The 115,343-nt window shown below is 37.5% G+C and carries 101 protein-coding genes, 1 tRNA gene and 1 other RNA gene (1 of these 103 running past the window's edge); 99 read left to right on the top strand and 4 right to left on the bottom strand.

The features are described 5' to 3' along the window. From recN to B5D25_RS05870, 48 genes are all read left to right on the top strand, one after another. On the top strand, positions 1 to 48 hold the final stretch of the coding sequence (gene recN / locus B5D25_RS06105) for a DNA repair protein RecN (RefSeq protein ID WP_078787077.1). 1,608 nt of this gene lie to the left of the window's left edge; only the last 48 of its 1,656 coding nucleotides appear in the window; its start codon lies beyond the left edge, outside the window; it ends in the stop codon at positions 46 to 48. A 146-nt stretch (positions 49 to 194) separates the two neighbouring features. Continuing rightward, positions 195 to 1,127, top strand: coding sequence for a M14 family metallopeptidase (locus B5D25_RS06100; protein WP_078787076.1), 933 nt, complete (start codon positions 195 to 197; stop codon positions 1,125 to 1,127). Continuing rightward, positions 1,124 to 2,059, top strand: a complete 936-nt coding sequence (locus B5D25_RS06095) for a M14 family metallopeptidase (RefSeq protein WP_078787075.1) — start codon at positions 1,124 to 1,126, stop codon at positions 2,057 to 2,059. The genes B5D25_RS06100 and B5D25_RS06095 overlap by 4 nt, the downstream gene beginning before the upstream one ends. A 55-nt stretch (positions 2,060 to 2,114) precedes the next feature. Next, the gene (locus tag B5D25_RS06090) at positions 2,115 to 5,894 is read left to right on the top strand and encodes a phosphoribosylformylglycinamidine synthase (RefSeq protein ID WP_078787074.1); all 3,780 of its coding nucleotides are present in this window, start codon (positions 2,115 to 2,117) and stop codon (positions 5,892 to 5,894) included. A 101-nt stretch (positions 5,895 to 5,995) separates the two neighbouring features. Beyond that, positions 5,996 to 6,940, top strand: coding sequence for an AAA family ATPase (locus B5D25_RS06085; protein ID WP_078787073.1), 945 nt, complete (start codon positions 5,996 to 5,998; stop codon positions 6,938 to 6,940). Then, positions 6,937 to 8,118 carry a DUF58 domain-containing protein gene (locus tag B5D25_RS06080; RefSeq protein WP_078787072.1) on the top strand — a complete coding sequence of 394 codons (1,182 nt, stop codon included), beginning with the start codon at positions 6,937 to 6,939 and terminating at the stop codon, positions 8,116 to 8,118. The genes B5D25_RS06085 and B5D25_RS06080 overlap by 4 nt, the downstream gene beginning before the upstream one ends. A gap of 223 nt (positions 8,119 to 8,341) precedes the next feature. Next, positions 8,342 to 9,343: a hypothetical protein gene (locus tag B5D25_RS06075; RefSeq protein WP_143000650.1), complete on the top strand. Its 1,002-nt coding sequence runs from the start codon at positions 8,342 to 8,344 to the stop codon at positions 9,341 to 9,343. A 72-nt stretch (positions 9,344 to 9,415) separates the two neighbouring features. Then, positions 9,416 to 10,780, top strand: a complete 1,365-nt coding sequence (locus B5D25_RS06070; protein WP_078787070.1) for a hypothetical protein — start codon at positions 9,416 to 9,418, stop codon at positions 10,778 to 10,780. A gap of 160 nt (positions 10,781 to 10,940) precedes the next feature. Continuing rightward, complete coding sequence (gene leuC, locus B5D25_RS06065; RefSeq protein WP_078787069.1) at positions 10,941 to 12,200, top strand: 3-isopropylmalate dehydratase large subunit; 1,260 nt, start codon at positions 10,941 to 10,943, stop codon at positions 12,198 to 12,200. A 15-nt stretch (positions 12,201 to 12,215) separates the two neighbouring features. Next, positions 12,216 to 12,548, top strand: a complete 333-nt coding sequence (locus tag B5D25_RS06060) for a DUF3784 domain-containing protein (protein ID WP_078787068.1) — start codon at positions 12,216 to 12,218, stop codon at positions 12,546 to 12,548. A gap of 80 nt (positions 12,549 to 12,628) precedes the next feature. Next, positions 12,629 to 13,117 (top strand): 3-isopropylmalate dehydratase small subunit, encoded by a 489-nt coding sequence (gene leuD, locus B5D25_RS06055; protein WP_078787067.1) that lies wholly within the window; start codon positions 12,629 to 12,631, stop codon positions 13,115 to 13,117. A gap of 34 nt (positions 13,118 to 13,151) precedes the next feature. Then, entirely contained in the window at positions 13,152 to 14,234 is a 1,083-nt protein-coding gene (gene leuB, locus B5D25_RS06050; RefSeq protein WP_078787066.1) for a 3-isopropylmalate dehydrogenase, read from the top strand. Positions 14,235 to 14,383: 149 nt separating this feature from the next. Next, entirely contained in the window at positions 14,384 to 14,803 is a 420-nt protein-coding gene (locus tag B5D25_RS06045; protein WP_078787065.1) for a DUF3592 domain-containing protein, read from the top strand. Positions 14,804 to 14,808: 5 nt separating this feature from the next. Continuing rightward, positions 14,809 to 16,479 (top strand): dihydroxy-acid dehydratase, encoded by a 1,671-nt coding sequence (ilvD, locus tag B5D25_RS06040; protein ID WP_078787064.1) that lies wholly within the window; start codon positions 14,809 to 14,811, stop codon positions 16,477 to 16,479. 123 nt (positions 16,480 to 16,602) lie between these two features. Then, positions 16,603 to 18,285 (top strand): biosynthetic-type acetolactate synthase large subunit, encoded by a 1,683-nt coding sequence (gene ilvB / locus B5D25_RS06035; protein ID WP_078787063.1) that lies wholly within the window; start codon positions 16,603 to 16,605, stop codon positions 18,283 to 18,285. 48 nt (positions 18,286 to 18,333) lie between these two features. After that, positions 18,334 to 19,416: a 3-phosphoserine/phosphohydroxythreonine transaminase gene (gene serC, locus B5D25_RS06030; RefSeq protein WP_078787062.1), complete on the top strand. Its 1,083-nt coding sequence runs from the start codon at positions 18,334 to 18,336 to the stop codon at positions 19,414 to 19,416. Between the two features lie 127 nt (positions 19,417 to 19,543). Further along, complete coding sequence (locus tag B5D25_RS06025; protein ID WP_078787061.1) at positions 19,544 to 20,704, top strand: phosphoglycerate dehydrogenase; 1,161 nt, start codon at positions 19,544 to 19,546, stop codon at positions 20,702 to 20,704. A gap of 33 nt (positions 20,705 to 20,737) precedes the next feature. Next, positions 20,738 to 21,826 carry an aspartate-semialdehyde dehydrogenase gene (asd, locus tag B5D25_RS06020; protein ID WP_078787060.1) on the top strand — a complete coding sequence of 363 codons (1,089 nt, stop codon included), beginning with the start codon at positions 20,738 to 20,740 and terminating at the stop codon, positions 21,824 to 21,826. Between the two features lie 92 nt (positions 21,827 to 21,918). Further along, a complete protein-coding gene (locus B5D25_RS06015) occupies positions 21,919 to 22,485 on the top strand; it encodes a P-loop nucleotide/nucleoside kinase family protein (protein WP_078787059.1) in 567 nt (188 codons plus the stop codon). A gap of 83 nt (positions 22,486 to 22,568) precedes the next feature. After that, positions 22,569 to 23,804 (top strand): DUF1015 domain-containing protein, encoded by a 1,236-nt coding sequence (locus B5D25_RS06010; protein ID WP_078787058.1) that lies wholly within the window; start codon positions 22,569 to 22,571, stop codon positions 23,802 to 23,804. Positions 23,805 to 23,815: 11 nt separating this feature from the next. Then, positions 23,816 to 26,077 (top strand): 1,4-alpha-glucan branching protein GlgB, encoded by a 2,262-nt coding sequence (gene glgB, locus B5D25_RS06005; RefSeq protein ID WP_078787057.1) that lies wholly within the window; start codon positions 23,816 to 23,818, stop codon positions 26,075 to 26,077. A gap of 36 nt (positions 26,078 to 26,113) precedes the next feature. Then, entirely contained in the window at positions 26,114 to 26,989 is an 876-nt protein-coding gene (locus B5D25_RS06000) for a mechanosensitive ion channel family protein (protein ID WP_159444093.1), read from the top strand. Between the two features lie 153 nt (positions 26,990 to 27,142). Further along, positions 27,143 to 27,877, top strand: a complete 735-nt coding sequence (locus B5D25_RS05995) for a YlmH/Sll1252 family protein (protein WP_078787055.1) — start codon at positions 27,143 to 27,145, stop codon at positions 27,875 to 27,877. A 156-nt stretch (positions 27,878 to 28,033) separates the two neighbouring features. After that, positions 28,034 to 29,236 carry a CobW family GTP-binding protein gene (locus tag B5D25_RS05990; protein ID WP_078787054.1) on the top strand — a complete coding sequence of 401 codons (1,203 nt, stop codon included), beginning with the start codon at positions 28,034 to 28,036 and terminating at the stop codon, positions 29,234 to 29,236. A gap of 199 nt (positions 29,237 to 29,435) precedes the next feature. After that, positions 29,436 to 30,389 carry a TIGR03943 family putative permease subunit gene (locus B5D25_RS05985; protein ID WP_078787053.1) on the top strand — a complete coding sequence of 318 codons (954 nt, stop codon included), beginning with the start codon at positions 29,436 to 29,438 and terminating at the stop codon, positions 30,387 to 30,389. A 135-nt stretch (positions 30,390 to 30,524) separates the two neighbouring features. Further along, positions 30,525 to 31,316: a flavin reductase family protein gene (locus tag B5D25_RS05980; RefSeq protein ID WP_078787052.1), complete on the top strand. Its 792-nt coding sequence runs from the start codon at positions 30,525 to 30,527 to the stop codon at positions 31,314 to 31,316. A 166-nt stretch (positions 31,317 to 31,482) separates the two neighbouring features. Then, positions 31,483 to 33,042: a YifB family Mg chelatase-like AAA ATPase gene (locus B5D25_RS05975; RefSeq protein ID WP_078787051.1), complete on the top strand. Its 1,560-nt coding sequence runs from the start codon at positions 31,483 to 31,485 to the stop codon at positions 33,040 to 33,042. Positions 33,043 to 33,051: 9 nt separating this feature from the next. Next, a complete protein-coding gene (dprA, locus tag B5D25_RS05970; protein WP_078787050.1) occupies positions 33,052 to 34,221 on the top strand; it encodes a DNA-processing protein DprA in 1,170 nt (389 codons plus the stop codon). Positions 34,222 to 34,297: 76 nt separating this feature from the next. Then, positions 34,298 to 36,358: a type I DNA topoisomerase gene (gene topA, locus B5D25_RS05965; protein ID WP_078787049.1), complete on the top strand. Its 2,061-nt coding sequence runs from the start codon at positions 34,298 to 34,300 to the stop codon at positions 36,356 to 36,358. An 18-nt stretch (positions 36,359 to 36,376) separates the two neighbouring features. Beyond that, positions 36,377 to 37,138: a GTP-sensing pleiotropic transcriptional regulator CodY gene (gene codY / locus B5D25_RS05960; RefSeq protein WP_078787048.1), complete on the top strand. Its 762-nt coding sequence runs from the start codon at positions 36,377 to 36,379 to the stop codon at positions 37,136 to 37,138. Positions 37,139 to 37,286: 148 nt separating this feature from the next. Continuing rightward, positions 37,287 to 38,408 (top strand): DUF6115 domain-containing protein, encoded by a 1,122-nt coding sequence (locus B5D25_RS05955; RefSeq protein ID WP_078787047.1) that lies wholly within the window; start codon positions 37,287 to 37,289, stop codon positions 38,406 to 38,408. A gap of 3 nt (positions 38,409 to 38,411) precedes the next feature. Beyond that, complete coding sequence (locus tag B5D25_RS05950; protein WP_078787046.1) at positions 38,412 to 39,002, top strand: endolytic transglycosylase MltG; 591 nt, start codon at positions 38,412 to 38,414, stop codon at positions 39,000 to 39,002. A gap of 202 nt (positions 39,003 to 39,204) precedes the next feature. Then, positions 39,205 to 39,942 (top strand): 30S ribosomal protein S2, encoded by a 738-nt coding sequence (gene rpsB / locus B5D25_RS05945; protein WP_078787045.1) that lies wholly within the window; start codon positions 39,205 to 39,207, stop codon positions 39,940 to 39,942. An 80-nt stretch (positions 39,943 to 40,022) separates the two neighbouring features. Then, positions 40,023 to 41,126, top strand: a complete 1,104-nt coding sequence (tsf, locus tag B5D25_RS05940; RefSeq protein WP_078787044.1) for a translation elongation factor Ts — start codon at positions 40,023 to 40,025, stop codon at positions 41,124 to 41,126. Positions 41,127 to 42,205: 1,079 nt separating this feature from the next. Next, on the top strand, positions 42,206 to 43,384 hold the full coding sequence (locus B5D25_RS13290) for a glycoside hydrolase family 11 protein (RefSeq protein WP_078787043.1): 1,179 nt from the start codon (positions 42,206 to 42,208) through the stop codon (positions 43,382 to 43,384). 268 nt (positions 43,385 to 43,652) lie between these two features. Continuing rightward, positions 43,653 to 45,464, top strand: a complete 1,812-nt coding sequence (locus B5D25_RS05930; RefSeq protein WP_078787042.1) for a DUF7601 domain-containing protein — start codon at positions 43,653 to 43,655, stop codon at positions 45,462 to 45,464. A 366-nt stretch (positions 45,465 to 45,830) separates the two neighbouring features. Next, positions 45,831 to 47,081, top strand: coding sequence for an aminopeptidase P family protein (locus tag B5D25_RS05925; RefSeq protein WP_078787041.1), 1,251 nt, complete (start codon positions 45,831 to 45,833; stop codon positions 47,079 to 47,081). Positions 47,082 to 47,228: 147 nt separating this feature from the next. Then, positions 47,229 to 47,690, top strand: coding sequence for a ribosome maturation factor RimP (locus tag B5D25_RS05920; protein ID WP_078787040.1), 462 nt, complete (start codon positions 47,229 to 47,231; stop codon positions 47,688 to 47,690). 32 nt (positions 47,691 to 47,722) lie between these two features. After that, positions 47,723 to 48,967 carry a transcription termination factor NusA gene (gene nusA, locus B5D25_RS05915; RefSeq protein ID WP_078787039.1) on the top strand — a complete coding sequence of 415 codons (1,245 nt, stop codon included), beginning with the start codon at positions 47,723 to 47,725 and terminating at the stop codon, positions 48,965 to 48,967. Positions 48,968 to 49,001: 34 nt separating this feature from the next. Continuing rightward, positions 49,002 to 49,268: an RNase P modulator RnpM gene (gene rnpM / locus B5D25_RS05910; RefSeq protein ID WP_078787038.1), complete on the top strand. Its 267-nt coding sequence runs from the start codon at positions 49,002 to 49,004 to the stop codon at positions 49,266 to 49,268. Further along, positions 49,261 to 49,563, top strand: a complete 303-nt coding sequence (locus B5D25_RS05905) for a L7Ae/L30e/S12e/Gadd45 family ribosomal protein (protein WP_078787037.1) — start codon at positions 49,261 to 49,263, stop codon at positions 49,561 to 49,563. Before rnpM ends, B5D25_RS05905 begins: the two co-directional genes overlap by 8 nt. A 16-nt stretch (positions 49,564 to 49,579) precedes the next feature. Further along, positions 49,580 to 52,360 (top strand): translation initiation factor IF-2, encoded by a 2,781-nt coding sequence (infB, locus tag B5D25_RS05900; protein ID WP_078787036.1) that lies wholly within the window; start codon positions 49,580 to 49,582, stop codon positions 52,358 to 52,360. A gap of 20 nt (positions 52,361 to 52,380) precedes the next feature. Beyond that, entirely contained in the window at positions 52,381 to 52,785 is a 405-nt protein-coding gene (rbfA, locus tag B5D25_RS05895; protein ID WP_078787035.1) for a 30S ribosome-binding factor RbfA, read from the top strand. A gap of 48 nt (positions 52,786 to 52,833) precedes the next feature. Next, a complete protein-coding gene (locus B5D25_RS05890; protein ID WP_078787034.1) occupies positions 52,834 to 53,805 on the top strand; it encodes a DHH family phosphoesterase in 972 nt (323 codons plus the stop codon). Beyond that, positions 53,802 to 54,713, top strand: coding sequence for a tRNA pseudouridine(55) synthase TruB (truB, locus tag B5D25_RS05885; RefSeq protein ID WP_078787033.1), 912 nt, complete (start codon positions 53,802 to 53,804; stop codon positions 54,711 to 54,713). The genes B5D25_RS05890 and truB overlap by 4 nt, the downstream gene beginning before the upstream one ends. 43 nt (positions 54,714 to 54,756) lie before the next feature. Further along, the gene (locus tag B5D25_RS05880; RefSeq protein WP_078787032.1) at positions 54,757 to 55,659 is read left to right on the top strand and encodes a bifunctional riboflavin kinase/FAD synthetase; all 903 of its coding nucleotides are present in this window, start codon (positions 54,757 to 54,759) and stop codon (positions 55,657 to 55,659) included. A 35-nt stretch (positions 55,660 to 55,694) separates the two neighbouring features. Beyond that, positions 55,695 to 55,766: transfer RNA gene (locus B5D25_RS05875), tRNA-Arg, on the top strand. 111 nt (positions 55,767 to 55,877) lie between these two features. Beyond that, on the top strand, positions 55,878 to 56,597 hold the full coding sequence (locus B5D25_RS05870; RefSeq protein WP_078787031.1) for a hypothetical protein: 720 nt from the start codon (positions 55,878 to 55,880) through the stop codon (positions 56,595 to 56,597). A 127-nt stretch (positions 56,598 to 56,724) separates the two neighbouring features. On the opposite strand, the gene B5D25_RS05865 is transcribed toward B5D25_RS05870, so the two are convergent. Then, positions 56,725 to 57,213: an Lrp/AsnC family transcriptional regulator gene (locus B5D25_RS05865; protein WP_078787030.1), complete on the bottom strand. Its 489-nt coding sequence runs from the start codon at positions 57,211 to 57,213 to the stop codon at positions 56,725 to 56,727. Between the two features lie 125 nt (positions 57,214 to 57,338). On the opposite strand from B5D25_RS05865, the gene B5D25_RS05860 reads away from it, so the two are divergent. From B5D25_RS05860 to ssrA, 29 genes are all read left to right on the top strand, one after another. Next, positions 57,339 to 58,058 (top strand): pseudouridine synthase, encoded by a 720-nt coding sequence (locus tag B5D25_RS05860; RefSeq protein ID WP_078787029.1) that lies wholly within the window; start codon positions 57,339 to 57,341, stop codon positions 58,056 to 58,058. 55 nt (positions 58,059 to 58,113) lie between these two features. After that, a complete protein-coding gene (locus tag B5D25_RS05855) occupies positions 58,114 to 59,682 on the top strand; it encodes a helicase HerA-like domain-containing protein (RefSeq protein WP_078787028.1) in 1,569 nt (522 codons plus the stop codon). Between the two features lie 8 nt (positions 59,683 to 59,690). Further along, the gene (gene ligA, locus B5D25_RS05850) at positions 59,691 to 61,646 is read left to right on the top strand and encodes an NAD-dependent DNA ligase LigA (RefSeq protein ID WP_078787027.1); all 1,956 of its coding nucleotides are present in this window, start codon (positions 59,691 to 59,693) and stop codon (positions 61,644 to 61,646) included. Between the two features lie 38 nt (positions 61,647 to 61,684). After that, entirely contained in the window at positions 61,685 to 61,891 is a 207-nt protein-coding gene (locus B5D25_RS05845) for a DUF896 domain-containing protein (protein ID WP_078787026.1), read from the top strand. Positions 61,892 to 62,192: 301 nt separating this feature from the next. Further along, positions 62,193 to 63,038, top strand: coding sequence for a histidinol-phosphatase HisJ family protein (locus B5D25_RS05840; protein ID WP_078787025.1), 846 nt, complete (start codon positions 62,193 to 62,195; stop codon positions 63,036 to 63,038). A 12-nt stretch (positions 63,039 to 63,050) separates the two neighbouring features. After that, a complete protein-coding gene (metA, locus tag B5D25_RS05835) occupies positions 63,051 to 63,980 on the top strand; it encodes a homoserine O-acetyltransferase MetA (RefSeq protein ID WP_078787024.1) in 930 nt (309 codons plus the stop codon). Between the two features lie 37 nt (positions 63,981 to 64,017). Further along, on the top strand, positions 64,018 to 64,527 hold the full coding sequence (locus B5D25_RS05830; protein ID WP_078787023.1) for a hypothetical protein: 510 nt from the start codon (positions 64,018 to 64,020) through the stop codon (positions 64,525 to 64,527). A gap of 391 nt (positions 64,528 to 64,918) precedes the next feature. Continuing rightward, positions 64,919 to 66,712: a transglutaminase domain-containing protein gene (locus B5D25_RS05825; protein ID WP_078787022.1), complete on the top strand. Its 1,794-nt coding sequence runs from the start codon at positions 64,919 to 64,921 to the stop codon at positions 66,710 to 66,712. A 262-nt stretch (positions 66,713 to 66,974) separates the two neighbouring features. Further along, positions 66,975 to 67,925 (top strand): ABC transporter ATP-binding protein, encoded by a 951-nt coding sequence (locus B5D25_RS05820; protein ID WP_078787021.1) that lies wholly within the window; start codon positions 66,975 to 66,977, stop codon positions 67,923 to 67,925. A 3-nt stretch (positions 67,926 to 67,928) separates the two neighbouring features. Next, the gene (locus B5D25_RS05815) at positions 67,929 to 69,077 is read left to right on the top strand and encodes an ABC transporter permease (RefSeq protein ID WP_078787020.1); all 1,149 of its coding nucleotides are present in this window, start codon (positions 67,929 to 67,931) and stop codon (positions 69,075 to 69,077) included. Beyond that, positions 69,064 to 70,197 carry an ABC transporter permease gene (locus B5D25_RS05810; protein ID WP_078787019.1) on the top strand — a complete coding sequence of 378 codons (1,134 nt, stop codon included), beginning with the start codon at positions 69,064 to 69,066 and terminating at the stop codon, positions 70,195 to 70,197. The genes B5D25_RS05815 and B5D25_RS05810 overlap by 14 nt, the downstream gene beginning before the upstream one ends. A gap of 12 nt (positions 70,198 to 70,209) precedes the next feature. Next, positions 70,210 to 71,322, top strand: coding sequence for a histidine kinase (locus B5D25_RS05805; RefSeq protein WP_078787018.1), 1,113 nt, complete (start codon positions 70,210 to 70,212; stop codon positions 71,320 to 71,322). An 18-nt stretch (positions 71,323 to 71,340) separates the two neighbouring features. Beyond that, positions 71,341 to 71,964: a response regulator gene (locus B5D25_RS05800; protein WP_078787017.1), complete on the top strand. Its 624-nt coding sequence runs from the start codon at positions 71,341 to 71,343 to the stop codon at positions 71,962 to 71,964. Positions 71,965 to 72,116: 152 nt separating this feature from the next. Next, positions 72,117 to 72,833 (top strand): ribonuclease domain-containing protein, encoded by a 717-nt coding sequence (locus B5D25_RS05795; RefSeq protein WP_242870198.1) that lies wholly within the window; start codon positions 72,117 to 72,119, stop codon positions 72,831 to 72,833. Positions 72,834 to 72,941: 108 nt separating this feature from the next. Next, positions 72,942 to 73,238: a barstar family protein gene (locus B5D25_RS05790; protein ID WP_078787016.1), complete on the top strand. Its 297-nt coding sequence runs from the start codon at positions 72,942 to 72,944 to the stop codon at positions 73,236 to 73,238. A gap of 86 nt (positions 73,239 to 73,324) precedes the next feature. Beyond that, positions 73,325 to 73,654 carry a hypothetical protein gene (locus tag B5D25_RS05785; RefSeq protein WP_078787015.1) on the top strand — a complete coding sequence of 110 codons (330 nt, stop codon included), beginning with the start codon at positions 73,325 to 73,327 and terminating at the stop codon, positions 73,652 to 73,654. A 17-nt stretch (positions 73,655 to 73,671) separates the two neighbouring features. Next, a complete protein-coding gene (locus B5D25_RS05780) occupies positions 73,672 to 74,964 on the top strand; it encodes a TIGR02452 family protein (protein ID WP_078787014.1) in 1,293 nt (430 codons plus the stop codon). A 113-nt stretch (positions 74,965 to 75,077) separates the two neighbouring features. After that, entirely contained in the window at positions 75,078 to 76,115 is a 1,038-nt protein-coding gene (gap, locus tag B5D25_RS05775) for a type I glyceraldehyde-3-phosphate dehydrogenase (RefSeq protein ID WP_078787013.1), read from the top strand. Positions 76,116 to 76,376: 261 nt separating this feature from the next. After that, the gene (locus B5D25_RS05770; RefSeq protein ID WP_078787012.1) at positions 76,377 to 77,588 is read left to right on the top strand and encodes a phosphoglycerate kinase; all 1,212 of its coding nucleotides are present in this window, start codon (positions 76,377 to 76,379) and stop codon (positions 77,586 to 77,588) included. A 128-nt stretch (positions 77,589 to 77,716) separates the two neighbouring features. Then, a complete protein-coding gene (tpiA, locus tag B5D25_RS05765) occupies positions 77,717 to 78,463 on the top strand; it encodes a triose-phosphate isomerase (RefSeq protein WP_078787011.1) in 747 nt (248 codons plus the stop codon). A gap of 69 nt (positions 78,464 to 78,532) precedes the next feature. Continuing rightward, entirely contained in the window at positions 78,533 to 80,167 is a 1,635-nt protein-coding gene (locus tag B5D25_RS05760) for an AAA family ATPase (RefSeq protein WP_159444092.1), read from the top strand. Between the two features lie 57 nt (positions 80,168 to 80,224). Next, positions 80,225 to 80,614: a large conductance mechanosensitive channel protein MscL gene (gene mscL / locus B5D25_RS05755; protein WP_078787010.1), complete on the top strand. Its 390-nt coding sequence runs from the start codon at positions 80,225 to 80,227 to the stop codon at positions 80,612 to 80,614. Between the two features lie 636 nt (positions 80,615 to 81,250). Beyond that, complete coding sequence (locus tag B5D25_RS05750; RefSeq protein WP_078787009.1) at positions 81,251 to 83,914, top strand: translation factor GTPase family protein; 2,664 nt, start codon at positions 81,251 to 81,253, stop codon at positions 83,912 to 83,914. Between the two features lie 214 nt (positions 83,915 to 84,128). Next, positions 84,129 to 84,557, top strand: a complete 429-nt coding sequence (locus B5D25_RS05745; RefSeq protein WP_078787008.1) for a CBS domain-containing protein — start codon at positions 84,129 to 84,131, stop codon at positions 84,555 to 84,557. 110 nt (positions 84,558 to 84,667) lie between these two features. Further along, positions 84,668 to 84,913, top strand: a complete 246-nt coding sequence (secG, locus tag B5D25_RS05740; protein ID WP_078787007.1) for a preprotein translocase subunit SecG — start codon at positions 84,668 to 84,670, stop codon at positions 84,911 to 84,913. Between the two features lie 116 nt (positions 84,914 to 85,029). Beyond that, on the top strand, positions 85,030 to 87,306 hold the full coding sequence (gene rnr, locus B5D25_RS05735) for a ribonuclease R (RefSeq protein ID WP_078787006.1): 2,277 nt from the start codon (positions 85,030 to 85,032) through the stop codon (positions 87,304 to 87,306). A gap of 28 nt (positions 87,307 to 87,334) precedes the next feature. After that, complete coding sequence (gene smpB / locus B5D25_RS05730; RefSeq protein ID WP_078787005.1) at positions 87,335 to 87,805, top strand: SsrA-binding protein SmpB; 471 nt, start codon at positions 87,335 to 87,337, stop codon at positions 87,803 to 87,805. A gap of 150 nt (positions 87,806 to 87,955) precedes the next feature. Continuing rightward, positions 87,956 to 88,282 carry a hypothetical protein gene (locus B5D25_RS05725; RefSeq protein WP_078787004.1) on the top strand — a complete coding sequence of 109 codons (327 nt, stop codon included), beginning with the start codon at positions 87,956 to 87,958 and terminating at the stop codon, positions 88,280 to 88,282. 63 nt (positions 88,283 to 88,345) lie between these two features. Further along, positions 88,346 to 88,690, top strand: a transfer-messenger RNA (tmRNA) gene (ssrA, locus tag B5D25_RS05720). A gap of 26 nt (positions 88,691 to 88,716) precedes the next feature. Here the strand turns inward: ssrA and B5D25_RS05715 are convergent. Both B5D25_RS05715 and B5D25_RS05710 read right to left on the bottom strand, forming a co-directional pair. After that, the gene (locus tag B5D25_RS05715; RefSeq protein WP_078787003.1) at positions 88,717 to 89,889 is read right to left on the bottom strand and encodes a ribonuclease H-like domain-containing protein; all 1,173 of its coding nucleotides are present in this window, start codon (positions 89,887 to 89,889) and stop codon (positions 88,717 to 88,719) included. A 14-nt stretch (positions 89,890 to 89,903) separates the two neighbouring features. Next, on the bottom strand, positions 89,904 to 90,266 hold the full coding sequence (locus tag B5D25_RS05710) for a metal-dependent transcriptional regulator (RefSeq protein ID WP_078787002.1): 363 nt from the start codon (positions 90,264 to 90,266) through the stop codon (positions 89,904 to 89,906). Between the two features lie 262 nt (positions 90,267 to 90,528). On the opposite strand from B5D25_RS05710, the gene B5D25_RS05705 reads away from it, so the two are divergent. The 18 genes from B5D25_RS05705 to B5D25_RS05620 all read left to right on the top strand — a co-directional run bounded on the left by B5D25_RS05705 (position 90,529) and on the right by B5D25_RS05620 (position 112,632). Further along, positions 90,529 to 92,310, top strand: coding sequence for an ABC transporter ATP-binding protein (locus tag B5D25_RS05705; RefSeq protein WP_078787001.1), 1,782 nt, complete (start codon positions 90,529 to 90,531; stop codon positions 92,308 to 92,310). Next, positions 92,310 to 94,043, top strand: a complete 1,734-nt coding sequence (locus B5D25_RS05700; protein ID WP_143000649.1) for an ABC transporter ATP-binding protein — start codon at positions 92,310 to 92,312, stop codon at positions 94,041 to 94,043. The genes B5D25_RS05705 and B5D25_RS05700 overlap by 1 nt, the downstream gene beginning before the upstream one ends. 23 nt (positions 94,044 to 94,066) lie before the next feature. Then, a complete protein-coding gene (locus tag B5D25_RS05695; RefSeq protein WP_078787000.1) occupies positions 94,067 to 96,208 on the top strand; it encodes a Tex family protein in 2,142 nt (713 codons plus the stop codon). 108 nt (positions 96,209 to 96,316) lie between these two features. Further along, complete coding sequence (locus B5D25_RS05690; RefSeq protein WP_078786999.1) at positions 96,317 to 97,540, top strand: aspartate aminotransferase family protein; 1,224 nt, start codon at positions 96,317 to 96,319, stop codon at positions 97,538 to 97,540. Positions 97,541 to 97,547: 7 nt separating this feature from the next. After that, the gene (locus tag B5D25_RS05685) at positions 97,548 to 101,939 is read left to right on the top strand and encodes an ATP-binding protein (RefSeq protein ID WP_078786998.1); all 4,392 of its coding nucleotides are present in this window, start codon (positions 97,548 to 97,550) and stop codon (positions 101,937 to 101,939) included. A gap of 185 nt (positions 101,940 to 102,124) precedes the next feature. Further along, entirely contained in the window at positions 102,125 to 102,550 is a 426-nt protein-coding gene (locus tag B5D25_RS05680; protein ID WP_078786997.1) for a pyridoxamine 5'-phosphate oxidase family protein, read from the top strand. A 39-nt stretch (positions 102,551 to 102,589) separates the two neighbouring features. Continuing rightward, on the top strand, positions 102,590 to 103,105 hold the full coding sequence (locus B5D25_RS05675; RefSeq protein WP_078786996.1) for a 2'-5' RNA ligase family protein: 516 nt from the start codon (positions 102,590 to 102,592) through the stop codon (positions 103,103 to 103,105). Positions 103,106 to 103,423: 318 nt separating this feature from the next. Beyond that, positions 103,424 to 103,813 carry a DUF4417 domain-containing protein gene (locus B5D25_RS05670; RefSeq protein ID WP_078786995.1) on the top strand — a complete coding sequence of 130 codons (390 nt, stop codon included), beginning with the start codon at positions 103,424 to 103,426 and terminating at the stop codon, positions 103,811 to 103,813. Next, positions 103,813 to 104,271, top strand: coding sequence for a hypothetical protein (locus B5D25_RS05665; RefSeq protein WP_078786994.1), 459 nt, complete (start codon positions 103,813 to 103,815; stop codon positions 104,269 to 104,271). The genes B5D25_RS05670 and B5D25_RS05665 overlap by 1 nt, the downstream gene beginning before the upstream one ends. Further along, positions 104,272 to 104,784 carry a hypothetical protein gene (locus B5D25_RS05660; protein WP_078786993.1) on the top strand — a complete coding sequence of 171 codons (513 nt, stop codon included), beginning with the start codon at positions 104,272 to 104,274 and terminating at the stop codon, positions 104,782 to 104,784. A 27-nt stretch (positions 104,785 to 104,811) separates the two neighbouring features. Beyond that, positions 104,812 to 105,666 carry a phospholipase D-like domain-containing protein gene (locus B5D25_RS05655; RefSeq protein ID WP_159444091.1) on the top strand — a complete coding sequence of 285 codons (855 nt, stop codon included), beginning with the start codon at positions 104,812 to 104,814 and terminating at the stop codon, positions 105,664 to 105,666. 299 nt (positions 105,667 to 105,965) lie between these two features. Further along, a complete protein-coding gene (locus tag B5D25_RS05650; protein WP_078786991.1) occupies positions 105,966 to 107,048 on the top strand; it encodes a HigA family addiction module antitoxin in 1,083 nt (360 codons plus the stop codon). A gap of 226 nt (positions 107,049 to 107,274) precedes the next feature. Then, entirely contained in the window at positions 107,275 to 108,045 is a 771-nt protein-coding gene (locus tag B5D25_RS05645) for a DUF4417 domain-containing protein (protein ID WP_078786990.1), read from the top strand. Further along, positions 108,045 to 108,560, top strand: coding sequence for a hypothetical protein (locus tag B5D25_RS05640; RefSeq protein ID WP_200803235.1), 516 nt, complete (start codon positions 108,045 to 108,047; stop codon positions 108,558 to 108,560). Before B5D25_RS05645 ends, B5D25_RS05640 begins: the two co-directional genes overlap by 1 nt. Further along, a complete protein-coding gene (locus B5D25_RS05635; protein WP_078786989.1) occupies positions 108,535 to 108,906 on the top strand; it encodes a hypothetical protein in 372 nt (123 codons plus the stop codon). The genes B5D25_RS05640 and B5D25_RS05635 overlap by 26 nt, the downstream gene beginning before the upstream one ends. 13 nt (positions 108,907 to 108,919) lie before the next feature. Next, positions 108,920 to 111,976 carry a DEAD/DEAH box helicase gene (locus tag B5D25_RS05630; protein ID WP_078786988.1) on the top strand — a complete coding sequence of 1,019 codons (3,057 nt, stop codon included), beginning with the start codon at positions 108,920 to 108,922 and terminating at the stop codon, positions 111,974 to 111,976. A gap of 221 nt (positions 111,977 to 112,197) precedes the next feature. Further along, positions 112,198 to 112,398, top strand: a complete 201-nt coding sequence (locus tag B5D25_RS05625) for a hypothetical protein (RefSeq protein WP_078786987.1) — start codon at positions 112,198 to 112,200, stop codon at positions 112,396 to 112,398. A gap of 3 nt (positions 112,399 to 112,401) precedes the next feature. After that, positions 112,402 to 112,632 (top strand): hypothetical protein, encoded by a 231-nt coding sequence (locus B5D25_RS05620; RefSeq protein ID WP_143000648.1) that lies wholly within the window; start codon positions 112,402 to 112,404, stop codon positions 112,630 to 112,632. A gap of 44 nt (positions 112,633 to 112,676) precedes the next feature. Here B5D25_RS05620 and B5D25_RS05615 read toward each other — a convergent pair whose 3' ends face one another. Then, the gene (locus tag B5D25_RS05615; RefSeq protein ID WP_078786985.1) at positions 112,677 to 112,940 is read right to left on the bottom strand and encodes a hypothetical protein; all 264 of its coding nucleotides are present in this window, start codon (positions 112,938 to 112,940) and stop codon (positions 112,677 to 112,679) included. A 222-nt stretch (positions 112,941 to 113,162) separates the two neighbouring features. Between B5D25_RS05615 and B5D25_RS05610 the strand changes: the two genes are divergently transcribed. The 4 genes from B5D25_RS05610 to B5D25_RS13055 form a co-directional block, all read left to right on the top strand. After that, a complete protein-coding gene (locus tag B5D25_RS05610; RefSeq protein WP_078786984.1) occupies positions 113,163 to 113,552 on the top strand; it encodes a hypothetical protein in 390 nt (129 codons plus the stop codon). A 16-nt stretch (positions 113,553 to 113,568) separates the two neighbouring features. Continuing rightward, a complete protein-coding gene (locus B5D25_RS05605) occupies positions 113,569 to 114,570 on the top strand; it encodes a type II toxin-antitoxin system antitoxin SocA domain-containing protein (protein WP_078786983.1) in 1,002 nt (333 codons plus the stop codon). A 185-nt stretch (positions 114,571 to 114,755) separates the two neighbouring features. Then, on the top strand, positions 114,756 to 115,043 hold the full coding sequence (locus B5D25_RS05600) for a hypothetical protein (RefSeq protein WP_078786982.1): 288 nt from the start codon (positions 114,756 to 114,758) through the stop codon (positions 115,041 to 115,043). 90 nt (positions 115,044 to 115,133) lie between these two features. After that, a partial coding sequence (locus tag B5D25_RS13055) for an integrase (RefSeq protein ID WP_341465073.1) occupies positions 115,134 to 115,343 on the top strand: 210 nt, incomplete at its 3' end.

Below are 115,343 nucleotides of genomic sequence, written 5' to 3'. Positions count from 1 at the left end.
TCGGACAATGTTATCAGTGCCGCGAAAGAGATGCTTCAAAATGAATAAGAAGCAACTTTGGTGTAAAAAAATGCAGTTTAATGAAAATATATTTTAAATATTTTTGGCTTTATAATCGCACTTGATACAATAACTCTTATTATTGTATAATAAAGTTTGACGTTGTAATAATTACATAAATTTAGGGGTGTTACATGATAGATACAGTAGTTTCAGTGAACCTTATGGTTGGGGAAACACTGAAGATAAAGAAGAACCGTCTCGAGCCTGATTATACAAGAGGGTGCAAGAGGCTTTGTATCGTTTCGGGGATTTACGGAGATGAGCTACAGGGGCAGTATATTTGTTATGAAACGATCAGAAGAATAAAAAACAGTTACGAGGATCTTACCGGAATAGTTGATATATATCCATCGCTTAATCCTATGGGACTTGAAGCGGGAGTAAGGGAGATTCCCGGACCTGAACTTAATATGAATGAACTCTTCCCGGGTTCTGAACAGGGAGCTATGGGTGAATATGCGGCAAATGCAGTGCTTCGTGATATCGAAGGCGCTGATTTCTGTCTCGATGTTCACGGAAGTGATATGTACCTTTGCGAGATTCCGCAGATCAGAATGAATGATGATGTTGAGAAAGAGATAATGCCTTACGTTGAACATCTTAATACAGATATGATCTGGGTACATCCATCGACACAGGTTAACAAAGGAAGCCTTGCATATGAACTCAATAAGATCGGTGTTAAATGCTGCGTTACTGAGTCAAGTTATGCATATAAGATCGATCAGGATTACTGTAATCAGATAGTTGACGGTATATTTTCGCTTATGAAATATATGGGAATCTGGAAGGGTGAGACCGTTAAGCCAAAGGATCCGTTTTTGGTCCATGACGACGATATGATCTATATCAATTCTGAGAGCAGCGGAATATTTATTCCTAAGTCATCTGTTCATGATATGGTAAATGAAAATGATGAAATCGGAAAAGTCGTTGATGTTATTACAGGATCTGTTGAAGAAGTGATCAGGGCACCTATAACGGGAATGATAACAGGAATGAGAGAATATCCTGCTATCGAGGAAGGCTCTTTACTTGCAAGAATAGTAGGAGTGAGAAAATGACCAAAGAAACGCTTTATACCATGAATACTGCTTTTAGAGGCGAGTATTCTGTTTATGGATATACTTACGGAAGAGGAGAGAAATCGGCTTGTATAGTCGGAGCTCTGAGAGGACATGAATTTCAGCAGCTTTATATTTGCTCCATTCTTTCCAAAAAACTGGCAAGACTTGAAGAAGAGGGTGCGATAGTATCGGGCAAACAGATACTTGTTATCCCTTCGCTTAATTACAGCGCAATGAATGCAAGTCACAAATACTGGCTTTCGGATGATTCGGATATCAACAGACAGTTTCCGGGAAATCCAAGCGGACCTGCAACAAGCAGAATAGCATATGCTACACTTGAAACAGCGAAAGAATATCTTTATGGTATTCAGTTCAGAAGTTTCTATCTTCAGGGACAGTTCATTCCTCATATAAGGATGCTGGCATCTGAAAAAGAAGGAACAAATCTTGCAAATCTCTTTGGAATGCCTTATGTTCTTATGAGTGAAGGCAGACCATATGAGGCTGTAACTCTTGCTTATAACTGGCAGATGGCAGGAACAGAAGTTTTCTCTATCTATTCCGGAGGGACAGAAAGAATCCACGAAGGATATGCTGAGACAGCTGTTTCCGCAGTTTTAAGATTCCTTTCAAGAATGGGAATCATCAAATATAATTGCCAGGGTGGATATATTTCCACTGTAATGAATGAAGAAAAGATGCTTTCAATCAAGTCAGATGAAGCAGGTTTCTTTAGAAAATACGTAGGTACAAATGAAGAAGTTACAAGAGGTCAGAAGCTGGCTGATATAATCGACCCTATGACCGGAAATGTCATTTCAACAGTACTTGCGCCTACCAGCGGTATCATTTTCTTTGTACATGACAATCCTATGGTATTCCAGAATGTTGTCATATACAGGATGATAAGGAAAATGCATAAATAATGTATGATAAAGGCAGCAAATGCCTATACATGCATCATAATATATGGAGGATAAAATGAGTAACGTAAGAAGAATCTATGTGGAGAAAAAACAGGATTATGCTGTAAGAGCAAAAGATCTTCAGCAGCAGTTCAGAGAGTATCTCGGTATCAAGAATATCACAGTTCGCGAACTTGTAAGATATGATATTGAGAATATTACAGAGGATACATATAAGAAGGCTATCCCTACTGTATTTTCAGAACCACCTGTTGATACTGTATTTGAGGAGTCTTTTCCAAAGAATGAAGGCGATTTTGTATTTGCTACCGAATTCCTTCCGGGTCAGTTTGATCAGAGGGCAGATTCTGCAGAACAGTGTGTTAAGCTTCTCAATGAAAATGAAGAGCCAATCATAAGATCTGCTGTAACTTATGTTATAAGCGGTGAGATTTCAGAAGATGATAAGAAGGCAATCGAGGAGTATGTTGTTAACCCTGTAGATTCAAGGATTACTGATGAAGTTAAGCCTGAAACTCTTGTTATGCAGCATCCTGAACCTGAAGATGTTAAGATCTTTGACGGATTTAAGGATATGCCTGAAGCAGAATTAAAGGCACTTTATGACAGTCTTGGACTTGCTATGACATTTAAGGATTTCCTTCATATTCAGAATTATTTCAAGAATGAAGAATCACGTGATCCTTCAATGACTGAAATCAGAGTACTTGATACATATTGGTCAGATCACTGCCGTCATACAACATTTGCGACAGAGCTTACTGATGTATCATTTACAGACGGTTTCTATAAGAAGGCTATCACAGATACATTTGATAAATATAAGAGCGACAGAGAAGTTATTTACAAGGGACGTGATGATAAGTTCATCTGCCTTATGGATATAGCTCTTATGGGAATGAAGAAGCTTCGTGCAGACGGAAAGCTTGCTGACCTTGATGAGTCGGATGAGATCAACGCTTGTACAATAGTTGTTCCTGTTGAGATAGATGGCGTGAAAGAGGACTGGCTTGTAAGTTTCAAGAATGAAACACATAACCATCCTACAGAAATCGAGCCATTCGGTGGTGCTGCTACATGTCTTGGTGGAGCTATCCGTGATCCGCTTTCAGGACGTACATATGTATATCAGGCTATGCGTGTTACAGGTGCGGCTGATCCTACAAAGTCACTTAAGGAGACTATGCCTGGTAAGCTTCCTCAGAGAAAGATCGTAAGAACAGCAGCAGAAGGATATTCTTCATATGGTAACCAGATCGGTCTTGCTACAGGTCTTGTAAACGAAGTATATCATCCAAATTATGTTGCTAAGCGTATGGAGATCGGTGCCGTTATCGGTGCAGCTCCTAAGAAGAATGTTAAGAGACTTACATCTGATCCGGGAGATATCATTATCCTCCTTGGTGGACGTACAGGTCGTGACGGTTGCGGTGGTGCAACAGGATCTTCAAAGGCACACACATCTGAATCACTTACAACTTGCGGTGCTGAGGTTCAGAAGGGTAATGCTCCTACAGAAAGAAAACTTCAGAGACTTTTCAGAAGAGAAGAAGTTGCCTCTCTCATTAAGAAATGTAATGACTTCGGTGCAGGTGGTGTATCCGTAGCTATCGGTGAACTTGCAGCCGGACTTGATATTAATCTTGATCTCGTTCCTAAGAAATATGCAGGTCTTGACGGAACAGAACTTGCAATCTCAGAGTCACAGGAAAGAATGGCACTTGTTGTTGATCCTGCAGATGCTGATAAGATCCTTGACTATGCGAGAGAAGAAAACCTTGAAGCAGTTAAGGTTGCAACAGTTACAGAAAGCCCAAGACTTGTTATGAAATGGAGAGGTAAGACTATCGTTGACCTCAGCCGTGCATTCCTTGATACAAACGGTGCTCATCAGGAAACAACAGCAGTTGTTGAGACACCTTCTAAGGATGACAACTATTTCGAAGAAGCAAAGAAAGCATCAGTTTACGGACTTGATGATAAAGCAGATGTTACTGATATTTGGAAGGCAGTTCTCGCAGATCTTAATGTATGTTCACAGAAGGGCCTTGTTGAGATGTTCGACAGTACTATTGGTGCAGGTACAGTAACAATGCCTTACGGTGGTAAATATCAGCTTTCACCTATACAGACAATGACAGCTAAACTCCCTGTTCTTAAGGGTAAGACAGATACAGTAACTATGATGAGCTATGGTCTTGATCCATATCTTTCAAGCTGGAGCCCATATCATGGTGCAGTATATGCTGTTATTCATTCAGTAGCTAAGATAGCTGCTGCAGGTGGTGATGTAAGTAAGATTAGACTTACATTCCAGGAATATTTTGAAAGAATGACAGAAGATCCTACAAGATGGGGTAAGCCTCTTGCAGCTCTTCTTGGTTCATATGCTGCTCAAATCGGACTCGGACTTCCATCAATCGGTGGTAAGGACAGTATGTCGGGAACATTTAATGATATAGATGTTCCACCAACACTCTGTTCATTCGCAGTTGATGTAAACAGCTACATGAATATAATCACAACAGAGTTTAAGAAGGCAGGAAATCTTATATTAAAACTTGATATCAAGAAAGATGAATTCAGCCTTCCTGATTATGCTGATGTACTTGATAAGTATGCAAGTTACAGATCAGATGTTGAAAATGATCTAATCGAATCTGCATTTGCAGTTGGTTTCGGTGGTGTCATCGAAGCAGTCAGCAAAATGGCATTCGGTAATAAGCTTGGCGTTAAGTTAGATAATAAGATCATTTCTAAGGAAGAACTTATCAGTAGAGATTACGGTTCAATAATCGTTGAGATCTGTCCTGAAAATCTTGAGAAGCTTAAGGCACCATTTACTGTAATCGGTGAAGTTACAGATGATGGAACATTCAGCTACGGAAGCAGTAAGGTTTCAGTTGATGAAGCAGTTAATATCTGGACAGGAAAACTTGAAAAGGTATTCCCAACAGCTTCAAATGTTGAAGATAAGAAGATCTCTACAGGACTTTATACAGCAAAGACAATACAGGTTGCTAAGAATAAGATTGCTAAGCCACGTGTATTTATACCTGTATTCCCTGGTACTAACTGCGAATATGATTCAGCTCATGCGTTCGAAAGAGCAGGAGCTGAAGTTACAACTATAGTTCTTAACAATATGGATGCTGAAGGAATAAGAGAATCTGTTGATGCATTTACAAAGGCCATCAGCAATGCTCAGATCGTTATGTTCCCTGGTGGATTCTCAGCAGGTGATGAACCTGACGGATCAGGTAAATTTATCGCTACAGCATTCAGAAATCAGAAGATTGCTGATGAACTTATGAAGCTTATCCATGAGAGAGACGGTCTTGTTCTTGGTATCTGTAACGGTTTCCAGGCTCTTATGAAACTTGGTCTCGTACCATATGGTGAAATCAGAGCTCAGGGAGAGGACAGCCCAACACTTGCTCGTAACTCTATCGGACGTCATCAGTCCAAGATGGCATATACAAAGGTTGTTTCCAATAAGTCACCATGGCTCAGACGTGCTGAACTCGGTGGAGTTTACTCTATACCTATGTCACATGGTGAAGGAAGATTTGTTGCGAATGATGAGTGGCTTAAGAAGCTCTTCGAGAATGGTCAGGTAGCTACACAGTATGTTGATCTTGAAGGTAATCCAACTATGGATGAGGATTACAACATCAACGCATCTTACATGGCTATTGAAGGTATCACAGATGCAACAGGACGTATCCTCGGAAAGATGGGTCATTCTGAGAGACGTGCTACAGCTGATTATATAAATATTTACGGAGAAAAGGATCAGCAGATCTTTGAATCAGGTGTAGAATATTACAACTAAATTTAATAATTCACGGTCGCATTTTCAAGAAATTGAAGATGCGGCCGATATCTTAAGATGGAACAAAATGTATTGGTTATAATTTGATAAAGGGGAATTATATGATTACTAGAGATTTATACTTAAAAGTTCTTGGAAATGTGAGAAGGTGCATCATCGGAAGAGATGAGACATTTTCACTTATTTTTTCTGCTATTCTTGCAGGCGGACACGTTCTTTTAGAGGATAATCCCGGAACTGGTAAGACAACTCTTGCGAAATGTATTGCAAAGAGTATAAACGGAGATATGGGACGTATCCAGTTTACGCCGGACCTTATGCCTCAGGATATTACAGGTATTAATGTTTACAGCAGAAAAGATGAAGAGTTCCATCTGCTGAAAGGTCCTATTTTTACAAATATTCTACTTGCGGACGAAATCAACCGTGCAACTCCTAGAACTCAGTCGAGTCTTCTTGAATCTATGGAGGAAAGAACATGCACAATCGATAGAGAGACTTTATCTCTCCCTAGTCCGTTTCTTGTTATTGCAACAGAAAACCCACTTGAAACCACAGGTACATATCCGATTCCGGAAGCGCAGTTAGATAGATTCCTTATTAAAATGTCTATGGATAATCTTAATAAGGAGGATGAGATTACCATCCTTGAAACCTATAAATCAGCAAATCCGATGGAAGAGATTCAGCCGGTTTGCAGTTGTGAGGATATCCTTAATGCTATAAATGAAGTGAAAAATATCTATGTTCATAAGTGCATAGAAGAATATATTGTTGATATAGCTATAGCTACAAGAAATTCCAATAAGCTTCTTGTAGGTATCAGTCCGAGAGCAAGTATTGCTCTTATGAGAGTGAGTCAGGCATTTGCAGCTATTTCCGGAAGAAATTATGTTATTCCGGATGATGTAAGATTCCTTGCACCTTATGTACTCGGACACAGGATAATCACTGCATCCGGAATACAGACTATGCTTGAATGTAATACTGTAATTAATGATATTGTTAAAGGGATAATTGTACCTACGGAGAATTGGGCTGAATGAAACTTATCATAGCATTTATTGCGCTTTATATTATTTTTGCTTTTCAAAAAGAATTATACCGACGCAATTGGAATAAGGGACTTTCTGCCAAAATATCTTTTGACAGAAATTACATTGAGTACGGCGAAGAGAATGAGATGAAGATCGAGATAAGCAATAAAAAGCTTCTCCCTTTGCCTGTATTTCAGCTGAAATATTCCATTGATAAATCCTTGGTATTTAATGATGAAAAGAACTCTACTATAACAGATCTATGTTATAGAAATGAAGCGTTTTCTGTTCTCGCAAATCAGAAGATAACCAGAAAGTATATCATCAGAGGTACCAGAAGAGGCTTTTTTCTTGTGTCTAACGGAACCATACAGGTAAGGGACTTTTTTCTTATCTCTACTTTTGCGCGTCAGGTTGATAATGATGCGATTATTTATGTATTTCCGCGTAAGATAAGAACGGATAGTTTCGATAATATGATGCGTGGAATCATGGGTGAAGTATCTGCAAAGAGAAGTCTTATTTATGATAATCTTTCATTTAGAGGCATCAGGGAATATACCCGAACTGACAGTCAGAAGAGTATCAATTGGAGACAGACAGCCAAGAGAAATGATCTTATGGTAAATCTTTATGATTATACTATGGACAGGGAAGTCAAGATATTCCTTAATCTTGAGGCGGACAATATGATCGCTACAGGATATCTCCTTGAAGAAACAATCTGTCTTGCAAGTTCTATTGCAAGGAGACTTCTTGAAAGAAAAATTGCAGTTTCATTCTTTTCGAATGGTTATATGAGGGATATAAGATCCGGCGAAGCATTAAGTCTTTCCGGGGATGTGTCAGAACTTCATACAAATAGAGATATTCCATGTCCTTACGTAGGTAAGGGGGCCGATCTTAGCCATTCAATAACTATAGACAAATCACTTTCTTCCATAACATCTACAGGTGCTACGGAAGAGTTCATGAAGATATTAAAGAAAGAAACAAAATACGGTGCTCAAAATATTCAATATATAATTATTTCTCCATATCACAGAGAGGATCTTCTTACAGAAGTTGACAAGATGAACAGGAATAATCTGGCGGTTACAATGGTTGTTCCTCATTATGATACTATTCCTCTCAGAGAGAAGAGAAGTTATATGTACGGCTGGGAGGTGAAGAAAAATGACTCCTAGGTTGAAATTGATCAGAACGTTTTTTGTATATATATACAATACTATATTTATATATTTTATATTGGATTTCCTTTTGTTTTTCTTTAAACAAAAGCCATTTGATGTGACATCAATACTTGTGCTTTGTACGATCAGTTTGATTTCATATCTTTTGAGATATAAAGCCAATAATAATATATTAATACTATTCTTACATATTTTGATGTTTATAGCTGTGATCATTATGCCGGATCTCATTCCGCACAAAGTTATGCTTTGTTTTGGGGTTGTATATTATGGTGTAACAGCTATGCTTTTCCTTGAAAAAGGTAAGACCATTAAATCTTTTGAAGATCTTCCGTTGGCGCCTTTTGCCTTTGGTATTTTTGTATATATTTACGGTTTTGCAACTCATAATAATCTTGTTCTTGCAAGGGCTTATACAATCCCGCTTATGCTATTTTTACTGCATTTCATAATCCTTTATATGGACGGCGTAAGAGAGTTCTTTGATACGAGTAAGGATATATCTAAAAAGACCGCAAATAAAATGCTTAATTCCAATACAATTATAGTTGCGGGAGTTATATTCGGAATTGTTCTAATGATATTCCTTGCAAATGTTTTCGGGCTTGATGAATATCTTGAAAGATTCCTAAAAAGCATGAAATGGATACTGTTTATATTTGTATTCTTTTTCAGGGGAATCGGATTTTTATTCGGTCTCATTTTCTCCGAAGAACCTCCGTCAAGGAGAAAAGTTGTTGAGGAAGAAGAGATGGAGGAACTTATAGAGGGCTCCGGCAATTCATTTTATTTCCTCGTTCAGATACTTGTTTTTACAGTAATTGCCATAATGGTATTCATAATTCTCAGAAGGATAATCAAACTTATCCTTGCGAGAAAGAAAGAAGACGGAGATATAGTTGAGAAGCTTGAGGATGTAAGAGGTAAAGAGGCTGCTAAAAATGGTGGTGTTTTCGGGAAGTTCAGAGAAAGATTTTCCAATGAAGAAAAATTCAGAAGATTATACAGAAAAAATGTCATAAAGCTTAATAAGAAAAATACTCCGAGTGATACAGATACAACATTTGATATCCGTGATAAGATTAGAGAAGATGTGAAGAAGGATATCACAAAATCTACGGATATTTATAATGAAGTAAGATATGGCGAAAAAGAAGTAGATAATGATACTTTGAAGAGGTTAAAGAAAAGTTTTGGTGATGGAACTGAAGTGGAATAGATTGGTCATTTAAATGACGGATCAAGCATGATGATTTTACATTTTGAGTTATTCCCTACAGGAGGTAAAGATATGAAGAAGAAGGGGCTGGCAGCAGGAGTCGTGATGGGACTTGCGATGCTTACCGGATGTTCGAATACAAATCAGCATAAAAAGCATAACAATAATCATGGACAGCCTTCTAGCAGTATTGTAACAACAGAAGATATAAACGGTACTTCGCTCAGTACAAATGAACCGGGTTCGGATGTGACTGAGATAACTACGGAAGTTGTTCTGCCTGCCGGACTGAAAGATGGTCCGGATGTAAAGGATATCTATGTCGATACAGTGGACGATATAATGAGCTTTCTTGATGGAGAGTGGGTTATGGTTAATAGCGGTAATCCTATCAGTGAAACTCCGGCACTTAAGATCGAATTTTATGAAGATAAAAAGAAATGCACGATAACAGGTGAAGATGGTCAGGCATTTGTTAAGGCAGATATATCTTTCCAAAATGCATTTGAAGATGATAATAATGCGAATCTCATCGGTTTAAAACCTGAGAGCACTTCTGACGGATATGTTACGGATCAGGAGAAGTTTTTGAATGAGACTTCATTTTATCAGATTCTGGCGGCTACTGTGGACGGCCAGTATATCATTTCTCTTAGAGAAATAGGTAATGAAGATACAATGATGTCGGGAGAGATATTTAAATTCAAAAATGTTTCCGGCGACAAAGCATGGATATTTAAAAAGGATATTCCGGAAGAGGAGACAGTCCTTTTGGAAGAAGGAAATGAAGCACTTAAGGTGAAAGGCACAGGATTCTATGCCAACAGATGGCTGGACCTCGGTGACTCGGTTTTCCTTCAGAGGATAGATATAAATCTGTTTATGGATAACTGGTACGGCGAAGATATGGAAATGCTTTATCCTATTTATACAGACGATCCTTACAACAATTATGCCATCAAATATAAGATAAAAGATAATGAAAAATCAGCACATTCGCCTGTATTTGAAACAGATATCGTATATGTTGAGACCGATGAAAACGGAGACATAACCAAGATATCAAAACCTGAATATCTGGGATTCGGATATTATAATAATATTCTGGCTGTTGAAGACCATAAGCCGGCTGTTAATGATGAATTTCTTGGGGAATGGGTTTTCGATGAAGACGGTGAGAGCCTCCTCAAGATCTCCGAAGACAGTACGGAAAATGGTGAATATAAGATTGAATTTACCTTTAAGGATCTATATACGGTTACAGGTAATGCCAATATCACCGATGATAATCTTGTAATGAATCAGGGATATATAAATGAAGATTACTGGTTCGTCGGTATTTTTTCAAAAGTAGACGATAAGCTCATTTTTAAGGTGGTTGAATCCGAATATGAGGGGCTTAATCAAGGTAAAGAAATGAATTTCAAGAAAAAATGATTGTAATTATGGTATATAAAGATATATAATCATATCTAATTCATGTTTAACCGAAAAAGTTTAGGTTGAATATACTGACAGATGAGTCGGGAATCATTCTTGTGAGTTTGAGAAGATTACCGTCTCTTTTGTCTTGAGTAAATTTTAGGAGGAAATAAATATGGGAATGACTATGACCCAAAAGATTCTTGCTGCTCATGCAGGTCTTCCAAGTGTTGCAGCAGGTGATCTTATCGAAGCGAAACTTGATCTTGTGTTAGGAAATGATGTAACTACTCCGGTGGCCATCAATGAACTAAGTAAATTTAAGAAGAAGGACGTATTTGATAAAGACAAGATCGCTCTTGTAATGGATCATTTTACTCCTAATAAAGATATTAAGAGTGCTGAACATGTTAAACAGGTTAGAGATTTCTCAAACGAAAATCAGATCACAAATTATTTCGATGTAGGAGCAATGGGTATTGAACATTCACTCCTTCCTGAAAAAGGTCTTGTAGTTGCAGGTGATGCAGTTATAGGAGCTGATTCACATACATGTACATACGGTGCGCTCGGTGCATTCTCAACAGGTGTGGGAAGTACAGATATGGCATGCGGTATGGTTACAGGACAGACATGGTTCAGAGTACCTTCAGCTATTAAGTTTGTTATAACAGGAAAGAAGCCGGCATGGGTAAGTGGTAAAGATGTTATCCTTCACATCATCGGCAAGATCGGTGTTGACGGTGCAAGATACAGATCAATGGAATTCGTTGGTGACGGTATCAAAGAGCTTACAATGGACGACAGATTCACAATCGCGAATATGGCTATCGAAGCCGGTGCCAAGAATGGTATCTTCCCTGTAGATGAATTAACTGTTGAATATTTAAAAGAGCATGCAACAAGAGAATATAAAGCATATGAAGCAGATGAAGATGCAGAATATGACGAGACATATACTATTGATCTTTCAACACTTCGTCCAACAGTTGCATTCCCTCATCTTCCTGAGAACACAAAGACTATAGATGAGGTTGGCGATATCACTATCGATCAGGTTGTTATCGGTTCATGTACAAATGGTCGTATCTCTGATATGCGTATCGCTGCAGATGTATTAAACGGACGTACATGTGCTAAGAATGTAAGAGTTATAATTATTCCTGCAACTCAGGCGGTTTACCTTCAGATGATTAAGGAAGGACTTGCTGAGATATTTATAAATGCAGGCGCAATCATTTCAACTCCTACTTGTGGTCCTTGCCTTGGAGGACATATGGGTATCCTTGCTCACGGAGAGAGATCGGTTTCAACAACCAATCGTAACTTCGTAGGACGTATGGGTGCTATTGATTCTGAAATATACCTTGCAAGTCCTGCAGTAGCAGCGGCTTCAGCAGTTCTCGGAAAGATCGCTTCACCTGAAGAACTGTAATTAGGAGGTAAGCTTATGATAGCTGTAGAAATAATCATGTATGTGGCTGCGGCGTTATGCATTACTTTAGGGATCCTTCAGGTTAAGGAAAAAGGGCCGCTTATAAATAATGCGTGGATTTATGCAAATAAAGAAGAACGACGCACCATGGACAAGAAACCATATTACCGCCAATCGGGAATAGTATTTCTGCTGATTGGAATTCAGTTGATCATGGATGGATTATTCTGCGGCACAAAGAATTATATTTTTCTTATAGTTGAGTATGTTTTACTGGTGCTGGTTGTGGTTTATGCAGTGGTTTCAGCAATCAGGATAGATAAAAAAAAGAAAAATAATATTAAATGAAATATACAGAATTAAATGAAATAAATAGAATAGAGCGAACGATAAAGATCTATCGTTTATCTAAAGAACAGGAGGCTTACATGAAAGCACATGGAACAGTACATAAATATGGTGACAATGTAGATACAGATGTTATCATCCCGGCAAGATATCTTAATACTGCCGATCCTGCAGAACTTGCAAAGAAGTGTATGGAAGATATCGATGCTGATTTTGTAAATAGAGTCAAAGACGGAGATATAATGGTAGCCGGCAAGAATTTTGGCTGCGGTTCTTCAAGAGAGCATGCACCTATCGCAATCAAGGCTTCAGGAATCAGCTGTGTTATCGCTGATACATTTGCAAGAATTTTCTACAGAAATTCAATCAACATAGGACTTCCTATTATTGAATGTGCAGAAGCAGCAAATGAGATCAAAGCAGGAGACATTGTTGATATAGATTTCGACAGTGGTGTAATAACAGATGAGACAACAGGTAAGACATATCAGGGACAGGCATTCCCTCCATTCATGCAGAACCTTATCGCTAAGGGTGGTCTTATCAATTACGTAAATTCAAAAGAATAATAGTTTATAATCTATATAAACAGGAGATGATAAAATGATTTGTAATCTAGCAGTTATTAAAGGTGACGGAATCGGACCTGAAGTTGTTACTGAAGCAATGAAGGTTCTTGATAAAGTCGGTGAAAAGTTCGGACACACATTTAATTATGAGCAGATCCTTATGGGTGGATGCTCTATAGATGCTACAGGCGAACCTCTTACAGATGAGGCTGTAGCAATCGCAAAGTCTAAGGATGCGGTTCTTCTCGGGTCTATCGGTGGTAATACACAGACAAGTCCATGGTATAAACTTCCACCTGAGAAGAGGCCTGAAGCAGGACTTCTGAAAATTCGTAAGGAGCTTGAACTTTTTGCTAACCTTCGTCCTGCTTATCTTTATCCGGAACTTAAGGAAGCTTGTCCTCTTAAAGAGTCGGTAGCAGCACAGGGCTTCGATATGATGATAATGAGAGAGCTTACCGGTGGACTTTATTTCGGAGACAGATATACTAAAGAGATAGATGGTGTAGTGACAGCAGTTGATACACTTACATATACAGAGAAAGAAATCAGACGTATTGCGATCAAAGGTTTTGATATAGCAATGAAGCGTCGTAAGAAGGTTACACTTGTAGATAAAGCAAATGTTCTTGATTCATCAAGACTCTGGAGAAAGATAGTTGCTGAAGTTGCAGCTGATTATCCTGAAGTTGAATTTGAGACAATGCTTGTAGATAATGCCGCAATGCAGCTTGTAAAGAATCCTTCACAGTTCGATGTAATGCTTACAGAGAATATGTTCGGAGATATTCTTTCTGATGAAGCTTCGATGATCACAGGATCTATCGGAATGCTTCCTTCTGCATCTCTTAATGAGACAAAGTTCGGTATGTATGAGCCATCAGGTGGTTCAGCTCCTGATATCGCAGGAAAGAATATAGCAAATCCAATAGCTACTATTCTTAGTGCAGCAATGATGTTACGTTATACATTTGACCTTGATAAAGAAGCAGATGCTATTGAAACAGCAGTTAAGAAGGTACTTGAAGAAGGCTATCGTACAATCGATATCGCTAAGCCGGGCGAAGCTCAGGTTAAATGCGATGAGATGGGAAGCCTTATAGCTGACAGAATTTAGTTCGCATTATATTTTTTTATTTCATTTTGGTCGGTTTATGTTCAGGATCTAAATCCATACAGGGGGATTTGAGAATTTGATGTTATAAGCAGTATTTATCTGAACAGTTTGAATTTGGCGATGGGCTGTTCACATTAGGGAGGATTAAAATGAATAAAAATATGATCATGGGTTTGGCTGGCGTGATACTGATTGGTATCGGATTATTTTTAGCTTTTTTGAAACCGGACGAACTTAAAAAGGAAATCGATTCATACACAGGAGAAACGGTTGCAACAGCTACTAGCGTAATACGTGTAAGAAGAGGCAGAAACGGACATGCATACAAAACGACTGTAAAGTTTGAGGTTGATGGTACAACGTATCAAAAAAAAGGATACATACATAGTTATGTAAGAAGAGGCGAACAATTTACAGTCAGATATAATCCTGATAATCCGAAAAAGAATTATATAGAAGGATTCGATAATAGTCCGACATTCTTTAAGATTATGGGATTTATCTTGGCAGGTCTCGGAGCAGTAGTATTGTTGGTTACTGTGTTTGACATTATCAAACAAAAGGAGTAAAGATTATGCAGAGTGATAATATGAAATGTGGTATGCAGCAGGCACCTGCACGTTCACTTTTGAATGCGCTGGGCTATACTGCAGAAGAGATAAAGAAACCAATGGTAGGTATTGTTTGTTCATATAATGAGATAGTACCCGGTCATATGAATCTTGATAAGATTGCTGAAGCTGTTAAGCTTGGTGTTGCAGAAGCAGGTGGTACGCCTGTTATGTTCCCGGCTATAGCAGTATGTGACGGTATCGCAATGGGTCATATCGGAATGAAGTATTCTCTTGTTACAAGAGATCTTATAGCTGATTCAACAGAAGCAATGGCAATTGCTCATCAGTTTGATGCACTTGTTATGATCCCTAACTGTGATAAGAACGTTCCGGGACTTCTTATGGCAGCTGCAAGAGTTAATGTTCCAACTGTATTTGTTTCAGGTGGTCCTATGCTTGCAGGTCATGTAAAGGGACGTAAGAGAAGCCTTTCATCTATGTTTGAAGCTGTCGGCGAATTTGCTGCAGGTAAGATAGATGAAGATGATGTAAGAGAATATGAAGAGAATGTTTGCCCAACATGTGGTTCATGCTCAGGTATGTATACTGCAAACTCAATGAACTGCCTTACAGAAGTTCTTGGTATGGGTCTTCCTGGAAACGGAACAATTCCTGCAGTTTATTCAGAGCGTCTCAGACTTGCTAAGAAAGCAGGTTATGCAGTTATGGATATGTTAAAGAAGAATATCCGTCCTAGAGATATCATCACAAAGGATGCAATCCTTAATGCGCTTACAGTTGATATGGCACTTGGATGTTCAACAAACTCTATGCTTCATCTTCCTGCTATCGCACATGAGATCGGATTCGATTTTGATATATCATTTGCAAATCCTATTAGCGAGAAGACACCTAACCTTTGTCACCTTGCTCCTGCAGGTCCTACTTATATGGAAGATCTTAATGAAGCAGGTGGTGTATATGCAGTTATCAAAGAGCTTTATGATATCGGCCTTATAAATGGAGACTGCATGACAGTAACAGGTAAGACTCTCGCTGAAGCAGTTAAGTATTCTGTAAATAAGGATCCTGAAGTTATAAGACCTGTTGATAATCCATATACAAAGACAGGTGGACTTGCAGTTCTTAAAGGAAATCTTGCTCCTGACGGTTCGGTTGTTAAGCGTTCAGCAGTTGTTCCTGAAATGCTTTGCCATGAAGGACCTGCAAGAGTATTTGAATGTGAAGAAGATGCAATAGCAGCAATCAAGGGCGGAAAGATCGTAGCCGGAGATGTTGTTGTTATCAGATATGAAGGCCCTAAGGGCGGACCTGGAATGAGAGAAATGCTCAATCCTACATCAGCTATCGCAGGTATGGGACTTGGCTCTACAGTAGCTCTTATTACAGACGGACGTTTCTCAGGAGCAAGCCGTGGTGCTTCAATCGGACATGTTTCTCCTGAAGCAGCAGTTGGCGGACCTATCGCTCTTGTAGAAGAGGGAGATATCATTTCAATCGATATCAATAATTACTCTATCAACCTTAAAGTTTCTGATGAAGAGCTCGCAAAGAGACGTGAATCTTGGACACCAAGAGAGCCTAAGGTTAAGACAGGATATCTTGCAAGATATGCTTCAATGGTAACATCAGGAAACAGAGGAGCTATCTTAGAGATTCCAAAGAATTAATCGGTTTATTTTGGACTATTTCAAACATTAGACTAGACATTAAGCGTCTGTTGTGGTAGAAATAGTAATTATTAGATTTTTTACGAATTATACATAAATAAGACTATATAAAGGAGAGGAAGAATGAAACAGTTAAGTGGATCTGAGATTGTTATTGAATGCCTTAAGGAACAGGGCGTTGATACCGTCTTTGGTTATCCGGGTGGTACAATACTTAATGTTTATGATGAATTATATAAGCATTCAGGAGAAATCACACACATTCTTACATCACATGAGCAGGGAGCTGCACATGCTGCAGATGGTTATGCGAGAGCTACAGGTAAGGTGGGTGTATGTATGGCAACCTCAGGACCGGGAGCAACCAATCTTGTAACAGGTATAGCAACAGCATATATGGATTCCATTCCGCTTGTTGCCATTACTGCAAATGTTGGTGTTGCGCTTCTCGGTAAGGATAGCTTCCAGGAGATAGATATAGCAGGTGTTGTTATGCCTATTACAAAGCATAGCTTCATCGTAAAGAATGTACATGAACTTGCAGATACAATAAGACGTGCGTTTAAGATTGCAAAATCCGGAAGACCGGGTCCTGTTCTTGTAGATATTACAAAGGATGTAACGGCAAGTTATGCGGATTATGAATATCATAAGCCTGAACCTATCGCAAAGGTTACATCTACTATTAAGAGTGATGATATAGAGAAGGCTGTTAATATAATTAATGCTTCCAAGAGACCTTATGTACTTGTTGGTGGCGGTGCAACACTTTCCGGTGCATCAAAAGCACTCGCTGATTTTGTTGAGAAGATTGATGCTCCTGTATGTGATACTCTTATGGGTAAGGGTGCATTTGACGGAACAAGTAAGAGATATACCGGAATGATCGGAATGCATGGTACAAAGGCTTCCAATTTTGGTGTAAATAAGGCAGATCTTCTTATCGTTATCGGAGCAAGATTCTCTGACAGAGTTATCGGTAAGGCTTCAAAGTTTGCTGCAGATGCAAAGATTCTTCATATAGATATCGATGCTGCTGAGATCAATAAGAATATTGAAGTTGATGCAAGCATAGTAGGTGATGCAGAAGAGATCCTTAAGACTCTCAACACAAAGATTACTGCTAAGAAGAAAGCTGACTGGATGGCTGAGATAAAAGCTATCAAGGAAGAGTATCCGCTTCATTATGATATGGAAAATCTCACAGGTCCTGCAGTAATCAATAAGATTTATGAAAAGACAAATGGCGAGGCTATAATCTGTACTGATGTAGGTCAGCATCAGATGTGGGCAGCTCAGTACTATAGTTATAAGAAACCTAGACAGCTTCTTACTTCAGGCGGACTCGGAACAATGGGTTACGGACTTGGAGCAGCTATCGGAGCTAAGGTTGGATGTCCTGACAAAACTGTAATCAACATTGCAGGTGACGGATGTTTTAGAATGAATATGAATGAACTTGCTACTGCATCAAGAAGCAATGTTCATATGATAGAAATTGTTATCAATAATCATGTTCTCGGTATGGTTAGACAGTGGCAGACACTTTTCTATGATAAGAGATATTCCAATACTGTTCTTAATGACGGAGTTGACTTCGTTAAAGTATCTGAAGGACTTGGTTGTACAGCATTCAGAGTTACAACAGTTAAAGAATTTGAGGATGCACTCACTAAAGCTATTGCAGGAGAGGGTCCTTATGTTATAGAATGTGTAATTGGTCAGGACGATAAGGTTTGGCCAATGGTTGCCCCTGGTGCAGCTATCGAGACATGTTTCGACAGTGAAGAGGAGCTTAATAAGTAATTAATTAAGATAATAATTTATATGTTTTCAAATATGGAGGAATAAAAAATGGCAAGAGTTTATAACTTTTCAGCTGGACCATCAATTTTACCGGAAGTAGTTTTAAAGCAGGCAGCAGATGAAATGCTTGATTATCAGGGATCCGGACAGAGCGTAATGGAGATGAGTCATAGATCCAAGACTTATGATGCTATCATTAAAGAAGCAGAGAAAGACTTAAGAGATCTTATGAACATTCCTGATAATTATAAGGTGCTTTTCCTTCAGGGTGGTGCATCACAGCAGTTCGCAGCTGTACCAATGAACCTTATGAAGAATGGTGTTGCTGATTATATCATCACAGGACAGTGGGCTAAGAAGGCTTATCAGGAAGCTAAGAAGTATGGTAAGGCAAATGCAGTTGCTTCATCAGAAGACAAGACATTCTCGTACATTCCTGATTGTTCTGATCTTCCGATCGATGATGATGCTGATTATGTTTATATCTGCCATAACAATACAATCTACGGAACAGCTTACAAGACTCTTCCAAATACAAAGGGCAAGATCCTTGTAGCAGATATGTCATCTGATATCCTTTCACAGCCTGTAAATGTATCAGATTACGGACTTATCTACTTTGGTGTTCAGAAGAACGTAGGACCTGCAGGGGTTGTAGTTGTTATCATCAGAGAAGACCTTATCAGAGATGATCTTCCTGAATTCGTACCAACAATGCTTAAGTATAAGACACAGGCAGATGCTGATTCACTTTACAATACACCTCCATGTTATGGTATTTATATCTGCGGACTTGTATTCAAGTGGGTTAAGTCAATGGGCGGACTTGAAGCTATGAAGGCTCATAATGAGAAGAAAGCTGCAATCCTTTATGATTTCCTTGATCAGTCAAAGATGTTCAGAGGAACAGTAGAGAAGAAGGATCGTTCACTTATGAACGTACCATTCGTAACAGGAAATGATGAACTTGATGCTAAGTTCGTTAAGGAAGCTACAGCAGCAGGATTTGTTAACCTTAAGGGTCACAGATCAGTAGGTGGTATGCGTGCATCTATCTACAACGCTATGCCAATCGAAGGTGTAGAGAAGCTTGTTGAGTTCATGAAGGCATTTGAAGAAGCTAATTCATAATCAACTGCTTAAGTTAATATTTGAATTAAAATAAGTTAGGAATGGGTATATATAAATAGGCACATCTTTGCCTATATATATACTCATTCCAAACAGCTATATATATAGATTAAGGAGTGGATATAACATGAAGATTAATTGTCTTAATCCTATCGCTAAGTGCGGAACAGATTTATTTACAAATGATTATCAGATTACAGAAGAATTCAATGAGGCTGATGTTGTACTCGTAAGAAGTGCAGCTATGCATGACCTCACTGTTTCAGATAAACTTCTTGCAGTTGCCCGTGCAGGTGCCGGAGTTAACAATATTCCTATCGATGCATATGCAGAGAAAGGTATCGTAGTTTTCAATACACCAGGTGCTAACGCAAACGGTGTTAAGGAGCTTGTTCTTGCAGGTCTTCTTCTTGGTTCAAGAGATATCATCGGTGGTGCTAACTGGGTAACAGAGTCAAAGGATGACGCTGATATCGCAAAGACAGCTGAAAAGAAGAAGAAAGCATTCGCAGGAAATGAAATCCAGGGTAAGAAACTTGGTGTAATCGGACTTGGTGCTATCGGTGCACTTGTTGCTAACGCTGCAGTTTCACTTGGTATGGAAGTTTACGGATATGATCCATATGTTTCAGTTGATGCAGCTTGGAAGCTTTCAAGAAGCGTTAAGCACATCACAAACGTAAATGATATTTATACAAATTGTGATTTCATCACAGTTCATGTACCACTTCTTGATTCTACAAAGGGTATGATCAATGCAGACGCTATCAGCCGTATGAAGGATGGAGTTGTAGTACTTAACTTCGCTAGAGATATTCTCATTGATGAGAAGGCTCTTCTTGATGCTATTGATGAAGGACATGTTAAGAGATATGTTACAGACTTCGCTAATCCTACAGTTGCAGGACATAAGGGAGTTATCTGTACACCTCACCTTGGAGCTTCAACTGAGGAATCAGAAGATAACTGTGCTATCATGGCTGTTAAAGAGATTCGTGACTTTATCGAGAATGGTAATGTTGTAAACTCAGTTAACTATCCACGTTGTGAAGCAGGTGTATGTGAATCTGCATCAAGAGTAACAGTTTGTCATAAGAATATTCCTAATATGCTCACACAGTTCACAGGCGTTTTCGCTAATAAGGGAATCAACGTTACTGAGATGGTAAGCAAGTCAAAGGGCGATTATGCATATACTATCCTTGATATCAGCGAGAAGGCAACAGAAGATATGGCTGCTGCACTTTCAGCTATCGATGGAGTAGTAAGAGTTAGAATAGTAAAATAATATATTCGTGCAAATAGAGAGAGGAAGTTTTTTATGAGCGAGAAATTTAAAGTAGGTATACTTGGAGCAACAGGTATGGTAGGACAGAGATTTATCTCTATCCTTGAGAATCATCCATGGTTTGAAGTTGTAACTGTAGCTGCCAGCCCAAGAAGCGAAGGTAAAACATATGAGGAAGCAGTAGAAGGAAGATGGAAGATGGATACACCAATTCCTGAAGCTGTAAAGGGGCTTAAATTATATAATGTAAATGAAGTTGAGAAAGTTGCTTCAACAGTAGATTTTGTTTTTAGTGCAGTAGATATGACTAAGGATGAGATCAAGGCAATCGAGGAAGCTTATGCTAAGACTGAGACTCCGGTTGTTTCAAACAACAGCGCCCACAGATGGACACCTGACGTACCTATGGTTGTTCCTGAACTTAATCCTGAGCATTATGAAGTAATCAAATATCAGAAGGAAAGACTCGGAACAAAGAGAGGATTTATCGCTGTTAAGCCTAACTGCTCAATCCAGAGTTATGCACCTGCACTCTTCGCACTTAAAGAGTTTGAGCCAAAGGAAGTAGTTGTTTCTACATATCAGGCTATTTCAGGTGCAGGTAAGACTTTCAAGGATTGGCCGGAAATGGTTGGAAATATCATTCCATATATCGGTGGTGAAGAAGAGAAGAGTGAGCAGGAGCCACTTAGAATCTGGGGTAAGGTTGAAGACGGAGTTATCAAGAAGTGTGAGAACGGACCAAAGATCACAAGTCAGTGTATAAGAGTTCCTGTTCTTAACGGACATACAGCTACTGTATTTGTTAACTTTGGAAAGAAGCCTACAAAGGAAGAAATCATCGACAGATGGGTTAACTTCAGCGGAGAACCACAGAAGCTTAATCTTCCTTCAGCTCCAAAGCAGTTCATCCAGTATCTTGAGGAAGATAACAGACCTCAGGTTTCACTTGATGTTGACTATGAGAATGGAATGGGTGTTTCTATGGGACGTCTCAGAGAAGATACACTTTTTGATTATAAGTTTGTTGGACTTTCACACAATACTCTTAGGGGTGCTGCAGGTGGTGCGGTATTATCAGCAGAATTACTTTGTGCAAAAGACTATATCCAAAAGAAATAGTTTATGCTATAATATCTTTCGGCTGTGCCATCAAAGAATATTATTTGATGTATTTAATATATAAGAGCATTCTATAGAGGGAGGTAAAGTCGATGAAGAAACTAGTTTTAGTTACTTCTCCGCCGGCTTGTGGAAAAACATTTATTTCAAAAAAACTTGCTAAGGCTTTAACTAACTGTGTCTATCTTGACAAAGACACATTGATCGTACTTTCTAAGCAGATTTTTAAGGTTGCAGGACAGGAATATAACAGATCTTCTGAGTTCTTCCAGAGAGAGATCAGAGATTATGAGTATTATGCTGTTCTTGACCTTGCATTTGATGCTTTGGAATATAATGATACAGTATTGATCAACGCTCCATTCACAGATGAGATCAGAGATGACGACTATCTTCAGTCTCTTCGTGAAAAACTTTCTGAAAAAGGTGCAGAACTTGCGGTTATCTGGATTCATACAGACATAGAAGTTGCACATCAGAGAATGATCAGCAGAAATTCAGACAGAGATGTTTGGAAACTTGAACATTGGGATGAATATGTTGCTACTCAGAATTTTGAGAAACCGGGAAATATTCCTGAACTTTATGTTTTCAACAACAATTCTGATGAAGATTTCAAGGCTTCTATAGCCGGAGCGGTTAAATTTATTAGAGGTTAATTTGTAAAGGCTGTGTTGGTGCAATGACACGAATACAGCCTTTTCTTGCATTAAAGAGATTTTATGATAAGTGAGGTATGATCATGGCAGAAGTAAGACCATTTGCCGCATATAGACCTAAAAAAGGTTTGGAAGACAGTATTGCGGCTCTCCCGTATGATGTTTATAACAGACAGGAAGCTGCTGAAGCGGTTCAGGGCAAGCCTTATACATTTTTAAGGATCGACAGACCTGAGACACAGTTTCCACCTGAACAGGACATGTATGCTCCTGAAGTATATCAGAAAGCTAAGGACATGCTTTATGATATGATCAAAGAAGGAAGCTACGTTCATGAAGATAAAAATGTTTATTATATTTATGAACTGATCATGGACGGAAGACACCAGACAGGTATTGTTGCTGCGGCATCGATTGATGATTATCAGAATGGTGTTATCATGAAGCATGAAAATACCAGAGCTGATAAAGAAGCAGACAGAATAAATCATGTTTATACATGTAATGCTCAGACAGGACCTATTTTCCTTGCATATAGGAATAGAACTGCTGTTACTCAGATAGTAAATAAAGTTAAGCAGGGCGAGGCTTTATATAGCTTTACTTCTGAAGATGATATTACTCATAATGTTTGGGTTATTGATGATGAAAATGATATTGCGGCTATAAGAAGTGAATTTGCTGCAACCGATAAGATTTATATAGCTGATGGTCATCATAGAGCAGCTTCTGCTGTTAAGGTTGGCCTTAAGAAAAGAGAAGAAAATCCGGGATATACAGGAGAAGAGGAATTCAACTATTTCCTTTCTGTTCTTTTCCCTGATAATGAACTTAAGATTCTTGATTACAACAGAGTTGTTAAAGATCTTAACGGATTAACGGAAGAAGAATTCATGGATAAGATTAAGAATATCTGTGATGTTGAAGAAGTTTTAACAATGTATAAGCCTGAAAATAAGGGGATTTTCGGTATGTACATTTCCGGAAAATGGTATAAGCTTTCAGTAAAAGAAGAGTATAAATCCGACGATGCCGTTGATGGATTAGACGTATCTATACTTCAGAATCAGATACTTGGACCAATCCTTGGAATAGGAGATCCACGTGTTGATAAGCGTATAGATTTCGTAGGAGGTATTAGGGGACTTAAGGAACTTGAGAGACGAGTTGAAAATGATATGCAGATAGCATTTTCTATGTATCCTACATCAATAGATGAACTCTTTAAAGTGGCAGACGATCATAGACTTATGCCACCAAAATCAACATGGTTTGAGCCAAAGCTGAGAAGCGGTATTTTTATTCATACACTTGATTAGGGAGGTTTAGCATGGCGTCAAAGAGAAGAGCTGTTTTTGCTATAAATTGGATGGAAGTAGAAGCTCTGGTAAATGCAAGACATGATAATCCGCATCATATACTTGGAATACATGAATGCTTAGATGATGTATATGTAAATGCATTTATTCCCGGGGCTAAGGTGGTTACGGTAATTGATAAAAAAGACAAAAAACGCTATTCACTTATTTCTGAGAGATATGAGGGATTTTTCTCAATCTGCATCAAAGATAAGAAATCATTTGATTATGAGCTTGATATAAAATATGAGGATGGAACAGAGCAGAAGACAGTAGACCCATACGTTTTCGAGCCTGTTATTGATCCTATAGATATCAGCAGATTCAATGAGGGCATTCATTATGAAATATATGAAAAATTAGGCTCTCATCCAATGGTTGTTGATGGCGTAAAAGGTACGCTTTTTGCAGTATGGGCGCCAAATGCAGAGCGTGTATCAGTTGTCGGTAATTTCAATAATTGGGATGGAAGACGTCATCAGATGAGAAAGCTTGATTATTCGGGCATTTTTGAACTGTTTATTCCGGGCAATCTTACTGATGAGATTTATAAATATGAAATAAGATCCAAAAAGGGCGATGTTTTCATGAAGAGTGACCCTTATGCATTTACATCTGAGATCAGACCTGCAAATGCTTCAAAGGTAACGACTCTTGATTATATTTGGCATGATAAGAAATGGATAGATGCAAGAAGTTCGTCAAATGAAGGTGCTAAAGATGACAAGGTACCATTAGAAAAACCTCTTAATATCTATGAAGTTCATTTGGGATCGTGGAAACGTCCTGATGATGGAAGAGAATTTTACAGTTACAGAGAGATAGCTATAAGGCTTGCGGATTATATGAAGGAAATGGGTTACAACTATGTTGAACTTATGCCTATTATGGAACATCCGTATGATCCTTCATGGGGCTATCAGATAACAGGATATTATGCTCCGACATCAAGATACGGATCGCCGGAAGAGTTCATGGGATTCGTGGATTATATGCATACAAAGGGTATCGGTGTCATCATTGACTGGGTACCTGCACATTTCCCTCGTGACGAACATGGGCTTGGAAGATTTGACGGAACTCCTTTATATGAGAATCAGGATCCTTTACGTGGAGAGCATCCTCACTGGGGAACTTATATATTTGATTACGGAAGAAATGAAGTAAAGAATTTCCTTGTTGCAAATGCACTTTACTGGGCTGACAAGTATCATATAGACGGAATCAGAGTTGATGCGGTTGCATCAATGCTTTACCTTGATTATGGAAGAAATGGCGGCGAGTGGAGACCGAACATTTATGGCGGTAATGAAAATCTCGAGGCGATAGCTTTCATTAAAGAGGTAAATCAGAAAATGAAAGAAAACTATCCCGGCGTCATTATGATAGCAGAAGAGTCAACGGCATGGCCTATGATGACTCATAATGTAGAAGATGGCGGCATGGGATTTGATTATAAGTGGAATATGGGATGGATGAATGATTTCCTGTCTTATATGAAACTTGATCCTTTATACAGAAAATATCATCATAATGAGCTTACATTCAGTATGATGTATGCATTTAGTGAGAAATTCATTCTTGTACTTTCGCATGATGAAGTTGTTCATGAAAAAGGCTCTATGATACAGAAGATGCCGGGAGGATATGAAGATAAATTTTCTAACCTTAGAACGGCATACGGATTTATGATGACTCATCCGGGAAAGAAACTCATTTTCATGGGACAGGAATTCGCTCAGTTTGCTGAATTCAATGAGTCCTCTGAACTTGACTGGTCTCTTTTTGAGTTTGATGCCCATAGATGTATTCAGGATTACGTGAAAGAACTTAATAAATTATATAATTCTGAGCCTGCGCTTTATGAATATGATTCATCACCTGAAGGATTTAACTGGATCAGTGTAAATGATGCCAACAGAAGCATCGTATCATATGAGAGAAATGCTAAGAATGAGAAAGATACTCTTGTGGTTGTCTGCAACTTCACTCCGGTTGAACAGAAGAATTATAAGCTTGGTGTTCCTTCAGAAGGAAAATGGCAGGAAATTTTCTCAAGCGATAATGCTAAATTCGGTGGAGAAGGAAAGAATAATAAAACTGTGAGACAGACAAAAGTCGGTTCGGTTGATGAAAGAAATCAGTATATCCAGATAACCGTGCCTGCTTTATCGGTTTCTGTATTTAAGAAGAAAAGCGGCAGTAAATCGCCTGCTAAGAAGACAGCAAAGTAGTAAGTGATCATTTATGGTAAATAACAGGTAATGTCTATGATAAATATTTACAAAGATGTAGCCGAAGAGTTCATAAAAGGTGCAGAAAAAAATAAAAGTAAAATATCGGTATGGCTGGATAAGGCGCTGGATTGGATAGTCGAAAAAGGTGTATATGTCTTACTGACTTTATTATTCATTTATATTGGAAGTAAGGTAATAAAAGTTGTACTGAAGATTATCCATAAGTCATTTGACAGGCATAAATTATCGGCGAGTGTTTCAGGATTCCTGATTTCATTTATAAGGATAATTCTTTATATATTATTATTTATATCGGCGGCTTCGTTGCTTGGATTCCAGGTTACTTCATTTGTAACGATACTTGGAGCTTCGGGTATTGCTATAGGACTTGCACTTCAGGGAAGTCTTTCAAATCTTGCCGGTGGTGTGCTGATACTTATACTTAAGCCTTTCGATGTCGGTGATTATATCATTGAAAATCATACTAAATGCGAAGGTACGGTAATAGGCATTGATGTATTCTATACAAAGCTTAGAACCGTTGATAACAGAGTTGTGGTTATCCCGAACGGCAACCTTTCCAATACTTCAATCATTAATGTCACAAAGCTTGGCGAAAGAATGGTTGAGATTAAGATTGGTGTATCCTATAAAAGTGATATGAAGACTGTGAAGGATATTCTTATTAAAACGGCTTTGGATAATGAGCTTACTTTGAAAGATAAAGGTGCTGTAAGTTTTGTGGATGAATTCATGGATAGTGCTGTGAAGTTCGGAGTCAGATTCTGGGTTAAGAGTCCTGATTTTCATACTGCAAGATGGGCAGTAACAGAAGAAATAAAGAAACAGTTCGACGAGAATGGTGTAGTAATACCATTTAATCAACTGGAAGTTACTATCAATAATTAATAAGAAGTTATGATCAATAATTGATAGGAATTTGTGCTCGAGAATTAACAGGAAGTTATGAACAATAATTGATAGGAATTTATGATCGAGAATTAACAGGAAGTTATGAACAATAATTGATAAGAAGTTTCGATTGAGAATTGATAGGAAGTTATGGACAGAAAAAGGATAGAGGAGCTCGCAAAAAGAGCAGAGAGAACCGGAACATATACTTACACGGATTTTATGGGGCAAGGTGATCTTGCCTCATTTCTTGATTATGCACAATCCATCAATGTGCCATATAGGATATATGGCGGATATGATGAAGCGGAACGCGGCATGATCATATTTGGGAATGAAGAAATGTGTTCTTATACGGAAGAGCCACCGATTAAGCTCATAAAGATTATGCCGCGGGGGGCCAAGTATGCCGAAAAGCTTACACACAGAGATTACCTTGGAGCATTGATAAATCTTGGGATTACAAGAGAAATGCTGGGGGATATCCTTATAAAGGAAAATGCGTATGTTTTCGTTCTTGAACATATGGCGGAATTTATTTGCGATAATCTTTTTAAGGTAAAGCATACGGCTGTGGATGTACAAGAGATTTCAGAGATTGAAGATAATTTAGTGATAGAAAAAGAAGAAAGACAGGTTGTTATAAGTTCCAACAGACTTGATGCTGTTATTGCAAGGATTTTCAATATGTCCAGAGAAAGCGCGGCGGAGATAATAAATGAAGGACGCATTTTTATAAATGGAAGAACAGCTACGAAGAAAGAAAAGAGCCTTACTGAAGGAGACAGGGTTTCTGTCAGGGGGCATGGTAAATTCATTTTTGTAAGAGAAAATGGAAAGACGAAGAAAGATAGATTAGCTATTACAGTGGAAATTTATATATGATGTTCATGTGGTTAGCATAAGGTAATTTAGCCTAAATACGGTTATTTTATTTGGTAAATACGATACTTGCAAATGGGTTGCAAATATCTGTTTCATTTGCTATAACATAACGTGAAAACTGTTTATTGTTTGTATTGTAAAAAACGGAGGAAAAAAATGGCAAAGATAGATATTATTTCCGGATTTTTAGGCGCCGGAAAAACAACACTCATCAAGAAGCTTATTGCAGATGCATTCAAGAATGAAAAGGTTGTTCTTATTGAAAATGAGTTTGGTGAGATTGGTATAGATGGTGGATTCCTTAAGGAAGCAGGAATCGAGATTACAGAAATGAATTCCGGATGTATCTGTTGTTCACTTGTTGGTGACTTCGGAGAAGCTCTTAAGAAGGTTGTTGATGAATATAAACCTGACAGAGTTATCATCGAGCCATCAGGAGTAGGTAAGCTTTCAGATGTTATTAAGGCAGTTGAGAAAGCTTCTCAGGACGTGGATATTAAGCTTAACAGTGCTACAACTGTTGTTGATGTAACAAAGGCAAAGATGTACATAAAGAACTTTGGTGAGTTCTTCCTTAACCAGATTGAGGCCTGCGGAACTGTAGTTCTCAGTAGAAGCCAGAATGCTACAGAGGAAAAGCTTGTTGAAGTTGTAAATATGATTAAAGAGCATAATGCTGATGCAAGAATGATCACAACTCCATGGGATCAGATCGATGGAACAATCATTCTTGATGCTATCGAGCATTCTTCATCAATAGAAGATATAATGAAGAACTTTAGATATAATCCTGAAGAGGATGATCATCATCACCATCATCATTATGATGAAAATGGAGTATGCAGCTGCGGACATCATCATGATGACGACGATGACGAGGATGAACATGAACATCACCATCATCACCATGATGATGAAGAGGAACATGAGCATCACCATCATCACCATGATGACGAAGATGAACATGAGCATCACCATCATCACCATGATGACGAAGATGAGCATGAACACCACCATCATTATGATGAAAATGGAGTATGCAGCTGTGGACATCATCACCATCACGGACATGATGCAGATGAAGTATTTACAAGCTGGGGAAGAGAAACAGCTCTTAAATATGATGAAACAGAACTTAGAGCTATTCTTGATAAGCTTGCAGTTGAAGAAGATAATGAATTCGGAATCATTCTTCGTGCAAAGGGAATAATTCCTGATAAGTCCGGAAAATGGCTTGAGTTCGATCTTGTTCCGGGTGAATATGAAGTAAGAGAAGGTGTAGCAGATTACACAGGTAAGCTTTGTGTTATCGGTAGTAACCTTGCAGAAGATAAGATTGCAGAATTATTCGGAATGTAATCTAATTACAGATTATTTTTGGATGATATTGCGGGATATACGTATAAATCATTGCGGAATGTATATGTATAAATTGGTATGGGATATATATGTGTAAATTATTGCGAAATGTATTTGTATAAATATTTCCCGCGATATTTCCTGAGAAAAATATAATATAGCAGTATATAAATGATCAAAGAAACAAAAGAGGTTTGATATGAATAAAGAAATTCCTGTTTATGTCTTCATGGGTTTTCTCGGAAGTGGTAAAACAAAATTTGCCAGAGAGACTTTGGTAGATCGCTCATTTACAGAAGGACAGAAAACACTTCTCCTTGTATGTGAAGATGGAGAGGAAGAATATGATATAGATCTTTTGGCAGAAAAGAATATATTCGTTGAGTTTATAACAGAGGAAACTCTTACGGCAGAGCATTTACTTGATATAAGCTCAAAGGTTAAGCCTGAGCTCGTGCTTATTGAGTACAATGGAATGTGGGAGCTTGATAAGATTTTCAGCATAAGAGTTCCTAAGGGATGGACTGTTGTTCAGGTTCTTTCATTTGTTGATTCATCAACATTTGATGTTTATCTCAGCAACATGAAGAAGATCATCATGGATCAGTTAAAGAATGCCGACATGATCATTTTCAATCGTTGCGATGAGAATACTAAGAAGGCTGAATATAGAAGAAGTATAAGAGCTGTCAACAGACGTGCACAGGTTATATTTGAAAATAAAGACGGTATTCCTGATGCGGATGATGAGGAAGAAGCACAGCTTCCATTTGATACAGACGGACCGCTTATCACTTTTGATGAAGCTGATTTTGGTCTTTTCTATATCGATGCAGCTGATAATCCGGACAAATATCTTGGCAAGAAGGTTAAATTCAAAGCCATGGTTCATAAGCCAAGTACATATGGCAAAAATGAATTCGTTCCAGGGCGTTTTGCCATGACATGTTGCGCAGCAGACGTTGCTTTCGTTGGATTTAAATGCTATTATGGTGGCACAAGTACATTAAAAGATCGTGACTGGGTAATCGTAGAAGGAAAGATCGAGAAGGAATATTATCCTGAATTTGAGGGCGATGGACCGGTTATTTATGCTGATACTGTATCAATGACTTCACCGGCTGAAGAGGAACTTGTTTATTTCAATTACTAAATATATATGAAGCAGTTAGTGCCCTAAAATATGGGATGTACTGTTGATATATATGAAGCAGTTAGTGCCCTGAAATATGGGATGTACTGTTGATATATATGATGCATTCAGTACCCAGAAATATAAGGAGAAAGTATGGCTAGAGAAGACTTCAAGCCCGGAAATATGCTTTATCCCCTTCCGGCGGTCCTTGTAAGCTGCCAGAGACCGGGAGAAAAGCCGAATGCATTAACCATAGCATGGGCAGGAACTATTTGCTCGGATCCTGCGATGGTTAGCATTTCCATAAGACCTTCAAGATATTCATATGATATTATTAATGAAACAAAAGAGTTCGTTATTAATCTTGTGAATGATGATCTTGTATTTGCGGCTGACTATTGCGGTGTTAAATCCGGTAAGGACGTGGATAAATTCAAAGAAATGAAACTCACACCTGTAGAAATTAATGGTGTTTCATGCCCGGGAATCGATGAAAGCCCTGTTTGTATAGGCTGCAAGGTCGTTGAGGTGAAGAAACTCGGTACCCATGATATGTTTATAGCTAACGTGGTTTCTGTTTCTGCAAATAAGAAATATATGGATGAAAAGGGCAAGTTTGAGCTTAATTCATCCGGCCTTATGGTTTATTCTCACGGTGATTATTTCACTTTAGGTGAAAGCCTTGGAAGTTTTGGATATTCTGTCAGAAAAAATAGTGGGAAGAAGTCTGGGGAGAGTACAAACAAGAGTGCAAACAATAATGCAAGTGATAAGGCGAGCAGAAATGCTAATAAAAATACAAGTAAGAGCGCAAGCATTAGCGTTAGTAAAAGTACAAGCATTAATGTAAGAAAAAACACAAGCAAGAATGTGAGCGACAAGTCAGGTAAAAATTTCGGAAAGAATTTCGGAAAGAGTATCAGAAAGAATAAATACAATAAATAAACATAATAAACAAATACAGAAAATAAAAATTTATGATTATCGAAAAAGAGCGGCATACAATGCTACAAATTGTAGCATTATATAAGTTGCTCTTTTTTGTTTAGTTATAATATAATGATTTTAATGAGACTCACTTTTATGCTTGGAGAGGCAAAAAGGAGTACAAATGTATAGTAATATTATAAGCGGTACGGCCATGGGGATTGATGGGATGCTGGTAAATGTTGAAGCTGATATCAGTCCGGGGCTTCCGACCTTATCTATGGTTGGTTATCTTGCTTCGTCTGTAAAGGAAGCGGGTGAGAGGGTTCGTACAGCTATCAAAAATTCAGGATTTATCATTCCTGCCAGCAGGATAACGGTAAATCTTTCACCTGCAGATGTCAGAAAAGACGGAGCTATGTATGATCTTTCTATTGCCATGGCTATCCTGACGTCTATGCAGATCATTCCGGCGGGTAAATTAGAGAATACGATAATATTGGGAGAACTTGGCCTTTCAGGCGAGATAAAGGCTGTTGAAGGGGTTCTTCCTATAGTTCATTATGCTTCAAAGCAGGGGATAAAGAAGGCTATAATTCCTGAGGAAAATGTTAATGAGGCTTTATTTGTCGATGATATTGAGATATATGGTGTCAGAGAATTAAAAGCACTTGTGGATCATCTTCTGGGAGAGGCATCAGACGATATTTCATATCATAAAACAAGTAAAGATATGATAAGAAAGGGTTTTGAAAACGGGGATATAAATAGGCATATCGATGTAAATATGGAAAATGTTCGCGGCCAGGATACTATGAAGCGAGGGGTTATGGTAGCTGTTGCGGGATTTCATAATATTCTTATGAGTGGTGCTGCAGGTGCGGGCAAATCCTTGATTGCAAGATGTATTCCGGGTATTATGCCGCCGCTTTCGTATGAAGAAAGTTTGGAGCTTACGAAAATCTATAGTATTTCAGGCCTTATGAAGGGGCAAAAAGGACTTATCATAGAAAGACCGTTTCGAAGTCCGCATCATACGGTTACAGAAACTGCACTGGTTGGCGGAGGGGCTGTTCCTCGCCCCGGAGAAGTGAGTCTGGCGGACCGAGGAGTTCTTTTTCTTGACGAGCTGCCGGAATATAAGAAAAAGGTCATAGAATGCCTTAGACAGCCAATGGAGGATAAAACCATAACTATTTCCAGGCATCATTCGACATTTAAATTTCCGTCGGATTTTATGCTTGTTGCTGCGATGAATCCATGCCCCTGCGGTCATTATCCTGACAGAAAGTTTTGCCGATGTACCGAAAATGAGATAAAGGCCTACAGGAATAAGATAAGTTATCCGATTCTGGATAGGATTGATATAAGGCTTGAAGTAAAGTCTGTGGATTATAAAGAATTATCCTCCGGTAAAAAGACCATGTCATCCGAAGAAATGAGAGAACAGATTGAAATAGCCAGAGAAAGACAGATATATAGATTTAAGGATGAGGATATATGTTTTAATTCGGATATTCCCCAGGATAAGATTGAAAGATTTATCAAGATAAATCCGGCGGGTGAAGAACTCCTGAAGAAGGAATTTGATACATCGAATCTATCTGCAAGAGGATATTTCAGGATAAAGAGATTGGCAAGAACCGTTGCTGATCTGAATGACAGAGACGAGATACAGGAAGATGATGTATATGAAGCTATGTTTTACAGAAATATCAGTGACAGATCGGAAGCCATCGGATGAGGGGGAGGCATGAGAGAAAAAGATTTATTGATATGGTTATCAAATCATAAGGAAATAGGTGCTTTATCCATCTGTAGACTGTTTGAAAGATATAAAACGGCAGAAGCTATTCTTGAAGCTCCCTTTGATGAATTAAAAACTGTGATTCCCGAGAAAGCTGCAGGGCTTATAAAAGAGACAGAGAGAAAGGTTGTTACCGAGGAAACTGAAAGGTTTAAAGACAGGCTTTTGAAGGAAGGATTCGGAATTATAACTATAAATGATGATTTATATCCCGATAATCTAAAGAATATATTTGAACCGCCGCGGATACTATATTTTAAAGGTAATATTCAGCTGCTTAAAGAAGATATAAAGATAGCTATAGTCGGGTCGAGACAGGCAACACCATATGGACGTGAGGCTGCTTCTTATTTTGCGGCATCATTTGGAAAGGCGGGATTTACAGTGGTGAGTGGATTGGCCTTTGGTATAGATGCGGCTGCTCATAAAGAGGTTCTTAAAGATAGCGGGAAGACCATAGGTGTTATGGGAAGCGGTATTAATGTTATCTATCCTAAAGGGAATACATCAATCTATATGGAAATGTATGAGAAAGGTCTTGTGATATCAGAAAATGGTCTTGATATCGGCCCCTTCAGCTTTAATTTCCCCATTAGGAACAGAATCATCAGCGGATTGTCCGATGGGGTTCTGGTTGTCGAGGCGCGCAAAAAAAGCGGTTCTCTTATTACTGCAGATCAGGCATTGGAACAGGGGAGAAATGTATATGCGGTTCCCGGAAGGATAAATGATCCTCTTAGCGAAGGAACAAACCTTCTTATAAAAAATGGAGCATTGATTTCAAATAATGCGGAAACAGTCATTGAAGACATGATAGGAATAAGTGAATTTTATGACGGCCGGAATAAGGAGAGGGATTCGGAGGAAAAGGAGAAAGAAAAGAATCATTCTAAAAGGAAGAATGATAAAAAAGATGATATTTTAGTGCAGCCTTTGGATGAAAATGAAAAGAAAATATACAAAATAATAGGAAGTTCCGATGTTTTTATCGACGATATCATAAGCATAACAGGGCTTAGCCCGGGAGTGTGTATAAGGGGAGTTATCGAACTTATGAGAGGCGGATTTATCAAGGAAACTGAAAGGGGATATTACATTCGCCGGATCAATCTTTAAAAATATGACTCTTGCATTTAATTTTTTTTTGTTGTATATTTACCCGCATAAAGAGTCATGATAGGGGAATTTACAAATGGCAAAAAATCTTGTGATAGTTGAGTCGCCTGCAAAGGCGAAAACAATTAAAAAGTTTTTAGGGAAGGATTATGAGGTTATCGCATCATACGGACATGTGAGGGATCTCCCTAAGAGTACTATGGGAGTTGATCCGGAGGATGATTTTGAACCTCATTACATAACTATTAGGGGTAAAGGAGAAGTCCTTGCATTACTTCGAAAAGAAGTAAAAAAAGCAAGTAAGATATATCTCGCAACTGACCCGGACCGTGAGGGAGAGGCTATATCATATCATTTGGCTATAGCGCTTAAACTTGAGGAGGGTAGTTTTCAGAGAATTACATTCAATGAGATTACAAAGAATGCGGTTAAAGATTCAATCAAAAACGCACGTAAGATAGATATGAGCCTGGTTGATGCTCAGCAGGCAAGACGAGTTCTTGATAGATTGGTAGGTTATGAAATCAGCCCACTTCTTTGGCAGAAGATTAAAAGAGGTCTTTCAGCTGGACGAGTTCAGTCGGTTGCTCTTAAGATGATCTGTGACAGAGAGAAAGAGATAGATGCATTTATTCCGGAAGAGTACTGGAGTCTTGACAGTAAACTTATCTGTCCGGGCAACAGATCAAGCATCGCCTTCCATTATAGTGGCGATATTGCAAACTCTGATGAAGCAGAAAAGATCATTAAAGAAGCTAAAGCTGATAAGTTTGTAGTAAAAGAAGTTAAAGAGGGAACCAGAACAAGAAAGGCACCTCTTCCTTTTACAACAAGTACACTTCAGCAGGATGCGGCTTCAAGACTTAATTTTTCAACATCAAAGACAATGAGACTTGCTCAGGAATTATACGAAGGAATTGATATTAAAGGCCGTGGAACCATAGGTCTTATCACTTACCTTCGTACTGACTCTGTGCGTATTTCCGAGGAAGCCGATGCAGCAGCAAGAAGTTTTATCGTTGATAAATACGGAAATGATTATGTTGCTGAAGTTATTGCAGACGGAAATAAAGGTAAGAAGATACAGGATGCTCACGAAGCTATCAGACCGACTTATGTAGATGTTACACCTGAAAGTATAAAAGAAAGCGTTTCAAGAGATCTGTTCAGATTATATCAGCTTATTTATAACAGATTCCTTGCCAGCAGAATGAAACCTGCTGTATATAAGACAGGTGCAATTAAAGTAAATGCAGGCGGTCATACATTCAAGGCGTCAACAAGCAGCCTTGATTTCGCCGGATTTATGGAGGTTTATTCTCAGAATTCGGAAGAAAAAGAAGAAAATATCAAGAAGCTTGAGGAGATTCAGGTTGGTACTGAATTAAAGCTTGATGATTTTGAAAGTAAGCAGCATTTCACAAATCCTCCTGTTCATTTCACAGAAGCACTTCTGGTTCGAACAATGGAAGAGAACGGAATAGGAAGACCATCAACTTATGCGCCTACAATTGCGACTATCCTCAACAGAAGATATGTAATTAAAGAAGAAAAGAATCTGTATGTAACAGAACTTGGTGAAGCTGTTAACGGAATCATGGAGACAGCATTCCCGGTAATCATAGATACTGAATTTACTGCAAATATGGAGAGTTTGCTGGACAAGATCGGCGAAGGAGTGATAGACTGGAAAGTCGTTGTAAGGAATTTCTATCCGGATCTTGATATAGCAGTAAAGAATGCTGAGAAAGCTCTTGAGAATATCCATATAGCAGATGAAGTGTCAGATACCGTTTGTGAAGAGTGCGGTAAGATGATGGTTATTAAGTATGGCCCGCATGGTAAGTTCCTTGCATGTCCGGGATTCCCTGATTGCAGGAATACAAAGCCGTACTTCGAAAAGATTGGCGTACAGTGTCCAAAATGTGGTAAAGACATCGTTATCAAGAAAACCAAAAAGGGAAGAAGGTATTTCGGATGTATTGATTATCCGGAATGTGATTTCATGTCTTGGAACAAGCCGTCATCACAAAAATGTCCTGAATGTGGCAGCTTAATGGTTGAAAAAGGCAATAAATTATGCTGCTCAAATGAGGAGTGCGGATACGTGATGTCCAAAAAGAAAGAAAATGAATAAAGATGTGAGGGATCAGGTGTGAGTGTTAAGCTACTTGATAAAACAAGGAAATTAAACAAATTATTACATTACAATTCATCATACAAGGTTATATTTGATGATATTTGTAAATGTGCAGGAGAAATCCTTTCAGCAAATGTGCTGGTTATAAGTATGAAGGGAAAAGTACTTGGTTTATATGATAATTCAAAGGTGGAAGTAATAAATGAACTTTTACCGGAGGAGCTGGGGAAAGTTATAGATGATGGACTTAATGAAAGGTTTTTATCAGTTCTTTCAACAAAAGAAAATGTTAATCTTATGACACTCGGCTTTGATGAAGAAGTAAGTAGGAAGCATTCAGCAATAGTAATGCCTGTTGACTTCGCGGGAGAAAGACTCGGAACAACATTCATTTATAGAAATAATGATATATTTGATGTTGATGACATTATCTTTAGCGAATATATGAATACAGTTATAGAGCTTGAGATGATGAGGTCTATATATGAAGAAGACGAAGATGAGAGAAGAAAGCGCATCATGGTTAAGTCTGCAGCGGAATCACTCTCTATCTCAGAAAAAGAAGCTGTGATCAGCGTATTTAAAGAACTTAACAAGAAAGAAGGCGTCCTTGTAGCAAGCAGGGTTGCTGTTAAATACCAGATCACAAGATCGATAATCGTAAATGCTTTAAGAAAACTTGAGGGTGCGGGAATAATTGAATCCAAGTCTCAGGGAATGAAAGGTACATACATAAAGATTGTAAATGAAGCAATCTTTACCGAACTGGGCATTTAATGAGCATAAAAATTAACAATAATTTTGTAAAAAAATAAAAATATTGTGGCATTATACTCAATAAAGTGTTTTAATAGAGAAGGAGATTAATCGGACGGTACGATTCGATTATGTATTAAAACAATATGATGAATAGGAGAGAGTACATATGACACCAACAATAATAGTTCTTATTGCGCTTGCCGTTATTTTTATTGTTGTAAGTTGCTTTATCGGAATGGATGACAAACAAGGTGACAATTTTGATATAAGCGACATTCCGGAGGATAAGAAACAGAAGATTGATTCGATGGTAAATGATTATTTTGCTAAATCAGTCGGAAATAAAGGTGGAAATCTTAAACCTCTTATCGAGAAGGAAATTGTTAATAAGATTAAGAACAACAATGATAAGCTTGATAAAGAGAATAAAAAGAGTATTGATAAGCTCAATAACAAGCTTAAGGAAATTGAAAAGAAGATCGATGACAGTATAAAGAAACTTGATTCGACAGGCGATAAAAAAGCAAAAGAACTTGATCAGAGAACTGAAAGTAAGATTGCTGAAATTGATGAACATACAGCTGAAGTTATCGATAGTGTTGCTAAGAGTCGTGAAGAAATCGATTCTACTTATGCACTGATCCTTGAAAAAGAAAAAGAGATAAGAGTTTCATTAAATCTTATGGATGAATATAAGAAGGGACTTGAAGCTCTTAAAAATGAACTTGATAAAAGAGATGCTTTAGCAGTCAGCCAGGCATCAAAAAGTGCTGAAGTTGTAGAAGAGACAGAGGAAGCTGAAGTAGTTTCTGAAGTTGAGGAAGTAGTTCCTGATACAACTGAAGAAGAAATTGAAGAAGCTGAAGAGATCGTTGAAGAAGAAATCGTTGAGGAAGAATCTGATGAAGTAGAAGTTCCTGAAGAGGATATCGAAGATTCTGAGGACGAAATCGAAGATTCTGAGGAGAAAATCGAAGAAGCTGAAGACGGTGAAGATGATGGTCAGAACAGAGTTATCTCAATCAGCGACAGAATCTCTAGGGCGGCAGCGGATGATTCCGATGAGGATGAAGACGAAGAAGAAAAAGAAGATGTAAGTGATGTCGAGCAGACAGAAAGTCTTGATGAGATACTTGCAGTTGAAGGAATAAGCCTTGAGGGCGGCAATACTGAAGAGAATGTTATGGGTATGTACCATGCCGGATTCAGTATATTAGAGATATCAAAACTTCTTGATATCGGAGTAGGCGAAGTAAAATATGTAATTGATAAGCATCAGGGGGAATAAGCATTGAAGGTAAAATATTACTTAAGAGGAATTGGCATAGGTGTTCTTCTTGGAGTGTTGATTATGTTCGCTGCGATGAAAACTCTTGGTTATGAAAAGAGTGATGGAAGTGTTAGAACAGCTGTAGCAGATGAAAACGCTAAGAAAGAAAAACCTACTCCACCAAAAGATAAGAAAACAGAAGCTTCAACTAATATAAAAACAGAAGTAACTACAGAAGTTCTTACTACTGAAAAAGTAACTACAGAGAAGCAGACTACTGAAGCTACAACAAAGGCAACAACAGAGATTACAACTGAGGCAACAACAGAAGCTACTACTGAAAAGAAGACAGAAGAAGTAACTACTGAGAAAGCTACAGAAGAGCCGGCTAAGACATCTGATGAAACAGTAACAATCGTTGTTGAAAGTGGAATGTACTCAGAAGAAGTTGCAGAACGTCTTATGGAAGCCGGAATTATTGATGATGCATATGACTTCAATATTTGGCTTGAAAGCACAGGATATGCAACGGCTCTTGAAGTTGGTGAGTTCCAGGTTAAGAAGGGTATGAGCTACGAAGAGATAGCTAAGGTTCTTACAAGAGTATATTAAAAAAACTTACAATTTGTACTTGCTTATTGGACAAATTCGTGATATTATGCACTTTGTGACTGTCTATGGTCACAAAGTGCTTTTTTTAAAGTAATAATATATTAAACATGCAAGCTTATATGCAGGCGGTGCCGCCTTCGACGCTGGCGGTTCCTGTAAAAAATAAGAGTTTGCAGACGGTTAAAACCAAGGAGGTAAAAAAATGAGCGTTATTTCAATGAAGCAGTTACTCGAAGCAGGTGTTCATTTCGGACATCAGACAAGAAGATGGAATCCTAAGATGGCTGAGTATATCTATACTGAGCGTAACGGAATCTACATCATCGACCTTCAGAAGTCAGTAAACAAGGTTGACGAAGCATACAAGGCAGTATTTGACTGTGTAGCTAATGGTGGTAAGGTTCTTTTCGTAGGAACAAAGAAGCAGGCTCAGGACTCAATCATGTCAGAGGCAGAGCGTTGCGGTATGTATTATGTTAACCAGAGATGGTTAGGTGGTATGCTTACAAACTTCAAGACAATCCAGTCTCGTATCGAAACACTTAAGAAGTATGAGAAGATGGAAGCAGACGGAACATTCGATGTTCTTCCTAAGAAAGAAGTTGTAAATATTAAGAAGGAAATGGATAAACTTCAGAAGAACCTTGGCGGTATCAAGGATATGAAGAAGATTCCTGATATGATTTTCGTTGTAGATCCTCGCAAGGAAAGCATTTGTATAGATGAAGCTCACAAGCTTGGTATTACACTTGTTGGTATCGCTGATACAAACTGCGATCCTGAAGAGCTTGATTATGTAATCCCTGGTAACGATGATGCTATCCGTGCAGTTAAGCTTATCGTTTCTAAGATGGCTGACGCTGTTATCGAAGCAAATCAGGGTGTTGATGCTGATTCAGCAGCTGAAGATGCTGAAGAAGTTGCAGCAGATGCTGAGTAATTATTTGTTACATTAGAAGTAAAAAGACTATTAGTTTGAGTGATGGTTGTAGATCATCACGAATTTAGGAGGATATATTAATGGCTATTTCAGCAAGTGACGTTAAGAAGTTAAGAGAGATGACAGGTGCCGGAATGATGGATTGTAAGAAAGCTCTTACAGAAACAGACGGCGACTTTGATGCAGCTATCGACTTCCTCAGAAAGAAGGGTCTTGCTTCTGCTGAGAAGAAGGCTGGTAGAATTGCAGCAGAAGGTGTTGTTGCTACATTTATCTCAGATGATGCTAAGACAGCAACAATTCTTGAAGTAAATTCAGAAACAGACTTCGTTGCTAAGAACGAAGTATTCACAACATACGTTGAAGGTCTTGCTAAGCAGATCAATGATAACGATTATGCAGATGTAGCTGCTCTTAATGCTGCTCAGTCAGCTATCGAGCCATCTGAGACAGTAGAAGCTCATCACAAGGCTATGATCGCTAAGATTGGTGAGAACCTTACAATTCGTCGTTTTGCTAAGCTTACAGGTGATGTTGTAGTTTCTTACATCCACATGGGTGGTAAGATCGGTGTTCTTGTAAATGCAACATGTGATCAGCCAAATGACAATGTTAAAGAAGCAATGAAGAATATTGCAATGCAGATCGCTGCTATGAATCCTCAGTATGTTCAGAGAACTGAGATTTCTGCTGAAAAGCTTGCTAAGGAAAAAGAAATTATCGTTGACAGCTCTCTTGCTGATCCAGCATCTCTGCCAAAGCCACTTCTTAATGCTGTAATAGCAGAAGCTATCGAGAAGAAGGCATGGAATGATGAAGATGTTGCAATCTATGAAGAGAAGAAGAGCAACATGAACTTCCTTTTCAACTTCCTTTCAGACGAAGCTATCCAGGCTCTTAGAGATATCGCTGCTACACATAAGGCTGAATATCTTGAGAACAAGATCTTCGCTGGTCTTGTAGAAGGACGTTTCGCTAAGCACCTTAAGGAAATCTGCCTTGTTGATCAGGTTTATGTTAAGGCTGAAGATAAGGAAACAGTTGCTAAGTATGTAGAGAAGGTAGCAAAAGACAATGGTGTTACTTTCGAACTTAAGAGCTTCATCAGATTCGAAACAGGTGAAGGACTTGAGAAGAAGAACGAAGACTTCGCAGCAGAAGTTGCTAAGCAGATGGGTGAATAATTATAACTGTTTTATAACAATTTTATAATTGATCATTAGATTATTAAAGAGTTCATTACTTTAAGTGATGAACTCTTTTTTTGCATTTTGATATATATTTTTGAGAAATACAACGAGAAATACAATGGTGAATACAATGGTGAATACAATGATGAATACATTGAGTAATGTAATGGAGATTACATAAAGTAATAAATTGAATATTATGAATTCTAAACGATAAAGGGCTATGAAGATTAAAACTATCAGACCCGGAATATCACAATATTACACTGAGTGGCGATGTTGGTATAGATGAATATGGGTTAGTTAAGGACAAATGTGGATTTGGCATAGATGAACTTGGAGGTTATTGAGATAAAATGTAAAAATCATTACCTGATAGGGGGGTGAGAGTGACATCGGAAAAATAGTGTCATATATCATCTGTAGAGAGATGTTACAAAAATATTACGAATCCATATACCCGATAAATTACATTTTAACACCCGATAAATTATGCGTATTATTGTTCGAGAAGTGACGTAAAAACGTCGGTTAACATTAGTAAAATTTACTGAGCTGTGAAAAGAATCAGTAAAATTGTTATAAAATATATAAATAAAATTAAGTTAACGCACGTTATATTTATTGCCGAAATACATCGAAAATGTTACAGAAAAATGAACGAGGTGTAAATCTTTATCGTGGATAAGTTGCACAAAAATGGTCAAAAAAGTTGTTCAAAGCTAGTAAAATAGCGGTTTCATGACCTTGCAAAGGAGAAAAGACTTGTATAAAAGTGCTAAAAATTTCCTTTGACAAGTAATTTGATTGTGTTATATTAACAATTGTTCAGAGCTAATGGGCCAAGGGGGACGGCACATTTAGAGATTTATATCACTATGGCAGTACTAATTGATTATTTCGAGTTTTGCTTTATCCATATCATTTTTAAAACTTCATATATTTTTGGTGAATGAATATGTGATGTTTATTTGATATTTCGGATCCGGCATACTCTGAAATATATAGTCTAAGGATTAAGAACCATAGAATATTATCTTTAGACCAAATAATTGTGAAGGGAGGTTGCTAGAATGCAACTAAGGAAGCTCAAAGGCCTAGTAGCAGGTGTCGTAGCCGCATTCATGTTGTTTACACCTAATACAGTAAGTAAAGCAGCAAACGCGGGATACAAGTGCTACAACAATGAGTCTGGACAGATCGACGGTGTTGACTATACTCTTTGGAAAGACTATGGTAATACCAGCATGACACTGAATGGCGGTGGTGCATTTAGTTGTTCATGGGACAACATAGGAAACGTTCTGTTTAGAACAGGTAAGACACTCGATTGCACTAAGAAATACGGTGAGTATGGCCCGATTACAATTGATTATAGTGCCGACTATAATCCAAACGGTAACTCATACTTATGCGTATACGGATGGTCAAGAAACCCTCTTGTTGAGTATTATATCGTAGACAGTTGGGGAACATGGAGACCACCAGGAGGACAGTCCAGAGGACAGGTTTACATCGATGGAGGTACATATGATCTTTACGAGACAACACGTGTAAATCAGCCTTCTATTGATGGTAATACAACATTCAAGCAGTATTGGAGTGTTAGAACAAGTAAGAGAACAAGCGGTAGAATTTCTGTTAGTGAACATTTTGATGCATGGGCAAGAGCAGGTATGAATCTTGGCAATCTGTTCGAAGTAACTCTTAATGTTGAGGGATACCAGAGCAGTGGATATGCAAATGTTAAGTACAATGTTGTTACATTTGGTGGTTATGAGATTGGTGGCAATGGAAATAATAACAATGCTAACAATAACAACAATAATAATAACTACAACAATAATAACAACAATAACAATAGCAGCAATTCAGGTTCTTGGAACGGAACAACAGTTCAGTGTGAGGATATGAAGATTGGCGGCCAGTATGCTGGTAAGATTAATTCACCATTTTCAGGAGTTGCATTATATGAAAATAATGACTCTGTTTCTTACAACCAGTATTTTGGATATGACAGACATAACTTCTCATTAAGAGCATGTTCAAATAACAATAACCTCGCAAAAATCGATCTTTATATTGGCGGTGAATATAAGGGAACTTTCTACTATGGAGATGGTTATCCTGCAACATACACAATAAAGAACGTACAGCATGGATTAGGTGATCAGGAAGTAAAACTTATCGTTACTACTGATGATGGTACATGGGATGGATATATCGATTTCCTTGAAATAACCAATCCTTAGTCTTATAGATTTTCACGGAAATGTGTCAATTGGCCTTAGTGCCGATTGGCACATTTTTCTTTGTGTTTTGAGTATTAACAATTTCTTATATATGAAGATATTCATACACTTATTTCTTGTTTTTTTATGAATTGTTTTGTGCATTTATCCAGCATTTATCCCTTGTTTCTCGGGGCTTTTTATTCTTGCAACACATCGGATATTATCATATACTAAGAGTAGTTTAGTGAAGATTCCTGTGGGTTAGATTTTTACAGGGAGGATGAAAATGATATTTGATAAATCTTTAAAAGCCGGTCGAAAAAGCGGCTTTTATCTGTTAGTTATTTTTATGGTTGCTTTATCAGTATTTCTTACTGACAAAGGGGTTCTGGCAAAGGAAAATGAATGTTATGAAACAAGTACTCCTCAAGATGCGACCAAGAAATCCGATGATGAAATGAAAAATATTAATAATGAGCCGGGTGCAAATAATGGATTTGTAACTATAAAAGTAAGCCCGAAGAATTTTATGGATTCATGGACGGATGATACAAAATATCATTTTAATATTGAATTTATAAATGAAGGAAATAATTATGATTTCTCCGGTACTACATACAGTATCGACAATAATGTTTATGATCTTGTAAGAACCGAAGCAGCGAGCGATATCTATAAGATAGATGTTGATATACCGATTGATAGTGTTCTTACTATAAATAATATACCGGTTGGAGTGCATTTTTCTTCAGCTGACGATTCCACAGCTAGATATAATCAGATCATTCATAATGGAAAGAAGGGCTCTGATTACGGTAATTCAGTGGATTGGATCGGAACTGCCGATATTGAAAATACATTATCAAGCGGAACTATAACAGAAGACTTTGCGGGTGAATGGTATTTTTATCTTGCAAGACAGTCATCATATTTCAGAATATATAAAAATATAGAAGGTGAAGCGAATAGCGAAGACAAGCTGAACCATTTTAAATTCAAGTTGTATGATACTATAAAAGAAGAATTCTATACTGAACCTGTTGAAGTTGATATTGTTTCCGAAGAGCAGGCGACTTCCGTATATCCGGGACGCAATAGCGTTAACTCAGAGAGAGTTGTTCCGGATGAAAATGATGAATATGAAATTTATCTGAGAGCCGGACAGGTTGCGGTAGTAGGAAATATGGTTCATCAAGATGATATTAAATTCTATTTAGATGAGGAAGAGCAGGACGATATATTTGCAGGCGGCAATTTTTCGGCTGAATCCATCTTTGTAGGAGGAGAAGGTATGATTCCTGCAGAAACTCGTCTTATAATAGAAGAAGATGAAAATGGATTTTATGCAGTAGATTATAACGGAAAAGCTGCTGACAAGCAGGAAATCCTACTTGGCGGGGATAAGAAAGGTTATAATCTTCTCTTTATTAATAGAAGAAAACTCGATGGAAAACTGACTATCGAGAAAACGGTGGTAGGAACCAATAAGGAATTTGAATTTGAAGTTATTCTTACTGATATTTCAACGGATATTCCATTTGAGTTTCCTGCTGAAGGTACAGATATAAAGAGTGTATATTTTTATAAAGTAAGAACTGTTTATCCTATTGATCCGGAAACCGGTGAGACAGGTGAACCGGTATCGGTATATAGTGCGTCGATAAAACTTAAGGGTGGAGAAAAGATAACTATTAGTAAACTTCCTGTTGGCGCCGGGTATTATGTTAACGAGGTTGAGGATTCAGCTGAAGGATATTACGTTTCGTCTGAAGGCGAAGAGGGTGTGATCAGTTCGGAGGGAAGCATTGCCAAATTCATCAATGAAGAAATGCAAAATGAAGACTCTAATGATTCTGATGATGACACAGATAATGACTCAGACAAAGATACAAATGTAAATAAGGATTCAAAAAGAGATATTGTGAAGGAAATTGTTGTCAGCGAAACGGTTACCGCATCTAAAGAGGATGACATAGGTAAAGATACCAATGTAAAAACCGGTGACAGTATGAATCTTACATTATTTATTTCGTTAACGGTAATATCTTTGATTGCACTGATCGTTCTTATTATAAAGAAGAAACATGACAGTAAATGAATTCAAACCGGCATTTAAGACAAACAAATTCAGCAGACTGATTAAGCAAATAAAATGATTATAGTAAGCAAAAGATTAGATAAAAACATTTGAATATAAACGTATGAAAAAAACATATGAAAAAACGTATGAAAAAACATATGACAAACATATGACAAAACATATGACAAAACATATGACAAAACATATGACAAAACATATGACAAAACATATGAAAAACATATGAACATAAACATTTAAACAATGAGATTAAACAAAAATAATAAAGAAGATTTAAACAAAATATATGAGACTAGATATAATAAGACCACAAAATAATTCAATAAAAATAATAAAAGAAGATATTTTGAGTATGGGAGGGGTATTATGAATTTAAAACCATTAGTTGACGGACTTCCGAAAGGATCAGTTTGTCCAAATTGTAAAAAGGCAGTGCCATTTGGGGTGGCGAGATGTGCCTTTTGCGGAGCAGAGATCAATAAGAAGACAGAGGTGGATGATTCCTTACTGTCAAAGACGGGATTTGATATGATATTTATTTCGGATCCTTATAACCTGAGATATTTCACAGGATTCAGAGGTGGAGAGGGACTTGCCCTTATTACACCGAGAGAGAAGGTTCTTCTTGTTGATTCGAGATATACTGTTGCAGCAAAAGAAGAAACTGCTGAAAAAGGAAATGGATTCAAGGTATTTGAATTTAATAATAATAATCCGAAATATAAGATTCTGGCAGATATTTTCGTTGAATATAGCGATAATATCCTCCTTGTCGGTTTTGAGGATAAAAGCATTACCGTAGGTGTGTTCCATGAACTCAGCAAAGGAATACATGATGCTTTCAATAAGTATTACAGCCACATGGAAGCAAAGAATAGAAACAGACAGATCGAATGGAGAGGTCTGGGAGATTTTCTTGAACAGGAAAGAATGATAAAAACACCTGAAGAGATTGAAATCCTTAAGAAGGCTGAAGCTATCGGTGATGCAGCATTTTCTGACATTCTCGGAATACTTAAGCCGGGTATGACTGAACTTGAGGTTGCGGCTGAGCTTGAATATTCCATGAAAAAAAGAGGAGCAGAAGGATTGTCATTTGATACAATTGTTGCTTCAGGAATTAACTCATCTATGCCTCATGCGATTCCGGGAAATAAAAAGATCGAAGTCGGCGATTTTGTGACGATGGACTTCGGATGCATTTATAATGGATATTGTTCTGATATGACAAGAACAGTAGTGATAGGTAAGGCTTCTGATGAACAGAAGAAAATATATGACATTGTACTTAAGGCTCAGCTTGAAGCAGTGGCATATATTAAGGCCGGACTGAAATGTATCGATGTGGACAGGGTAGCCAGAGACATCATTGCGAAGGAAGGTTACGGAGAATATTTCGGACATGGACTTGGTCACAGCGTAGGTCTTTATATTCATGAATTACCTGCTTTAAATGTAAGAGATGAGACGATCCTTGCAGAAGGCATGATAGAAACTATCGAGCCGGGCATATATATTCCGGGATTCGGCGGTGTTCGTATAGAAGATATGGGCGTGGTAACTAAGGATGGATATGATAATTTCGCGTCGTCAACAAAGGAACTTGTTGAAATATGATCATTCCGGATAAAATAAAGGATTTATTTAACGCTTGCATTTATTCGGAAAGGTGTTATAATTGGAAATGATATATGTTATGTAACTAAAGTGGGTTCGGGCATCGAACCCACTTTAATTTATGCAAACGGGATAAGGAGTAATAACTTGAAAAAAGCTGAGATTGAAGAAAAGTGTACGGAACTTGTCACACCTATCATCGAAGCCGGAGGATATCTTCTTTGGGATGTTGAATATGTCAAAGAAGCCGGAGAAAATTATCTGAGAGTTTATGCAGATAAAGATGGCGGAATAGGAATTGATGACTGCGTTTCCATCAGTAGACAACTTGAAGTTTTGCTGGATGAAAAAGATTTTATTAAAGATGAATATATCCTTGAGGTTAGTTCACCCGGATTAACAAGAACTCTTAAGAAGGATAAGGAATTTGAGAGATCTATAGGAAGACTTGTGGATATCAAGTTATATAAAGCTCTTGACGGTCAGAAGGAATTTGAGGCCGTTCTGGATGCATTTGATGAAAAGTATCTTACTGTTAAGGAAAATGATAAAGTGATACAAATCGAAAGAGAGAATATTTCAATAGTAAAGCTCGCTTTCGTAGAATAAAAAAAGTCGTATAAAAAAAGGAGGAGATAAAAATGTCAGAGATAATTGATGCACTCGATCAATTAGAGAAGGAGAAAGGAATTAGCAAAGAGGTTCTCATGGAGGCTATTGAGAAATCTGTTTACTCAGCATGTGAGAAGGATTTCGGAAAGAATACCGAATATGAAGTGAGAATGGATAGAGAATCAGGAAAGATTCAGGTATTTGCAAATAAAACAGTAGTAGATGTAATTTATGATACTCATAGAGAAATGACTCTTGAAGAGGCAAGACATATTGATCCAAATGCAGAGATCGATGATGAAATCAGAGTTGAAGTTACAACAAAGGATTTTGGTCGTATCGCAGCTCAGAAAGCAAGAAGTATCATCGTTCAGGCAATCAAAGAAGGTGAGAGATCAGCTGTATTTGATTATTTTGCTTCAAAAGAGAAAGACATCATCACAGGTGTTGTTCAGAAGGTTAATGACAGAGGCCTTACAATAAGCCTTGACGAGAAGACTGAGACAATCCTTGGTGAGCAGGAAATGATCGAGGGCGAGAACTATAAAGTCGGAGACAGAATTAAGCTTTATATAGTAGAAGTAAAGAAAAATCCTAAGGGATTCAAGATCGTTGTTTCAAGAACACATCCTGATCTTGTAAAGCGTCTTTTCGAAAGAGAGATCACAGAAGTTTCAGACGGAACAGTTGAGATCAAGAGCATAAGCAGAGAAGCAGGTTCAAGAACAAAGATCGCTGTTAATTCTACAGATGAAAATGTAGATGCAGTAGGTGCTTGTGTCGGAATGAACGGTACAAGAGTAAATAATATTGTTGAAGACCTTAAGGGTGAGAAAATTGATATCATTGAGTGGAGTGAAGATCCTGCAGTATTCATCGAGCATGCACTCAGTCCTGCAAAGGTTGTATCTGTTAAGCTTATTGATGGCGAGAAGGCAGCTAAGGTAGTTGTTCCTGATTATCAACTTTCACTTGCTATCGGTAAGGAAGGACAGAACGCAAGACTTGCAGCAAGACTTACAGGTTACAAGATTGATATCAAGAGCGAGTCACAGGCAAAAGAGCTTGATGATTACGATTATGATGAAGACGGATATAACGACGAGTATACAGACGATGAATACGATGATTATGAAGACGATAAGTATACCGATGAAGAGTATTCTGATGAAGAGTATTCAGACGAAGAGTATTCTGATGAGGAATATTCAGATGAAGAATATGATGAAGAATACGATGAAGAGTCAACGGATAATAGTGAGGACAATGAGTAATCATAATTAAATCCGGAGACGGAAAGTGGACTAAATGGAAAAGAAAAAACCTATTAGAAAATGCGTTGGCTGTGGTGAGTCACGAAATAAAAATGAATTATATAGAATTATCAGAACTTCTGACGGAGAAATCTTACTCGATAAAACCGGAAGAATGAATGGACGTGGTGCATATGTTTGTCAGGACGTAAAATGCATCGAAAAAGCCAGAAAGAATAAGAGTCTTTCAAAATCTTTCAGCATGAATGTTCCTGATGAGATATATGATAAGTTGATAGAGAGGTTTAGTGAGAATGGATAAAAGACTCGGAATGCTTGGACTTGCTGCGAGAGCAGGAGCACTTGTTTCGGGCGGCTTTATGGCTGAGAAAGCTATAGCAGACGGTTCAGCTAAATTTGTGATAATCGCAGAAGATGCGTCAGATAATACGGTTAAAAAGTTTGAGAATAAATGTAGATTTTATAAGGTTCCTTATGTTATCTGCAGTGTAATGGATGAGCTGGGACATTTGATCGGTAAAGAGAGCAGAACAGTCATTGCAATTACAGATGATAATTTTGCAGAACAATTTATCAAGAGATTCGAACAGCAATAATCTGGAGGTGTAATTAATGAGAGTATATGAATTCGCAAAACAGCTCACCGGGGAAACCGGTAAAGCTATATCAAGTAACGATGTTCTTCAACTCGTTGGAAATAAAAAAGAAGGCCTTAAGGCATCGAGCGGAATTGATGATGAACTTATGGCATATGTAAGAAATATACTTAACGCTAAAAATACTCAGGCAAAACCTGCCGCGGCAGATAATGCAAATGAGAAGAGCGTTAAGTCGGAGGAGAAGACACCTGTTAAAACTGATAATAATGACAGCCAGAACGGAAATGCGGCTGCAAGACAGTCAGGAGACAGACCTGTACGCGACGGCGATAGACCAAGAAGAGATGGCGACAGACCTGTACGTGACGGTCTCCGTATGTACGGCGATAGACCAAGAAGAGATGGCGACAGACCTGTACGTGACGGCGATAGACCAAGAAGAGACGGAGATAGACCGGTACGTGACGGCGATAGACCAAGAAGAGACGGAGACAGACCTGTACGTGATGGTGATAGACCAAGAAGAGATGGCGACAGACCAATCAGAAGAGATGGTGATAGACCAAGAAGAGATGGCGACAGACCAATCAGAAGAGATGGTGATAGACCGGTACGTGACGGTGATAGACCAAGAAGAGATGGTGACAGACCAAGAAGAGATGGCGACAGACCGATAAGAAGAGACGGAGACAGATCTTCAGGCGGAATGCGCGATAACAGAGATAGAAATCGTGATCGTATGGGAAGAGACAGAGATCATGATAAGGATATGTTTGATAAGGATTCAGACAGGGACGTAAGAGATCGTGGTAGAGATAATCGCCGCGAAAGAGATAACAGAGATGTTGACAGAGATCAGCATAGCCGTCGTGAGAGCGAGAAGAGAGACAGAGAAAGCAGACGTGACAGAGAAAAGTATGATAAGGAGAAGCGTGACAGAGAGAGCATGCGTCCTGAAATAACAAGAAAATCTCAGTCACATAAGGATTCACATAAGGACGTTAAGAAGGAGCCTGTTAAGCAGGAACCAGCAGAGCCGGTAATCAAGAATGTTATCCTTCCTGAAGTATTAACAGTTAAGGAACTTGCTGACAAGCTTAAACAGCCTGTAAATGCAATGATCAAGAAGCTTTTCCTTGAAGGAAAGATCGTTACTGTAAATACAGAGCTTTCATTTGAAAGTGCAGCAGAAATCGCTCTTGAATATAACTATATAGCAGATGAAGAAGAGAAGGTTGATATTATCGAAGAACTTCTTAAGGATGAGGAGGATCCTGAAGATTCACTTTCACCAAGACCTCCTGTTGTCTGTGTAATGGGACACGTAGATCATGGTAAAACATCCCTTCTTGATGCTATCAGAAAGACACAGGTTACAGCAGATGAGGCCGGTGGTATCACTCAGCATATCGGTGCTTATGTTGTTAAGGCAAATGATCAGAGAATTACATTCCTCGATACACCGGGACATGAAGCATTCACAGCTATGCGTATGAGAGGTGCTCAGTCTACAGATATCGCGATCCTTGTTGTAGCTGCTGATGATGGTGTTATGCCTCAGACAGTAGAAGCTATCAACCATGCTAAGGCTGCAGGTATCGAAATCATCGTTGCTGTAAATAAGATTGATAAAGAAAGTGCAAATGTAGAAAGAGTTAAGCAGGAGCTTACAGAGTACGGTCTTATAGCTGAAGACTGGGGCGGATCTACTATATTCTGTCCTGTTTCAGCACATACAAGAGAAGGTCTTGATAACCTTCTTGATATGATACTTCTTACAGCTGATATGCTTGAGCTTAAGGCTAATAAGAATCGTTTGGCAAGAGGTCTTGTAATCGAGGCTCGTCTTGATAAGGGTAGAGGCCCTGTAGCTACACTTCTTGTACAGAAGGGTACACTTAAGGTCGGTGATCATATCGCCATCGGCGAAGTTAGCGGACGTGTAAGAGCTATGCTTGATCATAAGCAGAGACGTCTTAAGGAAGCTACACCTTCAACTCCTGTTGAGATCATTGGTCTTAACGGTGTTCCAAATTCAGGGGATATTTTCCTTGCTACTAAGAGTGAGAAAGAAGCGAGAGAGATTACAGATGCATTTAAGACAAGAGGTAAAGAGAATCTTATCCTTGACACAAAGCGTGGTATGTCTCTTGATGATCTCTTCAACAAGATGCAGGAAGGTACTGTTAAGGAACTTGATCTTATCATTAAGGCCGATGTACAGGGTTCTGTAGAAGCTGTTAAGCAGAGTCTTCTTAAGCTTTCAAATGAAGAGATTGTTATCAAGTGTATCCATTCAGGTGTTGGTGCCATAAATGAATCGGACGTAACACTTGCGGCTGCTTCAAATGCTATTATTATCGGATTTAATATTCGTCCTGATGCACAGGCTAAATCCCTTGCAGATCAGGAAAAAGTTGATGTAAGATTATATAGAGTTATCTATAATGCTATAGACGATATCGAGTCTGCTATGAAGGGTATGCTTGATCCTATTTTCGAAGAGAAGATCATCGGTCATGTAGAAGTAAGACAGACATATAAGGCTTCAGGTATCGGTACTATCGCAGGTTCTTACGTTCTTGACGGTCTTGTTCAGAGAGGATGCTCTGCAAGGATCACAAGAGACGGAGAGCAGATATTTGACGGAAAGCTTGCTTCCCTTAAGAGATTCAAGGATGATGTTAAGGAAGTTAAAGCAGGTTATGAATGTGGTCTTGTATTTGAAGATTTCAACGATATCAAGGTTGACGATCAGATCGAATGCTATGCTATGGTTGAGGTTCCTAGATAGGCCATTTAAAGGAGACAGATTTGAGAAAAGGAAATAGTTATAGAGGTGGAAGAACTAACAGTGATGTTCAGAGAGTTCTTAGTCATATAATTATGTATGAAGTAAAGGACCCGAGAATCGATCCTGTGAGAACCACCATTTCAAAGCTTGAGGTCACTAAAGACCTCAAGTTCTGTAAAATATATATAAGTGTTCTCGGTGATGAGGATAAGAAGGCTGATTGTATAAAAGGTCTTAATTCCGCAAAGGGATTTATTAGAAAAAGCCTTGCTGATTCACTGAATCTCAGAAATACACCGGAACTTATCTTCACTCTGGATAATTCAATCGAGTATGGTGTTGAAATGTCCAAGAAGATAGATGAAATCTTAGGCACTGATAATAATGTAAATGATGAGAGTTTTGATACGGATGACAACGAATAGATAAATGATATCGGTGTATTCGTATGAGTTATTTAATGAGGAATAATGATGATAACAGACATTAGAGACAAAGGGAAAAAATTGCATAAGCTTATTTCTGCAGCTGCTTCTATTGCTATTATCGGACATACAAAGCCTGACGGAGACTGCATAGGCTCTATACTTGGTTTGTATAATTACATAAATACAAACTATAAAGACAAGAAAATAGATGCATTTGCAGAAGCATTTCCATCAAGTTTTAAGATATTATCAGGAGCAAGAAAGGTCAAACATGAGCCTCTAGATACATGTTACGATCTTGCAATATCTGTGGATGCGGCTGATACAGACAGACACGGAAAATTCGCGCCTGTTTTCAGAAATGCAATTACAACATTTACTATAGATCATCATGTGAGCAATACCGGTTTCGGAGATATTTGCTGTATCGACGGTGGTTCATCTTCGGCATGTGAAGTGATATGCGAGTTGATTGATCTTGAGAAACTTACACCGGAAATAGCTGAATGTTTATATCTTGGTATAGTTCATGATACCGGCGTATTTAAATACAGCAGCACAAGCAGAAGAACTATGGAGCTTGCGGGCATTTTGATTGAAAATGGTGCAAGACCGAATATAGTTATTGATGAGACTTTCTACAAAAAGTCATATAAACAGAATCTTCTTATGGCTAGAACTGTTCTGGAATCCGAGTTACATGCCGGCGGAAAGATCATTTCGGGATATATTTCGAAGCAGATCTTTAAGCAGTTTAAGGCTACATCGATGGATACTGAAGGTATAGTTGAACAGCTTAGACTTACTGATGGTGTCGAAGTTGCGATATTTATATATCAGGTGGCCAGAAAGTCATATAAATTCAGTCTTAGATCAAAGAATTATGTTGATGTCAGTGTGATTGCCACAGAATTCGGTGGCGGCGGTCATGTACATGCAGCGGGATTCGAGATTGAAGGTAATGTTGATGATATACTTGGAAAAGTTATTACTATGGTAGAGGGACAACTTAAGTGATAAATGGGGTTCTAAACATTTATAAAGAACAGGATTTTACTTCTTTTGATGTGGTAGCCAAACTTCGTGGCATACTTCATCAGAAGAAGATAGGCCATACAGGTACTCTCGATCCGCTTGCGGAGGGAGTACTGGTTGTGTGCCTTGGGAATGCAACAAAGCTTTGTGAAATGTTGACTTCCGACACAAAAGAATATGAAGCGGTTCTTAAACTTGGGGAATGTTCCGATACGGATGATATCGCTGGTGAAATCATTTCAAATGAAGGATATATTGTTCCTGATGAAGATACTATCAGGGATGCAGTGATGTCATTTGTTGGAAAATCCATGCAGATTCCGCCTAAATATGCAGCGATTAAAGTTGATGGTAAGAAGCTTTATGAATATGCAAGAGAAGGAAAGGAAGTTCCGAGATTTGAAAGACCGGTGGAAATCTTTAATATAGATATCCATGAGATAGATTTTCCATTTGTAAGATTCACGGTTAAGTGTTCAAAGGGCACATATATAAGAAGTCTTTGCAGAGATATCGGTGATAAACTTGGTACCGGAGGTCTGATGTTCTCGCTTCTTCGAAGACAGACGGGAAGGTTCCTTCTGGAAAATAGCCTGAAGCTTCATGAGGTTGAAGAACTTATGAATGAGGGTACTATAGAAAAAGCGGTTCTCCCAATGGACAGTCTTCTTTTGGATTATCCTTCTGCGAATATTAAAGATGATTTTATGAAATATCTCCTTAACGGCAATAAATTACATGAGGATTATCTTGATATTTCTGAAGAAGACAGAGAAAAGATTCTTCTTGGAGAGATATTCAGAGTATATATGAATGGCAATCTTGCGGCATTATACAGATATGACCGGGAGAGCGGTATGATGAAGTCATATAAAATGTTTTTGGCTTAAATATATACAATGAAAATGTTTTATCAGAATATGGTTGGTTGAAATGATTATTGTAAATGACATAGATGAATTAAATACCTTGGATATCGGTAATTCCGCAGTTACTATCGGTAAATTTGATGGACTTCACAGAGGTCACAGACTGCTCGTCAATAGAATATGTATGCTGAAGGAAAAAGGACTTTCTTCTGTTGTATGTATGATTGAAATGGGCAAAAATGGTATCATTTCTCATGAAGAAAGAGACATGGTGCTGGAATCCATGGGTGTTGATTATCTTGTTATCATGCGATTTACCGAAGAATTTGCCAAGATGTCACCGGAAGAATTTATATTTAAATTTCTGAAAGATAAGTTATCAGCTAAGGAAGTTGTTGTTGGAAGCGATTTCAGGTTCGGATATAAAAGAGAAGGAAATGTCGGAACGCTCAAGAAGTTTGAAGATAAATATGATTATAAATGCGAATTCTATGACAAACTTGAATATAATGGCGAAGTTATAAGTTCAACCATAATAAGAGATGCTCTTGCTGATGGCAATATTTTACTGGTAAAAGCAATGCTGGGAAGAGATTACAAGATAGAAGGCGAGATAATTCACGGACAGCATATGGGAACTGGAATAGGATTTCCGACTATCAATCTTTCTTTTGAGAAGGAAAGAATTGTGCCGAGATGCGGTGTATATGCTTCAAGGATAAAAATTGCCGGAAATGAATATAAAGGTATCAGTAATATCGGACGTAAGCCGACTGCCGGAGAGTTCGATGTTAATGTAGAAACCAATATATTTGATTTTGATAAAGACGTATATGGAGAAAATGCTGAAGTTATTCCTGAAAAGTTTATTAGGGATGAAATGAAGTTTGGTTCATTTGAAGAGCTTAAAAACCAGATCGCAAGAGATGTGGAAAGCGTGAAAAAGGCATTTGAGTATGGACTCTGAAAAGTCACCGGATAAGCGTCCGGGATAAAATATAAGCATCTGTAGCTCAGTGGATAGAGCAGTGGCCTCCGGAGCCGCGTGCGTAGGTTCGATTCCTATCAGGTGCATTACATGATTAATGGTTTATAATATAAAATCTCGACGGGGATTTATATGAAATCATATAGACGGAATTTAAAAAGAAATAAAACGGGTTTTCTAAAGAATGGTGGTGAATCATGACAAAACAGCAGGCTCGCAAAAATAGATTAAAAAAGATCAAATTGCTTGTATTTATTTGGGTTATATTTATTATGGCTGTCGGCGCAGGAGTATTTTTATATATCAAAAATTATAAGAAGATCAAAGATGCCGTGGACAAGAAAAATAATAAGATTTATGAGACGAACAGTATTCCTGAAGTAAATGAATTGATGGGAACTTATCTCAAGGCTCTTACTGAGTGTGACCAGGAAACACTTATGAAATGCACAACTGATCCGAGTGCTTTCATGGATATGACTGATTACAAGAATAGAGCTGATAAGGTTAGAGGATATAGCGATATTAACTGCTATACTGTTGAAGGACTTAATGATTCGGATATAATCTGCTTTGTCATTGCTAAGGTCACATTAAAGGATGTTGAGAGTACTCCGAAGGATATCATATGCAGCTATCTTGTTAAGCAGGACGGTAAGTATGTTATAGACAGTGGTCTCAGTACTGAGAAGATTGATTTCATGAATGAAAAGATCCGAGAGAAAGACATTCAGGCTCTTTATAAGAAAGTTAAAGCAGACGAAGATAAGTGTCTTAAAGAAGATGAAACACTTAGAAAATTCTATGAAGAGATCGGAAACGGTGGCAACAAAACCGAAGATATATCCAAAAAGAAGACTGAAGAAATGTCTGAAGAGAAGTCTGAAGATAAATCGGAAGAGAAATCAAAAAAGTAAAAATCAAAGTAATAAAAGCATGTAACCATTGAAAGGGTACATGCTTTTTTAAGTCTTTAAGTATGTGTTTATACGTTTGAGAATAGCATATGTTTGTGCTATAATCACTTGTGTTATGACCGGTTTATTATTCCGGATCATTCTTTTCGGATACAGCTTCATCATCCGACTCTGTTGAGATACCGGTTATGTTGATACCTCTGTGTTTAACAGGTGTAGAGAAGACTATCTGTGTTTCGGTTTTACCGAATTCCTGAAGATGTCCGATGAATGTATCCAGTTCAAGAGTACTTGTGAAACAAACTTTTATAAGCATTGAATAAATGCCGGTTACACAGTCGCATTCAAGAACATTAGGACATGAATCGATAAAAGGATAAAATTCCGGTTTCTGCTTAGGATCTAAAGCAAGGTTGATAAATGCTGTGATGTGAAAACCAAGTGTTATTGGTTCAATATCAGCATGATATCCGCTGATGATTCCCTGCTTCTCAAGTCTTTCGATACGAGCAGAAACTGCAGGCGAAGACAGGAAAACCTGACTGGCCAGATACTTAAGAGGATATCTTGCATTTTCCTGAAGAAGATCAAGTATTTTTTTATCTATTTTATCCATAGGATTGTACCTCGATTCTTTTTATACTGTAATGAGTATACATAACTATATTAAAGAAATCAAGGTAAAAAGCAAATAATATTTAGCTAAAATAAAATTTAACTTTAATTATAAAGGTGACAAGCATGGCAGAATTAAATGATAAGGGAATAAGGATCAACAAATTCCTTAGCGAAGCCGGAGTTCTTTCAAGAAGAAAAACGGATGAAGAGATAGAGAAGGGGAATATCACAATAAATGGGCATATTGCTGTTATGGGCGAGACAGTTCATGAAGGCGATGAGGTTAGGTTTAAAGGGAATCTTGTAAGTGCCAAGAAAAATGATGTGATTATTCTCTACAACAAGCCGCTTGGTCTTGTATGTACTTCCAAAGAAGCTGATAAAGACAGTATTTTCAGAAAACTGGATTATCCGGGAAAACTTATATATGTCGGAAGACTTGATAAGGATTCACAGGGGCTTCTGCTCCTGACAACAGACGGTGATCTGGCTAACAGGATACAGAAATCCAGAAATAATCATGAGAAAGAATACGTTGTAAGAGTCGATAAAGATATAGACGAGAATTTTATAAAAGGCATGAGAGGCGGAGTTCCTATACTCGACACTGTTACAAAGAAATGTAAATGTGTAAAGCAGGGAAATCGTTCTTTCAGAATAACAATTACCCAGGGGCTGAATCGACAGATCAGAAGAATGTGCGAATACTTTGGTTATAAGGTTGTATTTCTTAAAAGGATCAGAGAGCTCAATATTGAACTGGGGAATCTGAAGCCGGGTGAATATAGAAAACTTACTCCGGCAGAAGAAGCAGAGCTTAGAAGACTGGCTGATAAACAGTAAAGCGAGATTCAGAAGACTGGCAGACTAAAATTATTGGGACGAACGGAGGTATAAGATGTTATTTGACGGCAAAATTTTGATCGGTAAATCAGGTGATGAAGAGATATATATTTATCCTCGAATGGCAAATAGACATGGACTTATTGCCGGGGCTACAGGTACAGGAAAGACAGTAACCCTTAAAGTTCTTGCAGAGTCATTCAGTGATGCGGGAGTGCCTGTATTTCTTGCTGATGCAAAGGGTGATCTCTCGGGAATGATCAAACAGGGAGAAATGAATGAGAATGTTGCAAAAAGAGTTGAAAAGCTTTCCTTGGAGAAATACAGTTTTGCGCTTAAATCTTATCCTACGACATTTTGGGATGTGTATCAGACAAGCGGATTAAGTCTTAGAACTACAATCTCGGAGATGGGACCGCTCCTTCTTTCGAGAGTGCTTGGCTTAAATGATACGCAGACAGATATAATGACGATAATCTTTAAGATAGCTGACGATGAGAACTTACTTCTTATCGATACAAAAGACCTTAAATCTATGTTAAAGCATGTTTCCGATAAGGCGGACACTTACAGTGTTACTTACGGAAATATGGCAAAGCAGAGTCTTGCAGCTATCACAAGATCTGTTGTGGCACTTGAATCAGAAGGTGGAGAAATATTCTTTGGAGAACCTGCCATCGATATTAAAGACTGGTTTATTCCTGAGTTCGACGGAAGAGGACGTATACAGATACTTAATTGTCAGCAGCTGATGCAGAGTCCGACTATGTATGCCACATTTATGCTTTGGCTTATATCAGAGCTTTTTGAACTCCTTCCTGAGGCAGGTGATCTTGATAAGCCTAAGATGGTATTCTTCTTTGATGAGGCTCATATGCTTTTTGATGATGCACCGAAAGCGCTTCTTACTAAGATAGAACAGATGGTCAAGTTAATAAGATCAAAAGGAGTGGGAATTTATTTCGTTACACAGAATCCGAGAGATATTCCTGATTCTGTGCTTGCTCAGCTTGGAAATAAGATTCAGCATGCTCTTCGTGCATATACACCTGCAGAGCAGAAAAATATAAAAGCTGCGGCGGCATCATTTAGAGAAAATCCTGAGATCAATACCATGGAAGCTTTGCAGGCTCTTGGAACAGGTGAAGCACTCATTTCCGTTCTTGATGAAGAAGGTGTTCCTACAATAGTTAAGCAGGCTAAAATCCTTCCGCCTCAGAGTATGATGGGAGCTACTGATGAAAGTGATATAAATCTTAATATCATGAATGATAAGCTCTATATCAAATATAAAGACTTTGTTGACAGAGATTCTGCTTTTGAATTCCTTCAGAGAAGAGCTGAAGTCGAAGAGAAAATGGCAGCTCTTGAAGCAGAGAAACTTGAATATGAGAAGGAAAGACTCGCCAGAGAGAAGGAAGAAGAGAAAGAAAGACAGAGGCTCGAAAAGGAAGCTGCAAAAGAAAGAGAAAGAAGAGAAAGAGAGTATCAAAAACAGCTTGAGAGAGAAAGACGTGAGGCTGAGAAAGAACGTGAAAGAAGACAGCGTGAAATGGATAAGTTCGGCCGAAAGATAACTCAGAGATTTGCCAGAGGACTTTTTGATACATTAATGAAGAGATAGAGGTACGCATGAATAAAGTTGACAGAATTAAAGAATTGGTTGCTCAGTTAAATGAGGCCTCCAAGGCATACTATATGGAAGATAGAGAGATTATGAGTAATCTTACTTATGATGCTCTTTATGATGAGTTGTTAAAACTTGAAGAGGAAACAGGGACTGTATTAAGCAATAGCCCGACAATTAAAGTCGGTTATGAAGTTGTAAGTGAACTTCCGAAGGAGGCACATCCACAGCCTATGCTTTCTTTGGATAAGACGAAAGATCCTGAAGTTCTCCGTGACTGGCTGAATGGTAAAGACGGTGTTATGTCATGGAAAATGGACGGGCTTACTGTTGTTCTCACATATGAAGACGGAGAACTTACAAAGGCTGTAACAAGAGGGAATGGAGAGATAGGAGAAGTCATCACTGCAAATGCAAAGACATTTGTAAATATTCCGGCAAAGATATCCTACAAAGGAAAGCTTTCCCTTAGAGGTGAGGCTATAATATCTTATTCTGATTTTGAAAGGATCAACGCAGGTATAGCTGATGTTGATGCAAAATATAAAAATCCAAGAAATCTTTGCAGCGGCTCTGTTCGTCAGCTTAGCAATAAGATAACGGCAGAGAGAAATGTCAGGTTTTATGCATTTTCCCTTGTTGAACCGGATGATCGCGAACTTGTTGCTTCATTTGAAAATTCATTTATCAAAAGATTTGAGTTTTTAAAGGGGCTGGGATTTGAAGTCGTAGAATATAAAAAAGTGAATGCGGATAATATTATAGATACGATCAAATGGTTTTCTGAGAAGATTTCAGAAAATGATTTCCCATCAGATGGTCTTGTGCTTTCATTTGAAGATGTTGAATATGGACGCAGTCTTGGAAGAACAGCTAAATTCCCAAGAAATGCCATAGCATTTAAGTGGAAGGATGAGCAGGCAAAAACCATTTTAAGGGATATTGAGTGGAGTCCGTCAAGAACAGGACTTATAAATCCTGTTGCTATATTTGATCCTGTTGAATTAGAGGGTACAACCGTAAGTCGTGCCAGTGTTCACAATGTGAGCATTGTCAAAGAGTTTGCGCTTGGTATAGGCGATGAAATTACAGTATATAAGGCCAATATGATCATTCCGCAGATTGCGGAAAATCTCACCCGTTCGGGAAATGTTGTAATTCCTGAGACCTGTCCTTCTTGCGGTGGCAAGACAGTCATAAGAAATGAAAACGGAACCGAAACATTATTCTGTGAAAATGAAATGTGTCCTGCCAAGAATATAAAGGGATTTGCCTTATTTGTATCAAGAAATGCAATGAATATAGACGGAATGTCTGAAGCTACCATCGAGAAATTCGCAGACAGAGGATTCTTAAAGGAGTTTTCGGATTTCTATAAGTTGGATAGATTTCATAATGAGATAGTTACCATGGAAGGTTTTGGAGAAAAGTCTTATATAAATACTATGGATGCTATTGAAAGATCAAAGAAAGTTACTGTCGGTGCATTTATATATTCTCTCGGGATTCCGGGCGTAGGTGTTGCAAATGCAAAGCTTATTGCAAAATATTTTGACGAGGATCCGTTAAAAATCAAGGCTGCCGATGTGCAGGAACTTAGTGAGATAGAGGGTATCGGTGAAGTAATCGCCGGCGACATAGCTGCATATTTCAAAGTTGAGAAGAATATAAAGCAGTATGATGAACTTGTTTCGATTCTTGAGTTTGAGAAGACAGAGATGGCAGCAGAGCAGGATCTGGCAGGGAAAACATTTGTTATCACTGGATCTCTCAACTCATATTCAAATAGAGATGAGCTTAAGGCGGAGATTGAGTCCCGAGGCGGCAAGGTTGCAGGCTCGGTTTCGAAGAATACAACATATCTCATAAATAATGATATTACATCAACTTCCGGAAAGAATAAAAAAGCAAAGGAACTTGGTGTTCCAATCATTTCCGAAGAAGATTACAAAAATTTATAAAATGAATTTAGAAAATAAAAGTTATAAAGGAAGAAATAATGACAGAAGATAAGATTAAGAGAATAAATGAGTTATATCATAAATCCCAGAAGGAAGGCCTTACTGCGGAAGAAAAGGAAGAGCAGCAGATACTTCGCAAGGAGTATATTGCTGCCATAAGAGGTAATATTGAATCACAGCTTCAGAATGTAAGCCTGGTTGGGCCAAATGGTGTAGTTACACCTGTGACTAAAATAAAAAAATAATTCATACCGGAAGATATGAATTATCAATTTCACATTAAAAATTGCATTAAAAAACCGCCAATCGATGTTGGCGGTTTTTTGAAACTATGAAAATTATGAAAAACTATGAAAAGAAGAATTATTTCTCTTTCGATGGTTTTATAGTACAACATAAATATGAACAAAATATGTCATGAATAAAAAATATGTGTAAATTATTAAATATGTTTTTTCAACGTGTGTTACTTGCTTTTTATAGCTAAAATTGTGTATACTATATGGATATTAGGTCTTTTTACAGACTTTTAAAAGGAGAAAAGATATGATACCGGATTATCATCTTCATACAGAATTTTCAGGTGATTGTGAGACAAAAGTTTTGGACGTGATTAAAACTGCTGTTTCAAAAGGTATGAATTCAATCTGCATTACAGATCACAATGACCTTGACTTTCCGGATACTCCGGACGATGTAAAGTTTGATCTTAATATAGATGAGTATATCAGATATATGACAGATCTTAGATTGAAACTTCTTACAGATGAAGAGATAAAGCGTTATGTAGGACATGATTCATTTGATCTAAGGATAGGTGTTGAGCAGGGCGTCATGCCAACTACATGTGAAACACTTAACAGTTATAGCAAAGATCATCCGGGACTTGATTTTATCATATGTTCATCACATGTTGTGGATGGTATGGATCCGTATTATCCTGAGTATTTTGAAGGAAAGAAGGAGACGGATGCATACAGACATTATTTTGAGACGATCCTTTATAATGTTGAACATTTTAATGATTATAATGTTTACGGACATGTAGATTATATATTTAGATATGGGCCTACAAAGGCTGAAAATTATAAAAGCGGACAATATCATGACATACTCGAGCCTGCATTTAAGAAAATGATTTATGATGGTAAGGGGCTTGAGATAAATACCGGAAGTCTGTACAGGGGCATGGATTATATGCATCCTCATGACGATATCCTTAGATTATATAAGGATTTGGGCGGTGAGATAATAACTGTCGGCAGCGATGCGCATGATGATATTCATGTCGGACATGCTTTCAAAGAAGCGGGAGAACGTCTGCTGTCATTCGGATTCAAATATTATTGTACATTCAATAATATGAAACCGACATTTCAGAAAATTGATTAAGGAAGTGACATTATGCCAATAAAAATTGATAATGATCTACCGGTTAAAAAAACACTTGAAAATGAAAATATATTTGTAATGGATGAAAATCGTGCGACAACGCAGGATATCCGACCTATAGATATTCTTATTTTAAATCTCATGCCTCTTAAGGAGGATACAGAGCTTCAGTTATTGAGAAGTTTATCCAACACACCGCTTCAGGTTAACATAACATTTATCAGAACTGTTTCGTATGAATCAAAGCATACATCAATTTCTCATCTTGAGCGTTTTTATTCTGATTTTGCTACTGTTAAAGATAGAAAGTGGGATGGCCTTATCATAACAGGGGCGCCTGTTGAGAAGATGGATTTTGAAGATGTAGAATATTGGCCTGAATTATGTGAGATAATGAACTGGGCTAAAGATAATATTACATCAACGCTTCATATCTGCTGGGGAGCCCAAGCCGGACTTTATTACCATTATGGAATAAAGAAGTATGAGCTTCCTAAAAAGCTTTCAGGTATATATAAGCAGAAGACTGTTCATAGAAAAGAAGAGATTGTCAGAGGCTTCGATGATACATTTTTGGTACCTGTTTCAAGATATACAGGTATAAATGAAGAAGAAGTTGATGCCTGTGATTCACTGAGAGTCATAGCTGATTCTGAAGAATGCGGTCCTTATATAATCATTGATAAGGACGGTAAAAATATTTTCGTTAACGGTCATCCGGAATATGATACATATACATTGGATCAGGAATACAAGAGAGATATCAAGAGAGGACTTAATCCTGATATTCCTGTAAATTACTATCCTGATGATGATCCTGCTGAGGATCCTGTTAAGTCATGGCGCTGTCATGCGAACATGCTTTATACAAACTGGCTAAATTATTATGTATATCAGCAGACACCATACGAATGGACCGGAATGAAGAAGAAAAAAGACTAAAAATATATTGCATTACCATTTTGAGGGAGGTATTTATTTGAACAAAGCAGGTGAGATGGTCATGAAGAATCGTATTCGATTTCTTATAATCGGTATATTTATATTATCATCTATTACATTACTTAGTGGTTGTAGTAGTAAAACTAAAGGCGACGACGATAAAAAAACAAAGTATGATGTGGAACGTGTATTTGTTGACGATACCTTCATTGATATTATCGAGGGTAAGATAAAACCTGTGGAGATTATTGTCGGATTCGGCGGCGAAAATGGATATGAGAGTTTTTCTACCAAGGATCCGGATATGATCGATGAGTATATTAACGCTTTTAGAGAAGTTAAAATATCCGAAGAAATAAAAGATAAAGACAAAATGGTTTTTGTTGCGGACGGTATTGTCGATTTCACATTTAAGGTTGATGATGAGACCGGCATTACAATCGGTACAGATCTTGTTAAATATGTTACAGATGATGAAAGAAAAATGCAATTTCATCTGGGTAACACGGACGCAATAAATAGTCTTAACAAGCGTATAAGAGAGTAATAATGGTATTTGTCTGATTATACTTTGTTCGGGGATTTCGAGAATTTACAGTGCCTATGAGTATTAAATGCTTGTAGGTACTTTTTTCTTTGATACTAAGAAACAGTTAGGAAAAAGATATTCTTCAATATTTCACAAAAGAGTGTTTGTTATGCGATAAATATCTGTGATATATTGTAAGGTAGAATGAAACGTATACAAAATGTTCGACAAAAGGAAGGATGAACAGAGATGGCAGAAGGAGAACTTATAAATGCAGGTTATGTTCAGGTTGCAGACATGAAATTGGTAGGTAAAAAATTCGACAGATGGTATGACCTTCTTTGGTATCAGAAAAGAATATGATACGAACCAATTTTGCAGTAAGTGATTAAGTATTTGAGGGTTTACAATGGGAGATTTTCCGGAATCAGAAAACAATTTTAAATATAAACTGAAAAATGAAAATACAGGCAGTAACGATAGTCCGTACTCAGGCAGCGGTAATCAGTATTCGGATAATAACATATATCGAGATGGTACATCGTCTGCAGGACAGTACACCGGTGGCAAGTCCGTATACGATGGAGGGACGAATGAGAATAATATATATTCCGGCAGTAACGGTAGTGAGATAAATGATTCTCCGTACGGAGCTGGGAATGGCAGTGCATACCCTGGTAATTCGAGTGGCAATAATACGTACTCAGGCAATTCAAATGGTATTAATGACCGATTTCAACCTGGCAGCAGCGGCGCATATCCGGGAAATTCCGGTGGTAATACCGTATATCCTGGCAACGTAAACGGTAATACCGCGTACCCGGGTAACACAAATGGCAATACAGTATATCCTGGCAACGTAAACGGGAATACCGCATACCCGGGCAACAATTTTTTTAATGATATACACAGCACTAAGCAGGATTTTAGTTTGTATTCAAACTATTATCTTGGCCCTCAAAAACCAAAAAGGAAAAAGGTAAATTCGGTATTTATCGTAGTGCTTGTCATCACCATGGTGATTGGTATTTTCGGTTTAAGAGTTCAAAAAGAGCGTGAAAAGAGCAGGGCTGAAAGAAACGGCCGTAATGACAATTCAATCGATGTTTATAAAAGTCAGGAAAGAAGTTCCAGAGATCCTTATTTTGTAGATCCGGATGATGAAGAATCTTCATTGTATCGGGGCGAAAATGACAATACTTATCAATATAAGAAAGTCGAATATAACGGCCGTGAGATATTTCCTGATGTAAAGAGTGCAGCGGAATATGTTTCATATCGTGTTGATAAAGGTGATACAGGAAGGATAGCATTTTACCTTGACGCAAAGTGTAAAGAGGATTTTGTCAATTTCTATGACTACTATCACAACGTTAAAGGCAAGCTCGGAATGGATTATATATGGAATGAGATTGACGATAAGCGTGTAAAGATTGAAATTGGAGTGTTCAAGACAGACTGCGGTTATGTTTACAGAAATATAGTTTATGATGAACCGATTCCTGAAAAAATGGAAAAGGCTGTGAAGTTACGTGAAGAAGTTGAAAAGGTCTATAACGAATGTGTTACCGAAGATATGAGTGACTTTGAGAAGGAACTCGCGCTTCATGACCGTCTTGTATGTGACTGCAAATATATAGGTGCAGAATCAGTATATGACGATCAGCATACAGCATATGGAGCACTTGTAACACACGAAGCTGTTTGTGACGGATATGCAAAAGCTATGTATCTTCTTCTTACAAGAGCAGGGATTGAAAATAGAGTGGTTTACGGAAAAGTCAGAAATAACGGTCATGCGTGGAATCAGGTCAAGTTGGACGGAGAGTGGTATATGCTTGACGCCACTTGGGATGATCTGGATTACGGCGCTATAGAAGGCGTGGCTTATCATAAATATTTCAATGTATGTGATTCATATATATATGATTCGCATTCTTGGAATAGAGATGAGTTTTATACATGTAATTCCATGGAGGGCAATTATTATAACTTCCTGGGATATGTATATTCCGATCAGACGGAATTTAAGGAAAAGATAAGTGAAAGATTACAGTCCGGAGAGAAGGGCGTTTATGATTGCATAATTTTAGATAGTTCAAATGTTGAGACATCATTTCTTGCAAATGAGATAAGCGGACCGTATAACGAATTCTACGATTCGCTCAATGGATTCTTCTTCATGAATGTAATCGTTAGATAGCAAATTAAAACCCGATAAAACTTTCAGTACCGATCTGGAGAGTTGGAAATAAGCCAACAATCACGGGTCGGTATTTTTTTGTGACAAATGTCACATGAGCGGATTACGTTTAACACTAATAAATGACATTTATTTGTTATATTATAATGACATGAAGTTACGATATATGAACGGAGTTTACTTAAGCAAAATGATTATGAATCAAAACAAGCTAAACGATGTTTAAAAAGTTAAATGATTTGATATAAAAAGGAGGACTACTATGTCAGAAGTGATAGTTGAAGTTGATAATCTTGTAAAAAGATATAAGGAGCTCATAGCTCTGGACAATTTTAATATGAAGATAAAAAAGGGAGAGGTTTTCGGCCTTTTAGGACCAAATGGTTCAGGTAAGACAACTACTATAAACTGCATTCTTTCACTTCTTAATTATGATAACGGTGAAGTTAAGCTTTTCGGAGAGAAGATGACAAGCAGCAGATACGATCTTAAGAGAAAGATTGGAGTTGTTATGCAGGAAGTTGCAGTTTTCGATGAACTTACCGTATATGAAAATGTTGATTATTTCTGCGGTCTTTACATCAAAGATAAGAAAACACGTAAAAAATATGTAGAAGATGCAATCAAGTTTGTAGGTATTGAAGATTTCAAAAAGTTCAAACCTAAAAAGCTCTCCGGTGGTCTTCTCAGAAGACTGAACATCGCATGTGGAATAGCTCATAAGCCTGAAATAATCATAATGGATGAGCCTACAGTTGCAGTTGATCCACAGAGTAGAAATAAGATCCTCGAGGGAATAGTCGAGCTGAATAATGCAGGAGCAACAATCATTTATACAAGCCATTATATGGAAGAAGTTGAGCAGATCTGTTCACAGATTCTCATTATGGATAAGGGCAAGAAAGTTGCTGAAGGAACCAGCGATGAACTGAAGAGAAAGATCAAAAATACAGAAAATGTCATTGTAGATATTAAAAATATTTCTGAAAAGGATATACAGGGAGTCAGCAGTCTTAATCATGTTTATGATGTGAAATATATGTCAGGAAGACTAACTATCAAGTGTTCAAGCGGAAAGCATAACATTTCTCACGTTATTGATTACTTAACAAATAACAATCTTGATTATGAGAGGATTTATTCGGAACTCCCAACATTGAATGATGTATTTCTTGAGATTACAGGTAGAACTCTTAGAGATAAGGAGGCATAAGATATGTTTCTTAATATTGTATCAAAACAATTGAAGATAGGAGTCAGAGATAAGGCTGCGATATTCTGGACACTTATGTTTCCTGTGATCCTCGGAACGCTGTTTTATATGGCTTTTGGTAAAATATTTGACTCCTATGTTGTTGAACCAATCAAGACGGCGGTTTATTTTGAAACAGACAATGAAGAAGTTAAAGAACACGTGACCGAAGTACTTGACAACATTAGGGTAAATGACAAGGAAGTTTTGGCGGCGACATATGATGAAGATTTAGAAAATGCACAGAAACTTCTTGAAGATGATAAGATCGGTGGAATCATTAAAGTTGCAGAAAATGGTAAATTTACAGTCGTAGTAAGAAGTAACGGAAATCAGGCAACAATGCTTGATATCATCACATCTACTTATAATGAACAGATTGATCTTATCCAGAAGGTTTCGGAAGAACATCCTGAAAAATTAAATGAAGTTTATGAAGGTATCAGCAAGAGAGTTGAATATTTAAATAATAAGGATCTTGCAGGTGAAAATAAGGATCCGTTCGTTCAGTATTTTTATAATATCATTGCGATGGCTGCACTCTTTTCATCATTTAACAGTGTGAGAATAGGAAACAACAGCCAGGCAAATATGTCGGCTGTGGGTGCAAGAACAAATGCATCTCCGGTTAACAGACTGGCATTTCAGCTCGGAAGTTTAATTGCATCATTTATAGTTCAGACAGTAGTAAACTGTGTTGCATTATCATATATCATTTTTGTTTTAAATATTAAATTCGGAGGAAATATCTTTATCATTTATGCAACCACTGTTCTTGCAACACTTTGTGGTTTGGCTCTCGGATTTTTAGTAGGAAATATAGGAAGTGCTAACAGAGATAAGAAAGAAAGTTTTCTGTCAGCAGTAAGCCTTATAAGCTGTGCACTTTCAGGACTTATGTACGGTGATATGAAAGTAGTGCTTTTGGAAAAGGCACCGATCGTAAATAAGATCAATCCGGCAGCGGTAATATCGGATGCTTTCTATTCATTAAATATGTTTGGCGCAGGAAGTAGATTTTTCCAGTGCATTATCTCATTAATCATTATGTCGGCAGTAATGATAATAGGAGCGATAATCTTCGGAAGGAGGAACAGTTATGACAGTCTTTAAATCGTATTTCAAGGTTTTAAAAAGCTTCAAAGTTTCAATAGCGATTTATCTTTTGATATCTGTTACTGTTATACTTATTCTTACAGGAATGGGTTCAAACCAAGATGAAGCATATTCGGCAGTCAGCCACGGACTCGTAATCGTTGATAATGATAAATCGGAAGTTTCAAAGGTATTGATTGATTTTCTTGGAGAATTCAATGAGATTAAAGAAAAGGATTATTCAAAAGAAGAGATCGTAGATCTTATGTATTACACAAAGATATCTAACTATATTGTGATTCCTGAAGGATTTGGCGACAGTGTACTTAACGGTGATGGTTCTTTGAAGATAGATAGTACCAAAGATGCAGGAAGCAGAATGGGATATCTTATCGATGCAGAGATTGAAAATTATATAAATCTTTTCAAGAATTACTATAAGGGCGGTTTCAGTATAGAAGAAGCAGCAAAACTTTCCACAGAATCATATAAAAATAATTCGTCAGTTTCAATAATGGAAAAAAGTGATAATGAAGAAGTTTTCTTTAATGCATTTGTAATGCTTCCATATGGTTTGATGACTATAATTCTTTCAGCTATCCTTCCTGTTATTTTGAAAATGGGAAGCCAAAAGATTGATAAGAGATCCAATATTTCATCAATGCCAAGAGTTAAAAGACAGTTTATGATAACAGCGGCAACAGTTGTTGTAACTGTTTTCGTAGATATATTCCTCATTGTAATAGGTTCGGTGATCGATAAAGAATCATTTACAGACAGATGGTGGCTTATGGTAAGCAATATCTGCGTACTCAGCGTAACAATGACTATGTTTGTAATAGCAGTTTCAAATCTTGGACTTAAAGAAAGAACAGTTCCTGCATTTACAAATGTTATATCACTTTCATTCTGCTTCCTCGGAGGAATATTCGTTCCGCTTGAGATGCTTGGAGGAATGGCAAAAACCCTCGGAAGATTCGTTCCTACATTTTGGTATTCAAGAGCTGTTGAAAAGATACAGAACGGCGGCGATTTCGGAGATATAGCAAATTTCCTGTTGATTCAGTTGTTATTTGGGGTTATGGTTATGACAGTAGGACTTGCTATAGGGAAAGCCAAAATGCAAAAGAGTGAGTAAAAAGGTGTAGATTTGAAGACATTACTTGATAAGGTAATATTAATATTATTAGCAGCTTTCGTTTTTGTGAAGCACTTTAAGGATATGCAGCTTGTGATCATGATATTTGTCATGGTCACGGCTGCTTTCCTGACGTCATATTTAAGGATGATCGGAAATAAATTCAGTCTTATTAATAAGATTTTCGTCCTGATAGCAGCTTCGATTTGTATCTTCATTCCGAAGGCTGTATTTATTTTGCCTATAATTATATATGAAGCATATTTTGACCGACATTATGGTGCCGGTCTGATTTCATTTGTGGCAATAATAAATGCTTTTAATTTATTTCAGCCCCAGGAGATCATATACATTACTTTTATCATGATCCTGGCCGGATATATGGCATATAAGACAGATGTCATCGATAAAAATCGAATACATATAAAGAAGATAAGAGATGAGGGTGAGATTAAAAATGAATTGCTGAAACATCAGAATATCATTATTCTCGAAGAGCAGGACAAGAATATATATACTGCGCAGCTTGCGGAAAGAAACCGTATCGCCAGGGAGATACATGACAACGTGGGTCACATGCTCAGCAGGTCCCTCCTTCAGGTAGGTGCTATGATGGTGGTTCATAAGGAAGAGGCTATTTCACAGGAGCTTAAAGATCTTAGAAATACGCTGGACACAGCCATGAATAATATTCGTGAGAGTGTCCATGATATACGAGATGACGCCATTGATATAGAAATATCCGTAAATGAAATGTTAAAACCGCTTGAATCCAAGTTTAATTTAAATTTTGAGTGCGATGTTGAAAATGATAATATGTCTAAAGAGATAAAATATGCTATCATAAACATTGTCAAGGAAGCGGTTTCGAATATAATCAAATATAGCGATAATGATTCGGTTGATATTAGGATTGATGAACATCCGTCCATGTATCAGATTATCGTTCGGGATTATGATTCTTTGGGGCATTCCAAAGACAGTGAAGGTGAAGAGGTTGAAATTGATCATAGAGGAATGGGGTTGGACAATATAATCAAACGTGCCGAGCAATTTAATGGTCAAGCATATTTCACCAAGGGTAATGGTTTCAGAGTGTTTGTACGTTTGGGGAAAAATATATAAACATAAGAGAGGGCTGAAATGAAAATACTAGTTGTTGATGATGATAATCTTGTGGCTATGAGTCTGAAAACCATATTATCTTCCGATAGTGAGATTGAGGTTGTTGGAACAGGTAATAGTGGAGAAGACGCAATAAAACTTTATGAGGAATATAAACCTGATTTGCTGCTTATGGACATCAGGATGAAAGGCATGTCCGGTTTAGAGGCGGGAACAGAGATTATTTCCAAAAATCCGGATGCCAAGATACTTTATTTAACAACTTTTAATGATGATGAATATATTGTAAGCGCCATTAATCTTGGAGCTAAAGGATATATCATTAAGCAGGATTTTGATGGAATAATACCGGCGGTGAAGCTTGTTTGTCAGGGTCAGTGCGTATTTGGAAATGGAATTACCCAGAGGCTTCCGGAAATGATCAAGAAAAATGGCGGATCATTTGACTATGCAAGCTATGGTATAACGCCTCAGGAAAAAGAGATAATAGAGGAAGTTGCAAATGGACTTTCCAATAAGGAGATAGCCGATAAGCTTTTCCTTTCCGAAGGTACAGTCAGAAATTATCTGAGTAACATCTTGAGAAAACTCGACATAAGAGATAGGACAAATCTCGCAATATTTTATTATCAGAATAAATAATCTAAGTTTGGTATGGCTGTTCTTAAATAACCCGACAGAATGATTACTTACAGCGATAAGACAATTTCAAAATTTTCGGAGTAACATGAGCTTTTCGACAGTCAAGTTTTTGCGACAGCCATATTGGATTTACAGATTCGGGAGAGATAGAAATGAATGGTTTTATGAATAAGATAATGAGAAGGAATAAAAGGATATTTGCAGTTATTATGCTCCTTCTCATGGTGGTCACATCATTTTACGGATGCGGAAAGAAGGATAAGAAAAAGCCTTCGGGAGAGATAAAAACAACAGCTTCTCAGAATGTTACAGAAGAGAACAGTGCCGGAAAGAAGAGTACTGAAGAGAATGGTACCGGAAAATCAAAATCAGAAAATGGTACCGAAGATAAAAGTGCTGAAGAAAAAAAGCAAGAGGCTTCGACAGTAAATAATTCGGAATCTGTAATCAGCACCGAAGATAAGAGTACAACAGAAGTATCATCTGTAACAGAGAAATCATCCGCGACAGAAGAGGAGTCTCTCGACAGAAATGGATCATATTATTCAAAAGATGAAGTAGCCTTATATATTCATTTATACAATGAACTTCCGGATAATTTTATCACCAAAAAGGAAGCAAAGAATCTTGGATGGAGCGGCGGCGTTCTTGAGGATTATGCTCCGGGAAAGGCTATAGGCGGTGACAGATTCGGTAATTACGAAGGGCTTTTACCTGAAAAAAGCGGAAGAAGTTATACTGAATGTGACATCGATACCAAAGGTAAGAAAAGAGGAGCCAAAAGAATAGTTTTCTCAAATGACGGCCTGATTTATTATACCGATGATCATTATGAAAGCTTCACACTTTTATATGGGGAAGAAAACTAACCTGTACATCAAGTGATTTATGTGTGTGATATCGATAATAACCGCGTGACATCAAATAATATACGTGACCGGATGCCAGGATATTGATGGGAATAATAAGGAGACGGGATGGAATCATTTAACTTGGATTATGATGATATAAAACTTATCGATCTCGAAGGAGTAGCTGATAAGGTTGAATTGCATAGAAGAATCAGAGAAAAGATAGGGGAAGAAGATTATTACGGAAATAATCTGGACAGCCTTTATGATGCTTTATCTGACATCTTCGAAAAGGCACTTATTGTATTTTATAATACACAAAAAATAGACTCGGAAATGGAAGATTATATACATCGTCTGACAATTGTGTGTGACGATGTAACAAGTGAAAAAGATAATATTTCAATAGCGTTTATTGATTGATTTTTTGGCTGTAAATTGGTAAAATGTATATACAGTTTTCTCTTGGGGGAGAGAAGTGAAAATCTTATAAAAAAGGGGTGTTAAATATGGCAGATGAAATTGTAAGATTTGACGAATTGCCTTCTATCAAGAGAGGTTACATTGAAGGACTGAAATACTATTACAGCATTATTCAATTAAATCAGAAATCGATCGCTGAATACAAGGACATAAGCCAAAGTATTAAGCAATTTGGCTATGAACTCGAAAAGCTTAATCAGAATGCCAATGCTGCATCGGTAGAAGCGCTTTCTATTATCAATGAGGACTTCTATCCGAATGGAAAGATGCATTCGGTATTTAAAGCACTTAAGCTTGAAGTGGCGTTAGATGGAATAAGCGAATGCCTCATGTACCTAAAAAAGAAGACATATTAAAGGGGTAGTTTTATTAAATGGATATAAGAGAGATAAATGCAGGGGTTTTTAAAGATACGGTTGAATTTTATTCGACGGAGAAAACCTTATACGCAGAAACGGTTAGCAGTGTAAACAGAACAAGACTTTATGCAGAGGATGAGTATCCTGTGATAAACAGGGTGAATGCCGAAGAGAGTAAAGTCAGAGTCAGTAAGAAGAGAAGTTTTGAAGCGGCTATGGATATATGCCAGGCATTTCCGAATAAAAAGGTTGCTGTTTTGAATTTTGCTTCAGCTGTTAATCCGGGTGGTGGAGTCGTAGGAGGAAGTTCAGCTCAGGAAGAAGCTCTTTGCAGATGCTCCAATCTATATCCGACATTGAACCAGAAATGGTTAATTGATGCATTTTACAATCAGAACAGGCTTTCAAATAATCCGATACATACGGATGCGGTGATATATTCACCGGACATAGTCATTTGTAAGTCGGATGATGAGTATCCCGAAAGATTACCTAAGAACAAGTGGTGTACAGTCGATGTAATCAGTTCGGCCGCTCCGGATCTTAGAGGAATACCTTACAACAGTTTAGAATCCAACAATGGATACGGGATACATCTGTCTGAAGAAGAGTTATACAGGATACATTTAAAAAGAGCGAGACATATTCTTACCATTGCTGTAGCAAATGGCGTGAAGGCTATAGTGTTGGGGGCCTTTGGTTGCGGAGTTTTTGGAAATGATCCGGAAATCGTATCGGAAGCGTTCAGAAAAGCAACCGAGGAGTTTATCGGCTGTTTTGATATTATCGAATATGCGGTCTACTGCAAAGAATATGAAACGGAAAATTATGAAATTTTCAGAGATGCTCTTGATGGTCTTTCAGCAGATTTAGGAAAGTCTGAACCTGATTTGGGTTTCGTGAAAGGTATTGCGGAGGATGATGAATCATACGATGAGTTTGATGATGATCCTGATGATTTCTCTGAGGAGAATTTAAGCAATTCTGGAAAGAGTGCAGTTGATGAAGGTTATACAGAATGTGTTGATACAGACGATACGTGGACCCGGGAATTTAAACCGGGGGACATCGTCAGACATTTCAAGAGAGAGTTATTGTCGGAAGAGGATGCAGCGAAGAATTTATATTTGTATCAGATAATCGGCACGGCTATTCATTCCGAAACAAGGGAGAAGCTTATTGTTTATCAGGCGTTATATGATGATTTTCAGTTGTATTGCAGGCCTTATATGATGTTCGTAAGTAAGGTGGATAAAGTGAAATATCCTGATATTAAGCAGAAATACAGGTTTGAAAAATTAGGCTGATTTTTTCTCTTGAAATTTGATAACGTAAAGGTTATTATATCTCTGTGATACTTTTCACGAAATCTTACTGCTTTTTGCAGTATATATTATAAAATCTAGGAGGATTTAAAAACATGGCAGTAAAAGTAGCAATCAATGGATTTGGTCGTATAGGACGTCTTGCTTTCAGACAGATGTTTGATGCAGAAGGATATGAGGTAGTTGCAATCAACGATCTTACAAAGCCTTCAATGCTCGCTCAGCTTCTTAAGTACGATACAGCACAGGGTGGATTCGCTGGTGTTATCGGACAGAACCTTCATACAGTTTCAGCTGATGATGAAGCTAATACGATCACAGTTGATGGAAAGACATTAAAGATTTATAAGGAAGCAGATGCAAATAACTGTCCATGGGGAGAGCTTGACGTTGATGTTGTTCTTGAGTGTACAGGTTTCTACTGCTCAAAAGATAAGTCACAGGCTCATATCAATGCAGGTGCTAAGAAGGTTGTTATCTCAGCTCCAGCAGGAAATGATCTTAAGACAATCGTTTACTCAGTTAACGAAAATACACTTACAGCAGATGATCAGATTATCTCAGCTGCTTCATGTACAACAAACTGCCTTGCACCTATGGCTAAGGCACTTAATGATTATGCACCAATTCAGAGTGGTATCATGAGCACAATTCATGCTTATACAGGTGATCAGATGATCCTTGACGGACCACACAGAAAGGGTGATCTTAGAAGAGCACGTGCTGGTGCTGCTAACATCGTTCCTAACTCAACAGGTGCTGCTAAGGCTATCGGTCTTGTTATCCCTGAGCTTAACGGAAAGCTTATCGGATCTGCACAGAGAGTTCCTGTTCCAACAGGTTCTACAACAATCCTTACAGCTGTAGTTAAGGGAGCAGATGTAACAGTTGATGGTATCAACGCTGCAATGAAGGCTGCTGCTTCTGAATCATTTGGTTACAATGAGGATCAGATCGTTTCTTCTGACGTTATCGGAATGAGATTTGGTTCACTCTTTGATGCTACACAGACAATGGTTTCTAAGATTGCTGATGATCTTTACGAAGTACAGGTTGTTTCTTGGTATGATAACGAGAACTCATACACAAGCCAGATGGTTAGAACAATCAAGTATTTCGCTGAGTTAAACTAATTTTAGTTTGATTAATAGCGGTCACTAAACCATGTCGGATTTTTTAATCTGACTCCGTGGAATTAACTCGGGTCCGGTTTTCATGACCGGACCCGTTTTTTTAACATTAAAGGAAACATGGTTTCCAAACAATCAGATCTTACTACAGATAGGTTAGGGATTTGTGTGTATATATACCTCTTTATGATATAAAGGGGTGGATATACACACGAATCGTTACGACTATACGTGGGAGATTAATAATTAAAAGGAGATATAAAGATGTCACTTAATAAGAAATCAGTTGATGATATCAATGTTAAGGGCCAGAGAGTCCTCGTAAGATGCGATTTTAACGTACCTCTTAAGAATGGAGTTATAACAGACGAGAATAGACTTGTTGCAGCTCTTCCAACAATCAAGAAACTTATTGCAGATGGAGGAAAGATTATTCTTTGCTCACACCTCGGAAAAGTTAAGACAGAAGAAGATAAACTTACAAAGACACTTGCACCTGTTGCAGTACGTCTTTCAGAACTTCTTGGACAGGAAGTTAAGTTTGTTGCAAATCCTGAAGTTGTAGGACCAAACGTTGTTGAAGCAGTTAATGCAATGAAAGATGGAGAAGTTATCCTTCTTGAGAATACAAGATTCAGAGCAGAAGAGACAAAGAACGGAGAAGCATTCTCTAAGGATCTTGCTTCAATCTGCGATGTATTCGTAAATGACGCATTTGGTACAGCTCACAGAGCTCACTGCTCAAATGTTGGTGTTACTCAGTATGTTGATACTGCAGTTGTTGGATATCTTATGCAGAAGGAAATCGATTTCCTTGGAAATGCTGTAGAGAATCCTGTTAGACCATTCGTAGCTATCCTCGGTGGTGCTAAGGTTGCTGATAAGCTTAATGTTATCTCTAACCTCCTTGAGAAGTGTGATACACTTATCATCGGTGGTGGTATGGCTTATACATTCCTTAAGGCTCAGGGTAAGGAAGTTGGTCTTTCACTTGTTGATGATACAAAGATCGATTATTGTAAAGAAATGATCGAGAAGGCAGAAAAGCTTGGTAAGAAGCTTCTCCTTCCAATCGATACAGTTGTTGGTGATGGTTTCCCTGATCCAATCGATGGACCTATCGAAGTTGAGACAGTTCCTTCAAATGCAATTCCTGCAAATAAGGAAGGTCTTGATATCGGTGAGAAGACAAGAGCACTCTTCGCTGAAGCTGCTAAGACAGCTAAGACAGTTGTTTGGAATGGACCTATGGGTGTATTCGAGAACCCAACTCTTGCAAAGGGTACTATTGCAGTAGCAGAAGCTCTTGCAGCAACAGATGCTACAACTATCATCGGTGGTGGAGATTCAGCAGCAGCTTGTAATCAGCTTGGATTCGGCGATAAGATGAGCCACATCTCTACAGGTGGTGGTGCTTCACTTGAATTCCTTGAAGGTAAGGAACTTCCTGGTGTAGCAGCAGCTAACAACAAATAATTTTTCAATTTAAAGATTGGATTACTTACAAAAGCATACATGGCGTACTTTTTTGAGTACGCCGTCGCATGCTTTTTGCTGTACTTCAAAGGGTTTTAAGAAAATTATTAGCATAAGGAGAACTAAAAATGTCTAGACGTAAGATTATCGCAGGAAACTGGAAGATGAATATGACTCCATCACAGGCAGTTAAGCTTGTAGATGAGTTAAAGGACCTTGTTGTAAATGATGCAGTTGACGTAGTTTATTGTGTACCTGCTATTGATATCGTTCCTGTTGTTGAAGCAGTTAAGGGAACAAATGTTAAAGTTGGTGCTGAAAATATGTATTTCGAAGATAAGGGTGCTTACACAGGAGAAATCTCAGCAGAAATGCTTAAGGATGCAGGTGTAGAGTATGTTATCATCGGACATTCAGAGAGACGTGATTATTTCAAGGAATGTGACTGTGTGCTTAACAAGAAGGTTAAGAAAGCAATCGAGTCAGGACTTACACCAATCCTTTGCTGTGGTGAATCACTTGAGCAGAGAGAAATGGGTGTAACAATGGACTGGATCAGACTTCAGATTAAGTCAGATCTTAAAGATGTTGCAGCTGATGATGTTAAGAATATGGTTATCGCTTACGAACCAATCTGGGCTATCGGAACAGGAAAAACTGCTACAACAGAGCAGGCTGAAGAAGTTTGTAAGGGAATTCGTGACTGTATAGCAGAGATTTATGATGTAGCTACTGCAGAAGCTGTTCGTATTCAGTACGGCGGATCTGTAAATGCAGGAAATGCTGCAGAGCTTTTCGCTCAGCCTGATATCGATGGAGGTCTTGTTGGAGGAGCTTCACTTAAGGCTGATTTTGGAAAGATTGTTAATTACTAATTATGTAATGTTTTTTGATACAGCGGCTATAAAAGTATTTTTATTGCGAACTGTGGCAGGGTGAAGACTATGGAAATAAAAAATCTTAAAAGTATAATTTCGGAATGTATATTATATGCAGATGACATTAGCAACGATTCAAATATTTATCCTGAAGGTTCTAAGATGCCTCTTAAGGATCTTCTTAGATACGATATGCTGATGTTCCTTGGATATTTATATGATCCAGAAGCACAAATGATCGCAGATCAGGTTGAATTCATTAGAGTTAACCTTAGAATGGTTATTTCAGAAGAGAAGTTCGTTGAATTCGTTGAGAATAAGTGTAACGATCCTGAATTCCTTTCTATGCAGCCTAGATCACTCGTCTTCTTCATTGATGTGGATAAGATGAACAATGAACGTTCAGAGCTCAGCGTTTCTAAGTCAAAATTCGTTGTTGACTGCTTTAGAAAACTGGGTGAAGGCTTCATTAATTATGATGATGTAAGTAATGAGATCAAAGAAAGATTATCATCTTACATGCAGTTCCTTTATGATACTCTTATCGAAGAGGGTGTAATGAAGGAAAGAAGACTTAAGCCTCGTGAAGAGTCACAGGCTCCAAAGATAAATCCTATCGAGGATAAGAACAGAGAGCCTGTTAAATCTAAGACTGTTTCAACATTCGATGCTGCAACAGGAAAGTTTGTTACTAAAGAGAAGATCATGAGTTCCGGATATAATCTTATCAAGAAGAGAGCCGATGATGTATCTCAGTATGCAAACTTCATTTCTGAGGAAGATAAGGACTCTACAAAGCGTGGTAAGAATAAGGTCGGAGCAAACCGTCATGATGGATTCTCAGATGACGTAGAGCTTTCACTTGATGACCTTATCAAGAAGCTTAAAGATCTTACAGGTCTTGATGACGTTAAGCAGGATGTTCTTCATCTTGTAAATATTATCAAGGTTCGTAAGCTTCGTGAGATGAAGGGATATAGAGTTCCTGAGATGTCATTCCACCTTGTATTTACAGGTAATCCTGGTACAGGTAAGACAACAGTCGCACGTCTTATTGCGAGAATATATAAACAGCTCGGCGTTGTTAGCCGTGGACAGTTCGTTGAAGTAGACCGTTCAGGTCTTGTAGACCATTCTCCTGGTGGTACAGCTATCAAGACAACTGCTGTTATCGATAAAGCTATCGGTGGTATCCTTTTCCTTGATGAGGCATATACCCTCACAAACTACAAGGATGTAGGAGACTACGGACAGGAAGCAGTTGATACACTCCTGAAACGTATGGAAGATGACCGTGATGACCTCATCGTTATCGTTGCCGGATATACTGATAGAATGCATGAGTTCATTGAATCAAACCCTGGTCTTCGTTCACGTTTCAACAAGTATATTTTCTTTAGAGATTACAAGAGCTCAGAGCTTATGACAATCTTCAAACTTATGTGTAAAGAAAATGATTATGTTCTTACAGATAATGCTGCATTTATTGCAGAAACATATCTTAGAGGACTTGCAGATGAGAAGACTGAAAACTTCGCTAATGCCCGTCTCGTACGTAACTATTTCGAGCGTTGTGTAGACAGACAGGCTACTCGTATCTGTGATGATGCTGATATTAACGAAGACGATCTTGTAACCTTTATACGTGAAGATATGATCGAAGGCGGTGCAGTTGGACAGATTGGTAAGGAAGAGTTTTAATCGAATCCTCAATTTACAACATGCAGCTTAGATAAAATATTATATGTGGAGGAAGATATGAAGAAGTTTTTAAAAGAGTTCAAAGAATTTGCTCTTAAGGGCAATGTAATGGACCTTGCAATCGGCATGATCATTGGTGGTGCATTTTCTTCAATAGTTGCATCTTTGACAGATAACATCATCAACCCAATAGTAGGATGCTTCGTTGCAGGCGGTCTTAATGGATGGACAGTAACAGTAGGTAAAGCGCAACTTGGAATCGGAGCATTCATAATGGCTGTGGTTAACTTTATCATCTTAGCCTTTGTGTTATTCTTAATGCTTAAAGGTATGAATAAGATGTTAAGTTTGCGCAAGAAAGAAGAAGAGGCTGCTGCTCCTGCAGAACCATCTGCTGAAGAAAAGCTTCTTACTGAGATAAGAGATCTTCTTAAAGATAAACAGTAAATATATATTTATTGAAGGTTTAACCCCTGTGTGATTTACACAGGGGTTTTATCATTTGAGTCAAAATGCTTATTGCCCTTACTTTGTGGTTCAAGTATAATTTTAATATATATATTTATTAATCGGTACACACGTTGATTCGAGTGCGTCTTAATGACTCATATGTAAATGGACTTGAGGTCGATAATTCATATGTAGATTAATTTGCAGTCGATTGATTAATATGTAATTTCCGGTCGGATAATCTATATGTTGAGTAAATGGTGACGGATAGATTATAATCAAAGCAAATCATAACGGAATATATTGTGATTAGAGTGATAACGGAATAGATTGTGACCAGAGTAATTCATAACGGAATAGATTATGATCAGAGTAATTCATGACGGTATAGATTGTGACCAGAGTAATTCATGACGGAATAGATTGTGATCAAAGTAAAGTATGATGGGATAGATGACAATTATTGTGGATGCATTTGGCATAGATAATATTCCATAAAATATTCCGAATCAGTAAAAAAGTTAATAGATATATAACTGATGTAGAAGATGGACTGTGAAAAGATAGAGTGAAAAGATAGAGTGAAAAGATAGAATATAATAAGACAGATTAAAAAAGATTTGAGATAGATAGATGAAGAAAATTTCAGTAGGCATACTCGCTCATGTGGACGCGGGAAAGACAACATTATCAGAAAGTATCTTGTACAACTCAGGTACGATCAGAAATATGGGAAGGGTAGATAATAAAGATGCATTTCTCGATACTGATGCCATGGAGAAAGATAGAGGTATAACAATTTTCTCCAAGCAGGCTGTATTTGATTGGAAAGATACGCAGTTTACACTTATAGATACGCCGGGACATGAGGACTTTGTCGCAGAAACCGAAAGAGTTCTTGGGGTCATAGACTATGCCATTTTACTGATAAATGCAGCTGATGGAGTTACAGCGCATACCGAAACATTATTTAGACTTTTGGAAAAATATGCGGTTCCGACAGTGGTATTTGTCAACAAAATGGACTATGCAACCGTGACACAGGAGCAGATGATAAATGAATTAAACAGTAATCTTTCCGAAGGTTTTGCGGTATATGATGAAAAATGGAAAGATGGAATTAATGATTCCGATGAGGCTGAGAGTATAGCGGTTTTATCTGAAGATGTACTGGAAGAATACTTGGAAACGGGCAATGTATCATTTGAGAATATCAAAGATATGGTCATTGATAGAAAGCTTTTTCCATGCTTCTTCGGTTCGGCTTTAAAGAATCAGGGTGTTACAGAGTTTATGGATGCCGTTTCGATACTTACGGTTGAACAGGACTATCCTGACACATTTGGTGCGCGCGTATTTAAGATATCAAGAGACGAGAAGAAGAACAGACTGACATTTATGAAGATTACCGGAGGAAAACTTTCTGTGAGACAGGAAATTCTTATGGGAGAGAAGGTTGATCAGATCAGAGTTTATTCCGGAGCAAAATATTCTACTAAAAGCATGGCTGAAAAAGGTGATATTATAGCTGTTACCGGACTTGTTAGTACTTATCCCGGACAAGCTATAGGATTTGAGGAAAATGATTATCTTCCGATACTCAGCCCGCTTCTCAGTTATAGAATTATTTTGCCTGAAGATATGTCTGTTGAGAGATTTCTTCCTATGCTCAGAGAGATAGCTGACGAGGAGCCGCTCATCAATATTGACAGTGATGAAAAAGGTTCTGACATCAAGATAAGTATTATGGGAGAAGTCCAGCTGGAAATTCTGGAGAGACAGCTTCTTGAGAGGTTTAATGTAAAGGTTTCTTTTGATTCAGGAAAGGTTTTATTTAAAGAAACCATCAAAAATGCAGTGTACGGCGTAGGACATTATGAGCCTTTAAGACATTATGCGGAAGTTCATTTACTCCTGAGACCTTTACCTCCGGGAAGTGGTATAGTTATTGACTCGGAAGTAAGTGTTAATGATCTTGCAATGTCTTACCAGAATGAAATCATTTCATCTATAAGAGGTGCTGCCCAGAGAGGAAGCTTGCGAGGTGTCATTGCCGGACTCAGAGTAACTGATATTAGAGTTACCCTTGTTGCGGGCAAAATCCATCTTAAACATACAGAAGGAGGAGACCTCAGAGAAGCATCCATAAGAAGTTTCAGAGCGGCTCTCATAAGCGGAGAGGAAGCCGGAAATAATATCCTTCTCGAGCCATTCATGAAATTCAGAATCAATCTGCCTGATAATTCCGTGGGCAGGATCATGAATGATATAAATGAAATGGGCGGTAAATCTGAGCTTAAGAAGATGGAGAATCAGAAAGCTTTGATAGAAGGAATCGCTCCTGTTAGATTGATAAGAAATTATCAGGCGGACCTTACAGCATATACTCATGGTTCAGGTAAATTCAGCATTGTTGAGGAGATGTATCTTCCAAGTGGTGAACAGGAGAAGATTAGGGAAGATGAAAGTCTTATTAATGTAAATTATAAACCTGAAAATGACAGAAGAGCTCCGGTCGGATCGGTATTTTGTTCCGGAGGTTCGGGATACTACGTTGATTGGCGTGAGGCTATGGATATATGCCATTTGGAAAAGAAGATCCGAAATTATGAGGAGTTAAAATGGCTTTATCCTAAGGCTGATTCGGTTAATACATCAACTTCAGGCTCGAAAGAAAAAGAAGCAAAAGGTTTTTCTTACGATATGGCAATCGGCGTCGATGAGATAGATGCTATTTTGAATAGAGCCTTAAGTGCTAATAAGAAATCGGATCCATTTGTGAAGAGAAAATATCATCTTACAAAGAGGACATTTTCAGCTGAAACAACCGGCGTAAAATCAACAGCTAAGGGTGTTATAAGGAAGAATTATCTACTCGTTGACGGATATAATATCATACACAGGTGGGATTCGCTAAAGGGCCTTGTAAATGATAATATGCTTGGGGCGAGAATGAAACTCCTGGATATTATGTCCAATTACCAGGCAATCAGGAATACCGAGGTGGTTGTGGTGTTTGATGCTTATAACGTGCCGGGAGATCAGCCGAGAATAGACAAATATCAGAATATAAATGTCGTTTATACAAAGGAAGCAGAGACGGCCGATCAATATATTGCCAAGTTTACGAATGAAAATGTTTCTACCATGAATATTACCGTTGCTACATCGGACTTCATGGTTCAGCTTATTATACGAGGCGCCGGTGCTGTGCTTATGTCAGCAACCGAGCTTGAAAAGGAAATCGAGATGGCTTCGAAGGAGCTGAGAGAACAATATAATATCGAATACGAGTAAAAAATTGAATACGAGTAAAAAATTGAATACCAGTAAAATATCGTATACGAGTAAAATATTGAATACGAGTAAATATTGAATACGAGTAAAATATCGAATACGAGTAAAACATCGAATACAAGTAAAATATTGAATACGAGTAAATATTGAATACGAGTAAAATATTGAATACGTATATATTATCGAACGTAAATAATAAAACGGAGGGAACAATATGAACATTTCATTTTTTATTCAGCCTAAAATATATGTTGCCCATCTTTATGAGGATTTTACTATAAGGCAGGGGATGGAAACCATGAAATATCACGGTTATTCAGCAATTCCTGTGTTAAATAGAGAAAATGAATATCTTGGAACCATAAGTGAAGGAGATTTTCTGTGGACTATATGTAATTTCGAAACTCTTGATATAATGGAAAGATCGCCGGTATCTCTGGAAAATCTCAGAATTGCAGATATTAATTTTAGAAGAAATTATCCGGCGGTAACTATAGATACATCTATGGAAGAACTGGTTGAAAGAGCAATGAATCAGAACTTCGTACCGGTTGTGGATGATAGAAATGTATTTATAGGAATTATCACACGTAAGGACATAATAAAATACCTGCAAAGTACAGCTCTGAAAAAAGAGGAATAGCGATTGGTGCATTACGATATTATTAAAAAATAAAAAAGTGATTGATTAATTATTTTAACTATGTTATTATCACAAAGTGTGTTTATGCATTATTTTGGGAGGAATTAATCGTGGAAGCAGTAAGAACAGCAGTCACAATTGCATTTATTGTAATTTCTATAGTACTTATAATCGTTGTTTTAATGCAGGAAGGTAAAGAAAACGGACTTTCCGGTGCATTGACTGGATCAAGTGATTCATATTGGGCTAAGAACAAAGGTCGTTCTAAAGATTCTGTAATCAAGAAAGTTACAGTTTGTCTTGCGGTTTTATTCTTTGTACTTGCTATACTTATCCGTTCAAAGTGGCTTGCATAATTATAATGATATTTAGGTGCTCTGTTAAAAAGAGCACCTTTTTTACTTTCAAAAACACATTAACGTTGGTATACTTAAAGTAGGTAGTTGATTGACCTTTATACTTGGGGGTAAATATGAAAAAACATTTTGATGATAAAGACAAAAACATAAATAAAGACAAAAACATAAATAAAGACAAGAATATTGATAAAGATATAGATAAATTAAATGTTGAAGATGATTTCGATGAAGAAAAGGATTATGAGCGTTCTGAAGAAGAAATCATAGAGGAAAGAAAGGGGATAATCTTAAATCTCATGAAGGGCAAAGAATATAAACCTATGAGATTCAAGGAATTATCTTATTTTCTTATGCTTCAGTCTGATGAAGATAAGCAGGCACTTCTTGATATCCTTGGTATGCTTGAAAATGAATATAAAATTCTGAAAACAAGAAATAACCGTTATATGCTTATGCCGGGAGATACACATGTGGGTGTTTTCACAGGTAACAGAAAGGGATTTGGATTTGTAACAGTTGAAGGCTTTGACGAGGATTTCTTTATTCATGCGAAGGATACGGCAAATGCATTTGAAGGCGACAAGGTTCTTATCAGAGAGACTAAGCAAGGCCGTGACGGCAATCGTACAGAGGCTGCGGTTATAAGAGTTATTAGTCATGAGATAAGAAATGTAATTGGTATCTATGAGCCTTCGAAGGACTTCGGTTTTGTTATACCGAACAATAAGAAGATTGCCAGTGATATATTCATTCCGAAGGAAGCAGGATGCGGAGCTGTTAAAGGAAGCATCGTTATCGCCGATATCAAGGATTATGGTGATGATAAGAAGTCTCCATCGGGCGTAGTTACTGAAGTTATCGGACATATAAATGATCCTGCTTCGGATATAGTAACTGTTGTGAGAAGTTACAATATTCCTATTGATTTTCCGGAAGACGTAATGAAGGAACTCGAGAGAATTCCTGATTCAGTTAGTGAAGAAGAAATGAAGGGAAGAAAAGATTTCAGAAAGCTCGATACGGTAACTATCGATGGCGAAGATGCTAAGGATCTTGATGATGCTATAACGCTTTCGTATAAAGATCATATTTATACATTGGGTGTTCATATAGCCGATGTATCGAATTATGTTAAAGAAGGAAGTCCGCTTGATAAGGAAGCTCTTAACAGAGGTACAAGTAATTATCTTGTAGACAGTGTTATCCCTATGCTTCCTCATAAGTTATCAAATGGCATTTGTTCGCTTAATGCAGGCGTAGACAGACTTACTCTTTCTGTGATAATGGAAATTGATGAAAAGGGCAAGGTGTTAAGCCACGAGATAACAGAAGGTGTTATAAATGTAAATGAACGTATGAATTATACTGACGTAAACAAGCTTATAACAAGAGCTGAGGATGCGCCGGTTGAGAGATATAAAGAGCTTATTCCTTTATTTGACAGGATGCAGGAGCTTTCAAGGATCATCAGAGAGAAAAGACATGAGAGAGGATCAATCGACTTTGATATGGCTGAAACAGAAATCAAGGTTGATGAGAATCACAAGCCTATTAAAATATGTGCTCATGACAGAAATGATGCAACAAAGCTTATAGAAGATTTCATGTTGATGGCAAATGAAGTGGTTGCCGAGGATTATTACTGGCAGGAAATTCCATTTGAATACAGAACACATGAAGCACCGGATCCTGAAAAGGTGGATATACTGGCTGCAACCATAAGAAATTTCGGTATTTATTTCAAGACAGCTGCCCATGACAATATTCATCCGAAGGAATTCCAGAAACTCCTTAAGAAGATAGAGGGAGAGCCGTATGAAGATATGATCAGTAAGCTTACACTTAGATCTATGCAGCAGGCAAGATACGGTACCGAATGTACAGGACATTTCGGACTGGCATGTAAGTATTATTGTCATTTCACATCTCCGATCAGACGATATCCTGATCTTCAGATTCACAGGATCATCAAGGAAAATCTTCATGGAAAGCTAAATAATGAGAGAATCAGCCATTACAGCAAGATACTTCCAAAGGTTTCGGCAGACAACTCTTTCAAGGAAAGAAGAGCGGACGAAGCTGAGCGAGATGTTGTAAGGCTTAAAGAGATTGAATATATGGCTGAGAGAATAGGAAAGGAATACGTCGGTGTCATATCCGGATTCACTCAGCAGAATATATTTGTAGAACTTGAGAATACAGTTGAAGGTGCGATTAATGTTGCATATCTTTCTGACGATTTCTACAGATATAATGAAGTTGAAATGTGCATGAGAGGAGACAGAACAGGCAATTTATTTAGTCTGGGCGATAAGGTATATATCAAAGTTCGTAAGGCTGATAAAATAGAAAGAACCATTGATTTTGAATTGATCAAAAAACTTCAATAGGATTCATTTTTGCTTGGATGGTGAAAAGATGAGTGGAAGTAAAGAGAAACTTATAGCAAACAATAAAAAGGTATTTCATGATTATTTTATAGAGCAGACATATGAAGCGGGGATAGAACTTGCCGGAACAGAGGTTAAGTCTCTGAGGCAGGGAAACTGCAGTATTAAGGAAGCGTTTATCGGAGTCGATAACGGCGAGATATTTATTCATCATATGCATATCAATCCATATGAAAAAGGAAATATTTTCAACAGAGATCCTTTGAGAAAAAGAAAGCTTCTTCTGCATAAGAATGAGATACTTAAACTTGCCCAGCAAAGAGAGGTAGCGGGATATACAATAGTTCCGACCAAGGTTTATTTCAAAAATGGACGAGCTAAGGTTGAGATTGCGCTTGCGAGAGGTAAGAAACTCTACGATAAGAGAGATGATATTGCCAAGAAGGATGCAAGAAGAGAAGCTGAGAGAGAATTTAAAGTTAGAAACCTCAAAGTCTAAGTATGACGCAGGATATATAGTTTTCTTGTATGATGCTTTGCTTGCATAGTTACAGTTGAGGTGTTATATTATAAGCTATAGCGTTAAAATATAGCACTTGAAGGTGTTAGAACGTTAAATATATTTGCATGATAACCAGGGGTACGAGAAATGAGTCAGGAAAAAGTTGACAGACATAAAAAAGAGAAGAAGAACAGAGAAAGAGACAAGAAGATCAAGAAATTAAAGCAGGCTTTAGCGGCATTTATATGTGCTATTCTTATCGGAGCGATCATTGGAATTCCTCTTGGAAAGAAGCTCTATAATGATAAGAAAAAGAAGGATGCCGAGAAAGAAGCTAAAGTTGTTAAATACATTCCGGCAGTTGAATTTAAGAATTGGTTCAATGATTATTATGTAGAGAAGTATTATGATCTTTACGCAGGAATGACATTAGCTACAAATCCTGACGCTCCTGTCAGTGACAGCGAGAAATAAGATAATATTTTTGGAAGGGCATTGATTGAGTTAGCAAAACCTTCCGGATTATTATATATAAATGGGCCTGTATTGGCTTCGACAGGGATCTAGAAATTATGACAGCCATCCGTGGTCCGGGACCACGTTAAAACTCGGAAAAAAATAAACGCTGAAGATAATTTAGCAATCGCTGCCTAATGGCAGCTGTCAGCCACAAGTAATCCGCTGCTTGTGAGTCTGGCACCGATGAGGCGGAGCACTTTCCTTCCAAAGCTTTGAGGATGGGAAAGAACCTATGAAGCTACTGAATCTGTAAATCTGACTGTGGATGTGCAGAGGAGGGAATGTCAAAACACATGTCTGTGATGGGAGAGGTTATAATGGAAGGGTTTTTGGACACGGGTTCGACCCCCGTCAGGTCCACTAAAAAAGTCCGGTTATCCGGACTTTTTTTATACCCCAAGAATTGTTTTGACGGTGTAGCGGGCAAATGAATTCAGGATTTTTTCATTTCCCAGGAAGTCATCTGTCAGTTCTGCATATGGGGTTAGTTTATTCTTAGATGCAGCACCTGAAGAAGTTTCGTCAAATGAGTAATAAGACTCAAGCTCTGTGAATTTATATTTCTTAACGAAGAAGCCTTCAAGTTTTGTATAGCAGTTGAGGGCTTTAGCTTTTTCACATTTATATTCTGTTAAGGTCGGTGCAAGGTCTTTGTGGAAAGCTTCATCCAGTTCCGGATAATAATTATAATTCTTATAATCCTCATAGAAATGAATGAATACGCCGTGTTCCACAGGAAGACTGATGTATGCTTTTCTTTCATCTGAAGAAATCATAAGAAGAGGAGATGAAAGACCGGCTTTATTTAAAGCGGAATTTTTATCATGATACATGGATGCAATATCCATATCAGGAAAATGCTTTAGATCAAGTGATATCTTAAGTTTTAGTCTTTCGGTTCCGGACATTGATAGGTCTGCTACAGAAAATTCTCCTTCGGATAAAGCCTTTAATGCAAGGATGTCAGCAAGATAGAACATTCCATCCATATCATCTCTGTTATGCTGAAGAACAAGAGACTTAGAACGTGCATCGTCGGTGGAAAGATAATCAAAATATACTTCTATAAGCTGACCGCCGTTCATCTGATCGATTCTGTTAAGCCCTACAAAACGCTCAATTGTTTTCTGTTTCAGATTGGATAATCCGAGAGAAGTCTTGTAAGGACGAATCATTTTATATAAATCGATCTTTGTAAGGCGGGAGAAGTTGTCCCTGATATTCATATGAAAATGATCATTTATGGATTCAAGTCTTTTTGAAACATAAGGAATATCGAAGGTATTTCCGTTAAAAGTGAGCAGATATTTGTAATCAAGGATAAATTCCATGAAAGTCTCGATAATCTGAGGCTCACTTCGGCCGTCGTCATTGAAGTACTGGGTTATATGCCAAGTACCGTCTTTATAATAATTAACACCGATTAGGTAAATAAAAGAAGAGGAGGCACTAAGCCCAGTTGTTTCGATATCGAACATGATGATATCGCGCGGGTCATAATACTCCTCAATTTTGCTATATACCGGATTGGTTTTGGATAATTCCTCATCTATTATAAGCATACAGACATACCTGGTTATTTTTTGAAATGATTTTTGATCGCTTCAAAGCTTTCCTGACTGATAACATGTTCGATACGGCAGGCATCCTTTGATGCGATTTCTTTGGATACTCCGAGTTCCTGGAGTATATTTGTAAAGAACTGATGGCGTTCGTAAACGCTTTCGGCTATTTTCTTTCCTTCTTCTGTCAGATAGATATATCCGGCATCGGTCATTGTTATGTATTTTTTCTCACGAAGATTTTTCATAGCGATACTTACGCTTGATTTTTTATATCCGAGTTCGTTAGATACATCAACAGATCTAACTACAGGAAGCTTGGTTCCGAGTACAAGTATTGCCTCAAGATAATCTTCGGCTGATTCATTAGAATGCATGTTAAATCCCCTTAAAAAATATAATTGTTCACAATATAGATAGTATAGCATTATGAAAGTCTATTATCAATAATAATCTTCTAAAAAACTAACAGAAGTTGAATTAATCTAACATGCGTGAGTAGACTCTAACAATTCCTGTATATTCGGGAAATTCTATAATTGCCGAAATATGTATCGCTTTATTTTTTATATGAAAAATGCTATACTCTTTTAGTGTTTTTTTATTTGGTTATGAATTAGTGGAAGAAGTTTTTTATCAATGAAAAGTATACTTAAATATTTAAAAAATTATAAATTACAAACAGTCATGGCGCCTCTTTTCAAGATGCTTGAGGCGACATTTGAACTTTTCGTTCCGCTGGTTGTCGCAAAGATGATCGATGTGGGAATTGCTGAGAACGATAAGGTATATATCTATAAAATGGGCGGTATGCTCATTCTTCTTGCTTTAATCGGACTTATATGCTCGGTAACAGCACAGTATTTCGCGGCAAAGGCTGCTATGGGATTCGGACGAGAATTAAGATCCGATCTTTTCAAACATATCATGAGTATTTCATACAATGAGATAGATAAAAATGGAACGGCAACACTCATTACGAGAATGACCAGTGATGTCAATCAGATGCAGACAGGCGTAAATATGGTTCTGCGTCTGTTCCTTAGATCGCCATTTATAGTATTCGGTGCGGTTATCATGGCATTTACAGTTGATGTTAAGACAGCGGTTGTATTTGTTATCGTTCTTCCGATACTTATCGCAATTGTTTTCGGTATTATTTTTTCTACTGTGCCATTATATAAGAAGGTTCAGGGAAGACTTGATAAGGTTACTCTTATTACAAGAGAGAATCTTGTAGGTGCGAGAGTTGTAAGAGCATTTAATCATCAGGAAGCTGACATTAAAGATTTTGACGAAGCTACAACAGGGCTTATGAAAAGCCAGTTATTTGTAGGACATATTTCAGCACTTCTTAATCCTATAACATTTGTAGTTATCAACTTGGGAACGGTTGCGCTTATTCATAAAGGTGCAATAAGGGTTGAGGCATTTGGACTGTCTCAGGGACAGGTTATCGCCCTTGTAAATTACATGTCGCAGATCCTTATCGAGCTTATAAAACTTGCGAACCTAATTGTGACAACAACAAAGGCTATAGCCTGTGGACATAGAGTCGCTGCAATACTTGGAGAAGAGTCTTCTATTACATATGTGGCTGATGGGGTCGGCAGCACTGATGAAGCCGGTAATGTAAACGAATCAGGTAGTATTCCACGAGTTTCCTTCAATAATATCAGTTTCAAATACAAAGGTTCCGGAGAGAATTCCCTTGAAGGTCTGAATCTCTCTGTATATGAAGGAGAGACTGTGGGAATTATAGGTGGTACCGGTGCAGGAAAGTCCACATTGGTTAATCTTATTCCAAGATTTTATGATGTTTCAGATGGTGAACTTCTTGTTGACGGTAAGAATGTCAAAGACTACGGCAAGAAAGAGCTTAGACATAAGATAGGCATCGTTCCTCAGAAAGCGGTTCTTTTTAAAGGAAGCATCGCTGACAATATCAGATGGGGCAAGAAAGACGCGGATGATAAAGAGATAAATGAAGCCCTTAAAGCTGCTCAGGCTTATGATTTCGTTATGGAGAAAGACGGTAATCTTGAGTTTATGCTTAATCAGGGGGCTACAAATCTTTCGGGCGGTCAGAAGCAGAGACTCTGTATAGCAAGAGCCCTTGTCAGAAAGCCTGATATACTTATTCTTGATGACAGTTCATCAGCTCTTGACTTTGCGACAGATGCAAAGCTTAGAGCCTCTATAAAGGATTATTCCAAGGGAATGACAACATTTATCGTTTCCCAGAGAACATCCTCAATCCGTTACGCTGATAAGATTGTGGTATTAGATGACGGAAATGTAGTCGGTATCGGTTCACATGATGAACTTATGAAAGATTGTGATGTCTATAAGGAAATATATAATTCGCAGAATCAGTCAAATGACGCACCTGCTGCAAATGGAAAGGCAGGTGACAGATAATGAATAAGAAGACTATCGGAAGAGTTGTCAAATATTTAAAACCATACATTCCGCTTATTATCATTTCACTTATGGCTGCAGCTGCGACAACACTGCTTTCACTGTATGTGCCTATCCTTGCGGGTAAAGCCATAGACCTTATAATAGCGCCGGGAATTGTTGATCTTGACGGCATTTCAAAGATACTGATCAGAATGATCATGGTTATACTTTTGGCGGCTTTATTCCAGTGGATAATGAATGTGATCAACAATCATATAACATATAGAGTTGTTAAAGACATAAGAAAGAAAGCATTTGATCATATTCAGAGCCTTCCGCTCAGCTATCTTGATACAAAGCAGTATGGAGATTTTGTTTCAAGGATCATTGCGGACATAGATCAGTTCAGTGACGGACTTTTAATGGGATTCTCTCAGTTCTTCACGGGATTGGTTATGATCATAGGAACACTTTGCTTTATGTTCACTCTGAATATAACCATAACTTTGGTTGTAGTTCTTCTTACACCGCTTTCGCTTTTTGTAGCGGCATTCATAGCTAAGAAGACATATAACCTTTTCGTGAAGCAGTCGGAGAAGAGAGCACTTCTTACAGGAATGGTAGAAGAAATGGTCGGAAATGAAAAAGTCGTTCAGGCTTTCTCATATGAAGACGATGCGATAGAACGTTTTGATAAGATAAATGATGAACTTGCGGACGTGAGTCTTAAGGCAACATTTTTCTCATCTTTAATAAATCCAAGTACAAGATTCATCAACAATCTTGTTTATGCTGCGGTTGGTATAGTGGGAGCTGTCTTCGTCCTTAAGGGAAGGATAACAGTTGGACAGCTTACATGTTTCCTCAGTTATGCAAATCAGTACACGAAGCCATTTAATGAAATATCCGGCGTTGTTACTGAACTTCAAAATGCCCTTGCCTGTGCGGGAAGAGTATTTGAACTTATAGATGAAGAGCCTGAAACTCCGGATAAGGAAAATGCAGTTGTCCTTAAAGATGTTAAAGGCAGCGTAATGCTTAAAGATGTTAATTTCTCTTATGTTCCTGATAAGAAGCTTATTCAGAATCTCAACCTTCTTGTAAAGCCGGGGATGCGAGTAGCTATAGTAGGTCCGACAGGATGCGGTAAGAGTACGGTTATAAATCTTCTTATGAGATTCTATGACGTAAACAGCGGATCAATACAGGTTGAAGGAAATGATGTAAGAGATATAACAAGAAAGAGTCTCAGAGATAATTATGGTATGGTTCTTCAGGAAACATGGCTTAAGGCTGCCAGCATCAAAGAAAATATAGCCTACGGCCGTGAAGCTACGGATGAAGAGATCATTGCGGCAGCTAAGGCTACACATGCCCATAGTTTTATCAAAAGACTGCCAAATGGATATGATACAGTGCTCGGAGAGGATGGTGGAAGCCTTTCTCAGGGACAGAAACAGCTGCTCTGTATTACAAGAGTAATGCTTTCGGTTCCACCGATGCTTATACTTGATGAAGCTACGTCATCTATAGATACAAGAACTGAACTTCGTGTACAGAGAGCATTTGCAAAGCTTATGGCAGGAAGAACAAGTTTTATCGTAGCACACAGACTTTCAACAATTATGGAAGCTGATATGATCCTTGTTATGAAAGATGGAAATATCATCGAGCAGGGCAATCATGAAAGTCTCATGAAACTGGGTGGATTTTACAGTGACCTGTTTAACAGCCAGTATAAAAATGTTTAATTTAACTTACGGAGGTTATTAAAGTGAATATTAATGCAGTTATTGCGAAGGAACTTAATGTTGAATTATGGCGAGTGGATGCAGCGGTTACCCTTCTTGATGAAGGAAATACTGTACCTTTTATCGCGAGATATAGAAAGGAAAAAACAGGAACTCTTACAGATGAGCAGTTAAGAGAGCTTGATGAGAGACTCAAATATTTGCGTAATCTTGAAGAAAGAAAGGCAGCGGTTATCAGTTCGATTGAAGAGCAGGGGAAGCTTACAGACGAACTTAAGAAGAAGATTGAAGCTGCTGAGACACTTGTTGCTGTTGAAGACCTTTATGCGCCTTATAAACAGAAGAAGAGAACCAGAGCAATGATCGCCAAGGAGAAAGGACTTGAGCCGTTTGCACAGGCTATTATGCTTGCGGGAAGTACTTTTGATCTGGAGAAAGAAGCACTCAAATATATTTCAGAAGAGAAAGAAGTACTTACAGCTGATGATGCTTTAAACGGAGCGTCAGACATTATTGCGGAAGATATTTCGGATACAGCTGAATATAGATCATATATAAGAAATCTTACATTTGATAAGGGCTCCCTCATTTCAAATGCAAAGGACAAGGAAGCAGAATCTGTATATGAAAATTATTATGAATACAGTGAGCCTTTAAAGAAGGTAGCAGGATATAAGACACTTGCTTTAAATAGAGGCGAGAAGGAGAAGTTCCTTACTGTTAAGATTGAGGCCCCTGTTGATGAGATTCAGGCATATCTTGAGAAGAATATAATCATTTCAGACAATGCAGTGGTAAATGATTTTCTTAAGAAGGCCATTAAAGACAGTTATGACAGACTTCTTGCTCCGGCTATTGAGAGAGATATAAGAAATGAGCTTTCTGAAGTAGCTGAAGACAGTGCTATCACTGTTTTCGGAAAGAACCTTGAGCAGCTCCTTATGCAGCCTCCTGTAGCAGGAAGAAATGTTCTTGGATGGGATCCTGCTTTTAGAACAGGTTGTAAGCTTGCTGTTGTTGATTCAACAGGTAAAGTCCTTGATACAGCAGTTGTTTATCCTACAGCTCCTACAAATGAAGTAAAGATAAAGGCTGCAAAGGAAAAGGTTAAGCAGCTTATCAAAAAATACAATATTTCACTTATTTCTATCGGAAACGGTACAGCCAGCAGAGAGTCTGAGCAGATAGTTGCTGAGATAATCAGTGAGATCGGTGGAGGAGTAAGTTACGCTATCACCAATGAAGCAGGTGCGTCAGTATATTCTGCAAGTAAACTTGCAACAGAAGAATTTCCTGAGTTTGATGTAGGACAGAGAAGTGCCGCATCAATTGCAAGAAGACTTCAGGATCCGCTTGCTGAACTTGTAAAGATTGATCCTAAGGCAATCGGTGTTGGTCAGTATCAGCATGATATGAATCAGAAGAAACTTGGAGAAAGACTTGGAAGTGTAGTTGAAGACTGCGTTAATACTGTAGGTGTAGATCTTAATACAGCTTCAGCACCACTTATGGAATACATTTCCGGAATCAATAAGACTATTGCCAAGAATATAGTTGCATTCAGAGAAGAAAACGGTGCATTTAAGAATAGAAAAGAGCTTCTTAAAGTTCCAAAGCTCGGACCTAAAGCATATGAGCAGTGTGCAGGTTTCATGAGAATCGCTAACGGAACCGATCCATTTGATAATACAGGTGTTCATCCTGAAAGTTATGAAGCAGCAGAGAAGCTTCTTGATAAGTGTAAGATTAAGAAGGAAGATATAAAAGACGGTAAGTCGGTTATATTTATAAATGATTACAAGAAAACAGCAGAAGAGATTGGCATTGGTGAACCAACTCTCAAGGATATAATCAAGGAGCTTGAAAGACCGGGAAGAGACCCGAGAGCTGATATGCCACCTGTAGTACTTCGTTCAGATGTCCTTGACATGAAGGATCTTAAGGAAGGAATGATACTTAAGGGAACAGTCAGAAATGTTATCGATTTCGGTGCATTTGTTGATATCGGAGTTCACCAGGACGGACTTGTTCATATCTCTCAGCTAACTAATAAGAAGTTCGTTAAGCATCCTCTTGATGTAGTTAAGGTTGGAGATATTGTGGAAGTTAAGGTTCTTTCTGTAGATATTCAGAAGAAGCGAATTGCACTGAGTATGATATTATAGTATATTGTAGTATATCTCAGTTGAAGAATGATAAATACCTGATCGGATACTTCAGGTGAAATAACTGATATTAATTGATATTAATATTGATGTAGGATGGTGATTATAATGAATATGAAAGATTTTGGAATGACAAAAGCTGAAGTAGAAGAGACTGCCAAGAAATATCTTAATGAACAGTTTCCTCGTTTTGATTTCATTGCTGAAAAAGCAAAGGGAATGTATATATATGATGAAGAAGGAAATGCATATCTTGATTTCCTTGGCGGCATTGCGGTAAATGCTGCAGGTCACTGTAATGAAAGAGTTTCTAAGTATGTTAAGCAGCAGATTGACGAGATGGTTCATTCTTCAAATTACTGTTATACATTACCACAGATCATGCTTGCTAAGCTTATCTGTGAGACAATAAAGATGGATAAGATTCAGTTCCAGAACAGTGGAGCTGAAGCAAATGAAGCAGCTATCAAGCTTGCACGTAAATATGGTGTAGATAATTTCGGACCTGAAAGATTTAAGATCGTTACAGCTCTTAACAGCTTTCATGGAAGAACACTCGGTACACTTGCAGCTACCGGTCAGCCGGATAGCGCTATACAGAAAGGCTTTGCACCTTTAGTTGAAGGATTTAAATATGCAGAATTCAACAATCTTGAAGCTTTTAAAGAGGCGGCAACAGATGATGTGATCGCAATCATGGTTGAGCCTGTACAGGGAGAAGGCGGTGTATATCCTGCTGATAAAGATTTCCTTGTTGGTTTAAGAAAGCTTTGTGATGAGAAGAATATGCTCCTTATCTTTGATGAAGTTCAGACAGGATGGGGACGTACAGGTGATATCATGGGTTATATGACATACGGAGTTAAGCCTGATATCATTACCATGGCAAAGGCTATGGGTGGCGGAATGCCTATAGGTGCTATGTGTTCAACAGAAAAAATCATGAATACATTCGGACCTGGTGCACACGGAACAACATTCGGTGGAAATCCTGTATGCTGTGCAGCAGCTTATGCACAGATCGAGGAACTCCTTGAGAAGAAGCTTCCTGAAAATGCAAAAGAAACAGGTGCATATTTTAGGGAGAGAGCAAAAGAACTTCCACATGTTAAAGAGATTCGAGGAATCGGACAGATCACAGGTATTGAATTTGATGTTCCTATAGCAAATGAATTAAAATATACTTGTGCTGAGAAGAAATATCTTCTTATGACTGCTGTTAGACCTGCAGTTGTACGTCTTGTTCCACCGCTTATTGCAACAAAGGAAGACTGCGATAAAGCTATTGAGATCATGAAGGAAACCATTGTAGAGATTACTGAATCAAAATAAAACTATTATGATCAGAAATAAGACTTTAAAAAAGTTAATATCATTTATTACAATTTGGGCATGTATTATTACATGCCTATTTGTAGTATCGGGAAATGGACGGATCAGGAAAGTTAAAGCTGAAACCGGCTCGGACCATTTTAAAGTTTCTGAATATATTTCTACGTTATTTACTCAGGATAACGGACTCGGAAGTAACGAAGTTAACTGTGTATATCAGTCGGCGTCAGGTTATATATGGGTAGGTACCGACGGCGGTCTTTACAGATATGACGGAAATGAGTTCAAGGTTTTCAATCTTTGGGATACGGAGAAAGCGGATGTTTACTGTATAAATGACCTTTTCCAGGATAGCCAGGGAAGACTTTGGATAGCTACCAATAATTATGGTCTTTTCTACAAAAAGGGAAATGAAATGCATCATTTTTCTTCTGATTACTATAACGGTATAAAGACGATCAATGATGTGTGTGAAACTGAAAATGGAATCATTTTTGTAGCCGCATCAAACGGACTTTTTAGAGTAAATGAAGATTCTTTGGTCCTTACTCCCGAAGATTATTTCCCTGATAAAAATATTAGAAAGATCACATACTTTAACAATAAAGTATGGGGTATAGACGGAGGCAACCAGTTATTCAATATCAGTTTTTCCGGTGATGGAGCAAGTATTGTCAGAACCGAAAAGACAGAGAATTTCGGGATAGAAGAACTTACTTGTCTTATAGCGGGTGAAGATGCTATATATGCAGGTTCTGTAAGTGGCGAGATAATTAAAGTAACAGAGCTTTCAAATGTAACAGAATACGCTTCCGGAAACTATGGTATAAATGACATGTATTTCGATAAAGATACCCTTTATGTATGTACTGATAACGGACTGGGATATATCGGAAATGACAGTGTTTACCGTAATATACAGAATCTTAAAGTAGATAGTTATATATCTTCGATGATAGTAGATTATGAAGGTGGAATATGGCTTTCATCTTCAAGAAACGGACTTCTTCATCTGGCGATGAGTAAATTTACTGATTTTACTTCCAGAAATAATCTTCCGGAGTATTCAGTAAACTGTATAAAGGTTATCGATGGCAACAGATATGTCTGCACCGATGAAGGACTTTATATAATCAATACTCAGAATAAACTTGAAAAGAATGAACTTACAGATGTGTTAAAAGGCGTCGGCGTAAGTGATATTATAAAAGACCGTTATGGCAATATCTGGGTTGCGACATTCAGACGTTTTGGTATTTGCAAATGGAATGGCAAGGATGAACCGCAGTTTTTAGGAAGAGTTAACGGGCTTCCATCCAATACTATAAATAGTCTCATTGAATTACATTCGGGTAAGATAGCTGCAGCAACAAGCGAAGGAATTTCCATAATAGATGGAGCGAATGTTGAGAATTATACAGTTAATGATGGACTTGATTATCCGAATATCACTTCCGTTATAGAAACAGATGACGGTAAGATTATTGCCGGATCTGAAGGTGGCGGAATATATGTGATAAGTGGTAAGAATATAAAGAATTACAATACCAAGAACGGTATGACATCGGATATGGTTACCTGCATCACTAAAGGTGAATCAGGATATTATATCGGAACGGATAACGGAATTACATTTTATGGAGATACAGTAAGAGCTCTCAGCAGTATTGATTTCTCCAACAATGTATATGACGTTGTTCCAAGCGGCGATACTGTTTGGGTTATTGGATCTAAGGGTGTTTTGAAGACAAATGAAGCTGAGCTTCTCGGTACATCGGGAATTTCTTCAAGATACTATGTAAGAGGTGACGGACTTATCCGTACTGTAAACGGTTCATCGAAGTCAGCGGTTGATTCGAACGGTGTGCTTTATATCTGCTGTACAAGCGGTATTGAGACCATGAATACAGAGAATATAAAGATCAATACAGCACCTCCAAAACTTACTGTTTCAGAGATTGATGTAGACGGCAAAGATTATTCATTTGACGAAATCGGTGGAAATCTTACAATTCCTTCTAAGACAAACAAGATAACGATCACATTCGGTGTTCTTACTTATGTCAATAGAGAGAACCTTGAAGTTAGCTACAATCTTAGCGGATTTGATAAAGAGACTATAAGGATTTCCGGAAATGCACCGATGCAGGCGCAGTATACCAACCTTGACGGAGGAGAATACACATTCTACCTTTCGGCTGTAAATGCGGATGGAGTGCAGAGTGAAAAAGCCATGACATTTACCATCGAAAAGGAATTTGGTTTCTTTGAGAGAAGGAGTGTTAAGATTTCAATCATTGCCCTTGCAGTACTTCTTGTATCACTCGCTGTATTTGTATTTATGAAGTTAAGGAAAGTGCTTCGCGGTAAGAACAAAGAGCTTGAAATGCTTGTTAAAGAGCATGAAGATACAGTTAAGACAAGTACAGCCAAGAATGATTATCTCGCAAATATCAGTAATGAGATCAAGATTCCGATAAATGCCATAATCAATCTGGCGGAAAATACGATGAACAGTGGTGCGAGAACCACTGAAGAGCAGGAGAACCTGAAGAATATTGTCATTCAGAGTACTGATATTATTGATAAAGTTGATGGTATTATCCGTCTTGCTAAGCTTGAGTCGGGACGTGAAAATTCAATCAATGCGCCTTATTCGATCACAACTCTTGTATGCGACCTTTCCGATAGAATGATCAACATGATTGGTGACAAACCAATCAAGTTTTTCGTTGAACTTGGTAAAGATATACCTGATATACTTATAGGTGACTTTGAAAAAATCAAATCCGTTCTTATGTATCTTCTGGATAATGCTCAGAAGTATACAAGAGAAGGGTCGATAACACTCACAGTTGACTGCTATAAATATTCGGATCCAAAGAATGAAAGACTTTACAGTCTTGTATTTGGTGTAGCAGATACAGGTATCGGAATTCGTAAAGACAGACTTGATCATATATTTGAAGTTTACAATATCACAAGTAATAAGCAGGAGTCCGGATATCCGGGGACAGGTATCGGACTTGCTATTGCCAAGAAGCTTTCTGATGTTATGAACGGAAGCATTGATGTCGAGAGTACATATGGAGTAGGTTCTACATTTACATTTTCAATAATTCAGGAGCGACCTGAAGGAAGCATTTATCAGACAAATGTTAATGCTGACGTTATTGAACTTGTATCCATGGAAGAAGCTGAGCAGATGTGGACGCCTGATGTAAGTATCCTCTTTGTCGATGATGTCGAGCTCAATACAACCGTAGCGGCGGGTATCATGAATCAGATGGAAATAAAATGTGATATCGCTTCATCGGGAATCAATGCCATTGATATGGTAATGAATAATGAATATGACCTTGTATTCATGGATATGATCATGCCGGTAATGAATGGTACTGATACAATGAAAGAAATCAGAGAATTAAATGATGAGAAGTTCAGTAGCCTTCCGATTATTGCCATGACAGAAAATGTTATCAGTGAAGATAGACAGAAACTTATAGAAGAAGGTTTTACGGATGTTATCTTAAAACCTCTTGATAAGAGAAATCTTGCAACAATGATCATGAATAACGTGGACAGAAGCAAGGTTAAGTACAGAACATCGGATATGAGCCAATATATCAAGGAGTCCAGATACAGCGAAGGTCTTGAGAAACTTTCACTGAAACTTGATGTTGCAAAGGTGCTTGAAAAGATTGGCGGAAATATCAATGTTTACAACAAAATGCTTTCAAGTTTCTATACAAGAAACAAGAATGTTGAAGAGGAACTTCGCTTGAAATTCCATGAGGATTACAGAGGATTCCGAAGCAGAGTACATGCTATAAGAACCAGCAGCGGTAACATCGGTGCCGTGGGTATAGTCAATATGGTTTCAACTATAGAAGCTGCAGTAAATATTGGAAATAAAACATATGTAAGCGACAATCTTGAGGATTTCCTTGAAATGATGCAGGATACAGTCGATGCCATCGGCGAATATGTTTTATTTGTAGAAACAAGGAAAGGTATAAGTGACACGGAATTTGCAGCCAATAAGGTCGAGGAAGAAAATCGTGTAGTTGAGGAAAAGGTTAAGGAAGCCAAAGAGGAGAAATCCAAAGAAGAAAAAGCTGAGGAAGATAAAGGTGTGGAAGAAGAAAACGTAGATGATGACGAGAAAGAGATTCTTCAGGAAAGCGACCTTATGGATATTGACGGACTTATGCTTATAGATAAGTATGCGAAGGATGAGAATATTGAAAAAATCCGTGAGGAGTATGATAAACTCATGATGATCACATATTCTTCCGATGATAAAGATTTCCTTGATGTTCTTGGTGAGAACATTAAAGAAGAGAATTATGAAAACATCTCAGAACTTGTACATACATATCTTGATCTGAAAAGTTAAATAAAATGATAGAGCGTCTATAAGTAGAAGTACTTCTGGGCGCTCTCTTCATCTGTTCAGAAAAATTGGTTTGTGATATATTTTATATGTTGCCATTTGTTATCGAAGAATTAATGTGATTTGATAAACTAATGTAAAGAAAAATAAAATTATAAAACTATAACACAAGAAAAGGATTTAAAAATATGTTGAATAATCATTTAGAAAAATTTATAGATAAGCAGAATGTGAGTTTTGTTACTTCAGTAGATGAGGAAGGATTTCCAAATATTAAGGCTATGCTAAAGCCTCGAAAGAGAAATGGTTTAAAGGAATTTTATTTTTCTACGAATACATCTTCTTTGAGGGTTAAGCAGTTTCGGGATAATCCAAATGCCAGTATATATTTCTATCATAAGGGCTTGATCAAATATGAGGGCATCATGTTAATTGGAACCATGGAAGTTCTGACAGATCAGGAAACAAAGAATATGATCTGGAGAAGAGGGGATACCATGTTTTACAAAAAGGGAGTTACTGATCCGGACTACTGCGTTCTCAAATTTACCGCAATAAAGGGAAGACATTACTGTAATCTAAAGACAGAGAGTTTTAATTGTGATGAATTATAGATTCTAAGGAATTATGAATATAATGAACGGAGATTGAAAATGAATTTAAGAACTATAATGATTTTTCCGACATTTGAAAATATCGAAATAATAAATTCTATACGTGACAAATATGATCCTCTTGCCAATCTTGTGAGGCCTCATATAACTATTGTATTTCCGTTTGAATCCGATATGAGTAATGAGGAAGTTACAGATATTCTGAATAAGAGACTGATGGGAATAGTTCCATTTGATATAGAACTGAAGGACCTTGGTAAATATACTGATGCGTCGGGGAACTATCTGTCTCTATACCTGACTAAAGGTGCTGATGTTATAAAAAGAATTCATGATACGTTATATGGGAATGAGTTTAAGTCATATGATATCGGGGTTGAATATGTGCCACATATTACAGTTGGTAAGCTTCCAACAAAAGAAGAGATGGAGGCGGCTTATGAAGAAATAAGGGATATTGACGAGGTGTTTTCAACTAAGGTAAGAAAGATTTCTGTTGAAATGATTGGTGAGAACGAAGAGTCGATAATTATTATCGAAAAGGAATTAGAATAATGAGAAATATAATTATTGTAGGTCCAAGCAGATCTGGAAAGTCGACTCTAGCAAAAAGGTTACATGACGAATATATGCTTTGTGTAGAAGGAGAATATATCGTAACTATAGATGGAAAAGAATATGTCATAATAGGGACAAAGTCGCGGAGGCCTTATAAATAGGGTGCTCCCATACTTTGTCCTTTTTCAAAAAAGCGTTTTTTCTGATTTTTAAGGGATATTTTTCTTCAAATATTGTTATATATGCGGGCCTGATTATCATAGCAATATAATACAGGAGGATACCAACCAGATCTACGACTAGGGTAACGGTTTTATTTCTACTGATTACAGTCTGTATAGGGACTATGATGATGACAAGTTAATTTGGAATTGTTATAGGAACCGTTGCATGGCTTATGCAGTCCAAAAGAATAATGGAATTATGATTCCAACTGCAGGCTTTGGACCTGAAAAAACATGGGACTGGTGTTTTGATGGTTTGCCTATGAATTCTTCTGTTGCTGTAACAACAAATGGAACACTTGATGATCCTGAGGCTAGAAGGATATTTGTAGGCGGAATAGATGCGTTAGTACATACTGTATATCCTAAAAACTTGATTGTATGTGGAAAATATCCGGAATGGTTAAATAATAAGTATCCTAATGTTAATATTGTTGGCATACCTAGTTATGGACAGCAATGGCAAAGGAGGTGCTTATAATGGGTGGATATGGTGGCGCAAGTGACAGAGGAAAAGAGAAAACTTATTATGATTCAGGTGGAAATAAGGTTAAAGATAAAAATGCAATTGAAGTTGGAGAGTACTATATAGATAATGGCCATTATGTTGTTTTTTTGCAAGAAAAACAGGATCAAAAGAGGGCTGATTTATCAATTGATGGAGTTCATACAGAGGTGAAGGGTATGACGTCGACATCAACAAACAAAGTGGCTAATAACATAAAAGAAGCTTTTGATCAAGTTGAGGCAGATAATTACAGATATCCCGCAGATACACATAGAGATGGACAAGTTGTTATTTTTTCAAAATATCCTGATATAAGGACGGCATATAAAGCTGTTTATGGTGGTTATAGAAAAGCAAAGAATAAGGGATATGTTCGTGGTGATGTAAAGTTATTACATAATGGTAAAATGTATCATATAGGAGGAAGATAAATGGCTACATTAAAATGTAAAATATGCGAGTATGGTATTCATTATAATTCTGAACCTTCAGGAGTAGAATATACATTTATTAAGAATAAAGACTGGAAATTAATATGTGATTCGAAGTTTGATTCTAATAAAATAGAAACTGATGAACAAGGATTGTATCCTAAGTTGTATAGAACAGATACTATAGAAGATGACTTTCCAAACATGATAATGAAAATATGGAAATGTCCGGAATGTGGTAGTGTTTATTTGTTTGATAAAAATGGTGATGTGATTAAGACATTCAAAAAAGCAGATCAAAGAGCAGACGGAGAAATAATATGTGAGGGTATTGCTTTTGATGATTATACTTGGGATAAAATGACTGAACTATCGATTCCTAATGAAAAAATAAAAGAGATTCCAACACTATTCGTGAGAGTATTCGAGAAAATGATAGAAGTGTATAAAAAATCAGATTACTCAGATTATGTATGTTCCTATGTTATAATATATAACGAAGAATTAAAATAACATTTATTATTTTGAATGAGGGTAGTGATGAGTAAACATATCGACAAAATCAAATCCGGTGCAACGACTGCATTTATCGATTCGACAAATAAATCCAGTGCTGCATACAAACCGGAATTCATATCAAATGATCATACAAATGGAGTAAAGGTGCTTACATCAATAGAAGATGAGCTTCGCAGATGTGACTCCTTTACTTTTAGTGTTGCTTTCATAACTCTCGGTGGAATAGAGCCACTGCTTCTTACATTTAAGGAGCTTGAAGAAAGAGGTGTTCCTGGAAAGGTCCTCACAACAGATTACAACATGTTTACTGACCCTAAGGCACTTGATAAGCTCGCGGAGTTTAAAAATATCGAGCTACGTATGTATCATGAGGATGCTGTGCTATCAGGAATATCCGATGGAGAATATATAGGTGGGGAGAGTGCAGTTTTAGAAGATGCGACTACTCCGACACCTGATACAGAAAGAATCGGTTTCCACACAAAGGGATACATCTTTAGGCGTGACGAAACATATACATTTATCATTGGTAGTTCCAACATGACAGGAAAAGCGCTCTCTGTTAATAAAGAATGGAATACCAAGATGGTATCAACAGCTGAAGGTGAAATGTATAAGAACATCCAGTCTGCTTTTGATGCGCTGTGGGATGATAAGAATCATACAAGTAAGTATGAGGATTTCATTGAAGAATATAGAACTAAATATCAGACTATAAAGAAGCAGAGAAAACTTGCTGCAAAGGCTAGTCCTGTTGTTTCACTGGAACAATATAGACTTTCACCAAATTCGATGCAGGTGGACTTTATCAATAACCTGAAAAAGATAAGAGAAATGGGGGAAGATAAAGCATTACTTATATCAGCAACTGGGTAATATGTCATAATAGGGACAAAGTCGCGGAGACCTTATAAATAGGGTGCTCCCAGACTTTGTCCTTTTTCAAAAAAGCGTTTTTTCTGATTTTTAAGGGATATTTTTCTTCAAATATTGTTATATATGCGGGCCTGAATATCATAGCAAAATAATACAGGAGGTAATGATACCAGATCTACGACTAGGGTAGGTCTGGTTCTTATGTGCTTGACACATGCGAAAAAAATGTCTATAATTCTATTTAACCAGATGGGTAAGTGATGAACCGCCATATAGTTTTCTGAAAGGGGTTGAATGGTATGGATGATAATAAAAAAATGGAATTACAACATCCGGGAAATGCACTTGCAGAACTTCTTGAAGAGATGGGTATGACACAGAGAGAGTTATCCTATAGAACTGGGGTTACAGAAAAACATATAAGTACTGTTGTAAAAGGTAATAAAGATATATCAACTGCCTTTGCAAAAAAACTTGAATATGCATTATCAAAACCAATGAATTATTGGATAGATTTACAGGCTAATTATGATAATCAGAAGATGAATTTAGAAAAAAATCTAGGTATAGATGATGAAGAAAAAAAAGTATTCAAAAGACTAAGTGATATTATTGATTATTTAGAAAAAACTGAGTTGATATATGCGGCATCAAATGATACTGATAAAATTGTAGAAGTTAGAAAATTTATGGGAGTGAGCAATCTTAAGTATATCTCAAAAATCCAATATAATGCAGCATATAGAGCCCAAGTAAATAACAACGTAAATGTTGATCCATATGTTTTATATGCTTGGAAGAGAATATGTGAGTCTTGTGCTAATAGAATTCAGTTAGATGCTAAGCTGGACATAGATAAACTGAAAAAACGCTTGTACGAGATAAAAAATCTGATGTTTAGCAATCTTTCGGATATTAACAAAGAATTGACTTCTATTTTCAAAGAATGTGGAATAGCATTTATGATCGTGCCTCATTTTAAAGGAGCTCCTGTTCAAGGATTTATAAGTAGACTTGATAATGGAAAAGTTATGCTATGTTTAACGCTTAGACAAAAGAGAGCTGATAAGTTTTGGTTCACATTATTTCATGAGATTGGTCATTTAATCAACGGAGATGTGGATAATAGTTTCGTAGATTTTAGTTCTGTAAAAAGTGATAACGAAGAACAAGCAGATTTATTTGCGGGTAATATATTGCTTGATTCTGAAGCATATAGATTGTTTTTAATGAATGGTGATTATACGCTGAAAAGCATTAAAGACTTTTCAAAACAGCAAAACGTAAAGCCATATATAGTGATAGGTCGACTTCAAAATGATGGTGAACTTGAATGGAATGAATATTCATTAGAAATGGTTTACTATGAATGGGTCGCTTAAACAAAAAAGAAAGCACAAAGCAATGAATCATTACTAAGTGCTCCCTATAGAGTATGCTAACATACTCCCTAGACAAGATTATCTTAGCATACTCGAGAGGGATAGCGCAAGTTATTTGTGATGTGCGCTGTTATTATCGAGGAGTGCAGAATTAATATGTATTCCTCTAATGCAGCTAATAATATAGTTGCATTTATTTGTTTATACCTGAAAGGAGGAATACAAAATGAAAAGGTATGAATATCACACCAATGAGTATGGTGAGAGGGTGGCGGTTCCCAAGGATTTACAAAAACTGCTAAATCTACAATATCTCCGTTATACAAATAAAACACACTCGGTTGGAAGGCATGATCTTCCAGAAATAATATGTAATACGAAGGTATATCCTGATTATATTGCGTTATATCCTAATAAGGCTGAATACAGGAAAACTCCATTTACAGCAGTAGCTTTCTATAATTATGATGATGTATTCGATGGAAAGGACGGTCTTTATAATGCGATATACTATAATGACGAAAAAAGACTAGAGTGGTTTAAAGAAAGATTCAGAGGTGTTAGATTTTTTATTTCCCCTGATTATAGTGAGCTTGGTGACGTAGATGATATAGAAAACAATTACAGAATAAAAAAAGCTAGAGTGGTTTCATTATGGCTTGCTATTGAGATGAATGCAATAGTGATTCCTAATATCACATATCCAACAGTTAATAGTTTATGGTTTTATCTTGATGGCTTAGAAAAATGTACAGTAGTTGCTTTTAGTACAAAAGGTTTTATTGATAATCTAGTTGAACGAGAGTACTTGATTGAGGCGGTTAAATATACAGTGGATCATCTACATCTTGAAGCGATAATAGTATACGATGTGTGTAAGGATGATAAAGAAGCTTTAAAAATATTTAACTACGCAATTGAAAAGGGAATAAAAGTAATAATTCCTGATAATAGTCTTAAACAAAGGAATTCTTCTAGAAAGAGAGGTGATAGATAATGCACAGCTCTGATAGTGGATTGACAAATGGTACAAGTGGATCTCCGCAGACTACAACAGAGCAGATGGAATATTCACAAATTGTATCAGAAAATGAGAAAGAAATTCAGGAACATCATGAATATTTGACAAAGGAATTACCTAAGGGTTCTCCTATAAAAATTCCATCGAATTCAAATATTAATGAGCAAGAAAAGCAAGGATATAAGCAGGTTAAATACACATGGCAACGCGGAGAGTATAAGTATGTTAGTAGATGGCATACTCGAACGCCAGGAGCACCAATAGATCAAACAGACACCTGGGTTGTAGAACGAATTAAACCAGGTATTGGACATGGTCCCAATCCTAGACCTCGACAACATGAAATATTAGTTGGAAAAACTCCAAGTGGTAAGAATAAATGGGTGCCTAAAAGTGTATGGGATGCTGCCGTGCGTGCAAGAAAAAATGGTACAGAGACTAATGAACAAAAGGAGATGTTAGATAATGGACACTGGAAAGATAAAAGATAACATAAAATATTATGAAGGATACGAAGGTGAAACAGAAACGATAATTACTTATAAAAATGTATCTTATCATATATGGAATGGATATATTGAAGATATATTTGGAGATCCTGTTTTAAGCGGTGATGATTGGAATGGATTTACGAGAGATTATAATGAAATGGTTGGTGCTTATGGTGATGACGTGGTAGAATTTATTATATCTCCAGAAGAATATAAAGCAGATTTATTGCTTTATGATAAAAAGAATTTTAATTATGAAGAAACTAAAGAAGTTTACGAAATGATTCTATCAATATTGGATATGGCAGTTAATGATAATGAAGTAGTGTCTGTTACTTCAGAATAGTAAAGAGATAGGAATGAGTAACTATATCGACAAAATCAAATCCGGTGCAACGACTGCATTCATCGATTCAACAAATAAATCTAGTGCTGCATATAAACCGGAATTCATATCAAACAATCATACAAATGGAGTAAAGGTGCTTACATCTATCGAAGATGAGCTTCGCAGATGTGACTCCTTTACTTTTAGTGTTGCCTTCATAACTCTAGGTGGTATTACGCCAATGCTTCAAACTTTTCAAGAGTTAGAAAGAAAAGGAATTCCGGGACGAATCCTGACAACTGACTATAATAACTTTACAGATCCGAAGGCACTTGATAAGTTGGCCGGTTTTAAAAATATAGAACTTCGCATGTATCAGGTGCAAAGTGGAGAAAATATAGGATTTCATACAAAAGGGTATATTTTTAAGAAAGATGAGACTTATACATTTATAATCGGCAGTGCTAACATGACTGATAGAGCTCTGGCGGTTAATAAAGAGTGGAATACAAAACTTGTTTCTACTGAAGAAGGTGAAATGTATAAAAATATCACTGCAGAGTTTAACAAGCTTTGGAGTGATACGAATCATACAAAGTCTTATGATGAATTTATAGAAGAATATCGTATTAGATATGAAACTATCAAAAAGCAGAAGAAGATAGCTCTTCAAAACCTTGTCACTGATATGACATATAACGGTGGCGAGAAAAACGGTCAAGTTGTATCTTTTGAACAGTATAAATTGGCTCCAAACTCAATGCAGGTGGGCTTTATCAATAATTTAAGGGCTTTAATAGAGCGTGGTGAGACTAAAGCACTCCTGGTCTCAGCAACCGGGACGGGCAAAACGTACGCATCTGCCTTCGGACTCCGTGATGCTATGGGTGATAATGATGGTAATGTGAAGAGTGGTTTCAAGAATAATGCTAAGAAATCTAACCGCATTCTTTTCATCGTCCACCGTGAGCAGATTGCAAAACAGGCGATGAAGTCATATAAAAATGTATTTGGTCGAAACAAGACTTATGGACTTCTTTCCGGAAATAGTAGGGATACTGATACGGATATTCTTTTTGCTACTATGCAAATGATGTCGAAGGAAGAAGTTATGACGCGGTTTCCGAAGGACTGTTTTAAGACTATCGTCATAGATGAGGCTCATAGAACAGGAGCGGCTAGTTATCAGAAGATTATGGAATATTTTGAACCGGAATTCTGGCTTGGTATGACGGCGTCTCCTGAAAGAACAGATGACTTTGATGTATTCGCGACATTTGATCACAATATTGCTCTTGAGATTAGACTTCAGCAGGCTATGGAGGAAAATCTCCTCTGTCCATTCCATTATTTTGGCATAACAGATATGGAAATAGATGGTGTAGTAATTGACGAGAAAACTGAAATGGAAAACTTCAGATTCCTTGTTTCTGACAAGAGAGTGGATTATATCACTCAGCAAATGAACTTCTATGGTTATTCGGGTGACAGAGTGAAGGGACTTATCTTCTGCAGTTCCAGAAAGGAAGCAGAAACTCTAAGTGGTATATTTAATGATAGGGGATATAAGACAAAGGCACTCACAGGTGCAGACAGTCAGGAAGAAAGAGAAGCTGCGATAGAACTTCTCACAAAGGATATTCAGGTTGATATAGATGGTACAAAGCATGGTGAATACCTTGATTACATTTTCACAGTCGATATATTTAACGAGGGTGTAGATATTCCTGAAGTGAATCAGGTTGTAATGCTCCGACCTACGGAGTCTCCGATAGTATTTGTTCAGCAGCTTGGCCGTGGTCTCAGAAAGTCTGATGATAAGGACTTTGTAGTTATTCTGGATTTCATTGCTAATTATAAGAATAACTTCATGATTCCGATTGCTCTTTCTGGCGATAGAACCTACAACAAGGACAACATCCGTCGCTATGTTACTGAGGGAGAGAAGGTTATTCCGGGAATCTCGACAATTCATTTTGATGAGATATCCAAGAAGAAGATTTATGCTGCAATCGATACGGCGAACTTCAGTGATATTAAGCTTATCAGAGAAAACTACAAGAATTTGAAATATAAGCTGGGACGCATTCCAAACCTGATGGACTTCGACAGATACGGTGAAATGGATTTACTCCGAATTTTCGATAATAATTCCCTTGGTTCATACTATAAGTTCCTTGTGAAATATGAGAAAGATTATAAGGTAAGGCTTTCCGCAAATGAGGAGAAGATAGTTGAATTCATTTCTAAGAAGTTAGCAAGTGGAAAGCGAATTCATGAGCTGGAAATGTTATCTCGCATGCTGATTTATAAGGATGCGCTGGTTCAGGGGATGAAGACTTTGCTGAAGGAGAATTACAACAAGGACTGCCCGGACAAGGTTGTGAAGAGTGTTGTAAATGTACTCACAAATGAGTTCCCATCCGGTTCCGGAAAGAAGACCTACGAGGATTGTATATTTATCGAGAAGAGCCAAGATGGTGACTTTGAGATAAGCAAGCCTCTACAGAAAATGATTCATAACAAAGAGTTCTACGACATTGTGAAGGAGCTTCTTGAATTCGGAAGATACAGATACGATCGTGATTATTCAAAGACTTATAAGGATACAGAGCTGGTGCTGTATCAGAAGTATACCTATGAAGATGCATGTAGACTTCTTAACTGGGAGCATAATGAAGTACCACTCAATATCGGTGGTTATAAGTATGATAAGGCTACTAAGACATTTCCAGTATTCATTAACTATGATAAAAGTGATGACATTCAGGACACTATAAAGTATGAGGATCATTTCACATCCCGCAGCTCACTCATTGCAATATCAAAGCAAAGTAGAACAGTTGAATCGGAGGATGTTCAGAACTTCCTTCATGCAAAGGAACGCGGCATAGATGTTGAACTTTTCGTGAGAAAGAATAAAGACGATAAAATCTCCAAGGAGTTCTATTATCTTGGTAGAATGACAGCTACAGGATTTACAAGACCATTTATTATGCCGAATACTGATAAGACCGCGGTTGAGATAGAGTGGAAGCTGGAAACACCGGTGAGAGAGGATATATATCAGTATATAGTTAATGGGTAAGATATTTTTCCATTTACGACATCCTATAGCATAAAAATAAAAGGAAATATGGCATATCGTAGTTACGTAATAGTAGCTACGATATGTCTTTTTTTGCTGACTAGGGACATTGAAACCATGATAATCTATGTTATAATTTATTTGTTTTCCGAAACTGATGTGTTTGTTTTTCGGAATGGCTTGTAAAAGTTCTATTACAGTATAAAGAACATAAAGAGTTTATGTATGGAAGAGTAAAAGATGCGACTTCAAATCAAGCGGCGTTAATTGGTGTAAAAAAAGCTTTGGAAAAGATGAATAAGCCAATGACTGTATGTGTTGTTGATACGACATTGCTGGGATTTAAAGGCGCTATGCGGGGCGAGGGTATCAATTGTGAATATGCTTTGTCAGCATTTGATGTTTTGATTGAAAAACATTGAAAAATGATAGAAGTGTGTTGGGGAAAATCGTCGCCAAAACTAAAACATTATATCATGGAAAATGATATAGAAAATGTTGCGAAAAGAAATGATATTTATACTAGTATTGATGATGGAAAAAAATATTATAAAGATAGAATCTATACGGAATGTATCAGTAAGGTTGAAAAGATTCTAAAAGCTAATAATGTTGATAAGAAAATCATATATGAGGTTTTACAGATAAAACCATGAGAATAAGGTGAAGTCGATAAATTAAGACTTCACCTTTATTTGATTTATTGAACGTCTGGGTTATTTCCGGAGTATGACTTTATATCTGGATATTCTTCAGTTACAAATTCAAAAATGATTAATCCGTCATCATATTGCTCTTCACAAGATTCAGGGATTCCTACACTAAACTTCAAATCATTGTTAATAACATCTTCTTTTATATATTCAGGTAGGAAATTTGCATTTTCTTTTGAGATGTACACTTTACTATCTTTATTTAGCCTGAAAATCTTTTTTCTCCAATAATTGGAAATGCTTATCTCCATGGCAACATCACTTATAGATAAGATAATCGTAAGTCAAGACATGAAGATAGAGATACTGTGGAAGTTCACACCGGAACTGCGGGTGGTGAGTTAAGAAGTTTCTTACTAATTCAGAATTTCAATGATAGAGTATTGACAAAATGCTATCATCAGGTTATCCTAATGATAGAAAATACCAAAAAGCCTATCATTCATTAATTTGATTATATGGAGGATAGAATAATGAATAATATAACTCAAGAGGAGATTGAAGAATATCTCTCAGATGTAAAAAAGGCGGTATCTGAAGACAGATATAGATTGGATCGTAATAGTAGAAGACAGGATAATATTGATTTGTTCATTAATTATGTTATTGATGAATCTAAAGCAAAAGATATCATACTGAGTTTGGAGGTTATGGATTTTTCTGAAATAGTACAAAACGAACATGTTGGATTTGAACATGAAATGCTATATATTTTTGGAAAGGATGTTCAATTGCTGGAGAGAACTGGAACTGAAGAAGTGACAGTTTCACTCTACATTAAATTTAACAAGTTGGAAAACAATTATGTGATTGTGATTTCATTTCATGAACAACATTATCCATTAAATTACTATTTTAGATAAAAAGGAGATGGTTGATATGTTAGCGAAGGAAAGAAGAGACTTCTGTATAGGATGTCGCAAAGAAGTAGAATATTATCTGAAGAAAAAAGATATTAAAAAAATAATAAAAGACAAAGAGTATAGTTTTACGATTACAACAGCTATATGTTCTGAATGTGGCGAAGAATTAAGTTTCCCAGGGCTGCTCGATTATAATATTAGAGAAATTGATAAACAGTATAGAGAGGCGGAATGGTTGGTAAGCATTAATGATATACAGAAATTAATGAGCATATATAAGATTGGAAAAGCTCCTTTATCGCTTGCTCTTGGATTTGGAGAAATTACAATTACTAGATATTTGGAAGGGCAGATACCATCAAAAGAATATTCAGATGTGATAAAGACTGCGCTTACTTCTCCGGAATACATGAAAAAATGCCTTTTTGATAATAGAGATAAAATATCTGAAACTGCATTTCGAAAAGCAATCGGGGCTGTTGAAAGCACTGAAAAACTATTCTCGATTTCTCCAAAGATGATAGGGGTTATAGCTTATATATTTAATAAATTAGAGGAAGTAACTCCATTAATGCTACAAAAGCTTCTTTATTATGTTCAGGGTATATACTCAGCATTATATGATACACCTATATTTGAAGAGGATTGTAGAGCTTGGATACATGGTCCTGTATATTATGAGGTTTTTGAGTTGTTTAGAGATTTTAAGTATAATCCAATAGATGATGCTCGTTTTGCTTTATTTAATGGATCGAAAGATAATTTATCTGCTGAAGAGAAAGAGGTTATTGATTTAGTTGTTGATACGTTTGGAATGTATGGTGGTAAAACACTGGAAAAAATAACACATCATGAAACTCCTTGGGTAAATGCTCGAAGAGGTTATGGCGATGATGTTAAATCTAATGAGATTATATCTAAGAAGGCAATAACTGAGTATTTTAGGTATATAGGAAAACAGTATGATTTAAAATCAGAGGATGGTTTGAAGAGCTATATTCATTCAATATTAGGTTAATTTTAGTGATATGTATATTTGAAAGCCAGAAGGTTTATCAAATAGAAAAGCTGGAGGCGTTAGACTCCAGCAATCCCTTGTCAAAGATAATCCTTGACGATAAAAAGCAAAATAATCATAAAGCTAAGGAACACAAAAAATAATATGTTTCCTATGTGATAAAGACTAAGCGGTGAAACTATTATATGTTCTTGCCGCTTTTTTATTGTAACAAAAGAGTAAGTCTGAAGAAAAATATTGATAAGCAAACAAGTCTTATTAACAAGATAAAAATAGAACTAAGGGACTCTTTTGAAGCGTTTGCGTTTAGAAGGATAACTAAAACAGAATACATAGAGTATAAGAATAAAAAAGATGTGATTCTGGCAGATGCAGAAAAGAAGCTGGAAAGATATGAACTTAAGATGCAAGAAAAAGAAGCCCAGGAGGAAACTGTAAACGGTATACTATTTTCCATAGCTGACGGCATTTAATTTTCCATAGTTTCGGCACTTAATTTTCCATAGATCACGCCTTTGGGGATATACTCATCCTCGGAGGTGATAAGAAAGGTGAAAGATTGGATGATCTACGAGAAGATTCAGGAACTGAAACGAAACAAACTAAACAAGTCCCAGGTAAGCCGTCGGCTTGGGATAGATTACAAGACGGTACTGAAGTATTGGGATATGGAGCCTGATGGCTTTGCCAAGGCAAGAGACCAGGCGAAAGAACGGATTCGAAAGGCTGACAGATATCGGGATATCGTCTTAGAATCGCTCCATAAGTATCCC

This window comes from Eubacterium ruminantium (assembly GCF_900167085.1).
GTDB lineage: Bacteria > Bacillota > Clostridia > Lachnospirales > Lachnospiraceae > Eubacterium_Q > Eubacterium_Q ruminantium.
Note: the sequence above shows the minus strand (reverse complement) of the source record. Positions and strands in the feature narration are given on the sequence as shown.

What these genes read in the sequence shown, in the direction of transcription:
- B5D25_RS05870 (WP_078787031.1), top strand. Translation starts at nt 55,878, where the DNA reads ATGACAAAACAGCAGGCTCGCAAAAATAGATTAAAAAAGATCAAATTG.
- B5D25_RS05930 (WP_078787042.1), top strand. Translation starts at nt 43,653, where the DNA reads ATGATATTTGATAAATCTTTAAAAGCCGGTCGAAAAAGCGGCTTTTAT.
- B5D25_RS05745 (WP_078787008.1), top strand. Translation starts at nt 84,129, where the DNA reads ATGAACATTTCATTTTTTATTCAGCCTAAAATATATGTTGCCCATCTT.
- B5D25_RS05860 (WP_078787029.1), top strand. Translation starts at nt 57,339, where the DNA reads ATGGCAGAATTAAATGATAAGGGAATAAGGATCAACAAATTCCTTAGC.
- mscL (WP_078787010.1), top strand. Translation starts at nt 80,225, where the DNA reads ATGAAGAAGTTTTTAAAAGAGTTCAAAGAATTTGCTCTTAAGGGCAAT.
- B5D25_RS05605 (WP_078786983.1), top strand. Translation starts at nt 113,569, where the DNA reads ATGTTAGCGAAGGAAAGAAGAGACTTCTGTATAGGATGTCGCAAAGAA.
- B5D25_RS05655 (WP_159444091.1), top strand. Translation starts at nt 104,812, where the DNA reads ATGAGTAAACATATCGACAAAATCAAATCCGGTGCAACGACTGCATTT.
- B5D25_RS06025 (WP_078787061.1), top strand. Translation starts at nt 19,544, where the DNA reads ATGAAGATTAATTGTCTTAATCCTATCGCTAAGTGCGGAACAGATTTA.
- B5D25_RS06045 (WP_078787065.1), top strand. Translation starts at nt 14,384, where the DNA reads ATGAATAAAAATATGATCATGGGTTTGGCTGGCGTGATACTGATTGGT.
- smpB (WP_078787005.1), top strand. Translation starts at nt 87,335, where the DNA reads ATGAGTGGAAGTAAAGAGAAACTTATAGCAAACAATAAAAAGGTATTT.
- B5D25_RS06010 (WP_078787058.1), top strand. Translation starts at nt 22,569, where the DNA reads ATGGCAGAAGTAAGACCATTTGCCGCATATAGACCTAAAAAAGGTTTG.
- B5D25_RS05620 (WP_143000648.1), top strand. Translation starts at nt 112,402, where the DNA reads ATGATAGAAGTGTGTTGGGGAAAATCGTCGCCAAAACTAAAACATTAT.
- B5D25_RS06075 (WP_143000650.1), top strand. Translation starts at nt 8,342, where the DNA reads ATGCCGGATCTCATTCCGCACAAAGTTATGCTTTGTTTTGGGGTTGTA.
- B5D25_RS05610 (WP_078786984.1), top strand. Translation starts at nt 113,163, where the DNA reads ATGAATAATATAACTCAAGAGGAGATTGAAGAATATCTCTCAGATGTA.
- B5D25_RS06095 (WP_078787075.1), top strand. Translation starts at nt 1,124, where the DNA reads ATGACCAAAGAAACGCTTTATACCATGAATACTGCTTTTAGAGGCGAG.
- serC (WP_078787062.1), top strand. Translation starts at nt 18,334, where the DNA reads ATGGCAAGAGTTTATAACTTTTCAGCTGGACCATCAATTTTACCGGAA.
- B5D25_RS05890 (WP_078787034.1), top strand. Translation starts at nt 52,834, where the DNA reads ATGATAACAGACATTAGAGACAAAGGGAAAAAATTGCATAAGCTTATT.
- topA (WP_078787049.1), top strand. Translation starts at nt 34,298, where the DNA reads ATGGCAAAAAATCTTGTGATAGTTGAGTCGCCTGCAAAGGCGAAAACA.
- metA (WP_078787024.1), top strand. Translation starts at nt 63,051, where the DNA reads ATGCCAATAAAAATTGATAATGATCTACCGGTTAAAAAAACACTTGAA.
- B5D25_RS05865 (WP_078787030.1), bottom strand. Translation starts at nt 57,213, where the DNA reads ATGGATAAAATAGATAAAAAAATACTTGATCTTCTTCAGGAAAATGCA.
- leuD (WP_078787067.1), top strand. Translation starts at nt 12,629, where the DNA reads ATGAAAGCACATGGAACAGTACATAAATATGGTGACAATGTAGATACA.
- B5D25_RS05780 (WP_078787014.1), top strand. Translation starts at nt 73,672, where the DNA reads ATGGATATAAGAGAGATAAATGCAGGGGTTTTTAAAGATACGGTTGAA.
- B5D25_RS05615 (WP_078786985.1), bottom strand. Translation starts at nt 112,940, where the DNA reads ATGGAGATAAGCATTTCCAATTATTGGAGAAAAAAGATTTTCAGGCTA.
- nusA (WP_078787039.1), top strand. Translation starts at nt 47,723, where the DNA reads ATGTCAGAGATAATTGATGCACTCGATCAATTAGAGAAGGAGAAAGGA.
- B5D25_RS05905 (WP_078787037.1), top strand. Translation starts at nt 49,261, where the DNA reads ATGGATAAAAGACTCGGAATGCTTGGACTTGCTGCGAGAGCAGGAGCA.
- B5D25_RS05925 (WP_078787041.1), top strand. Translation starts at nt 45,831, where the DNA reads ATGAATTTAAAACCATTAGTTGACGGACTTCCGAAAGGATCAGTTTGT.
- ilvD (WP_078787064.1), top strand. Translation starts at nt 14,809, where the DNA reads ATGCAGAGTGATAATATGAAATGTGGTATGCAGCAGGCACCTGCACGT.
- B5D25_RS05785 (WP_078787015.1), top strand. Translation starts at nt 73,325, where the DNA reads ATGGCAGATGAAATTGTAAGATTTGACGAATTGCCTTCTATCAAGAGA.
- B5D25_RS05995 (WP_078787055.1), top strand. Translation starts at nt 27,143, where the DNA reads ATGGACAGAAAAAGGATAGAGGAGCTCGCAAAAAGAGCAGAGAGAACC.
- dprA (WP_078787050.1), top strand. Translation starts at nt 33,052, where the DNA reads ATGAGAGAAAAAGATTTATTGATATGGTTATCAAATCATAAGGAAATA.
- B5D25_RS05840 (WP_078787025.1), top strand. Translation starts at nt 62,193, where the DNA reads ATGATACCGGATTATCATCTTCATACAGAATTTTCAGGTGATTGTGAG.
- B5D25_RS05650 (WP_078786991.1), top strand. Translation starts at nt 105,966, where the DNA reads ATGGATGATAATAAAAAAATGGAATTACAACATCCGGGAAATGCACTT.
- tpiA (WP_078787011.1), top strand. Translation starts at nt 77,717, where the DNA reads ATGTCTAGACGTAAGATTATCGCAGGAAACTGGAAGATGAATATGACT.
- tsf (WP_078787044.1), top strand. Translation starts at nt 40,023, where the DNA reads ATGGCTATTTCAGCAAGTGACGTTAAGAAGTTAAGAGAGATGACAGGT.
- B5D25_RS05790 (WP_078787016.1), top strand. Translation starts at nt 72,942, where the DNA reads ATGGAATCATTTAACTTGGATTATGATGATATAAAACTTATCGATCTC.
- glgB (WP_078787057.1), top strand. Translation starts at nt 23,816, where the DNA reads ATGGCGTCAAAGAGAAGAGCTGTTTTTGCTATAAATTGGATGGAAGTA.
- B5D25_RS05985 (WP_078787053.1), top strand. Translation starts at nt 29,436, where the DNA reads ATGAATAAAGAAATTCCTGTTTATGTCTTCATGGGTTTTCTCGGAAGT.
- B5D25_RS05855 (WP_078787028.1), top strand. Translation starts at nt 58,114, where the DNA reads ATGTTATTTGACGGCAAAATTTTGATCGGTAAATCAGGTGATGAAGAG.
- B5D25_RS06015 (WP_078787059.1), top strand. Translation starts at nt 21,919, where the DNA reads ATGAAGAAACTAGTTTTAGTTACTTCTCCGCCGGCTTGTGGAAAAACA.
- B5D25_RS05760 (WP_159444092.1), top strand. Translation starts at nt 78,533, where the DNA reads ATGGAAATAAAAAATCTTAAAAGTATAATTTCGGAATGTATATTATAT.
- B5D25_RS05825 (WP_078787022.1), top strand. Translation starts at nt 64,919, where the DNA reads ATGGGAGATTTTCCGGAATCAGAAAACAATTTTAAATATAAACTGAAA.
- B5D25_RS06090 (WP_078787074.1), top strand. Translation starts at nt 2,115, where the DNA reads ATGAGTAACGTAAGAAGAATCTATGTGGAGAAAAAACAGGATTATGCT.
- B5D25_RS05600 (WP_078786982.1), top strand. Translation starts at nt 114,756, where the DNA reads ATGTTCTTGCCGCTTTTTTATTGTAACAAAAGAGTAAGTCTGAAGAAA.
- asd (WP_078787060.1), top strand. Translation starts at nt 20,738, where the DNA reads ATGAGCGAGAAATTTAAAGTAGGTATACTTGGAGCAACAGGTATGGTA.
- B5D25_RS05975 (WP_078787051.1), top strand. Translation starts at nt 31,483, where the DNA reads ATGTATAGTAATATTATAAGCGGTACGGCCATGGGGATTGATGGGATG.
- B5D25_RS05725 (WP_078787004.1), top strand. Translation starts at nt 87,956, where the DNA reads ATGAGTCAGGAAAAAGTTGACAGACATAAAAAAGAGAAGAAGAACAGA.
- B5D25_RS06085 (WP_078787073.1), top strand. Translation starts at nt 5,996, where the DNA reads ATGATTACTAGAGATTTATACTTAAAAGTTCTTGGAAATGTGAGAAGG.
- B5D25_RS05635 (WP_078786989.1), top strand. Translation starts at nt 108,535, where the DNA reads ATGGACACTGGAAAGATAAAAGATAACATAAAATATTATGAAGGATAC.
- B5D25_RS05700 (WP_143000649.1), top strand. Translation starts at nt 92,310, where the DNA reads ATGAATAAGAAGACTATCGGAAGAGTTGTCAAATATTTAAAACCATAC.
- B5D25_RS05820 (WP_078787021.1), top strand. Translation starts at nt 66,975, where the DNA reads ATGTCAGAAGTGATAGTTGAAGTTGATAATCTTGTAAAAAGATATAAG.
- gap (WP_078787013.1), top strand. Translation starts at nt 75,078, where the DNA reads ATGGCAGTAAAAGTAGCAATCAATGGATTTGGTCGTATAGGACGTCTT.
- B5D25_RS05660 (WP_078786993.1), top strand. Translation starts at nt 104,272, where the DNA reads ATGGCTACATTAAAATGTAAAATATGCGAGTATGGTATTCATTATAAT.
- B5D25_RS06070 (WP_078787070.1), top strand. Translation starts at nt 9,416, where the DNA reads ATGAAGAAGAAGGGGCTGGCAGCAGGAGTCGTGATGGGACTTGCGATG.
- B5D25_RS05710 (WP_078787002.1), bottom strand. Translation starts at nt 90,266, where the DNA reads ATGCATTCTAATGAATCAGCCGAAGATTATCTTGAGGCAATACTTGTA.
- B5D25_RS05815 (WP_078787020.1), top strand. Translation starts at nt 67,929, where the DNA reads ATGTTTCTTAATATTGTATCAAAACAATTGAAGATAGGAGTCAGAGAT.
- B5D25_RS05680 (WP_078786997.1), top strand. Translation starts at nt 102,125, where the DNA reads ATGTTGAATAATCATTTAGAAAAATTTATAGATAAGCAGAATGTGAGT.
- rpsB (WP_078787045.1), top strand. Translation starts at nt 39,205, where the DNA reads ATGAGCGTTATTTCAATGAAGCAGTTACTCGAAGCAGGTGTTCATTTC.
- B5D25_RS05795 (WP_242870198.1), top strand. Translation starts at nt 72,117, where the DNA reads ATGAATGGTTTTATGAATAAGATAATGAGAAGGAATAAAAGGATATTT.
- ligA (WP_078787027.1), top strand. Translation starts at nt 59,691, where the DNA reads ATGAATAAAGTTGACAGAATTAAAGAATTGGTTGCTCAGTTAAATGAG.
- leuB (WP_078787066.1), top strand. Translation starts at nt 13,152, where the DNA reads ATGATTTGTAATCTAGCAGTTATTAAAGGTGACGGAATCGGACCTGAA.
- infB (WP_078787036.1), top strand. Translation starts at nt 49,580, where the DNA reads ATGAGAGTATATGAATTCGCAAAACAGCTCACCGGGGAAACCGGTAAA.
- B5D25_RS06100 (WP_078787076.1), top strand. Translation starts at nt 195, where the DNA reads ATGATAGATACAGTAGTTTCAGTGAACCTTATGGTTGGGGAAACACTG.
- rnpM (WP_078787038.1), top strand. Translation starts at nt 49,002, where the DNA reads ATGGAAAAGAAAAAACCTATTAGAAAATGCGTTGGCTGTGGTGAGTCA.
- B5D25_RS06000 (WP_159444093.1), top strand. Translation starts at nt 26,114, where the DNA reads ATGATAAATATTTACAAAGATGTAGCCGAAGAGTTCATAAAAGGTGCA.
- B5D25_RS05955 (WP_078787047.1), top strand. Translation starts at nt 37,287, where the DNA reads ATGACACCAACAATAATAGTTCTTATTGCGCTTGCCGTTATTTTTATT.
- B5D25_RS05705 (WP_078787001.1), top strand. Translation starts at nt 90,529, where the DNA reads ATGAAAAGTATACTTAAATATTTAAAAAATTATAAATTACAAACAGTC.
- B5D25_RS05770 (WP_078787012.1), top strand. Translation starts at nt 76,377, where the DNA reads ATGTCACTTAATAAGAAATCAGTTGATGATATCAATGTTAAGGGCCAG.
- B5D25_RS05715 (WP_078787003.1), bottom strand. Translation starts at nt 89,889, where the DNA reads ATGCTTATAATAGATGAGGAATTATCCAAAACCAATCCGGTATATAGC.
- B5D25_RS06080 (WP_078787072.1), top strand. Translation starts at nt 6,937, where the DNA reads ATGAAACTTATCATAGCATTTATTGCGCTTTATATTATTTTTGCTTTT.
- ilvB (WP_078787063.1), top strand. Translation starts at nt 16,603, where the DNA reads ATGAAACAGTTAAGTGGATCTGAGATTGTTATTGAATGCCTTAAGGAA.
- B5D25_RS05690 (WP_078786999.1), top strand. Translation starts at nt 96,317, where the DNA reads ATGAATATGAAAGATTTTGGAATGACAAAAGCTGAAGTAGAAGAGACT.
- B5D25_RS05645 (WP_078786990.1), top strand. Translation starts at nt 107,275, where the DNA reads ATGAAAAGGTATGAATATCACACCAATGAGTATGGTGAGAGGGTGGCG.
- B5D25_RS05800 (WP_078787017.1), top strand. Translation starts at nt 71,341, where the DNA reads ATGAAAATACTAGTTGTTGATGATGATAATCTTGTGGCTATGAGTCTG.
- B5D25_RS05675 (WP_078786996.1), top strand. Translation starts at nt 102,590, where the DNA reads ATGAATTTAAGAACTATAATGATTTTTCCGACATTTGAAAATATCGAA.
- B5D25_RS05630 (WP_078786988.1), top strand. Translation starts at nt 108,920, where the DNA reads ATGAGTAACTATATCGACAAAATCAAATCCGGTGCAACGACTGCATTC.
- rnr (WP_078787006.1), top strand. Translation starts at nt 85,030, where the DNA reads ATGAAAAAACATTTTGATGATAAAGACAAAAACATAAATAAAGACAAA.
- B5D25_RS05750 (WP_078787009.1), top strand. Translation starts at nt 81,251, where the DNA reads ATGAAGAAAATTTCAGTAGGCATACTCGCTCATGTGGACGCGGGAAAG.
- B5D25_RS05845 (WP_078787026.1), top strand. Translation starts at nt 61,685, where the DNA reads ATGACAGAAGATAAGATTAAGAGAATAAATGAGTTATATCATAAATCC.
- B5D25_RS05625 (WP_078786987.1), top strand. Translation starts at nt 112,198, where the DNA reads ATGTATGGAAGAGTAAAAGATGCGACTTCAAATCAAGCGGCGTTAATT.
- B5D25_RS05810 (WP_078787019.1), top strand. Translation starts at nt 69,064, where the DNA reads ATGACAGTCTTTAAATCGTATTTCAAGGTTTTAAAAAGCTTCAAAGTT.
- B5D25_RS06060 (WP_078787068.1), top strand. Translation starts at nt 12,216, where the DNA reads ATGATAGCTGTAGAAATAATCATGTATGTGGCTGCGGCGTTATGCATT.
- B5D25_RS05990 (WP_078787054.1), top strand. Translation starts at nt 28,034, where the DNA reads ATGGCAAAGATAGATATTATTTCCGGATTTTTAGGCGCCGGAAAAACA.
- B5D25_RS05880 (WP_078787032.1), top strand. Translation starts at nt 54,757, where the DNA reads ATGATTATTGTAAATGACATAGATGAATTAAATACCTTGGATATCGGT.
- B5D25_RS05665 (WP_078786994.1), top strand. Translation starts at nt 103,813, where the DNA reads ATGGGTGGATATGGTGGCGCAAGTGACAGAGGAAAAGAGAAAACTTAT.
- B5D25_RS05685 (WP_078786998.1), top strand. Translation starts at nt 97,548, where the DNA reads ATGATCAGAAATAAGACTTTAAAAAAGTTAATATCATTTATTACAATT.
- B5D25_RS13290 (WP_078787043.1), top strand. Translation starts at nt 42,206, where the DNA reads ATGCAACTAAGGAAGCTCAAAGGCCTAGTAGCAGGTGTCGTAGCCGCA.
- leuC (WP_078787069.1), top strand. Translation starts at nt 10,941, where the DNA reads ATGGGAATGACTATGACCCAAAAGATTCTTGCTGCTCATGCAGGTCTT.
- B5D25_RS05640 (WP_200803235.1), top strand. Translation starts at nt 108,045, where the DNA reads ATGCACAGCTCTGATAGTGGATTGACAAATGGTACAAGTGGATCTCCG.
- B5D25_RS05980 (WP_078787052.1), top strand. Translation starts at nt 30,525, where the DNA reads ATGGCTAGAGAAGACTTCAAGCCCGGAAATATGCTTTATCCCCTTCCG.